At 59.8% G+C, this 115,033-nt stretch carries 107 protein-coding genes and 1 tRNA gene (1 of these 108 cut by a window edge); 53 read left to right on the top strand and 55 right to left on the bottom strand.

What is annotated here, in order from left to right:
• On the bottom strand, positions 1-770 hold the 5' portion of the coding sequence (locus tag F0184_RS16980) for a dihydrolipoyl dehydrogenase family protein (protein ID WP_150497392.1). The gene continues 661 nt to the left of window position 1, outside the view; 770 of the gene's 1,431 nt are visible here — the first part of the coding sequence; it begins with the start codon at positions 768-770; its stop codon lies off the left edge, out of view.
• A 31-nt stretch (positions 771-801) separates the two neighbouring features.
• Positions 802-1,605 carry a TVP38/TMEM64 family protein gene (locus F0184_RS16975; protein ID WP_172972149.1) on the bottom strand — a complete coding sequence of 268 codons (804 nt, stop codon included), beginning with the start codon at positions 1,603-1,605 and terminating at the stop codon, positions 802-804.
• A 363-nt stretch (positions 1,606-1,968) separates the two neighbouring features.
• Here F0184_RS16975 and rpmH point away from each other — a divergent pair, with 363 nt between their 5' ends.
• The 10 genes from rpmH to F0184_RS16925 all read left to right on the top strand — a co-directional run bounded on the left by rpmH (position 1,969) and on the right by F0184_RS16925 (position 11,434).
• Positions 1,969-2,103 (top strand): 50S ribosomal protein L34, encoded by a 135-nt coding sequence (rpmH, locus tag F0184_RS16970; protein WP_068311851.1) that lies wholly within the window; start codon positions 1,969-1,971, stop codon positions 2,101-2,103.
• Positions 2,104-2,168: 65 nt separating this feature from the next.
• Positions 2,169-2,582 carry a ribonuclease P protein component gene (rnpA, locus tag F0184_RS16965; protein WP_150497391.1) on the top strand — a complete coding sequence of 138 codons (414 nt, stop codon included), beginning with the start codon at positions 2,169-2,171 and terminating at the stop codon, positions 2,580-2,582.
• Positions 2,583-2,587: 5 nt separating this feature from the next.
• Positions 2,588-4,396 (top strand): membrane protein insertase YidC, encoded by a 1,809-nt coding sequence (yidC, locus tag F0184_RS16960; RefSeq protein ID WP_150497390.1) that lies wholly within the window; start codon positions 2,588-2,590, stop codon positions 4,394-4,396.
• Positions 4,397-4,590: 194 nt separating this feature from the next.
• Positions 4,591-5,253 carry a CatB-related O-acetyltransferase gene (locus F0184_RS16955; RefSeq protein ID WP_150497389.1) on the top strand — a complete coding sequence of 221 codons (663 nt, stop codon included), beginning with the start codon at positions 4,591-4,593 and terminating at the stop codon, positions 5,251-5,253.
• Positions 5,254-5,263: 10 nt separating this feature from the next.
• Positions 5,264-5,911 (top strand): ribosome biogenesis GTP-binding protein YihA/YsxC, encoded by a 648-nt coding sequence (gene yihA / locus F0184_RS16950; protein WP_150497388.1) that lies wholly within the window; start codon positions 5,264-5,266, stop codon positions 5,909-5,911.
• Between the two features lie 94 nt (positions 5,912-6,005).
• Complete coding sequence (locus F0184_RS16945) at positions 6,006-8,174, top strand: diguanylate cyclase domain-containing protein (RefSeq protein WP_172972148.1); 2,169 nt, start codon at positions 6,006-6,008, stop codon at positions 8,172-8,174.
• A gap of 118 nt (positions 8,175-8,292) precedes the next feature.
• A complete protein-coding gene (argB, locus tag F0184_RS16940; RefSeq protein WP_150497386.1) occupies positions 8,293-9,180 on the top strand; it encodes an acetylglutamate kinase in 888 nt (295 codons plus the stop codon).
• The gene (locus F0184_RS16935) at positions 9,177-9,926 is read left to right on the top strand and encodes a pyrimidine 5'-nucleotidase (protein ID WP_150497385.1); all 750 of its coding nucleotides are present in this window, start codon (positions 9,177-9,179) and stop codon (positions 9,924-9,926) included. Before argB ends, F0184_RS16935 begins: the two co-directional genes overlap by 4 nt.
• 160 nt (positions 9,927-10,086) lie before the next feature.
• Positions 10,087-10,950: a LysR substrate-binding domain-containing protein gene (locus tag F0184_RS16930; RefSeq protein WP_150497384.1), complete on the top strand. Its 864-nt coding sequence runs from the start codon at positions 10,087-10,089 to the stop codon at positions 10,948-10,950.
• 103 nt (positions 10,951-11,053) lie between these two features.
• Positions 11,054-11,434 carry a hypothetical protein gene (locus F0184_RS16925; protein WP_208998534.1) on the top strand — a complete coding sequence of 127 codons (381 nt, stop codon included), beginning with the start codon at positions 11,054-11,056 and terminating at the stop codon, positions 11,432-11,434.
• Positions 11,435-11,445: 11 nt separating this feature from the next.
• Here F0184_RS16925 and F0184_RS16920 read toward each other — a convergent pair whose 3' ends face one another.
• Entirely contained in the window at positions 11,446-12,351 is a 906-nt protein-coding gene (locus tag F0184_RS16920) for an EamA family transporter (protein ID WP_150497383.1), read from the bottom strand.
• Positions 12,352-12,573: 222 nt separating this feature from the next.
• Between F0184_RS16920 and dapD the strand changes: the two genes are divergently transcribed.
• Positions 12,574-13,422, top strand: a complete 849-nt coding sequence (gene dapD, locus F0184_RS16915) for a 2,3,4,5-tetrahydropyridine-2,6-dicarboxylate N-succinyltransferase (protein ID WP_150497441.1) — start codon at positions 12,574-12,576, stop codon at positions 13,420-13,422.
• 157 nt (positions 13,423-13,579) lie between these two features.
• Here the strand turns inward: dapD and F0184_RS16910 are convergent, their stop codons facing one another.
• The 3 genes from F0184_RS16910 to F0184_RS16900 are packed head-to-tail and all read right to left on the bottom strand — an operon-like array spanning position 13,580 to position 15,820.
• Complete coding sequence (locus F0184_RS16910) at positions 13,580-14,170, bottom strand: hypothetical protein (RefSeq protein ID WP_150497382.1); 591 nt, start codon at positions 14,168-14,170, stop codon at positions 13,580-13,582.
• The gene (gene dapE, locus F0184_RS16905) at positions 14,167-15,363 is read right to left on the bottom strand and encodes a succinyl-diaminopimelate desuccinylase (RefSeq protein WP_150497381.1); all 1,197 of its coding nucleotides are present in this window, start codon (positions 15,361-15,363) and stop codon (positions 14,167-14,169) included. The genes F0184_RS16910 and dapE overlap by 4 nt, the downstream gene beginning before the upstream one ends.
• 28 nt (positions 15,364-15,391) lie before the next feature.
• Positions 15,392-15,820 (bottom strand): DUF805 domain-containing protein, encoded by a 429-nt coding sequence (locus tag F0184_RS16900; protein ID WP_150497380.1) that lies wholly within the window; start codon positions 15,818-15,820, stop codon positions 15,392-15,394.
• A gap of 254 nt (positions 15,821-16,074) precedes the next feature.
• Here F0184_RS16900 and F0184_RS16895 point away from each other — a divergent pair, with 254 nt between their 5' ends.
• Both F0184_RS16895 and F0184_RS16890 read left to right on the top strand, forming a co-directional pair.
• Complete coding sequence (locus F0184_RS16895) at positions 16,075-18,429, top strand: mechanosensitive ion channel family protein (protein WP_208998532.1); 2,355 nt, start codon at positions 16,075-16,077, stop codon at positions 18,427-18,429.
• A gap of 125 nt (positions 18,430-18,554) precedes the next feature.
• Positions 18,555-19,364, top strand: coding sequence for a DUF2189 domain-containing protein (locus tag F0184_RS16890; protein ID WP_150497379.1), 810 nt, complete (start codon positions 18,555-18,557; stop codon positions 19,362-19,364).
• 137 nt (positions 19,365-19,501) lie between these two features.
• Here the strand turns inward: F0184_RS16890 and truA are convergent, their stop codons facing one another.
• From truA to def, 4 genes are all read right to left on the bottom strand, one after another.
• Entirely contained in the window at positions 19,502-20,323 is an 822-nt protein-coding gene (truA, locus tag F0184_RS16885) for a tRNA pseudouridine(38-40) synthase TruA (protein WP_150497378.1), read from the bottom strand.
• A 7-nt stretch (positions 20,324-20,330) separates the two neighbouring features.
• The gene (locus F0184_RS16880; protein WP_150497377.1) at positions 20,331-20,870 is read right to left on the bottom strand and encodes a GNAT family N-acetyltransferase; all 540 of its coding nucleotides are present in this window, start codon (positions 20,868-20,870) and stop codon (positions 20,331-20,333) included.
• A 10-nt stretch (positions 20,871-20,880) separates the two neighbouring features.
• Complete coding sequence (gene fmt, locus F0184_RS16875; RefSeq protein ID WP_150497376.1) at positions 20,881-21,825, bottom strand: methionyl-tRNA formyltransferase; 945 nt, start codon at positions 21,823-21,825, stop codon at positions 20,881-20,883.
• A 203-nt stretch (positions 21,826-22,028) separates the two neighbouring features.
• The gene (gene def, locus F0184_RS16870; protein ID WP_150497375.1) at positions 22,029-22,553 is read right to left on the bottom strand and encodes a peptide deformylase; all 525 of its coding nucleotides are present in this window, start codon (positions 22,551-22,553) and stop codon (positions 22,029-22,031) included.
• A gap of 111 nt (positions 22,554-22,664) precedes the next feature.
• Between def and F0184_RS16865 the strand changes: the two genes are divergently transcribed.
• Positions 22,665-23,843, top strand: coding sequence for a DNA recombination protein RmuC (locus F0184_RS16865; RefSeq protein WP_150497374.1), 1,179 nt, complete (start codon positions 22,665-22,667; stop codon positions 23,841-23,843).
• On the opposite strand, the gene F0184_RS16860 is transcribed toward F0184_RS16865, so the two are convergent.
• The 3 genes from F0184_RS16860 to F0184_RS16850 all read right to left on the bottom strand — a co-directional run bounded on the left by F0184_RS16860 (position 23,840) and on the right by F0184_RS16850 (position 26,576).
• Entirely contained in the window at positions 23,840-24,703 is an 864-nt protein-coding gene (locus F0184_RS16860; protein WP_150497373.1) for a C40 family peptidase, read from the bottom strand. The two genes, F0184_RS16865 and F0184_RS16860, sit on opposite strands and share 4 nt — an antisense overlap.
• A gap of 16 nt (positions 24,704-24,719) precedes the next feature.
• Positions 24,720-25,070, bottom strand: a complete 351-nt coding sequence (locus F0184_RS16855; RefSeq protein WP_150497372.1) for a MarR family transcriptional regulator — start codon at positions 25,068-25,070, stop codon at positions 24,720-24,722.
• Positions 25,071-25,241: 171 nt separating this feature from the next.
• Positions 25,242-26,576 (bottom strand): leucyl aminopeptidase family protein, encoded by a 1,335-nt coding sequence (locus F0184_RS16850; protein WP_425299513.1) that lies wholly within the window; start codon positions 26,574-26,576, stop codon positions 25,242-25,244.
• Positions 26,577-26,795: 219 nt separating this feature from the next.
• Between F0184_RS16850 and F0184_RS16845 the strand changes: the two genes are divergently transcribed.
• The gene (locus F0184_RS16845) at positions 26,796-27,575 is read left to right on the top strand and encodes a tetratricopeptide repeat protein (RefSeq protein WP_150497371.1); all 780 of its coding nucleotides are present in this window, start codon (positions 26,796-26,798) and stop codon (positions 27,573-27,575) included.
• A gap of 175 nt (positions 27,576-27,750) precedes the next feature.
• Here F0184_RS16845 and F0184_RS16840 read toward each other — a convergent pair whose 3' ends face one another.
• From F0184_RS16840 to F0184_RS16800, 9 genes are all read right to left on the bottom strand, one after another.
• Positions 27,751-28,728, bottom strand: a complete 978-nt coding sequence (locus F0184_RS16840) for a type II secretion system F family protein (RefSeq protein ID WP_206668367.1) — start codon at positions 28,726-28,728, stop codon at positions 27,751-27,753.
• Positions 28,729-28,742: 14 nt separating this feature from the next.
• Positions 28,743-29,762, bottom strand: coding sequence for a type II secretion system F family protein (locus tag F0184_RS16835; RefSeq protein WP_150497370.1), 1,020 nt, complete (start codon positions 29,760-29,762; stop codon positions 28,743-28,745).
• Positions 29,763-29,770: 8 nt separating this feature from the next.
• Positions 29,771-31,273: a TadA family conjugal transfer-associated ATPase gene (locus F0184_RS16830; RefSeq protein WP_150497369.1), complete on the bottom strand. Its 1,503-nt coding sequence runs from the start codon at positions 31,271-31,273 to the stop codon at positions 29,771-29,773.
• Positions 31,274-31,311: 38 nt separating this feature from the next.
• Positions 31,312-32,610: a CpaE/TadZ family protein gene (locus tag F0184_RS16825; protein WP_371871146.1), complete on the bottom strand. Its 1,299-nt coding sequence runs from the start codon at positions 32,608-32,610 to the stop codon at positions 31,312-31,314.
• 8 nt (positions 32,611-32,618) lie between these two features.
• On the bottom strand, positions 32,619-33,329 hold the full coding sequence (locus F0184_RS16820; RefSeq protein ID WP_208998530.1) for a CpaD family pilus assembly protein: 711 nt from the start codon (positions 33,327-33,329) through the stop codon (positions 32,619-32,621).
• A gap of 7 nt (positions 33,330-33,336) precedes the next feature.
• Entirely contained in the window at positions 33,337-34,743 is a 1,407-nt protein-coding gene (locus tag F0184_RS16815; protein WP_150497368.1) for a type II and III secretion system protein family protein, read from the bottom strand.
• A gap of 44 nt (positions 34,744-34,787) precedes the next feature.
• Positions 34,788-35,555 carry a Flp pilus assembly protein CpaB gene (gene cpaB, locus F0184_RS16810; RefSeq protein ID WP_150497367.1) on the bottom strand — a complete coding sequence of 256 codons (768 nt, stop codon included), beginning with the start codon at positions 35,553-35,555 and terminating at the stop codon, positions 34,788-34,790.
• A gap of 192 nt (positions 35,556-35,747) precedes the next feature.
• Complete coding sequence (locus tag F0184_RS16805; protein ID WP_150497366.1) at positions 35,748-36,251, bottom strand: A24 family peptidase; 504 nt, start codon at positions 36,249-36,251, stop codon at positions 35,748-35,750.
• Between the two features lie 108 nt (positions 36,252-36,359).
• Positions 36,360-36,542 (bottom strand): Flp family type IVb pilin, encoded by a 183-nt coding sequence (locus tag F0184_RS16800; protein WP_150497365.1) that lies wholly within the window; start codon positions 36,540-36,542, stop codon positions 36,360-36,362.
• A gap of 495 nt (positions 36,543-37,037) precedes the next feature.
• Between F0184_RS16800 and F0184_RS16795 the strand changes: the two genes are divergently transcribed.
• The 5 genes from F0184_RS16795 (at position 37,038) to F0184_RS16775 (ending at position 41,467) form a co-directional block, all read left to right on the top strand.
• On the top strand, positions 37,038-37,547 hold the full coding sequence (locus F0184_RS16795) for a pilus assembly protein N-terminal domain-containing protein (RefSeq protein ID WP_208998529.1): 510 nt from the start codon (positions 37,038-37,040) through the stop codon (positions 37,545-37,547).
• Positions 37,548-37,574: 27 nt separating this feature from the next.
• Positions 37,575-38,135 carry a TadE/TadG family type IV pilus assembly protein gene (locus tag F0184_RS16790; protein WP_150497364.1) on the top strand — a complete coding sequence of 187 codons (561 nt, stop codon included), beginning with the start codon at positions 37,575-37,577 and terminating at the stop codon, positions 38,133-38,135.
• Positions 38,132-38,728, top strand: a complete 597-nt coding sequence (locus F0184_RS16785; RefSeq protein WP_150497363.1) for a TadE/TadG family type IV pilus assembly protein — start codon at positions 38,132-38,134, stop codon at positions 38,726-38,728. The genes F0184_RS16790 and F0184_RS16785 overlap by 4 nt, the downstream gene beginning before the upstream one ends.
• A 144-nt stretch (positions 38,729-38,872) precedes the next feature.
• Complete coding sequence (locus F0184_RS16780) at positions 38,873-40,285, top strand: bifunctional enoyl-CoA hydratase/phosphate acetyltransferase (RefSeq protein ID WP_150497362.1); 1,413 nt, start codon at positions 38,873-38,875, stop codon at positions 40,283-40,285.
• A 3-nt stretch (positions 40,286-40,288) separates the two neighbouring features.
• Positions 40,289-41,467: an acetate/propionate family kinase gene (locus tag F0184_RS16775; RefSeq protein ID WP_150497361.1), complete on the top strand. Its 1,179-nt coding sequence runs from the start codon at positions 40,289-40,291 to the stop codon at positions 41,465-41,467.
• Here F0184_RS16775 and F0184_RS16770 read toward each other — a convergent pair.
• The gene (locus tag F0184_RS16770) at positions 41,457-42,296 is read right to left on the bottom strand and encodes a phosphate/phosphite/phosphonate ABC transporter substrate-binding protein (RefSeq protein ID WP_208998528.1); all 840 of its coding nucleotides are present in this window, start codon (positions 42,294-42,296) and stop codon (positions 41,457-41,459) included. The two genes, F0184_RS16775 and F0184_RS16770, sit on opposite strands and share 11 nt — an antisense overlap.
• A gap of 166 nt (positions 42,297-42,462) precedes the next feature.
• Here F0184_RS16770 and F0184_RS16765 point away from each other — a divergent pair, with 166 nt between their 5' ends.
• Complete coding sequence (locus F0184_RS16765) at positions 42,463-43,080, top strand: HAD family hydrolase (RefSeq protein ID WP_150497359.1); 618 nt, start codon at positions 42,463-42,465, stop codon at positions 43,078-43,080.
• Positions 43,081-43,155: 75 nt separating this feature from the next.
• On the opposite strand, the gene F0184_RS16760 is transcribed toward F0184_RS16765, so the two are convergent.
• From F0184_RS16760 to F0184_RS16730, 7 genes are all read right to left on the bottom strand, one after another.
• The gene (locus F0184_RS16760) at positions 43,156-44,187 is read right to left on the bottom strand and encodes a histone deacetylase family protein (protein WP_150497358.1); all 1,032 of its coding nucleotides are present in this window, start codon (positions 44,185-44,187) and stop codon (positions 43,156-43,158) included.
• A gap of 31 nt (positions 44,188-44,218) precedes the next feature.
• A complete protein-coding gene (locus tag F0184_RS16755; RefSeq protein ID WP_150497357.1) occupies positions 44,219-45,208 on the bottom strand; it encodes an aldose epimerase family protein in 990 nt (329 codons plus the stop codon).
• Between the two features lie 88 nt (positions 45,209-45,296).
• Positions 45,297-46,796 carry a phosphomannomutase/phosphoglucomutase gene (locus F0184_RS16750; protein WP_150497356.1) on the bottom strand — a complete coding sequence of 500 codons (1,500 nt, stop codon included), beginning with the start codon at positions 46,794-46,796 and terminating at the stop codon, positions 45,297-45,299.
• 68 nt (positions 46,797-46,864) lie between these two features.
• The gene (locus F0184_RS16745; protein WP_150497355.1) at positions 46,865-47,371 is read right to left on the bottom strand and encodes a retropepsin-like aspartic protease family protein; all 507 of its coding nucleotides are present in this window, start codon (positions 47,369-47,371) and stop codon (positions 46,865-46,867) included.
• 63 nt (positions 47,372-47,434) lie between these two features.
• Positions 47,435-48,340, bottom strand: a complete 906-nt coding sequence (locus tag F0184_RS16740) for a ribokinase (RefSeq protein ID WP_150497354.1) — start codon at positions 48,338-48,340, stop codon at positions 47,435-47,437.
• Positions 48,341-48,372: 32 nt separating this feature from the next.
• Positions 48,373-49,002: a uracil phosphoribosyltransferase gene (upp, locus tag F0184_RS16735; RefSeq protein WP_150497353.1), complete on the bottom strand. Its 630-nt coding sequence runs from the start codon at positions 49,000-49,002 to the stop codon at positions 48,373-48,375.
• A gap of 72 nt (positions 49,003-49,074) precedes the next feature.
• The gene (locus F0184_RS16730) at positions 49,075-50,307 is read right to left on the bottom strand and encodes a DUF1688 family protein (protein ID WP_172972147.1); all 1,233 of its coding nucleotides are present in this window, start codon (positions 50,305-50,307) and stop codon (positions 49,075-49,077) included.
• A 322-nt stretch (positions 50,308-50,629) separates the two neighbouring features.
• Here F0184_RS16730 and F0184_RS16725 point away from each other — a divergent pair, with 322 nt between their 5' ends.
• On the top strand, positions 50,630-51,931 hold the full coding sequence (locus F0184_RS16725; protein ID WP_150497351.1) for an MFS transporter: 1,302 nt from the start codon (positions 50,630-50,632) through the stop codon (positions 51,929-51,931).
• On the opposite strand, the gene F0184_RS16720 is transcribed toward F0184_RS16725, so the two are convergent.
• The 13 genes from F0184_RS16720 to F0184_RS16660 all read right to left on the bottom strand — a co-directional run bounded on the left by F0184_RS16720 (position 51,920) and on the right by F0184_RS16660 (position 64,814).
• Positions 51,920-52,921 (bottom strand): adenosine deaminase, encoded by a 1,002-nt coding sequence (locus F0184_RS16720; RefSeq protein WP_150497350.1) that lies wholly within the window; start codon positions 52,919-52,921, stop codon positions 51,920-51,922. The genes F0184_RS16725 and F0184_RS16720 overlap by 12 nt on opposite strands.
• Positions 52,922-52,932: 11 nt before the next feature.
• Positions 52,933-54,153, bottom strand: coding sequence for a phosphopentomutase (locus F0184_RS16715; protein ID WP_150497349.1), 1,221 nt, complete (start codon positions 54,151-54,153; stop codon positions 52,933-52,935).
• Positions 54,154-54,216: 63 nt separating this feature from the next.
• A complete protein-coding gene (deoA, locus tag F0184_RS16710) occupies positions 54,217-55,533 on the bottom strand; it encodes a thymidine phosphorylase (protein ID WP_150497348.1) in 1,317 nt (438 codons plus the stop codon).
• 3 nt (positions 55,534-55,536) lie between these two features.
• Positions 55,537-56,316, bottom strand: a complete 780-nt coding sequence (deoC, locus tag F0184_RS16705) for a deoxyribose-phosphate aldolase (RefSeq protein WP_150497347.1) — start codon at positions 56,314-56,316, stop codon at positions 55,537-55,539.
• The gene (locus F0184_RS16700) at positions 56,309-57,121 is read right to left on the bottom strand and encodes a purine-nucleoside phosphorylase (RefSeq protein ID WP_150497346.1); all 813 of its coding nucleotides are present in this window, start codon (positions 57,119-57,121) and stop codon (positions 56,309-56,311) included. The genes deoC and F0184_RS16700 overlap by 8 nt, the downstream gene beginning before the upstream one ends.
• A gap of 14 nt (positions 57,122-57,135) precedes the next feature.
• Positions 57,136-57,522 carry a cytidine deaminase gene (gene cdd / locus F0184_RS16695; RefSeq protein ID WP_150497345.1) on the bottom strand — a complete coding sequence of 129 codons (387 nt, stop codon included), beginning with the start codon at positions 57,520-57,522 and terminating at the stop codon, positions 57,136-57,138.
• Entirely contained in the window at positions 57,519-58,487 is a 969-nt protein-coding gene (locus F0184_RS16690; RefSeq protein ID WP_150497344.1) for an ABC transporter permease, read from the bottom strand. Before F0184_RS16690 ends, cdd begins: the two co-directional genes overlap by 4 nt.
• Positions 58,488-58,497: 10 nt before the next feature.
• Positions 58,498-59,604: an ABC transporter permease gene (locus F0184_RS16685; protein WP_150497343.1), complete on the bottom strand. Its 1,107-nt coding sequence runs from the start codon at positions 59,602-59,604 to the stop codon at positions 58,498-58,500.
• Positions 59,601-61,166 carry an ABC transporter ATP-binding protein gene (locus F0184_RS16680; RefSeq protein ID WP_150497342.1) on the bottom strand — a complete coding sequence of 522 codons (1,566 nt, stop codon included), beginning with the start codon at positions 61,164-61,166 and terminating at the stop codon, positions 59,601-59,603. Before F0184_RS16680 ends, F0184_RS16685 begins: the two co-directional genes overlap by 4 nt.
• A 33-nt stretch (positions 61,167-61,199) precedes the next feature.
• Positions 61,200-62,198: a BMP family lipoprotein gene (locus tag F0184_RS16675; protein ID WP_150497341.1), complete on the bottom strand. Its 999-nt coding sequence runs from the start codon at positions 62,196-62,198 to the stop codon at positions 61,200-61,202.
• An 84-nt stretch (positions 62,199-62,282) separates the two neighbouring features.
• On the bottom strand, positions 62,283-63,263 hold the full coding sequence (locus F0184_RS16670) for a BMP family lipoprotein (protein ID WP_150497434.1): 981 nt from the start codon (positions 63,261-63,263) through the stop codon (positions 62,283-62,285).
• A 49-nt stretch (positions 63,264-63,312) separates the two neighbouring features.
• Positions 63,313-64,341, bottom strand: coding sequence for a sugar-binding transcriptional regulator (locus F0184_RS16665; RefSeq protein ID WP_208998527.1), 1,029 nt, complete (start codon positions 64,339-64,341; stop codon positions 63,313-63,315).
• Between the two features lie 272 nt (positions 64,342-64,613).
• Positions 64,614-64,814 carry a hypothetical protein gene (locus F0184_RS16660; RefSeq protein ID WP_150497340.1) on the bottom strand — a complete coding sequence of 67 codons (201 nt, stop codon included), beginning with the start codon at positions 64,812-64,814 and terminating at the stop codon, positions 64,614-64,616.
• Positions 64,815-64,872: 58 nt separating this feature from the next.
• Here F0184_RS16660 and F0184_RS16655 point away from each other — a divergent pair, with 58 nt between their 5' ends.
• From F0184_RS16655 to F0184_RS16635, 5 genes are all read left to right on the top strand, one after another.
• Entirely contained in the window at positions 64,873-65,721 is an 849-nt protein-coding gene (locus tag F0184_RS16655) for a DUF1194 domain-containing protein (RefSeq protein ID WP_208998526.1), read from the top strand.
• A gap of 138 nt (positions 65,722-65,859) precedes the next feature.
• Entirely contained in the window at positions 65,860-66,285 is a 426-nt protein-coding gene (locus F0184_RS16650) for a methylglyoxal synthase (RefSeq protein ID WP_172972146.1), read from the top strand.
• Positions 66,282-67,334: a glucokinase gene (locus tag F0184_RS16645; RefSeq protein ID WP_150497338.1), complete on the top strand. Its 1,053-nt coding sequence runs from the start codon at positions 66,282-66,284 to the stop codon at positions 67,332-67,334. The genes F0184_RS16650 and F0184_RS16645 overlap by 4 nt, the downstream gene beginning before the upstream one ends.
• Before the next feature lie 5 nt (positions 67,335-67,339).
• Positions 67,340-69,811, top strand: a complete 2,472-nt coding sequence (gene hrpB, locus F0184_RS16640; protein ID WP_150497337.1) for an ATP-dependent helicase HrpB — start codon at positions 67,340-67,342, stop codon at positions 69,809-69,811.
• A 61-nt stretch (positions 69,812-69,872) separates the two neighbouring features.
• A complete protein-coding gene (locus F0184_RS16635; RefSeq protein WP_150497336.1) occupies positions 69,873-70,766 on the top strand; it encodes a DUF1186 domain-containing protein in 894 nt (297 codons plus the stop codon).
• Here the strand turns inward: F0184_RS16635 and putA are convergent, their stop codons facing one another.
• A complete protein-coding gene (putA, locus tag F0184_RS16630) occupies positions 70,767-73,907 on the bottom strand; it encodes a bifunctional proline dehydrogenase/L-glutamate gamma-semialdehyde dehydrogenase PutA (RefSeq protein ID WP_150497335.1) in 3,141 nt (1,046 codons plus the stop codon).
• A 126-nt stretch (positions 73,908-74,033) separates the two neighbouring features.
• Here putA and F0184_RS16625 point away from each other — a divergent pair, with 126 nt between their 5' ends.
• The 4 genes from F0184_RS16625 to F0184_RS16610 all read left to right on the top strand — a co-directional run bounded on the left by F0184_RS16625 (position 74,034) and on the right by F0184_RS16610 (position 78,207).
• Positions 74,034-74,501, top strand: a complete 468-nt coding sequence (locus F0184_RS16625; protein WP_150497334.1) for an Lrp/AsnC ligand binding domain-containing protein — start codon at positions 74,034-74,036, stop codon at positions 74,499-74,501.
• 103 nt (positions 74,502-74,604) lie between these two features.
• On the top strand, positions 74,605-75,822 hold the full coding sequence (locus F0184_RS16620) for an ABC transporter substrate-binding protein (protein ID WP_150497333.1): 1,218 nt from the start codon (positions 74,605-74,607) through the stop codon (positions 75,820-75,822).
• A complete protein-coding gene (locus F0184_RS16615) occupies positions 75,823-77,553 on the top strand; it encodes an ABC transporter permease (protein WP_308809960.1) in 1,731 nt (576 codons plus the stop codon).
• Positions 77,554-77,562: 9 nt separating this feature from the next.
• Positions 77,563-78,207 (top strand): ATP-binding cassette domain-containing protein, encoded by a 645-nt coding sequence (locus F0184_RS16610; protein ID WP_308809961.1) that lies wholly within the window; start codon positions 77,563-77,565, stop codon positions 78,205-78,207.
• A gap of 10 nt (positions 78,208-78,217) precedes the next feature.
• Here F0184_RS16610 and bfr read toward each other — a convergent pair whose 3' ends face one another.
• The gene (gene bfr, locus F0184_RS16605; RefSeq protein WP_150497332.1) at positions 78,218-78,703 is read right to left on the bottom strand and encodes a bacterioferritin; all 486 of its coding nucleotides are present in this window, start codon (positions 78,701-78,703) and stop codon (positions 78,218-78,220) included.
• A gap of 17 nt (positions 78,704-78,720) precedes the next feature.
• The gene (locus tag F0184_RS16600; RefSeq protein WP_150497331.1) at positions 78,721-78,978 is read right to left on the bottom strand and encodes a (2Fe-2S)-binding protein; all 258 of its coding nucleotides are present in this window, start codon (positions 78,976-78,978) and stop codon (positions 78,721-78,723) included.
• A 123-nt stretch (positions 78,979-79,101) separates the two neighbouring features.
• Here F0184_RS16600 and F0184_RS16595 point away from each other — a divergent pair, with 123 nt between their 5' ends.
• The 12 genes from F0184_RS16595 (at position 79,102) to F0184_RS16540 (ending at position 94,150) form a co-directional block, all read left to right on the top strand.
• Entirely contained in the window at positions 79,102-79,860 is a 759-nt protein-coding gene (locus tag F0184_RS16595; RefSeq protein WP_150497330.1) for an SDR family NAD(P)-dependent oxidoreductase, read from the top strand.
• A gap of 217 nt (positions 79,861-80,077) precedes the next feature.
• On the top strand, positions 80,078-82,513 hold the full coding sequence (locus tag F0184_RS16590) for a methyl-accepting chemotaxis protein (protein WP_150497329.1): 2,436 nt from the start codon (positions 80,078-80,080) through the stop codon (positions 82,511-82,513).
• Between the two features lie 400 nt (positions 82,514-82,913).
• A complete protein-coding gene (locus F0184_RS16585) occupies positions 82,914-85,352 on the top strand; it encodes a methyl-accepting chemotaxis protein (protein WP_150497328.1) in 2,439 nt (812 codons plus the stop codon).
• 186 nt (positions 85,353-85,538) lie between these two features.
• A complete protein-coding gene (locus tag F0184_RS16580; RefSeq protein WP_244299264.1) occupies positions 85,539-86,492 on the top strand; it encodes a class I SAM-dependent rRNA methyltransferase in 954 nt (317 codons plus the stop codon).
• A 180-nt stretch (positions 86,493-86,672) separates the two neighbouring features.
• A complete protein-coding gene (locus tag F0184_RS16575; RefSeq protein ID WP_150497327.1) occupies positions 86,673-87,515 on the top strand; it encodes a TrmH family RNA methyltransferase in 843 nt (280 codons plus the stop codon).
• A 4-nt stretch (positions 87,516-87,519) separates the two neighbouring features.
• Positions 87,520-88,389: an SDR family oxidoreductase gene (locus tag F0184_RS16570; RefSeq protein WP_150497326.1), complete on the top strand. Its 870-nt coding sequence runs from the start codon at positions 87,520-87,522 to the stop codon at positions 88,387-88,389.
• Positions 88,390-88,661: 272 nt separating this feature from the next.
• Entirely contained in the window at positions 88,662-89,117 is a 456-nt protein-coding gene (locus tag F0184_RS16565; protein ID WP_172972144.1) for a YtoQ family protein, read from the top strand.
• 388 nt (positions 89,118-89,505) lie between these two features.
• A complete protein-coding gene (locus F0184_RS16560) occupies positions 89,506-89,706 on the top strand; it encodes a cold-shock protein (RefSeq protein WP_150497324.1) in 201 nt (66 codons plus the stop codon).
• 197 nt (positions 89,707-89,903) lie between these two features.
• Positions 89,904-91,508, top strand: coding sequence for a B12-binding domain-containing radical SAM protein (locus F0184_RS16555; RefSeq protein ID WP_150497323.1), 1,605 nt, complete (start codon positions 89,904-89,906; stop codon positions 91,506-91,508).
• Between the two features lie 38 nt (positions 91,509-91,546).
• On the top strand, positions 91,547-92,779 hold the full coding sequence (locus tag F0184_RS16550; RefSeq protein WP_208998525.1) for a TCR/Tet family MFS transporter: 1,233 nt from the start codon (positions 91,547-91,549) through the stop codon (positions 92,777-92,779).
• 25 nt (positions 92,780-92,804) lie between these two features.
• Entirely contained in the window at positions 92,805-93,461 is a 657-nt protein-coding gene (locus F0184_RS16545) for an alpha/beta hydrolase (RefSeq protein WP_150497322.1), read from the top strand.
• Positions 93,462-93,556: 95 nt separating this feature from the next.
• Positions 93,557-94,150, top strand: a complete 594-nt coding sequence (locus F0184_RS16540) for a hypothetical protein (protein WP_150497321.1) — start codon at positions 93,557-93,559, stop codon at positions 94,148-94,150.
• Positions 94,151-94,332: 182 nt separating this feature from the next.
• Here F0184_RS16540 and F0184_RS16535 read toward each other — a convergent pair whose 3' ends face one another.
• A complete protein-coding gene (locus F0184_RS16535) occupies positions 94,333-95,379 on the bottom strand; it encodes a M42 family metallopeptidase (protein WP_150497320.1) in 1,047 nt (348 codons plus the stop codon).
• 235 nt (positions 95,380-95,614) lie between these two features.
• Between F0184_RS16535 and F0184_RS16530 the strand changes: the two genes are divergently transcribed.
• Together F0184_RS16530 and mepA are read left to right on the top strand one after the other, a co-directional pair.
• Positions 95,615-96,700 carry a patatin-like phospholipase family protein gene (locus F0184_RS16530; RefSeq protein WP_150497319.1) on the top strand — a complete coding sequence of 362 codons (1,086 nt, stop codon included), beginning with the start codon at positions 95,615-95,617 and terminating at the stop codon, positions 96,698-96,700.
• 4 nt (positions 96,701-96,704) lie between these two features.
• Complete coding sequence (gene mepA / locus F0184_RS16525; RefSeq protein ID WP_150497318.1) at positions 96,705-97,748, top strand: penicillin-insensitive murein endopeptidase; 1,044 nt, start codon at positions 96,705-96,707, stop codon at positions 97,746-97,748.
• A gap of 15 nt (positions 97,749-97,763) precedes the next feature.
• On the opposite strand, the gene F0184_RS16520 is transcribed toward mepA, so the two are convergent.
• Positions 97,764-98,279, bottom strand: coding sequence for a GNAT family N-acetyltransferase (locus F0184_RS16520; RefSeq protein ID WP_150497317.1), 516 nt, complete (start codon positions 98,277-98,279; stop codon positions 97,764-97,766).
• Between the two features lie 162 nt (positions 98,280-98,441).
• Between F0184_RS16520 and lepA the strand changes: the two genes are divergently transcribed.
• Complete coding sequence (gene lepA / locus F0184_RS16515) at positions 98,442-100,247, top strand: translation elongation factor 4 (RefSeq protein WP_150497316.1); 1,806 nt, start codon at positions 98,442-98,444, stop codon at positions 100,245-100,247.
• A 79-nt stretch (positions 100,248-100,326) separates the two neighbouring features.
• Here lepA and F0184_RS20615 read toward each other — a convergent pair whose 3' ends face one another.
• Complete coding sequence (locus F0184_RS20615) at positions 100,327-100,464, bottom strand: hypothetical protein (protein WP_172972143.1); 138 nt, start codon at positions 100,462-100,464, stop codon at positions 100,327-100,329.
• 121 nt (positions 100,465-100,585) lie between these two features.
• Between F0184_RS20615 and F0184_RS16510 the strand changes: the two genes are divergently transcribed.
• The 4 genes from F0184_RS16510 (at position 100,586) to pheT (ending at position 106,108) form a co-directional block, all read left to right on the top strand.
• A complete protein-coding gene (locus tag F0184_RS16510; RefSeq protein ID WP_150497315.1) occupies positions 100,586-101,527 on the top strand; it encodes a LysR substrate-binding domain-containing protein in 942 nt (313 codons plus the stop codon).
• A 313-nt stretch (positions 101,528-101,840) separates the two neighbouring features.
• The gene (gene pheS, locus F0184_RS16505) at positions 101,841-102,923 is read left to right on the top strand and encodes a phenylalanine--tRNA ligase subunit alpha (protein ID WP_150497314.1); all 1,083 of its coding nucleotides are present in this window, start codon (positions 101,841-101,843) and stop codon (positions 102,921-102,923) included.
• Between the two features lie 33 nt (positions 102,924-102,956).
• Positions 102,957-103,613 carry a phenylalanyl-tRNA synthetase subunit alpha gene (locus tag F0184_RS16500; RefSeq protein WP_150497313.1) on the top strand — a complete coding sequence of 219 codons (657 nt, stop codon included), beginning with the start codon at positions 102,957-102,959 and terminating at the stop codon, positions 103,611-103,613.
• A 77-nt stretch (positions 103,614-103,690) separates the two neighbouring features.
• Complete coding sequence (gene pheT / locus F0184_RS16495; RefSeq protein ID WP_150497312.1) at positions 103,691-106,108, top strand: phenylalanine--tRNA ligase subunit beta; 2,418 nt, start codon at positions 103,691-103,693, stop codon at positions 106,106-106,108.
• A gap of 109 nt (positions 106,109-106,217) precedes the next feature.
• On the opposite strand, the gene F0184_RS16490 is transcribed toward pheT, so the two are convergent.
• Together F0184_RS16490 and F0184_RS16485 are read right to left on the bottom strand one after the other, a co-directional pair.
• The gene (locus F0184_RS16490) at positions 106,218-107,213 is read right to left on the bottom strand and encodes an NAD(P)/FAD-dependent oxidoreductase (RefSeq protein ID WP_150497311.1); all 996 of its coding nucleotides are present in this window, start codon (positions 107,211-107,213) and stop codon (positions 106,218-106,220) included.
• Between the two features lie 132 nt (positions 107,214-107,345).
• Positions 107,346-107,660: a hypothetical protein gene (locus F0184_RS16485; RefSeq protein WP_150497310.1), complete on the bottom strand. Its 315-nt coding sequence runs from the start codon at positions 107,658-107,660 to the stop codon at positions 107,346-107,348.
• Between the two features lie 127 nt (positions 107,661-107,787).
• Here F0184_RS16485 and F0184_RS16480 point away from each other — a divergent pair, with 127 nt between their 5' ends.
• Both F0184_RS16480 and F0184_RS16475 read left to right on the top strand, forming a co-directional pair.
• Positions 107,788-108,441 (top strand): nucleotidyltransferase family protein, encoded by a 654-nt coding sequence (locus F0184_RS16480; RefSeq protein ID WP_150497309.1) that lies wholly within the window; start codon positions 107,788-107,790, stop codon positions 108,439-108,441.
• Between the two features lie 325 nt (positions 108,442-108,766).
• Positions 108,767-109,255, top strand: a complete 489-nt coding sequence (locus F0184_RS16475) for a phosphate-starvation-inducible PsiE family protein (RefSeq protein WP_150497308.1) — start codon at positions 108,767-108,769, stop codon at positions 109,253-109,255.
• 116 nt (positions 109,256-109,371) lie between these two features.
• Here the strand turns inward: F0184_RS16475 and pabB are convergent, their stop codons facing one another.
• From pabB to F0184_RS16455, 4 genes are all read right to left on the bottom strand, one after another.
• Positions 109,372-111,201, bottom strand: a complete 1,830-nt coding sequence (gene pabB, locus F0184_RS16470; RefSeq protein ID WP_150497307.1) for an aminodeoxychorismate synthase component I — start codon at positions 111,199-111,201, stop codon at positions 109,372-109,374.
• A 198-nt stretch (positions 111,202-111,399) separates the two neighbouring features.
• A complete protein-coding gene (locus F0184_RS16465; RefSeq protein WP_150497306.1) occupies positions 111,400-112,893 on the bottom strand; it encodes a methyl-accepting chemotaxis protein in 1,494 nt (497 codons plus the stop codon).
• 361 nt (positions 112,894-113,254) lie between these two features.
• Positions 113,255-113,914: a peptide-methionine (S)-S-oxide reductase MsrA gene (gene msrA, locus F0184_RS16460; RefSeq protein WP_150497305.1), complete on the bottom strand. Its 660-nt coding sequence runs from the start codon at positions 113,912-113,914 to the stop codon at positions 113,255-113,257.
• A gap of 137 nt (positions 113,915-114,051) precedes the next feature.
• Complete coding sequence (locus tag F0184_RS16455) at positions 114,052-114,390, bottom strand: hypothetical protein (protein WP_150497304.1); 339 nt, start codon at positions 114,388-114,390, stop codon at positions 114,052-114,054.
• Between the two features lie 373 nt (positions 114,391-114,763).
• Here F0184_RS16455 and F0184_RS16450 point away from each other — a divergent pair.
• A tRNA-Ser gene (locus F0184_RS16450) sits at positions 114,764-114,853 on the top strand.
• Positions 114,854-115,033: the final 180 nt, after the last annotated feature.

Raw genomic sequence — 115,033 nt, 5'->3', positions numbered from 1 at the left:
CGCTCAGATTCGCCAGTGCCGTATTTGAGCGTCACCGCAACATTGCCATCTTCCCGCTCGACCGAATGCACAGCGGTATTCTCGAGGATGTCGATGCCCTCTGCGCGCAACGCGTCGACGACCAGGGCGGCCAGTTCCGGATCGTCCCGCCCAAGCGCCCTTTGCGCCTCGACGACCGTCACTTTTGCTCCGAGCCTGCAATGCGCCTGCGCCATCTCCAGCCCGATCGGCCCGCCTCCAATCACTATAAGGTGCCAGGGAAGCTCGCGGAGCTCGAACAGCGTTTCGTTGGTCAGGACAGGAACCGAGCCGAGACCCAGAATGCCCGGGATCGCCGGCGACGAACCGGTCGCCACAACAAAACGCCGCGCCCGGATCTCATAGTCTCCAGCGGTCACGCAGTCGGGCGCGGTGAAGCGTGCGGCCGCCTGCAGGACCTTGACGCCGAGGCCCTCGAAACGGTCCACCGAATCATGGGGAGCGATGGCCGCGATCACGGATTTGACCCGGTCATTCACCTTGGCGAAGTCGACACCGGACGGCGGAAGGCTGATTCCGAACGCTTCCGCTCCGATGGGCGTGTGGGCTCTTTTCGCCGCGGCCAGCAGCGCCTTGGAGGGAACACACCCGGTGTTCAGACAGTCGCCGCCCATCAGATCACGCTCGACAAGCACGACATCGACCCCGAAAGCGGCGGCTGCCGCGGCAACGGACAGCCCGGCGGATCCCCCGCCAATAACGCAGATATCGGGGCGTAAACGAGACAGCATGAACCACCTATTCAAACAGCGGGAGGAACGGTCAAGACCGGCGCAGGCGCTTTATCACCACAGGGATGAGGCTTGCCAAACCCAGCGCGAAGAAGGCGGCCAGGAGTTGCGGGGTGACCAGCGCGCTGACCTCGAAGGTGCATGTGCCGGCGGCCGCGCAGCCGGGGTTCGCCGCTTCTTGCGCGGCCACCACACTATCAAGGCCCGATCCAATGAATGCAAACGCGAAGGTCCCGGGTACGATCCCCACCATGGTGCCCAGGACATAGGTGCGAAGGGGAACGTCAAAGACAGCCGGCGCGATATTCACCAGCCAAAACGGGAATACCGGTGTCAAACGGAGAAACAACAGGTAGCTCAGAGCATTTTGCTGAAACCCCGCCGCAAGTCTGCTCAGCGATGGTCCCGCCTTCTTCTTTAAAAAGTCTCCGATGGATGAGCGGGCGACAAGATAGATGACCGTGGCTCCGGCGGTGGCGGCAAAAACGGTCACAAATCCCCCAACGATCCAGCCGAAGAGAAACCCGCCGGCAATGGTCAGCAACGATGCGCCGGGAAAGCTGAGAGCGACTGCTGCCGCATAGATGGCCGAAAAGCTTGCCAGGCTCAAAAAAAAGTGCTCGCCGACAAAGCCGAGCAATGCCTGGCGCTCTTGGATCAGCGCCGAAAGGGTCAGGTTCTCATGCCAGCCCTGGGAAAAGCCGGCGATCATGGCCCCGGCAACAAAGCCCAACGGCAACCACCTTCGAACCCGCGTCAAACGGGGTTTCCGCGGGCCGGCAATTTCACCCTTGCCGGCATCGCCAGTGTCGCAATCCGCGTGATCTCCGTGCATGGGTGCAATGCTCCGTTCTGTATTCTTTGGCCGATGCCAGGCGGTTGAACCGTAGTCCGGAGAGTGTCGCCATCAGCTTGGTTTCATTGAGGTGTACACTAATCCGGTTTGCAAAAACCCGGCATCACCGACAAGTGACCGGTCGCCGGATGGCGTTCACCGCGGCGTGAGACTTCCAACGCACGATTTTTCGCCTGCCGCGCGTTGACTTGCCGCAGCGCGCCCCGTATAAGCGCGCACGACTGGATATGCATCCGGACGCAGGCTTGTTCTGCGCGCGCTGGTACCGAAGCGGTCCGAATGCTTTCTCCAAAAGATATTCATCGAACCAAGGGCCGCGTGGTCAGCCGCGCGGAGTATACAATGAAGCGTACGTATCAACCGAGCCGTCTGGTCCGCAAGCGCCGCCACGGCTTCCGCGCACGTATGGCCACCAAGAATGGCCGTCAGGTGCTGGCACGCCGCCGCGCAAAGGGCCGCAAGCGTCTGAGCGCCTAATCCGGCCAGGGCTTGCGGCACGCACGGCTGACCCTGCTTCCGCAGACTCAAAACAGCTGCCGCATATGGACACATTGAAAAAGCGCTCCGAATTTCTTGCCGTTGCAAAAGGCGGACGGCTGGGTCGGCGCGCTTTTGTCGTTCAGGGTCTTCAGCGGGACCCGGGATGCGCATCGCGGATCGGATACACGGTCACAAAGAAAACCGGCAACTCCGCCGTCCGCAGCCGAATCAAGCGCCGATTGCGCGCCGCTGTGGCCGCGCTTCAGCCCGAGGATATTCCGGCCGCGGCGGATTTTGTTCTGATCGCGCGTCACAATGCCCTCACTCTTCCCTTCCCAAAACTGGTTGCAGACCTTAAATCGGGGCTGCCGCATGCTCTTGATCCCCGGACGGCCAACGCGCCCCGGAGACCACGCAAGACGCGCGCCAAGGCTACGCCGGGCAAACCAGCCACGCCGAGCAAAACACAGGGGTAAGTTCGTTGTTTTCCGAAAACCGCAACACCTTCCTTGCGATTATCCTGTCCCTCATGGTTCTGCTTGCATGGCAGTACTTTGTGGCGCAGCCACAGATCGAACGGCAACAGGCCGCCCTGGAGGCTCAGCAAGCGCAGGCAAGTGGCTCCGATCCCCAAGCACCGACCGCGGAGAACGCGCCCGGTCAACCGGGAACGGCCATACCGGCCGCGGGCGGACAGACGACCTTTCAATCCCGGGATCAGGCCCTTGCGGCAAGCGAACGGATCATTATCGACACCCCGCGTGTGAATGGCTCGATCAATCTAACCGGCGCAAGGCTGGATGATCTGCGCCTCAAGGATTACCACGAGACGGTGGACCGCAGCAGTCCGACCATTGTGCTGTTTTCCCCCCGGGGCGCCCCGAACCCCTATTTCGCCGATTACGGCTGGGTTGCCGATGCTGGCGCGAACGTGACCTTGCCCGGCCCGGAGACCGTATGGCGAGTCGAGGGCTCGTCCCGGCTCACGCCGAGCACGCCCGTCACGCTCACCTACGACAATGGCGAGGGACTGACGTTCAAGCGCACGTTTTCGATCGATGAAAACTACATGTTTTCGGTGGCGCGCACTGTGGAAAACGCGACCGGCGAGGACCTTACCCTTTATCCCTACGGCATGATCGTTCGCACCGGCGAGCCGGAAACAGTCGGCTTCTACATTCTTCATGAAGGGATGATCGGCGTCTTTGGCGAAGACGGGCTGCAGGAGGTCGACTACTCCGACCTTCAAGAAGACGGCAGCGTCAAACCGAATGCGGTCGACCGCGGCTGGTTGGGCATTACCGACAAGTATTGGGCCGCAACCCTTGTTCCCACACCCGGTGAAACCTTCCAGCCCAGCTTCCGCTATTTCCCCGGCAACAACAATTTCCAGGCGGATTACCTCGGGGGCGGCCGCACCATCCCGGCAGGCGGCGTGGTGGAAACCAGTTCCCACCTGTTTGCCGGGGCAAAGGAAACCAACCTGATCGATGCCTATGAAGCCGATCTGGACATCGAGCGGTTCGAGCTGCTGGTTGACTGGGGTTGGTTCTACTTCCTGACGAAGCCGATGTTTTACGTCATCGACTGGCTGTTTCACCTGGTCGGAAACTTCGGCGTTGCCATTCTTCTGGTCACGGTGATCATCAAACTGATCTTCTTCCCGCTGGCCAACAAATCCTATGTCTCCATGAGCAAAATGAAGCTTGTTCAGCCACAGATGCAGGAGATCAGGGAACGCTATGGGGACGACAGGACCAAGCAGCAGCAAGCCCTGATGGAGCTCTACAAGAAAGAGAAGATCAACCCGCTGGCCGGCTGCTTGCCGATCTTGATCCAGATCCCGGTTTTCTTCGCGCTCTATAAGGTTCTGTTCGTCACCATCGAGATGCGACATGCGCCCTTCTTCGGCTGGATTCAGGATCTGTCCGCGCCCGACCCGACCACCATCTTCAACCTGTTTGGCCTCATTCCCTGGGATCCGCCGCAGCTTCTGATGCTTGGCATTTGGCCGATCATCATGGGCATTACCATGTTCGTTCAGATGAAGATGAACCCGGCTCCGCCGGATCCTACCCAGCAGATGATCTTCACCTGGATGCCCGTGCTGTTCACTTTCATGCTGGCGTCCTTCCCGGCGGGTCTGGTGATCTACTGGGCCTGGAACAACTTCCTGTCGATTGCGCAGCAGTGGGTGATCATGAGCCGCCAGGGCGTCAAGGTCGAGCTCTGGGACAATCTGGGCGGGATGTTCAAAAAGAAAAAGCAGGCAACCGACGACAAGAGCTGACATGCCGGTTTCAACCTGTTAGGAGCCAAGGGCCTCGCCGCGACTGCGAGGCCCTTTTTTTGATCCTGTGGAGACATCTGTCCATGAACCGATAAAGCAAGGCCTGTCCAACAAGGCGAAGCCGCCGGCCGGCAGGCCGACCGCAGACCACGCGGTTGTCCATCATTCCTTGTTTCTTGCTTTACGGAGTCTCCATGCACGGCCCATCCCCGCACACAGTCCACCCTTTCAAAGGGGCGCAGCATACGGTTTTCCTGAAAAACGTCATCACCCACCCAACGATCGAAGTTGGCGACTACACTTATTACAACGATGACGACCGGCCCGAGGACTTTGAAAACCGGAATGTTCGCTATCACTTCGATTTCAACGGTGATCGCCTGAAGATCGGAAGGTTCTGTGCTCTGGCTCAAGGCACGACCTTCATCATGAACGGAGCCAACCACGCGATGGGCGGGTTTTCGACCTACCCGTTCAGCATCTTCGGCAAAGGATGGGAAAAGGACTTCGACTTTTCCATCTTCCATAGGGAAGCGCGCGGCGACACCCTGGTTGGACATGATGTCTGGTTCGGCACCAACGCAACCGTCATGCCAGGGGTTTCCATTGGCTCGGGCGCCATTTTCGGAGCGCACGCGGTGGCCGCTTCCGATATCCCGCCTTACGCGATCGTTGTCGGCAATCCCGGACGCGTGATGCGCCAGCGCTTCGACCCTGAGACCATCGGGCGCTTGCTGAAAATTGCGTGGTGGGATTGGCCGGTCGAGACGATCACACGTCATCTCCATGCCATCCGGGGGGCGGATCTCGCCGCACTTGAGAAAGCTGCGCTCGACGCTGGACCGCAGGCAGGATAGAAGGCTGTCCATGAGCGAAATTGAGACCTACACGACAGACGAAATCGAAGCGGGCCGCTTGCTGTTCGCCCGGCCCTGGGCCTTTCAGACCAGTGTCACGGACATGGCCAACCTGCCGGAAGCGGCGGGCACGGAGATTGCGTTCGCGGGCCGCTCGAATGTTGGCAAATCCACGTTGATCAACGCCTTGACGGGACGCAAGGGGCTTGCCCGGACGTCCAGCACACCGGGCCGAACGCAGATGCTGAATTTCTTCTCCGCGCCGGAAACGCCTTTGACCTTCGTCGACATGCCCGGCTACGGCTACGCACAGGCCCCCAAGGATCTGGTGGAGGCCTGGACCGCTCTCGTTTTTTCCTATCTTCGCGGCCGGCCCAACCTGCGCAGGGTTTTTCTCCTGATCGACAGCCGCCACGGTTTGAAAAAGAACGATCTCGAAACGATGGCCCTCCTGGACAAGGCGGCCGTGGTGTACCAGATCGTGCTGACCAAGGCCGACAAAATCAAGCCCACCCAGCTCGCACGGCTTGAGGCGGACACTCTTGTAGCCCTGAAGAAGCGTATTGCGGCACATCCGGAGGTGATCAGCACGTCCTCCGAGAAACAAAAAGGGATCGATGACCTTCGCGCGGAGATTGCGCGTTTTACGTCATTTTAACACCAAACAGTTGAGTGTTGTGTGATCTGACGAGAGTTGGGATGACGGCCGGGGGGTGGTTCTAGGGCTCATGGGGTATGACGAACGCTCCGGAATGACGGAGTTCACGCATGCGCATGCCGGGATTTCCGGTCATGTCGGCAACGTCCTCGGCGAGCGGACGTCCATCGCCCTTTATGAGCAGGCCTTGCAGGCCCTTGTCTCGATACTGTGCAGCGAGACGGGTGCCGAGCGTGTTCATCTGACCCTCTTGCAAAACGAAACGCCGTATATGGTGGTTCTGGCGGGGGGCAATGAACGCTGCGACCTGAATGCGGCGCCGCTCTTCGAGCGTGTCGCAAAGCGCCGCGAACCAGTGTTCATTGATTCCGGCAGTCCCGAGCACGCGTCCCTCTCCCTGTTTTCCGTTCCGGAAGTCGCATCGATCGCAAGTTTCCCGATCAGCGACCGCCGCAAGGCGCTCGCCGGTGTACTGACCATTTTCAGCGCGGCCCAGTCCTGGTCCGCACTGAGCGAGGCGCAAAAAGGCCGGGCTCAAGAGCTGCAATTCATCACCGAGCGGCTCATTGAAGCGCGTTTGAATGCGGACCGGCTGTCAGACTATCTCGAAATCGCGACGGACTGGGTCTGGGAGCAGGATCAGGATCTGCGCTTGACCTATTCCTCCATCGGGGACCTCGGGCGGACGCAACTGTCGGCAGACAACGCGCCGGACGGGCCCCGCTGGGATACGATCACTGGCCGGGTTACGGATCCCGGACGATTGGCGGCGCACAAGGAAACCCTCAAGGACCCCCGCCCCTTTCGCGATTTCCGGTACTCGATCGATACCGGCGACGAAACGGTTTGCGTAAGCATTCACGGCTGGCCGATTTATGCGCCAGACGGCCGCTTCCTCGGGTATCGCGGGATTGGAAGAGACGTCACCGAGGAAGAACGGGCCAAAAAACAAATCGCATATTACGCGAGCCACGATCCTTTAACCGGGCTGGTCAATCGGGCAGCCTTCACGGCACAATTGGAACGCACCTTTTGCGACTGGACCGAGCATGGCGACCCGGCCGCGCTTCTTCTCCTCGATCTCGACAATTTCAAAACCCTGAACGACACCTACGGGCATTCTTTCGGCGATGCGATCTTGAAGGAGGTCGCGCACCGTCTGGGCTCAATCGTTTCACATGAGGCGACGATTGCCCGGCTTGGAGGCGACGAGTTCGCCATACTGGATCCCGCCCTGATCCGCCGCTCCGCCGTCACCGAATGTGCCGGCGCAATGATCTCGGCCCTCAACACGCCGGCAACGATCGACGGCAAGCAAGTCCGGTTCGGATGCAGCATCGGGGTTGCCCTGCTGCCGCAGCACGGAGCCGACGGAAACCAGCTCTTGGGAAATGCCGATCTTGCCCTTTATGCGGCCAAACGCGCCGGGCGCAACCGTTTCCGCTTCTTCGAGCATACCATGCGGTACGAGCTCGAGGACGCCGACGAGCAAAGACGGGCCATGCGCTTCGCTCTGCCGCGAAACGAGATCTCCGTGGCATTCCGCTCCATCCGGTCCCTTTCCGACGACCGGATTACCGGGGCCGAGGCTGTCCTGGTCTGGACCCCGGCGCACGCGACACCGATCAGAATGAGGGCGCTCGGCTCCCCGCTCGCCCAGGCCGACGAAGCGCTCGAGATCGGAACCCATTTTCTCAGGCGCGCAGCAGGGCAACTGGCGGACTGGAACCGCCGCGCCGGCGTTAGCCGGACCTTGAGCCTCACCCTGAACCCGGCGCAGTGTGAAGACCCAAATCTGGTCGCCAACGTGATCCGGATCGAGGCGGAGACAGGCCTCGGACTTGACAATCTGCAACTCAATCTGTTCGCGGAAAGCGTGTTGCGCCATTCCGGCGAACTGAAATCAAATCTCGCGGCCCTTCTCGCCAAAGGCGTGACGATCGGGATCACGGAATACGGGCACCAGTTGGTCAGTCCGTTCAAACTGCTGCCCCTTGGCATAAGCAGGGTCAATCTGGACCTGGACGCGTTGCGACGGGTGGATGACAGCGCAGATGCCTGGGCAACAGCAAAGGCCTTGACCCGCTTTGCGCGGGACATGGGCTTTTCAGTTTGTACCAGCGGGTACGACCGGCATGCCGATCACGAGCAACTGCTGAACTGCGGCGGGGATACCTATATCAGCCGCCCGATCCACCATGCACTTGACGCGGATGCCTTCACCGAGCGGCTGTTTTCCATTGAAAAGCAAACGGCCATGTAAAGCATCCGGCACAGTGTGACACCTGTCTGCCGCATGCTTTGCCCACATTGTAGTGCCCGGGCAAACCGGGTATAGACCGTTCAGGCACAACCAACCATAAGCAAGAGCGCTTTCCTTCATGACTTTGCTGGATGACCGCAATCGCGCACATATCATTGCCCAGGCGCTTCCCTACATGCAGCGTTACGACAAGAAGACGGTCGTGGTGAAGTATGGCGGGCATGCCATGGGCGATGCCGAACTTGGCCGCGCTTTTGCCAGAGACGTCACGCTGATGCGCCAATCCGGCGTCCATCCGGTGGTGGTCCATGGCGGCGGGCCGCAAATCGGCAACATGCTCAAGCGCCTCAATATCACCAGCGAGTTCCGGGCCGGGTTGCGCGTCACAGACCGCGCGACGATCGAGATCGTCGAAATGGTGCTGGCCGGATCAATCAACAAGCAGATTGTCCAGACGATCACCGGTGAAGGCGGACGGGCCGTTGGCCTGTGCGGCAAAGACGGGAACCTGATGATCGCGGAACAGCTCCGCCGGACGATGGTTGACCCGGATTCGGCAATCGAACAGGTGGTCGATCTGGGCTTCGTCGGTCAACCGGCTGAAGTCAATCCGACGGTTTTGAAAATGGTCTTGAAAGAGGACCTCATTCCCGTCATCGCCCCCGTTGCCCATGGCAAGGACGGCAACACCTACAATATCAACGCCGACACCTTCGCAGGAGCAATTGCCGGCGCCTTGAATGCCACCCGGCTTCTGTTCCTCACCGATGTTCCAGGCGTACTGGACCGCGACGGCAATCTGATCAAGAGTCTGACCATTGGAGAGGCCCGCGCGCTGATGGCGGACGGCACGATTTCCGGCGGAATGATCCCGAAGGTCGAGACCTGTATCGAGGCTGTTGAAAAAGGGGTTGAAGGCGTTGTCATCCTGGACGGGAAGGTCGCGCATGCGGTCCTGCTGGAGCTGTTTACCGACCGCGGCGTCGGGACGCTGATCCAGCCGTGACAGGACGCAAAACCGTTCCCCGCGAAGGCCGGCACGCCCATTTGCACGACCTTCGGACCTTCGAGGGCGTCGAAGCGTGGATCTTCGATCTCGACAACACGCTCTATCCCGCCGAAGCCAACCTTTTCAGCCAGATCAACGAGCAAATCGCCAGCTATGTCGCCCGCCTTCTCCAACTGCCGCCGGACGAGGCGATGGTGCAGCAGAAGCAGTACTACAAGACCTACGGCACCACGCTGCGCGGCTTGATGATCGAACATAACGTCGATCCCGACGATTTCCTCGCCCATGCGCATGATATCGATTATTCGTCCCTCACCCCGGATCCGGAGCTTGGCGCGGCCATCGCGGCCTTGCCCGGACGCAAGTTCATCTTCACGAATGGCGACCGCCCGCATGCTGAGCGGACGGCCGCCGCGCTTGGCATCACCGATCATTTCGAGGACATCTTCGACATTGTGGCAGCCGACTTGATGCCGAAGCCCAACCGGGAAACCTATGACATGTTCGTCAAACAGACGGGTGTCTCACCGGTTCGTGCCGCCATGTTCGAGGATTTGTCGCGAAACCTTGTCGTGCCCCATGGCCTGGGGATGCGCACTGTTCTGATCGTCCCGCAAAACACCCGGGATCTGTTTTCGGGCGCATGGGAAATGGAGGGCGATGCCGTTCCGCATGTCGATTTCGTCACGGATCATTTGCCGGGCTTCCTGAAGGCGGTGCTTGGGGCGATAAAGGCCGCCTGACTGCGCTTGCCCGGTTTGACCTTGCCCAAACAACCCAGTTCACCCGGCGACATGGCGGAAATGCCTTGCGCCAGGAAGCCGAGCGGTTTTCAGATGGCAGAGCATTGCCTGGGCTTCATCCCTGCGCCCGATGCTCTGTTCGACGCGGATCCCATTTGCCATGGTCTCTCTTCGTGCTCTTCACGCATTTTCCCTTTTGGCCCGACTTGGGCGTGCGTCACTGGCCGCGGACCGGCTCGGCGTATCCCCCTCCGCCCTGTCTCATCTCATGCGCAAGCTGGAAGATGAACTGGGCGCGCAACTCATCTTGCGGGACGGGCGCGGGCTGATCCTGACGGAGGAGGGGCAGCGGCTGGCTCTCGGTTTGGGGGATGCGTTCGATCGGGTCGAGGAGGCTGTCGATACCTTTCGCCGCCGCGGACGCACAGAGCTGAGAATCAGCACCGTTTCGACATTTGCCACGCGCTGGCTGATCCCCCGCTTGCCTGAATTTCAGAAAATCCAGCCGGATGTCGAAATCCTGCTATCGGCATCCACCCGCATGGTCGATCTGGAGCGCGAACACTATGATTGCGCCATTCGTCTTGGAACCGGCAACTGGCAGGGTCTCGACAGCGTGCTTTTGTGGCAAGAGCATTTGGCCGTCGCCGTCGCCCCCGCCCTCCTTGCCGAACACGCTGCCGGCGGGCCCAGCGTTCTGTCGCGCTTACCGCTCATCCACAGTGCCGGACGGCGCGGCGACTGGCCGTTGTGGCTGTCCTCCGCCGGGCTTGACCATGAAGACGCCGCGTCCGGAATGGTTTTGGAAAGCCGCGATCTGGCCATTCAAGCGGCGATTGCCGGAATGGGGGCCATTGCCGTCGACAAACGCTTTCTGACAAAGGAGGTGAATGCCGGCCATCTGCTCCTGCCCGATTGGCCGGTTGTCGAACTGGAAACAGGGTATTGGTTTGTGCGGTCGCCCGCGCGCCCGCTGTCGAGGCCGGTCGGGGCATTCCGGGACTGGCTCCAAAGCACGACATAGGGCACTGACGCAGGTTCCGGCGCGCCACAAACCCGGCCTGCTTTCCAACCGGCCGGCGAACGCTTATGCTCGCGGCCCCGTCCTGAAGGAGCATGGGTGCGCCATGGGTTCCCTGACCAAACCTCTGATTTTTCTTGTCATGCTGACCTCGGTCCATTTTTTCCCGGGCGGATCGGCTTCCGCGGAGACCCTGACCTTCCAGATCCGCAGCGAGCACCCAAACATCGTCGATGTGGAGCTTTACTCCGACACCCGCCAAGGCCATGTCTGGCCCGGCCGTGAGCGGGTTTATGTCTTGAACAACTACACGCTTCAGCGCATTGGCATTTCGTGCCAGAAAGGTGAAAGGGTGTGCTACGGAGCCTGGGTGCGCAACAGGACGGAGACCTATTGGGGTGTCGGCTACCAGAACAGGATGCGCTGCCGGAGTTGCTGCTACATATGCGACGGTGGCCAGACCGAAGTGATCGTTCTCAAACCTTGAGGGACTTTCCCTCAACTCGCCAGCACGACAACCACCACAGCGGCGCCGATCAGCAGACAGCCGATGATCTCGGCCTGTCTCAGCTTTTCCCTGAAAACAAAGACAGAAAACAAAAGTGTGAAGACAAGCTCAATCTGGGCAAGAGCCCGGACATAGGCCACCTGTTGCAAGGTCATGGCCGTGAACCAGCCAATCGATCCCGCGATCCCCGTGATGCCGACAAAGACACTCGAACGCCATGTCCTGATCGTGGCGGACAATTCAGCGGGCCTGCGAACCGCCATCCAGGCTCCCATCACGAAGGTCTGGAACAACGTGACCAAGGCAAGCGCGAAGCCTGCCTGCATCAGGTAACCGGTTCCCTCCAGGCTCAAGGCGGCGGACCTGTAGAGCGCAGCCGATGCCCCGAACAATCCGGCCGAGGCAAGACCGATGAACGCCGGCCGGCTGCTCAGCGCGGACGCCATGGATGCAAGATCCTTCGGTTCCCGCGCAAGCGAAACGGTAACGACGCCTATGACCCCAAGCAGAATTCCGATCCCTGCTGAAAGGGTGACCGTTTCCCCGATGAGCAGCCAGCCGAACAAGGCCGCTTGGATCGGCTCGGTCTTCGAATAGGCTGTACCGGCGGTGAAATTCCGATAAGAGAAAAGATGGATGAGCAGAAAGGTTGCCGCGATCTGAGCCAACCCGCCGAGGAATGCCAAGGGATAAAAAACGAGCGGCAGTTCCGGAAAGGGGAGACCGAGGCCGGCATTCAACCCCCATACATACAGCCAGGCAAAAGGGACGCCATACGCGAACCGGACAAAGGTGGCGCCGCTGGTGCCAAGCCGGCCTTTCAGATGTTTTTGCAGGGCGGAGCGAAGATTCTGGCAGAAGGCCGCGAATACAGTGATCGGGATCCATAGATCCATCGCAGGCTCCCAAATTGCCAATACCATATGTCTTGGGGAGGGTATGCCGCCTTTTGGTCTGCAACAATTGACGTTTTCGCATCGCTGGGTGAGCCCCCCTCACCCGCACATGCCAGCGCATGGAGCCCGGAGGTGACGGATTGTCCTATCGCTTGACAGAACGATGGAGGGCCGCTTAGGTCCGCGCCACAACAGTCCCTTTCCGGAGAATGCCCCCCAATGATGCACCATGACCTTGGCCAGCTTGAAACCGTAATCAATGCCGCGTTTGAAGACCGGGCGTCCATCGATGCCCATACCACCGGCGAGGTGCGGGATGCCGTTGAAACGACACTGAACCTGCTGGACCGGGGCCAGGTGCGGGTCGCCGAGAAGAAAGACGGGGATTGGCATGTCAACCAATGGGCCAAGAAGGCGGTCTTGCTCTCCTTCCGCCTCAATGCGATGGAAGTCATCAAGGGCGGGCCGGGCGATGCGGCCTGGTGGGACAAGGTGCCATCGAAGTTCGATGGCTGGCGCGGGATCGACTTTGAAGAAGCCGGCTTCCGGGCTGTGCCAAATTGCACCGTCCGCCGGTCCGCCTTCATTGGCAAGGGCGTCGTGCTGATGCCGTCATTCGTGAACCTGGGTGCCTATGTCGATGAGGGAACCATGGTCGACACCTGGGCCACCGTTGGATCCTGCGCGCAAATCGGCAAAAACGTGCATCTGTCCGGGGGGGTGGGCATTGGCGGCGTTTTGGAGCCGCTGCAGGCCAATCCGGTCGTCATCGAGGACAATTGTTTCATCGGAGCCCGGTCGGAAGTCGTCGAAGGCGTGATCGTCGGCGAAGGGTCTGTGCTCTCCATGGGTGTTTTCATCGGGCAGTCGACCAAGATCGTGGACCGCCAGACCGGGCAAATTCATGTGGGCCGGGTCCCGCCCTACTCCGTTGTCGTTCCGGGATCCCTTCCCGGAAAGAATCTGCCGGGAGAGAACTATGGTCCCAGCCTTTACTGCGCGGTGATCGTGAAGACGGTCGATGAACAGACCCGCTCGAAAACGTCCATCAACGAGCTGTTGCGCGACTGATCCCTTTCAGAGGCCCAAGCTCGGCCGCCGGGGAACCGGCGGTTGAGCGTGGTGGCAGAAGAACCGCAGCGCCAAACAGACGCCATCCGGGCGGCCGCGAATACGCGTCCGGCGATGGCCACCGGGCGCGCGCGTTCCGGTCGGATTTGCGCGCTGCTCACCCCAGCAGCCGGCCAGACATCTCCTGAATAAAAAGCGAGAGCAGAAAATCGAGAACGACGATCCCGATGGCCAGCCCGACACCGCATCGCAGCGTGATGCGCGCGACGACAAAGCGGTACCAAAGCGCGGCGATCAGGATTGTCATCCAGAACAGAACGGTGAAGCCGCTGCTGATCATGCCCGAAAGATAGAAAAGCCCGATGAGCGCGTAGGGAGCGGCAATCAGAAGGCTCGTCCAGTTGCGAACGGCAATAAAGGGCGCGTAGCCCTGGGAAATGCCGATCGGCCCTGCAAGAGCCGCCAGAAGCAAGGGCAGCGCAATCCAGTCAAGACCAAGGGCAAGAAAACGCGAAACCCAGAAATTCGTCGCGGCCAGCCCCTCGGCCGTCATGTCCGATTCCATCAGGATCAGTTTCTGCTCGGCCAAAGAACTCACCCAGAAAAGCGGCAAAATGAACAGGATCGCGCCGAAAGAGCGCCAAAAGCCGCCAAGGGATAAATCAAACCACGAAAGCCCCTCTGGCCGGTTTTGCAACAAAAGCCATGACCCTTTTAGGCTCCAGACCGCCTCGCGCAAAGAGATCATGCCGCGTTCACCTTGGACGATTGGAAATAGCTTTCCAGAAATCTTGCGTAGATGGCCGCCAGGCGCTCCAGGTCGTCGACAACGACATGCTCGTCGACTTTGTGCATGGTTTGCCCGACAAGCCCGAATTCAACGACGGGACAGTGGTTCTTGATAAAACGCGCGTCGGACGTCCCGCCGCCGGTGGACAGGTCCGGGACCCTTCCGGTCTCCGCGCGAATGGCGGCGGCCAGCGCGTCGATCAAGCCCTGATCCTTCGTCAGGAAGGCTTCGCTTGCGTCGGGCTTGTAGATGATCTCATAGGAAAGGTCTCCCCCGGCCGCCTCCGCCAGGGTGGCTTCAATTCTTGTCTGGAGCGACTGGAGGGTCCACAAATCATTGTAACGGATATTGAAACGGGCTTCCGCCCTGGCTGGAATGACATTGAAGGCCGGATTTCCGACGTCGATGCTGACGAACTCAAGGTTCGACGGCTCGAACCGCTCGTTGCCATTGTCGAACGCTTCGCTGTCAAGAGCCGACACAAGCCGCAGCAGACCCGGCACCGGGTTACGCGCCAGATGGGGATAGGCGACGTGTCCTTGTATGCCGTTCACCCGGATCGTGCCGGACAACGAACCCCGCCGTCCCACCTTTATGGTCTCTCCCAGCTTTTCGGGATTTGTCGGTTCCCCCACGATACAGCCATCGAACACGTGGCCGTTCGCTTTTGCCCATTCAAGCAGTTTCACCGTGCCGTTGATCGCCGGCCCCTCCTCGTCACCGGTGATCAACAGCGAGATGGTGCCCCCGAAATCGGGGCCGCGGGTCCGCACAAAGCCGAGCGCGGCGGCGGCGAATGCGGCAATGCCCCCCTTCATGTCGACGGCCCCGCGCCCGAACAGGCGGCCGTCCTCAATCGCTCCTTCGAAAGGTCCGTGGCTCCACGCGGCCTCATCGCCGGGCGGAACAACATCTGTGTGGCCCGCGAAAACGAAATGCGGCGCCCCGCTGCCAATGCTCGCGAACAGGTTTTCGACATCGGGCGTGCCATCATCCGAAAAGACGACCCGGTCAGCGCGAAAACCGGCACCGGAAAGGACTGTGCCCAGATAGGACAGCGCCCCCCCCTCCTGCGGGGTCACCGAGGGGCAGCGGATGAGATCCCGCGCCAACTGCACGGCAAGAGGAAGGTGGTGCGGATCAGCGGGCATGAGGACTGACTTTCCAAACCTTACGGGACTAGCTGGAGCGCCGGAAATAGCTGTCGGACATCGGGCCATGTTTGTTGGGGCCCCGGATGCCGGGAGCGACACCGATGATCACGACAGCCAGAACATTTATGATGGGCACGAAGATCAACAGACCGAGGAAACCTGTTACCCCAATATCCTGGCAGCGTTTGATGACCAGCGCGAGTTCAATCCACTGCAGGAGAAGAAACAGGAGAGGAAACAGAGCGTTGGACTCCATGAAGCTGACCAGCGTCACCTGGTTGATGTCAATGTCCGGCCCCAGGGACGACCACCACATGTTGAATGCGATACCGATCACCACCCAGACAAGGGCAAAAGCCAGCCAATAGGCGTGGCGGCCTACCCGGCCGATGGGACTCAGAAACAGCCAAACGAGGCCGGGGGTCAGATTTGCGGCGGGCGCGGGAGAGGCCATCAGCTTCCGATCTTGAACACGTTCATGAAACTTGATGAGGAGTTAGTCGCAACTCCGCCGGCGATCAAGCCGGAAGGCTTATTTTAACGACCTTGCGATAACACGAGCCCGCCTCGGGTCCGCAGCGCCATCCGCAGTCGCATGTAAAACTCTGGCGGACAAACCAATCATTGTTTCGTAACATCAAGTCTAATACTCAAGGATCATTCGTCGGAAGCAGCAGTCGATCCTTACATTTTCGGGAGCTTACAGACTTGAGCGTTTCCCTGTTTTCAGTGGCCGCAGCCCACATCCTCAATCTCGTCGTGTCGTTTGGAACCCGTGTTCCGGTCTTTCGCGGTTTGCCCGGACAAGACGATAGGAACCGAGGGCCCGAGAACAGTTGGAAAATGCCTATTTGCGCCGCCTTTCTGGGCTTGCTAATTGGCGGGCTCTCCCCGGCCACCGCGCAGGAGCGTCCGAAAGACGTCCCGGAAAACCTGCAACCTGCAGCGATCCAGGAATTGGTCGACCGCCTCGACCCGGACCAGCTCGACGCCTTGAGCCAGCTCATGCAGCTCATCACCGAGGGCACGCAGTCCACCGCAATGACTCCGCCCCCTGTTGAGTCCCTGCCTTTTCTCGACAAGCTGGACGCGTTTTTTGACCAGTTCATCGCGATGCTTGCCGGATATTTTTCCTCCATACCCGATCTTGTCCAGGCTGCGATCGGGTCGATCGGCGCTCTTGTGCAAGGTCAGCTCGCCGGTCCGTTCATCCCGTTTCTTGGACTTGCCCTGGCCTTGACCGCGCTCGGTTTCGCCGCCGAACTGGTCTTCAACCGGTTCACCCGCAAACGGCGCGATGCTGTTCGCACCAACAAACCCGAGAGCCTGTTTCAGACCGTTAAAATGGTATCGACCCGCTTTGCCTTGGACGCTGGGGGGCTGTTCGCGTTTGCCGTGGTCGTCTTGATCGGCGGCCGGGTCGCTGGCACCGCGACACCAGCAGCGAGCCTTGCCATGCAGGCCATCTTCCTGATGGTGGTCATGCCACGTTTGATCGGAGCCATTCTACGTTTTGCCCTCGCACCCCATCGCCCCGAACTCCGGCTTGTGCGCGCGAACAACTGGACGGCGACCTTCATTTACAAGAACCTGATTGTTCTTTTTGCTGTGGTGGGGGCGGCCCTCTTTTTCAACAAGCTAATTGTACTCTCTGGCTATGATCTTGATGAGACGTTCCGGTTTTTTGTCGGGCTCGCAGTGAACACCTGGATTCTTCTGATCATCTGGAAAGCACGGAAAGGTCTGACGGAGATCATCCTGGGCGATGAGGAACAACCTTCAACCGGCCTGGAGCGAATGGCCTACTTCTGGCCCTACTTTTCCATGGCCTTTGTTGCCTTCAACTGGCTTCTGGTACGGGCAAGTGTCGTTTCCGGCCAAGGGGTGTTGACCGGGGAACAGTCCCTGGGTGTGATCACGCTTGTCCTATTTGCCCCTTTCCTCGACACCATGGTGCGGGGCATTGTTTCCCACGTTATCCCACCGATGCAGGGCGTCGGTCCGGTGGCCGAAGCCGCTTACCTTCAAACCCGGCATAGCTACATCCGGATTGCCCGTGTCGCATTGTTGACCGCGCTCATACTGTCCATCGCGCGGATTTACGGCGTAGACCTTTTGTCCTTCGGCGCCGAAAGCAGTTCAACCGTTGGACAAAATGCGGTCGGCTTCCTTCTCATTCTGGCAGCAGGGTATCTGGCGTGGGAATTGGTCAGCCTTTGGGTCAACCATCAGTTGGCAAAAGATTCTCCGCCGGCTGCCAGTAACAGTGAGGACGCAGAAATGGGGGGAGCGGGAAAATCCCGTATCGCGACCATCCTGCCCCTTTTGAAAGTCACGTTGCAGGTCACGATCATTGTCCTGACAACCCTTCTCGCGCTCGCTCAGATCGGCGTCAACATCACACCCCTTCTCGCCGGTGCCGGTGTTTTGGGTCTGGCCGTCGGCTTCGGTGCACAAACGCTTGTCCGCGATGTTGTGTCGGGGGTTTTCTTCTTGATGGATGATGCGTTCCGCTTGGGCGAATATATTGATGCGGGCGGAATCCAGGGCACGATCGAAAAAATCTCGATCCGCTCCATCCAGCTTCGGGGAGCAAATGGCCCAATCCACATCGTGCCCTATGGCGAGATTCCCAAACTCACCAACATGAGCCGCGACTGGGTGATCATGAAGCTCAGATTTACCGTCCCGTTTGATACGGATGTCGAGAAGGTCCGCAAACTCTTCAAGAAAATTGGCCAGGACATGATGGCAATGGACGAGTTCAAGGACGACATCATAGCCCCTTTCAAGGGTCAAGGCGTGGCCGATGTTGACGAAGTGGGCATCGTCGTGCGGGGCAAGTTTACAACCAAGCCCGGCAAGCAATTCGGCGTGCGCAAGGAAGTCTACAGACGCGTTCAGCATGCATTCGAGGAGAATGGGATCCAGTTCGCGCGCCGGGAAGTCCGCGTCCAGCTTCCGCCTGCGCTTCAAGACCTGCCCGAAGACCAGAAGCAGCAAATTGCGACGGCCGCAGCCGGTGCCGCCGACCCGCCCAAAACGCCAACGCCGGCGGCTTGAGAACAGAAGCAACAGCCTTGCCTGCTCGGGCGCGGCCGTTTTCGTCCGAATGGGGGATTGGAAATTTCCCCGTTTGGGGTCACTCTGCGATTCATGACTGAAGCTTTTGGGAGGAAGCTTTCACCATGGACAATCATGAGGCTTCGGCGACCATCGCCGACAAACCAAGCTATCGGCCCGATCCGGTGGTCAACAAGATCACCAAGGACGATGTCGTCGATGCACTGGCTGCGGGCCTGCGCGACTTCAAGGCCGCGCCGGTCTACGGGTTATCGATCGGAGCGTTTTTTGCAGTCGGGGGCCTGCTGGTGATTTCCAGCGCGGCAGCACTCGGCATGAGCTATCTGAGCTACCCGCTGGCCGCCGGCTTTGTTCTGATCGGCCCGTTCGCAGCCGTTGGCCTTTATGAAATCAGCCGCCGCCTGGAAACTGGAGACCCTGTCACCTGGAGCGGTATTTTCGGGACCATGTGGGCGCAAAAGGGCAAGGAACTGTCCTGGATGGCGTTCGTGGTTCTTTTCATCCAGATCATGTGGATGTACCAGGTGCGGCTGCTTTTGGCTCTGTTCCTCGGTTTTCAGTCTTTCGCGTCCTTCTCCGAATTCATCAACACAATCGTGGGCACGCCGGAAGGCCTCATGTTCCTGGCCGTCGGCCATGTGGTTGGTGCCATATTGTCGCTGATCCTGTTCTCCATCACCGTTGTGTCCTTTCCCTTGCTCATGGAGCGGGATCGGGATTTCATCACGGCGATGATCACGAGCGTGAAGGCGGTGGCGACCTCGCCGATTCCCATGATCGGCTGGGCCTTGGTGGTCACGATCACATTGGTCGTGTCGATTATTCCGGGCTTTATCGGCCTGGTCGTGACACTGCCGATCCTTGGGCATGCGACCTGGCATCTCTACAAGAAGTGCGTCGCACCCGAAACCTAGGACTGGAATGGCTTCCGGTCAGTTTGAAGCGGCGCGCCCTGATCTGACCGGGGATGATTGCTGGCACGTTTCGGGCCTTGGAATGTCTTTTCCTGACAAGACTGATGGCGCGCCGATGCAATCTTGCGACCATTTGCCTAGGGCCGATCTGGTTCTGGTGCATCCATTTCAGCTTTGCGGGCCAGCCAGTCCGTTAGTGACGCTATGTCCAATTCGGCAGACCGGTAGTCGACCCGTGTCAGGTAAAGACCGTCGGCGGGCGCGACCGGGCCACAGGCTGTTCTGTCCCGCGCCTCAAGGGCCTTGGTGATATCGCCAGGGCCCCATCTTCCCTCCCCGACAAGCCGCAAGCTCCCGACCATGGAGCGCACCTGATTGTGCAGGAAGGAGCGTGAGGAGCACTCGACAATGACGAACTCTCCCTCACGGCGCACCGAGAACTCTTCCAAGGTCTTTTCGGGAGACTTCGCCTGACATCTTGAATGCCGGAAGGTTGTGAAATCGTGGTGTCCAACAAACTCCTGCGCCGCCGCGTGCATGGCTTCAGCGTCCAAAGGTGCCTTCACATGCCAGGCGAGCCCCCGCTGATGGGTGAGCGGAGGAACCCGGTTGTGAATCCGATAGCGATAGGCGCGCCGGATCGCCGAAAACCTGGCATCGAACCCGTCATGCATCTTCTCGCAGGCGAGAATGACCACCGGATCGGGCTGGCAGTGAAAGTTCAATGCGTTCATCACCGTATCCGCGGGCCAGTCCTTGTTCAGATCCGCGTGCGCCACCTGACCGAGGGCGTGCACACCCGTGTCTGTCCGCCCGGCTCCGCCGATAGTGATGTCTTCGCCGCAAAAAGACTTCAGCGCCCGTTCGATCACAGCCTGGACGGACGGGCCGTTGGCCTGCCGTTGCCAGCCGCAAAACGGCCGGCCGTCATATTCCACTGTCAGCTTGTACCGCGGCATGGCCGGCCTATTCGAACTCTTCAAAAGGCGTTGGGAATGCAACCTCGATCGGCAGGTCGCGCTTGCCCGCCTCTGTCAATGCCATCGCCATGAAGGCCGCGCCGGCATAGGGGCCGGAGATCTTCGTGGCAAGTTCGGCATCGAAACCGAAGCGGGGATAATAGGTCGGCGGTCCCAGAACGAGGACCAGATCCTCGCCCGTCTCCCTCAAACGCGCCAATGACGAATGGATCAAGGCGCCGCCTATGCCTTGCTTTTGATAAGCGGGCCGGACGGACATGGGGGCAAGACAGGTGACATGCAGCCCTTGCCCCGCGCCAATGGCGGCAGGGGTCGCCCGCGAAAAGGCGATGTGCCCCAGGATCGCGCCGTCCTCGCCGACCGCGACCTGCTCCAGCACGAGGGCACCGCAATGGCGTAGCTTCCGGACCAGATTCGCCTCGGCTTCCTGACCGAAGGCCGCAACGATGATGTCGCGCACATGATCCTTGTCGGCGCTTTCAAAGGGACGGACGGACAGACCATCGAGGAGGGGACTATGGGGCATTCTGTTTCCCTCAAATCAGCACGGTGCCGGGATGGATCTGCGCACCGCGCAGAAACGCCTCGCCGCTCATAGGCTTTTTCCCAGCGCGCTGAACCTGCGTCAGGCGAACCGCACCGGTCCCACATGCGACGACCGGATCGCTGTCGATCCGCACCAGCTCGCCCGGCGCGCCCGGGCCGGCCGTGGGCTCGAGCGTGCTGCGCAGCACTTTCAAGCGCTCCGGCTTGCCATTCACGATAAACTCGCACCACGCGCCGGGAAAGGGCGACAGGCCGCGAATATGATTGTGCACCGTCCCGGCCGGCTGGGACCAGTCTATGCGGGTTTCCCCCTTGTCGAGTTTTTGCGCGTAGGTCACGCCATCTTCGGGCTGTGTTACCTGAGTCAACGCACCGCGTGACAAGGCGGCCAGTGCCCGGACCATCAGGTCTCCGCCGAGGCCCGACAACCGGTCGTGCAATTCACCCGCTGTCAGGTCCGGGCCGATGGGAACCGTCTCCGACATGCAAACGGGGCCGGTATCCAGTCCTTCCTCCATCCGCATGACCTGAATTCCGGTTTCAAGATCCCCGGCCATGATGGCCCGATTGATCGGCGCCGCCCCCCGCCAGCGGGGAAGCAGGGAGGCATGAAGGTTCAAGCAGCCCTCGCGCGGCGCGTCCAGGATCGCCTTCGGGAGCAACAGCCCATAGGCGACCACGACCGCGACATCCGCCTGCAACCCGGCAAACGCCTCTTGTTCCCCAGCACCCTTGAGGCTCGTGGGCGTGAACACGGGTATACCGACCGCCTCGGCCGCCTCATGAACGGGAGATTTTTTCAAATCCATTCCACGCCCGGCGGGACGCGGCGGCTGCGTGTAACAGGCCACAACCTCATGGCCTTGCCCGATGATTTCCATCAGGGCCGGCACGGCGAAATCCGGAGTTCCCATGAAAACAATGCGAAGGGTCATGATGCTCCTGACGCGTGAGTGAGTTGAGCGCCGTTATGGACCAATCAGAGCGCCTCGGGCAACCGCAAGACTGTTCCAGCGCCCGACAGTCGAGGGCCGAACGGGCGGGTTCGACGGGCCCCTGCCCGTATTCGGGGTCCAGGCTCGGGCCGGCGGCATGACCAAAGACGGGTAGCCAGACCGGCTTCCGGCCTGTGTGCCTGCTAACTGGCGGCTTTACCGGTGAGGCGTGCCTGCTTGTTGAATCTCTTCATCACGCGGTCCCTCTTCAACTTTGACAAATAGTCGATGAACAGTTTCCCGTTGAGATGGTCCAACTCGTGTTGAATGCAGGTCGCCAGCAACCCATCCGCTTCCAGTTCCCTAGGGTCGCCATTTCGGTCGATGAACGAAACTTTCACGGCCGCCGGGCGTTCCACGTCCTCGTAAAACTCGGGGATGGACAGGCAGCCTTCCTGGTAGACCGACAGTTCATCGCTCGCCCATGTGATTTCCGGGTTGATGAAGACCATCGGTGCCTTGGGGTCGCCTTCCTTTGCGACGTCGAGAACGAATATCCGTTTCAGCACGCCGATCTGGCTCGCCGCGAGGCCGATCCCCGGCGCATGGTACATGGTTTCCAGCATGTCGTCGGCCAAGCCCCGGATTTCATCGTCGACATTGGCGATCGGGGCGCATGTCTGCCGCAGAAGCGTGTCTGGAATCGTTAGAATGGTGTGCGTCGTCATGGGTTTGACATAAGCAACCTGCGCCAGCCGGTCAACGTGAAATCCCGCAGTTTCCCGCCCGCCAGCACCATGATTTCTGCAAGGATCCGCGAATCGTTCTATCTTTGTTTCATGATGGATAGTGTATTTGTAATCGCGGGCCGCCCGATCTCGCTTTTCGAAGCTGCCGTGGCCGGTGGACTGGCGCTGCTGGTCATTATTCTATGGCTCGGTTTAAACATATTGCGCCAGGTGCGGGCGCGGGCTCAAACCGATGAGGCCGCCCGCGAGCGGATCCACGAACTGGAAACCCACCTTTCCGAAATCCTCAGGTCCCAGGGCGAGATGACCGGCCGCATGCAAACCATGGCCGAGGTGTTTGGTTCGCGCCAGTCGGACATGATGCGGGCAGTCAATGACCGTTTGGACGGGATGGGACACAAGCTGGGTCTTTCCATGGCGGACACGGGCCGGCAGACCCATGATGGTTTGCGGCAGGTTCACGAGCGATTGGCGGTGATCGACAGGGCCCAGCGGACAATCTCGGACCTGTCCGGCCAGGTGAGCGAGTTGCAAGCGATCCTTGCGAACAAGCAAACACGGGGCGCATTTGGTCAGGGCCGGATGGAGGCGATCATCCAGGATCAGCTTTCCCCATCCCAATACAGCTTCCAGACGGCGCTTTCCAATTCCAGCCGCCCGGACTGCCTGATCCACATGCCCAATGGCGCGCCGCCTTTGGCGGTCGATGCGAAGTTTCCTCTGGAAGCGTTCAATCTTTTGCGCAAGGCGGACACGGAGGAGGCGCTGAAGGCGGCCCAGGCCCAATTCCGGCGCGACATGACCAAACACATCCAGGACATCCGGGAAAAGTATCTTCTGCCCGGAGAGACACAGGATACGGCCTTTTTGTTCGTCCCCTCGGAGAGTGTTTTCGCCGAGCTCAACGAGCGGTTCGAAGATCTCGTTCAAAAAGGCCATCGGGCGCGGGTCGTCATCGTGTCACCCTCGCTGCTTATGTTGTCGATCCAGGTCATTCAGGCCGTCCTGCGGGATGCCAAAATGCGGGAACAGGCACACTTGATCCAGGCGGAAGTCGGACATCTGATGGACGATATCGGCCGGCTGAACGATCGTGTCGGGAAGCTGCAGTCCCACTTCGCGCAGGCAAACAAGGATATCGATCAGATCCTTATCTCAACCGACAAGATCTCGAAACGCAGCCGTAAGATCGAGGATCTGGAGCTTGGGGACGCGTCCGCCGAGCAACCGGCACAAAGCCCACCCCGGGCCGCGTCGTTGACCCCCTAAGCCAGCCGCCGGGCCTTTGTGATGGCGCCCCATTCGGTGGCCGCTATCCGCTCAATGGCCTGATCCAGCTCTTCGAAGGCAACGGTCATCGTATGCCCGTTGGCGTGCAGAAGGCGGTTCGGGGCAGCAATGATTGCAACGTGCCCCTTCCAGAACAAAAGATCGCCGCGCTGAAATCCCGCACGGTCGTCATGGGGGATTTCGTCGCCGGCCTCGGCTTGCTGCATGTCGCTGTCGCGCGGCAGGTCGTATCCGCCCGTCTGGGCCGCAAGCTGAACCAGAGCCGAGCAATCCAGCCCCAAGCTGCTCCGCCCGCCCCATAGATACGGCGTGCCCAAAAACTCCTCGGCCACAGACACCCAATCCGGCTCAATGTGATTGAGATCGACAAGATGCCTTGCCACCACAAACGAGCTGTCCTCCAAGCGCGCGTAAACCAGCCCGCGAACCTCCACCTCGTCGACAATGCAGACTTTGGATCCAATCGAAAGCAAACCCACGGGCGGCCTCTTGAGGTCCGGCTCCGGATAGCGGAAGGAACGCAAGGCGCGCAAACGGTGAGTGGCTGGGGTCACCGGCCCCAATCCATCCTCGGGGACCCAGCCGACATAGCCGTCAGTGTCCAGTTGCCCCCAGGCGAACCCACCGGGCGTTCTGTCGTACACCGTCAGCCACTCTCCCCGCAGAAGCTCGGTATCAGTCGGGCTCGCTGGATCGGGCTCGGCGCGCATCTGCAAGCGGTCACACAGAACCTGGTGTACTTCGCCTTCAACAAAACGGCCTGCTTCCACCAGGCCCTCATAGTCAGCGGCGGCCAGATCCGTTCGAACCGGGTGCCGTCTGCGGTCGAATGGCGTCATGACGCCTCCCTTCAAGTCACCGGGGCAAGCCCCTTGCTTTCACCGTGATCAGGTTTCCCAGTTGATCCAGATAGAGCGCACCTTCAACCGTGCGTCCAATGATCACATTACGCCGGTCGGCTTCATCGCGCTTCCGGGTGAGCAGCTTCATGTTTCCAAGCGTATCGAGCGCGCGGGTGATGGCCGGTTTCGTCACATTGAGACGGGTTGCGAGACCGCGCACCGTGTGCGGCGGCGGCTCCAGATAGACGGTCAGCAGGATTGTCATCTGCCGTGCAGATAGATCAAAGTCCCCGTCCCTCACGAGGCACAAATTGACCTCGTGCAAGAGACGCAGCGCCTGACCAGGGCGCAAGTCAATCGGCATGGCTCGCTCGCATTGTGACGCTCATACGCCGCAGTAGCAGATTCTTCGTTTCGGCTCCGTTACTATTTATCGCAAGCGTTCAAGTTGACGCGGACTTGATTGCAGGCCCAAGGCCGCACGTTTTTGATCGGCCGGGCATCTCCGGCATGTCATTGCGAATGCCTGAGCGTCTTAAGCCGGGTCTCCATAGCGATCACAAATCAGGTCGAAAAGCGCGCGAATGCCCTGCGCCTCACCGCCGACGGGACGGCCCGGCTTGTCAATCGGAACCCAGCCGTAGATATCGAAATGCACCCAGCTGCCTGCTTTTTCCACAAACCGGGACAAGAACAGGGCCGCGGTGATGGAACCGGCAAACCCGGCTCCGGCCGTGTTGACATGATTGATATCGGCGATCCGGCTTTCGAGATACTTCATGTAAGGCTGCCATAACGGGAGCCGCCACAGCGGATCATTCGCCGCATCCGCCATCATGGCGATGTCTTCCGCCAGGTCGTCGTCAGGGGTAAAAAAGGGCGGAAGATCGGGGCCCAAAGCCACACGGGCCGCACCCGTCAGAGTCGCCATGTCGATCAGCAGGTCCGGCTCCTCCTCGTCAGCCAGCGCGAGGGCGTCGGCGAGGACAAGGCGGCCCTCGGCGTCGGTGTTTCCGATTTCGACGGTGAATCCCTTCCGGCTCCGCAGCACGTCGCCGGGGCGGAACGCCTCACCCGAAACGGCATTTTCGACGCAGGGAACGACCACCCGCAGACGGACAGGAAGCTTGGCTGCCATGATCATTGCCGCAAGACCAAGAACATTGGCCGCGCCGCCCATGTCCTTTTTCATCAGCAGCATCGCATTCGAGGGTTTGATATCGAGCCCGCCGGTATCGAACACCACACCCTTTCCAACCAGTGTCACCTTCGGCGCAGCCTCATCCCCCCAGGAATAATCCGCCAAACGCGGCGGCCGGCTGCTCGCCCGGCCGACAGTGTGGACCATTGGAAAACCGCGCTCGACCAGTTCGCCCGCCTCAATGATCTCACCCGTTCCGCCATGGGCTTCGAACAGATCGCGGATCGCGAAGGCCAGTTCCGCCGGCCCGAGATCATTGGCCGGTGTATTGATCAGATCGCGCGCGAGATTCACGCCAGCTAAGATGTGCGCAACCCGGCCGGTATCGGTGCCCGACGGCAGCACAAGGCGGGGCAGCCGGTTCTGCGCCGGCCGGTATCTGGTGAACCTGTAGGACGACAGCCCGAAGCCGAGAAGAAGCGCAGGCAAGTCGGGCACTGCGTCGGGCAAGGCATAGTCCGCGGCCGGAAGCCTTGCCAACGCAGCCCCGATTGCAAACGGGTCGGTGTTCGGCTCTTCACTCAGACCGAGCAATGCCACGGAAGAACCGGTCGCCGGATCGTTTGCCAGAACAGCGGTCCCGGCTTTTCCCTCAAACCCCTGCAACCGGCAGAAATCCCACACCGCTTGATGCAGGGTTCTCTCCTCGCCAGTTACGTCACTCGTCAGAACTGGGAGAACAGGGATCGGGTTTTCTGCATTGGCGGAACCGATGAAAAGGGTCTGCACGGCACACTCCAGGCTGGTGTCGGATCAACTTTCAAGATCTCCCATACGACGACTTCCGCCACATCGCAATTCAGCCGCCGCCATTCGTTTAACCAAACATTAGGGTTAACAAGGTATTGCATTTCATTGGTATTCCAAAACGGCCTCAAGGACGGCAACATGGCACGGTCTGTTTCCAACACCATTTCGAAGCGCCCCGGCCTTCTGGCTTCAGTTGCCGTGATTTCCCTTGCGGTTCTGGTCAGCGGATGCGCTTCGTCAAAACGGCAGGACGTGGGAACGCATTCCCCGGCCACCGGAAGCGTGGACCTCGTGCCCGGCTCAACAGCGGCGCGGCAAAATGTGGACCAATGGGCTGGCGCTTATGAACAGAACCGGCAGGACCCGCGCGCCATCATGGGATACGCGGATGCCTTGAGCAAAAACGGGCAGATTGTGCAGGCACACGCCGTTTTGCGCAGTGGCGTCATCGCTCATCCGAAAGACAGGGCGATCGCCTCGGCCTATGGGAAGGTTCTGGCGATGAACGGAAATTTCGATGAAGCGCTGAATGTCATTCAACGGGCCCAGACCCCGCAGACGCCGGACTGGCGGCTTTTGTCCGCGGAAGGGGCGGTCTACGACCAGATGGGACAACACGACAAGGCCCGCGCGCTTTACCAACAGGCGCTCAAGATCCAGCCAGATGAGCCAAGCCTGTTGAACAATCTTGGCTTGTCCCATCTGCTGGCCGACGAGTTGCCCGAAGCGGAATACACTTTGCGCCGGGCCGCCGCTCTACCGGGAGCGGACAGCCGGGTCCGCCAAAACCTGGCATTGGTTCTTGGTCTCCGGGGCAAATTCAGCGAAGCCGAGCAGATCGCAACGGCTGAACTGGATCCTCGCCAGGCGCAAGCGAACATCGCCTACCTCCGGAGCATGCTGCAAAATCGCGGGTGACATTCGAGACCAACGGTCACGTCATCCGGCTCTAGCCCTAGCCGCTGTACTCTGTTGATCCGTGGCCCCCACCAAGCCTGACGCCCCTCGTTTGCCTTGCCGGGGCATGAATGCATTGCACTTCAGTCCCGCCATGTTACCCGGCGCTTTTCGAGAATTCCCAACACCATTTTGTCTAAAATGATGCCGAAACCTGCATAACGGCGGGCCCCATGATGACAAAGAACAAAACCGGCAAGAAAAACACGATCATGGGAACTGTCAATTTAGGCGGCAAAGACGCCGCTTTTTTCTCGGCCTCTTGCATCCGTTGTTGCCGGTTTTCGTCGGCCATAACCCGCAAAGCGCTGGCGACAGGCGTTCCGTAGCGCTCGGCCTGGATCAGTGCCATCATGACGTTCTTGACCCCTTCAAGCCCCGTGCGATTTGCCAGGTTCTCGTAGGCTTTGCGGCGTTCCCCAAGATAGGACAATTCGGCGGTCGTCAGACTCATTTCTTCGGCAAGCGGAATGGATTGGATGCCGATTTCCTCCGCCACCCGCTGAAACGCCGCTTCAATCGACATCCCGGATTCAACACAGATCAGCATCAAGTCCAGCGCATCCGGCCATGCCCGGCGGATGACAAGCTGTCGCTTGTCGATTGCGTTTTGGACGTAGATGTTGGGAACAAAAAAACCGAGAGCGGCCACCGTAGCCGGTATCAAAAGTTGAAGCGCAGGGTTCAAGGCATCAGCAAGTATCACATAGCAATAAAACAACGCCACCAAGAAGAGGATGATCGGCATCACAACCCGCGCGAACACAAATGTATAGACAGGAGCAGTGCCCCTGTAACCTGCCATGCGAAGCCTGTTCTGAGTGTTTTCGTCGGCGAGCATTGATCTCAGATTGAACCGGTCAACAATGGACCTGATGTTTTGACCACCTGATTGCATCCGTAAGGATGCGCGGGCATCTCCCTTTTCCGTGGCAAGCCGGGCACGTTCCTTGGCCCGCAATCTGTCCCGTTCCAGAGCGACGGATTTCATTCTGTGTTTGAGTGCGTTCCGCTCGAATATCGGCATAACAATCACGAACACCGTTCCGGCGACGGCAATCATCGTCAGCATGGCGAGTAGAAACTGGCTATTGGCGATGTTCGACACGTCCACTTTCTCCGCGTTGTTTAAAAATCAAAATTGATCATTTGGCGCATCACCAATATTCCGATCGTCATCCATAGACCACTTCCAATCAGTATGATGTTTCCGGATGTTGTTGTGAACAAAAGCATAATGTAATCCGGAGCAATAAAATACAGTATCAATGTTATAATGAATGGAAGAGAGCCAATAATAGCCGCAGAAGATTTGGCCTCAGAGCTCAGCGCCACGATTTTCCTTTGCATGCTTTTTCGGCCGCGAAGCACACGGGAAAGGTTGCCAAGAGCTTCCGAAAGACCACCCCCGGCTTTCTGCTGGATCGAGACCACAATTGCGAAAAAATTCGCCTCAGCCAAAGGCATCCGTTCAGGCAGCCGGCTCACCGCTTCCGAAAGTGACACGCCCATCACCTGCATCTCGACGATCTTCCGGAACTCGGTGGCAACTGGATCACGCGACTCCTTGGCTACGACCTTGATGCAATCGGCCAATGGCAAACCTGCCTTCACCCCGCGGACAATGATATCGACAGCATTGGGCAACTCATCGAGAAAGGCAGAAAATCGGCGTTTGCGTTTGTAACCGATGTACCAGCGGGGGAAGCCAAAACCTCCAACGAACCCGAACCCGAGTGTGATGAGAAGGTTACCACTGACAAAGTAACCCAGCACCAAAAAGACCAAAGCAGATCCGATACTGAACAAGACGAATTGCTTTGCCCCCCATTCAAACCCGGCCTGCTCCAACCTTTGCCGCAAAGTGAGTTTTTTTTGCTTGTCCGCCTTGGCTTTTTGACGTTCCTCGAACTGGGAGAGCTGGTCCTGGACTGTCTTTCGCCGACGATCATTGTCTTTGATTTTTTTCCGCTGCTCGAGCGTTCGCCCTTGCGTTGCTATGGACTGGAGCCGTTCGTCGCGCCGCTTCGTCCCCGACAACGCCGGCTGGAAGAGAGCATACATCAGGCCCCCGACGCTGACGGCCGCCAGGACAGCGACCGCCAGACCTGTAATCTCGGGACTGAGAAAGTACTCGAACGCGTCCATCACTTTCCTCAATCGCTGATATATTCAGGGGCTTCCGAGGCATCCAAAGCCTGGGCAAGACGCGCTTCCTCGCCGAAGTACCGCGCCTTGTCCCAGAATTTCGGGCGACCAATCCCGGTGGAACGATGCCGGCCCATGAGACGGCCGTTGGCATCCTCGCCAATCAGGTCATAGACAAAGATGTCCTGGGTGATGATGACGTCCCCCTCCATGCCCAGCACTTCCGTCACATGGGTGATCCGCCTTGAGCCATCCCGCAAACGCGCGGCTTGAACAACGATGTCGATCGACGTCACGATCATTTCCCGCAAAGTTCTGGATGGAAGCGAAAAACCGCCCATGGTGATCATCGATTCCAGACGCGAAAGCGCTTCACGTGGGGAGTTGGCGTGAAGTGTGCCCATCGAACCATCGTGACCCGTGTTCATGGCTTGCAGAAGATCGAACGCCTCCGGACCACGGACCTCGCCCACGATAATGCGTTCGGGCCTCATGCGCAGACAGTTCTTCACGAGGTCGCGCATCGTAACCTCACCCTCGCCTTCCAGATTCGGCGGCCGGGTTTCCAAACGAACGACATGCGGCTGTTGAAGCTGAAGTTCGGCAGAGTCTTCACAGGTGATGATCCGCTCGGTGTTTTCGATATAGGCCGTCAGGCAGTTCAAGAGCGTCGTTTTGCCCGAACCGGTTCCGCCAGAGATCAAGATATTGCAGCGCGAACGGCCGATAATCTGAAGGATTTGGGCACCTTCAGGGGTAATCGATCCATACTTGACCAATTGATCTAGAGTCAGTTTGTCGCGCTTGAACTTCCGGATCGTGAGAGCCGGACCATCAATCGCAAGTGGCGGCGCGATCACGTTCACGCGGGATCCGTCCGGCAGGCGCGCGTCGCAAATCGGGCTTGAATCATCCACCCGGCGGCCAACCTGGCTCACAATGCGCTGACAGATATTCATCAACTGCGCGTTGTCCCGGAAACTGACCGACGTTTGCTCAACCTTCCCCTGCGTTTCGATGTAAACGATATCGGCACCATTCACCATGATATCGGCGATATCGTCTCTGGCCAGCAATGGCTCCAGCGGGCCATATCCCAAAACATCATTGCAGATGTCTTCGAGCAAATCCTCCTGTTCGGAGATCGACATCACGACATTTTTCAGGGCAATGATGTCATTAACGACATCCCGAATTTCGTCCCGGGCGTCTTCGACTTCGAGCCGGCTCAGTTGCGAGAGATCGATCGCTTCTACGAGCGCATTGAAGATCTGAGCCTTTGTTTCGTAGTACTCGGTCGATTTCCGCCTCAACGGTGTCGTCTGAGGCGCCGTTGGAGCAGGTGCATCCGGCTTTGGCGCTGGCTTGGCAGCAGCCGGAACCGGTGCCTCGGACCCTGCTTCCGGAACCCTTTCCAGTTCTTCCACGGGAGCCGCGGGTGGCCGCGCCACGGGCTGCATGGCGCGTCCCGTTGATGGACCACTTGGCGTGTTACCCCGTCTTCCGAACATGGTTGTCAACTATCCTGTGTTTGACGGTCAAAGGCCTATCAGCCGGCCTTCCGCCCGAGTTTCGAAAGCAACGCTCCTAACGGAGACCGTTTCGCCTTGCTTGGATTGGCCTTGCCGGAAACTTTATCGGCCATCTGGGAAAACAGTCCGGCAATGGCGTGTTTCGGATCAACTTCCGCGATCATCTGTCCGTTGTTGGCAGCCGTTCCGAATAGATGCGGCTCGAACGGAATCATGATCGACGTGTCCAGGCCCAACGCGCTGGCAAACTCGTCAGGCTTGATTTCCGGACGCTTGGGCACGTTCAGGCGGTTGATCACAAGGTGCGGGGAGCGGTCGTTTGGCCGCAGCTGTTTCAGTGCGTCGACGAGATTCTTTGCGTTCCGGAGATTGGCGAGGTCCGGTTCGGCGACCATGATGACCTCATCTGCGGAAACCAGAACCTTCTTGATCCAGGCATTCCAGGCATGCGGGACATCGAGCACGACGGCAGGCGTTCCTGCCCGCATCGTGTCGATCAACTGCTCGAAGGAGTTCTCGCTGTAGTCGTATGTCCGCTCGAGCGATGCAGGTGCCGCCAGGAGGTTAAGGTGCTCACTGCATTTCGACAAAATGCGATCGAGAAATGTCTCGTCCAGACGGTCCGGCGAAGACACTGCTTCAAATACACCCTGGAGCGGATCCTGATTGAAGTCCAAGCCCGCGGTGCCGAACGGAAGGTCCAGATCGGCGACAACAACTTCGTGCTCAAAGCCGCGCGCAATCGCCCAGGCAATGTTGTGTGCCACAGTCGATGCGCCGCATCCGCCTTTGACGCCATAAACGGCAATAGTCCGGCCAAGCGGTTCCGCCGCCGGATCGGTATAAAGAGCGCCGATCGATCCGATGACCTGATACACATCCAACGGCAGGATTAGGTAGTCACTGACCCCCCTTTGGATCAGGTCACGGTACAACCGGACATCATTCACTTCTCCAATGACGATCACTTTCGTCCCGGCGTCACAGAATTCCGCAAGCCTGTCCAGGTCATCAAACAGCGTACCACCCGAAACGTTGGCTTCCACAATGATAAGATTGGGGGTCGGCGCCTGCTCGAAGTGATCGACCGCCGCCGAGATTCCGCCCAGATGCGTACTGACATGTGCCTTGAGCATCCGGCGGTCCTCTGCGGCCGCTTCGATTACCCTCAAGGACGTCTCACTGAGGCAAAACGCATGAACCGAAACCCTTGGCACCGGCGGTATGTTTGCGGCAACAGGCGCTGTTTCCTGGCCCTGCGGACCGGGGTAGACATCATCCATATTTGCCGCGCCCATATGGTAATTGGCACTCATGGCAACCCTCAGTTCTCGGCGACAGAAGCGCCAACGCCCTGCTCATAGGCGCTCGCGGTGCTCTCGCCCTTGCGGAAGTTTTCAAAAACGTTGGCACGCCGGACCTGGTCAGCCGGTGTCGACGCGCGCGGGGTGAGAAGGTCTGACGGATTGTCGACCATGGCCGCGAGATTGGCCTGGGTCGCGCAACCCAAATTGGCGTAGTCGATGTTGTAGTTGACGCCGCCCTGCATACTGCCATCCCAGTCTCCGCACGGTCCAGCCGTTGCCATGACGCGGGCATAGGACAGCCTGATGGGCGCATCCGCGGTCGCGTCATGGACCGGATAAGTACGCGTAGAGACCGATGCGGCACCGCCCCTTTGGAGGGCTGCGCGGATCTTCGGCGTCACCGCATGAATTGCGGCTTCATTCCGCGCCCCTGACGGGACAAGGATCTCGACCCGCCCGTTGCCTCTTTGGCGGGCATCGGCGGCGAAGGCGGAAACCGTGTCCGACATTGGCCCGCCAAGACTTCTGGTTCCCGCGCCAATCGGCAGATCAAGCGTTTCCGGCTGCTCCGTGATCACGATCGGGTGCCGGAGCCGGTAATCGTTGGCGGCGAGATACCCCTCTGGGGTGTCGAGCGACTGATTCTGACACCCTGCCAATGCCAGGCCCAGAACCAATGCACCGGCCAGCCGCCTCGGGGATCCGACGTTTTGTGAAAAAGACATCATCTATCCCTCACTTGTAGATAAAGCCGACTTGGCCATGGTATTGCCCGGTATCACCGGCACCGACCCGGTACAGCTTGTTGAGGCGATTGAGAAATATCGTCTCTGCATCGGTCGCCGGGGCCAGGTTTTTGTCCGGCCGCACCAGCTTGTTCGCGGCGACAGGCGAGACAACGTAGGGTGTCACAAAGACAACGAGTTCCGTCTGCTCGCGCAGAAAATCCCGGCTTTTGAACAAGGCCCCCAGCACAGGAAGCTGTTTCAATCCGGGCACCCCCGTGATCGACTGCCGGTAGGATTCTTGCAACAACCCTGCCATCACGAGTGTGCCGCCAGAGGGCAGCTCGATTGTCGATTCCGCCCGGCGAACCTTCAGCGCAGGAACCGTCAGGGACCCCAAGGTGATGGCCCCGTCCGAGCTCAGCTCGCTGACTTCCGTCAGGACGCGCAGACTGATCCGCCCGCCCGACAGAACGACCGGCGTGAAATCGAGCCCGACACCAAACTTCTTGAACTCCAGCGTGACTTCGCCGTTGTTTTGGGCGATCGGGATCGGGAATTCACCACCGGCAAGAAAGCTCGCGTTCTCGCCGGATATCGCCGTGAGCGTCGGTTCTGCGAGCGTACGAATGACCCCTTCGCGCTGCAGGGCCTGCACGTTCGCGGACAATCGCGCCCCTCCGGCCGCGAACAGACCTCCAGCAACCGCTTGGTTTGTGATTGATGAATTGACCGGGAAAGACGCGGCGTTGTTGAAGCTTCCGGTATAATTGCCCACCTCCACGGTTCCGCTCAGGTTGACACCCAGCTGTTTGATGATCGAGCGCTCGACCTCGGCAACCGTGACCTTCAGATGAACCTGGTCCTTGCCGTCGACCGCGATCATGTTCAGGATATCCGTGGCCTCCACTCCATCACCTGCGAACCGTGCTGCCAGATCAGCAGCTCTTTGCGCATCCGCGGTGCTGGTCGCCGTACCCGAAAGCACGATGTTGCCGTTGATGGATTGTGCCTCGATATTCGCTCGGGGAATAAACTTGCGGATCAGGCTCGTCAGATCCGATGTGTCCGGCTCGACGCGCAGATTGAAACTCGCAAGTTCCCGGCCGGAGCGGCTGAACAGAACGAGATTTGCCTGACCAGCCTCATTGCCAAGAATGAAAATTCGATGAGGCGTGCGAACCACGGCATCCGCGATTTCCGGATCGGAAACAAGAATGTCGGCGACAGGTTCGGCGGTGTTGATGACCACCGACCGGCCAATTCCGACCCCCAGCAGGCGATTAGAGACGCGCTCTCCCGCCGCGATGTGGAGTTGCTTGTCAAAAGCGCCCTGGGCAATTGCCGGAGACCCTGGAAGGGCCAACCCGATCAAGGCAATCACAATCGCCACGAGGGCTGCGCGGCATGTACCCATGACACACCCTCCAAAGGTAACTGAAAAAGGTCTGCGTTCGATGTTCATTGCGGGTTCGCCTGAGTTGACACGCCGTACCGGACAAAGTTCACACCCCGGCGCCGTTCAACTGTTTCTGCTGCCTCATCTGCAGAGTCCTGCGCGCTGCGCAGAGCGAGTGAAATCGTTCCAAGCTGTTGAGCCCGGGCAACGACCTCGGACTGCTCCAGCGTCAGTTCCAGGGTTGCGGTGCGCTGCGGGGAGAGATTTTTGTCATCCTTTTCGCCAGCGGTCGTTCCATCTATTGCGAGAACACGAACATTCCCGATAATGGTCTTGCTGGTCACCTGGCCAGCGTCCAACTCCTGAGTCAGGATCAAGTCGACCTTGTCGCCAGGCAGAATGAAACCGCCGGCCGTTGTCTCAGCCTCCACACTGACTGCGATCGCCCGCTTTCCCTTGGGCAGAATGGCGGCCATGAACCCTTTGTCTGTGTCTATCAGCCGCTCGGACCGGACAGGTTCGCCTTTGTAAATCGGAGCCTTGGCGATCTGGCCAACATACACGTCGGCGGCATCAGGATCTGCCTCCCGGGTGATGACGCCGGATGGCAGAAAATCATTTGGCCAAGCCTTCCATGCGAGGCTCGACCCGGACAATTTGCCACCCAACGGAATGTCCGCCGCGGCAACGAGCACCTCGGTTTCCTCGACGGCCGGCGCAGGCTGGACAACCGAAGCTTGGTCCGACGGGCCGCTTGTCATCACCATCCGGGCGGCGATCAGGCCGGCTCCAAGCGCGACAATCAAGACCAATAACCGTGCAAACTTCATGACGCTTTTCCAAGAGTTACGGACCGTTATATGGCCCTGTATCTATTAGTCTGCGTCGGGAAGTATCAAAACATGGTTAACGTAATATATGAAAACATGCTTAAGATTTGTTAACCATAATGAAAAAATTATTAATATTGGCAAATTGCATGCGGAATAGCTCCATATAAGACGTAAGCATTCTAGAGCTATTTAGATAGCGATAAGGTTCGGAAAATTCTGATAGACCACAACCAATCCACCGGCTGCAATGGCGACCCCGTAGGGAACGCCGGTCTTGCGATCATGCAGGCGCGCTATCCATGATGCCTTGCCAAGACCGAGGGGCAGAACCGGAAGGGCCCGGAAAAGAAGAAGCGCGACAGTCAGAGCCAAGCCGGAAAGGGCGGTCCATGTCAAAAAAGACAAGAGATCCGGCGACCAGCCGAACCAGAGAGACATGCTGCTCATGAGTTTCGCGTCGCCGCCCCCGATCCAGCCGAGCGCAAAAAGGGTGAAACAGACAAGAAACACAACTGTCCCACCGAGTGCGTGGCCAAGCAGGTCAGACAGAGGCGCACTGCTCAAGGCGAAGTAAAAAAAGAACAAGGCGGCAATGGCAATCGACAGCCAGTTCGGAATCCTCATGGTGACAAGATCGGAAATTGCGGCCGCGAATACGAGGGAGCAAAATATTATAGGAATTAAGCCTAACATTTCCCCGACAATATTTAAATCAAAGAAAAAATTTTAGGGACGGCGAACATATTCATTGCCCACCGCCCCGAATGCAAATCCTTCCAATAACTGGAAGTCTGCAGCAAGTTAGTTTCCTGCTGGAACGTCCGGGATAGCACCAGCAATATCGTTGAAAAGCGTGTTCAGATCCGTACCGAGCGTGGTAGCACCTGCGATGATTACAACGGCAACCAAACCGGCAATGAGGCCATATTCGATCGCAGTTGCACCCGATTCGTCCTTTGCGAAACGCGCGAAAATTTTATTCATAGGTTTACTCCTGATCCCACTTTCTTTGACAGCTAGACGTTCGCCCCCCTTGTTTCGGGCGGTCAAACATACTGTTGTTATAGGCGATGCTTCTTTCTACAGAGTTAAATTTTCAGCCACAACCATCATCCCCTTTACGTAATGTAACTACAGTTAACAAATTACTAAATAGTATATATTTTTAATTTTATTGAATTTATACAAGCTGCTTATGATTGGTTTATATTTTCGTAAGATTTTCTTTGATTAAACCTTTGCGTCTCAAGAAATGATTTTCGTTCCCGTATCAACCCGGAAAAGAAAAAATGAGCGTCTATACATCCGCCCATGATATCCGCATGTCTGCGCCAAAAATTTTTGATTTTCCTGGAATGTATAAATCCAAACGCATCCAGACCCGTATCGGGTCACGCATGTTTGTTTGAAGGGTCTTTAGGGCCTTGTTTACCGTGTACTGGATATCCTCTCACGGATCGTGATTTTGCGAGGTAAGATATGGAATATGCGCGCATGTGGCCGGGAGCAAATGTGCTTGTAGCGGGAGTGCTTGTTGCAAGCCTGCTCGCAGTCGCAAAACCTGCGAGAGCAGAAGAACAACCGGTAACGGTGACGATCGATCGAGCCAAAGTGTTTCGTATTCAGGAGCCTGCAAGCACGGTGATCATCGGAAACCCTTTCATCGCGGACGTCGCAATGCATGACGACACGACCGTGGTCATCACCGGAAAATCCTACGGAACCACTAACCTGATCATCCTTGATGAAGACAGCACACCCATTATCGACGAACTCATCACGGTTCAGGCCGCAGATGAAAACGACGTCACCGTCGTGCGCAAGACGGTTCGGCAGACATTCTCTTGCACGCCGAATTGCCAGCCCGTCATTCGCCTCGGCGACGGCCCCGATGCATTTACGGCGACAGCCGAGCAAGCCGCGGAGCGCAACGATCTTGCCACCCAGGCCGCAGCGGCGGGAGCGCCCAGAAGCGCGCCACCCCAGTAATGGCAAGACACTCTGGCACCAGGTCCCATGAAACAGATATCGCAAATCTTTTATTTGGGCTGGCTCCGAAAAATCAGCCGCAGATACTGCAGGGACCGCCAAGGCGTCACAGCAATTGAATTTGCAATTGTTGGACCGCCCTTTTTCCTGCTTGTCATCGGCATCATCGAGTTGGGATTGGCGTTTTTTGTCAATCGCATGGTCGACAATGCGGTGCTCGAAAGCTCAAGGCTGATCCGGACGGGACAGGCTCAGTCTTTCGATGCGGCCAGCTTCAAAACCTCGATCTGCGACGGCCTGCCTACCGGCTTTTGCCAGCCGGAACGGATTGTCCTGTCCGTTGAAAAAATCGATAGTTTCAGCAATTCGGCAAATGACCTGAAAGAACCTCTTGTTGATGAAAACGGAGACCCGCTCGACGATTACTATGAGGTGACCGCTGCGGAAGACATCGTTGCGGTGCGCGTGATGTATCGCTGGCCGATGTTCTCGGCTCTTCTCCAAACGAGCCCCGGCGACAGCGGCACCGAACGGCAGCTCTACTCGACCTTCATATTCCGAAACGAACCTTGGCAAGGCAGCGGATGATCCTTAGAACCGTGCTGCTCACCCTTCGATCGGTTTGCTCGCGCGCGGCCCGGAACCGGGACGGCGTCGCGGCCGTTGAGTTCGCGTTGATCCTGCCACTTCTCCTGATCCTTGCGATCGGAATGGCGGAGACCACCGAAGCCCTCAACCACGACCAGAAGGTCAGCAAGGTTGCAAGTACGATGGCCGATCTGGTCGCCCAGTCGAAAAGCAGCATTTCCGAAGATATCATGGACAGCTTCTTCCTGGGCGCGGAAGCGCTGATGCTGCCCTATGACGACACGAACCTGACAGTGGCCATCGCCAGCGTGACCTACGACATCAACGGACTGAATCCGACCGTTGACTGGAGTTATGGCAACAAGGCCCGGCAACCCTGGGCCAAAGGCGCGCCCCCGCCCTTCACCATGCCCGCGACCCTCGGCGCGCCGAACCTCAGCCTGATCGTCGCCGAAGCGGAATATACCTACACGCCAATGTTCGCCACACTGATTCAAAACATCTTTCCCCGCGCGACTTCTCTCACCCTGGAGGACAGATATTACCTCCGTCCGCGCCTCGTCGGACAACTGGCCTGCACAGACTGCCAATGATTGGCAATCGGTTTACGACAAACCGATGAATACCCATTCCACCGTATTTGTTCTTTCGCATTCCCCCGCTACTGTGCCCCGACAATGCTGCAATGCAACACATCCGTCGCATGGGATGACCCGGCGACGGCACAAGGGGGCTTCATGGCAACCAACCGCACTTTCGATCAGATCTGCGTCGGAGACAGCGCGGAAATCAAACGCACCTGTTCGTCAAACGACCTGCTGGTCTTCGCGCACGCATCGGGCAACCTGAATCCGCTTCATCTGCCGGACATCGATTGGACCGGCGACGGCAAGATCGACAAGCCGGTGGCTCCTTCAATGTGGGTCGGCGCATTGGTATCTGCCGTCCTGGGCAATGTCCTGCCGGGTCCTGGCACGATTTACCGGACGCAGAGCTTCAACTTTCTTGACCGCGTCACGGTCGGCGATGAACTCACCGTCCGGGTCGAGGTAACAGACAAGCATTCGAACGGGAACGTCGTCCTTGCGGTTTCCGTCCGCCGGGCGGATGGCGAGCTGGTGACGGACGGTGTTGCCGAGGTAACGGCCCCCACGCGAACGATCGAGTACGACACCTCCAAACTCCCCGGCTTGCTCGTGGAGCGGCACCGGCATTTCAACCGATTGATCGAAATGGCCAAGACACAACCGGCCCTGCCCACCGCCGTGATCGCGCCAGACGACCCAAGCTCACTGGAAGGCGCGATCTTAGCGGCCCGCGAAGGACTGATCCAGCCGGTGCTGATCGGCGCAGCCGACCGGATCCTGGCGGCCGCCAAAGAGATCGGGGAGGATATCAGCGGCTATGAGCTGATCGACATTCAGGACGAAGCCGAAGCGGCCGGGCGCGGCGTGTCGATGGTCCATGACGGGCGGGTGCGGGCTGTGATGAAGGGCCATCTTCATACGGACGATCTGCTTCGGCACGTGGTGAAGAAAGATGGCGGATTGCGCACCAAACGCCGGATCAGTCACGTCTTTGTCATGGATATCCCGGGCCGGAACACACCCGTCCTGATTTCCGATGCGGCAATCAACATCGCACCTGACCTGGCCACCAAGGTCGACATCACACAGAACGCCATAGATGCGGCGCTGTCTCTCGGGCTCGACACCCCAAAGGTCGGCATTCTTTCGGCGATCGAGACGGTCAACCCCGCAATCCCCTCAAGTCTGGATGCGGCCATTCTGTCCAAAATGGCGGAACGCAACCAGATCAAAGGCGGTATCGTCGACGGTCCGCTGGCCATGGACAATGCGATAGACGTCCAGGCCGCCCGAACCAAAGGCATCACGTCCCTGGTGGCGGGCCGCGCGGAAGTGCTGATCGTGCCCAATCTGGAATCAGGGAACATGCTGGCCAAAGAGCTGACCTTCATTGCCCATGCCGAGGCGGCCGGGCTCGTGATCGGCGCAAAGGTCCCTGTCATGCTGACCAGCCGGGCCGATGATGCCCGCGCCAGGCTCGCGTCCTGCGCGCTCGCTCTTCTTTACAATTATTGGCAATCGAACGGAAAGCCGGTCGGTCTGATGGCAGACCTGGAGGGCTGATCCATGACAGGCGATCTCGGTATACTGGTAATCAACTCCGGATCCTCTTCGATCAAGTTCACCCTGTTCCAGAATGCCGCGGTCAAGGTAAGCGGACAGATCCAGGGTCTGGGTGCCGAACCCCGGATTACATTGAAAACAACGGGACAGGACTCCCGGACGGAGCGCGCGCTGTCGGCTGATGAAGGCGCTACCCACGGCGCAGCCTTGCAAGCACTGCTGCCAATGCTGGAGAGCGCCGCTGACGGAATGTGGATCGATGCCGTCGGTCATCGGGTGGTTCACGGGGGAACGGAATTCTCGGCGCCAATCCGGATCGATGACCCGATTTTGGAGCAACTCCAGAAATTGGTGCCACTTGCCCCCTTGCATCAACCGCACAATCTTGCCGGCATCCTCGCCGCACGCCAGGCCTTTCCAGGTACAGTTCAGGTCGCCTGTTTCGATACAGCCTTTCACCGCAACCATCCCTGGGTGAACGATACATTCGCGCTGCCGCGCGCCCTTTATGACGAAGGTGTCCGGCGCTACGGCTTTCATGGCCTGTCCTACGAGTTCATCTGCGAGCATCTTCGCAACGCCCGTCCCCGCGCCCATGCGGGCCGGCTTGTCGTGGCGCATCTGGGGAACGGGGCGTCCATGTGCGCCATCCGGGATGGCCAGAGCATCGGGTCGACAATGGGGTTCACAGCACTTGATGGACTTCCCATGGGCACCAGGTGCGGGCAAGTCGACCCGGGGGTCGTGCTTTATCTGCTGACGACAAAAGGCATGACGGCCACAGAAGTTTCGGACCTCTTGTACAAGGAGTCCGGTCTCAAGGGCTTGTCCGGTATCAGTCAGGACATGAGAACACTGAGCGAGAGCAGCTTGCCCGAGGCAAAGCAGGCAATCGAGTATTTCGTGTTCCGCATCCGCCGCGAGCTGGGCGCAATGGCCGCCGTGCTGGGCGGTCTGGATACACTGGTTTTCACAGGCGGTATTGGGGAAAACTCGGCTCAGGTGCGCGCACAAGTCTGCGCCGATCAGGACTGGATCGGCCTTGCCATCGATCCGGAGAGAAATGCGGCAACGGACGAAGACATATCGGCGGAGGGTGCGCGCGTTCAGACCCTGGTCATCCCGACCAACGAGGAGGAAATGATCCGCCGCCACACGGCAGACCTGCTTGTTATGGCATAGACAACACAGTGCGGATCGCAGGATCGTATATCCGCAAGACCGCACGATAATCGCTGTGCAGGACAGGCACGAAACCGCCGGTCAGATCGGGTTCGATCGAAAAATATGCCCCAGGCACATCTTCCTTCAGATCGATCAATCCTGCCCTCAACTGGCGCTTGACCGCATCCGGCAAATCCGTCCGGACCGTGTGGGCCGAATACGGAATGCCGGCCGACCGCCACAGAATTGCCAGTCGATCCAAATCGCCATCGCCAGCCAGATAGAGATCGTTGAGCGTTCCGGCCGTGTAACCGGTCTGCGGGTCGCCGGCCAGCGTGGACCAGCCAAAGGCCGCCGCAACGCGCCCTTCAAGCACCGCACGCATTCCCTCGACCGCATCGCGCATTTGAACCATCGTCGAAAAATGGGTACGCGCATTGATCCCTTCCGCCGCAAGACCGGCCAGCGGCACCCGATATCCGGCAATGGAAACGGCATCTTCGACACCCAGAGCCGTGCCTTTCAGATCCGCCAGCGTGATCGCCGGATCAGCCGCGCGTGTCACCAGAATTGCGTGAAACCGGTCAGAGACACCGTCGGGGCTGCCAGCCACAAGCGGTTCCACACAGCTGCACTCCGTGAAGGTCGCCGCATAGGCGGAGGCGGAAAGCCGTGCATAGTCAATGTCTCCCCGGGTCAAGGCATCCACCAGCCCCCCCAAGGTATCGATCAGATACAGATCGACCGGACGGTCCAGGATATCTTCAAGGACAAGGCGAAACGGCTCAATGCGCGCGCGGGTTTCCTCGTCGGTGGCCACGGCAACACCGAAGCGAAACCGCTCCATTTCCGTTTGCCCGACCGCCGGCAGGGGCAACCAAACCAAAAAAAGCGCGAGCGCCACTCCTCCCAAGTACAATCGAGCCTTCGTCATCCGCTTGCCACGCTTCCATGATTCCTGACCTGCATCCTATCTCACACCAGCGTTCATCCGACATCTTTTGAGGGCATTCATGCTGAAATCCATTGATACAGTCATCTTCGATATTGGAAACGTCTTGATCCACTGGAGCCCGGAGCATCTCTACCGCAAGCTCATTCCTGACGATCGGGAACGGGCGGATTTCCTGACCCACGTGTGTTCGATGGACTGGAATATCCAGCAGGATCTCGGACGCTCATGGGAGGACGCCGTCACCCTGTTGAGCGACGAGTTTCCCGAGAAACGGGATCTGATCCGGGCCTATGACACGCGGTGGCATGAAATGGTTCCCGGCGAAATTTCCGGCAGCGTGGAGATCCTGCGCGCCCTTCAACAGGCAGGCACTGCCCTTTTCGCCATCACCAACTTCTCAGCCGAGAAATTTGCCGAGACACAAATCCGTTTTCCCTTTCTGGCGGAAAGCTTCCGCGACACAATCGTTTCAGCGCAGGTCGGCCTTCTGAAACCCGATGCGAGGATCTACCAACTCTTGATCGAGCGGAACGGCTTGACGCCGGAATGCTGCGTGTTCATCGACGACTCTCCGGCCAATGTGGAAGGCGCCCGCGCATGCGGCATGAGTGCCATTCACTTCACTGAACCCCGTGCCCTTTGTGAGGACCTTCGTTACCTGGGGCTGCCCGTCTAGATTTCCCTATATTGATCAGCTTCCGGGCGAAAGCCGTTGGCGGCCAAATGCCCGCCGACGCCGGCGGGCTTCCACCTATCCCGTTTCGAAACCTTCCAGCACATTCACACAATTGGTGCCGAGCGCCTCGATCGCATAGCCGCCTTCCATCAGGAACACCGTTGGAATATCCGCGAACGAGAGCTTCCGGCCAAGGTCGAAGAAATCTTCGCTCGTGAATTTGAAACCGGATATCGGGTCCTTCTCGAAACAGTCCAGGCCGAGGGATACAATCAGAACCTCCGGGCGATATACGAGAAGCCACCGGCAGGCGTCCTCCAGAGCGGGCAGATAGGCTTGCCAATCCGTGCCGAGGGGAAGCGGCCAATTGCGGGTGAACCCGGTTCCCGCCTGTTCCCCCGTCTCGTCCGCATGCCCCAGAAAATAGGGATACTCCTGACGCGGATCCGCATGGATCGACAGAAAGAGCACATCCGAACGGCCATAGAAAATGGATTGCGTCCCATTGCCGTGGTGATAGTCGACATCCAGAATGGCAACGCGTGCGAGCCCATTGTCCCGCAGCCACTGGGCAGCGATTGCCGCATTGTTGAAAAAACAGTATCCCCCAAAAAAATCGGCTCCCGCATGGTGACCGGGCGGACGGCAAAGACCGAAAGCGGATTTCTCTCCATCCATGACAAGTTTGGCCGCTGTGATGGCGGTGTTGGCTGATGCCTTTGCGGCGGCAAAGGTGTGTCCGCCCAAAGGCGTTCCAGCATCCATGGAATAGCGGCCCAGAAGGCCATCTATATGGTCAGGAACCGGATCGGCGCGCAGGGACCGAACCGGCCAGACGAACGGAAACGCTTCGCTTTGCCGCCCGGCTGCGGTCCATTTCTCCCAGAAACCCTCCAAGAAATCGACATAGCCGTCCGAATGCACCCGGCGGACGGGACGCATCCCAAAATCATCAGGTTCGAAAATGTCTCCCAGCCTTCGCTGTTTGACCGCCGCAAGGACCATTTCAGCCCGGCTTGGGATTTCGACGGCCGGTTTCAGTTCGCCGTCGCTGATTTCGTGCTTGGGGGCATGGGATAGTTGAACGCCTGAAAAGACCGTTTTCACGTTTGGCTCCCGACTGGTGCATGACCCGACCTTACGAAAAACGGTATTCGGTCAAATGCGTGTAGGTTTCGCCCGGCCGCAGGATCGCGGACGGAAAGGACGGCCGGTTCGGCGCGTCCGGCCAGCGCTGAGGTTCCAAACACAAGCCCGCTTTCGGCCCGTAGCTTCTGCCATCCAGACCCGGTACCGGGCAGTGAATTCCGGCCCCATCATAGAACTGGAGGCCCGGTTCGGTTGTCCAGACCTCCATCCGGCAGTCGCCCGCCGGATCTTCGAGAGCGGCAGCGAACTCCGGCGTATCGCGCGGTTCTCCGGCAAGACAATAGTTATGGTCGTAGTCCGGGCCACCGCCGGCTGCAATCGGCCGACCATCCTGAAAGTCGAACGGCGTCCAGGCGACCTTGCGAATCTCTCCGGTTGGAATCTTGTCGCCGTCGACCGGCAAATAGCTATCGGCGGCGATTTCAAGACGGTGGTTCGAGATTGTCTCTTCACCGGAAAGATTGAAATAGCAGTGGGTGGACAGGTTCACCGCTGTCGGACGGTCGGTCGTTGCCGTCATCTTGACGCGCAAAGCCCCTGCACCGGTCAGGGAATACCTGACCAGAACGTCCACCTGGCCCGGATAGCCCTCTTCGCCGTCCTTTGAGACGAGCTTCAACAGGACACTGCTCTTGTCATGCTGTTCCAAGGTCCAGAGCCTTTGGGAGAACCCGCCGGTTCCCCCATGCAAATGGTGGCCTGTTGGTTCGTTCACGCCGAGTTCGACGACCCGGCCATCCAGTTCAAAACGGCCATGGGCTATCCGGTTGGCACACCGGCCAACGATTGCTCCGAAAAACGTCGGGGTCACGAGATAGCCATCGAGCTGGTCGAAACCAAGCACGGTCCGGTGCCCATTGAACCTCAGGTCCCGGACAGCCGCGCCATAGGTCAGAATCCCGGCCTCCAGCCCGCCCTTTTTCAGGGTTATTTCCTGGACGGCGCGTCCATCCGGCAAAGAACCGAAATCCGTGATCATTTAAGTCCACAGCTTGAGATCTAGAAACACACCGAGTGCCAGAAATCCGGCATTGGACCGTGCCGCCGATCCAATGCCTTCTCGCCACTCAGAGCGTCTGGTTATACTCGCCGACTTCCGGGTTTTCCCGCAAGATGTCGTCGACGGCCTTGAACATAGCCCTCAGCCGGTCTTCGGACACCGGGCTCTCAACCACCACAACCAGCTCGGGTTTGTTGGAGGACGCCCGCACCAAACCCCAGGTGCCGTCGTCGGCCACGACCCGCACGCCGTTCACCGTGATCAGTTCTTTGACGGGGTGTCCGGCAATCGTCTCCCCCTTGGCCTTCATGTCCTGGAACCGCGCCACAACCCTGTCGACAACTTCGTATTTCACCTCATCGGCGCATTTCGGCGCCATGGTCGGCGACCCCCAGGTCTTGGGCAGATCGCGGCGCAGATCCGCCATGGTCTTGTCCGGATTGCGGTCGAGCATGTCGAGGATGGCGATTGCCGAAACAAGGCCATCATCATATCCACGCCCGATTGGGGCATTGAAGAAGTAGTGACCCGATTTTTCAAAGCCGACGATGGCGTCCAATTCCACGACACGCCGCTTGATGTAGGAGTGTCCGGTCTTGAAATAATCGGTCTTGGCCCCATTGGCCTGCAGCACCGGATCCGTATGGAAGAGCCCGGTCGATTTCACATCGACAACGAATTGGCAGTTCGGATGAAGCGCCGAAATATCGCGCGCCAGCATCACACCGACCTTGTCCGCGAAGATCTCCTCGCCTTCGTTGTCGACCACACCGCAACGGTCTCCATCCCCATCGAAGCCTAGACCGACTTCCGCGCCGGTCTCGAGGACCTTGTCGCGCAGGGCGTGCAGCATCTTCATGTCTTCGGGGTTCGGGTTGTAGCGCGGAAACGTGTGATCCAACTCCGCATCCAGCGGGATGACCTCTGCGCCGAGCGCTTCCAGGATCCGCGGGGCGAAGGCGCCTGCCGTGCCATTGCCACATGCGGCAACCACCTTGATGGGCCGCTTCAGCTCGGCCCGGTCGGTGAGATCCTTGAAGTAGATCTCTGGAAACCCGTCCACAAAGCGATAGGAGCCGCTCCCCTTCAGGTCAAAGGCGGCTGCCAGAACGATCTCCTTCAACCGGCCCATTTCGTCAGGCCCGAAGGTCAACGGGCGATCGATTCCCATCTTCACGCCCGTCCAGCCATTGTCATTGTGCGAGGCCGTAATCATGGCAACCGCCGGAATATCGAGCGCGAACTGCGCAAAATAAGCCATTGGCGACAGAGCAAGCCCGATATCGTGCACATTGATCCCGGCCGCGAGGAGACCGTTCACGACCGCCATCTTGATCTGGGCCGAATACCCCCGGAAATCATGCGCAACGACAATGTCGGGGCGCACGCCCCGTTCGTGCATCAAGGTGCCGATCCCCATGCCCAGGGCCTGCATGCCCATCAGGTTGATTTCTTTTTCGAACAGCCAGCGGGCATCGTATTCCCGGAAGCCGGTCGGCTTCACCATCGGGCTGGACTCATAAGCAAAGGTATTTGGCTCAAGAAATGGAACTGGCTTCGGAAACATGGAGACCTCTCGTTTGGACCCGATGATTTGAGATAACGACTCGTCAGCTCATCGGGTTGGCGGGAACGTTATTGAATGAGAACCAATGTGTCATTGGAAATGTCGAACCGATCCAGCTGGCGCAGAGCGGACATGCCCAGAAGCGGCACGGCAAGGAGATCCTCTTCCAAAACGATGGCCTCGACATTTTTCAGGCGGATCGGCCCCAAACGCAGATCGCGGACTTCGACGGTCGCCCCCAAGGCAACACCATTGGCAGTCTGGACAGGTTTTTTAAAGTCCGAAGGTTTCAGAAATATGCCAATATCATTCGCGATGTCTTCCGGCAGGGCCAGGGCAGAAGCGCCCGTGTCGACCAGCATCGTCACGGCCCGGCCGTTCAGGCGAGCCTCGGTCATGTACTGTCCGTTTCGGGCCATGGGGATCTCATGGCGCCGCCCGAATGCACCGGTTTGGTCAGGGCTTTTGGCCTCAGATGGCGGCTCCTGTCGTGTTTCCAGGTAAGGCACGAGATATTTCGGGGCCAAGGGCGCGAGCGCCACCAAAACGAGGGCGAAAAACAGGAACCGTTTCATGGCATCTCCGCCGCGGTGAACCGTGCCACTGTCCTACCACGCCGCCCTTATCATAGAATGAAATCATTCCCGGACGACCCTGAGGGCAAATTGGGCGATCTCGCCGTCACCCGGGACGCTGGACTGAGCGCCCGTTGCGGTACAGGCGAGCGTACCGGCGGCCACCGCACAGCGCAGCGCATCTTCCAGGCGAGCGCCGCGGTCAAGACCGGCAGCCAGTGCGCCGCAAAAGGCGTCCCCCGCACCGGTTGTGTCGAGAATATCCGCTTCCGGCGCATGCATGCGGAAACGCTCCCCCGCCCGATATGCCACAATTCCGGCGGATCCGAGAGTGACCACGGCGACGCGGGTTCCAGATCCGAAATGCGCCGCGAACCCTTCCCGGTCCGCAGGCGCTTCTAACCGGCGTGCGATCTCTTCGGCCTCGGCCTCGTTAACAACAAGGACATCGGTATGGCCGAGCAAGTCGCCCAGATCCTCTGCCGGGACAGGCGCCGGATTGAAAACCGTGCGTGCGCCCACTTGCCTCGCACGCGCCATGGCGCCCCGGATTTCCGCTGTCGAAATTTCCCCCTGAACCAGCAGGGTATCGCCAGTTGCAAGCATCCCCTCAAGCCAGCTTGAACGCACCTGCGCATTGGCACCGGCAGCGACCATGATCTGGTTCTCTCCGGCTGGGTCGACACCGATCATGGCCAGACCGGTCGCTCGGTCGATCCGCCGGACCTGATCGAGACGCACGCCAGCGCCCCTCAGGTTTTCAAGCGCAAGATCCGCAAACGCATCCCGTCCAACCGCGCCCACAATCGCGACGTCGGCTCCCGCCCTGCGCGCGGCAAGCGCCTGATTGGCACCCTTGCCGCCGGGAAACGCCTGATGATCCGGCCCGCTCACGGTCTCGCCAGACCGCGGGAGACGCGGCACACAGATCACGAGATCCAGATTGATTGACCCAAAGACAACTATCACCGCATCCCCCTTGGCACCGGCGGCAGCGGACCTTACTTGGTGCCGTACATGCGGTCGCCCGCATCGCCGAGACCTGGCACGATATACCCCTTCTCGTTGAGCTTCTCGTCGACCGCGGCGGTGTAGACCGGGACATCGGGATGGTGATCGATGAACTTCCGCACCCCCTCCGGGGCAGCGAGCAAACACAAGAACCGGATGTTGTTGGCACCGCGATCCTTCAGCTTTTGAACTGCCGCGATGGCCGAATTGGCCGTTGCCAGCATCGGGTCCACGACGATGATCAAGCGCTCATCGAGATCTTCCGGGGCCTTGAAGTAGTATTCGACCGGATGAAGCGTTTCGGGATCCCGGTAAAGACCGATATGCGCGACACGGGCTGAAGGCACCAGATCGAGCATGCCCTCCAGAAGACCGTTGCCGGCGCGCAGCACGGAGGCGAACACCAGCTTCTTTCCCGCAAGTGTTGGGGCCTGCATTTCCGCCAGGGGTGTCTCGATGGTCTGATGGACAAGCGGCAAATCCCGCGTGACTTCGTAGCACAACAGGGTCGAGATTTCCCGCAGGAGCCGCCGGAATCCTTGGGTCGACGTGCCCTTGTCGCGCATGATCGTCAGTTTGTGCTGAACCAGAGGATGGTCGATTACGTTTGCTCCTGACATGGCTGCCTCTTTCGATTACGCGCCCTCTCGGGCGATCTGGTGTGTGGATGGTCTGAAGGTGCTTGGTTTGAGCTATGCCCCGAACGGGAGCCAAAAAACAGACCCTGGATTCATGATTTTCGCCAGTTTTTGAAATCCCTCAGGGTTTTCCTGGGCAACAGGAACCGCAGCCATGCGGGACCCCTCCAAGACACACGCGTTTGGAAGGACCTCTTCTGGGGCGGCCAGTTTCTCCCGGACGCGATCCGCAAGGCGGCTCCACAGGCTGGAGGTCACCATCCGGACCTCGATCATGCCGGTAACCGGATCCGGCGGCACTTGGTCGGAGATCACACGGATAACCCCGTGGTCTTGCAGCAGGAGAGCATGCGCGGCATCTGATGGCGCGGGCAGTTCGCTGAAGCCGGACACATTCAAGCCGGACCAGGCGAACGGCTCGATAAGGCTGTTGGTCATCTCCAGAGCCGGCAAATGAAACGGGATCATTGCCGGGCCAAGCGGTTGGTCAGCCCGCCAGACATCCCCCAGGATGATGTCGCCCACACCGGCGCCGCCGGGCCAAAGCGGGGCGAAGGATTCCGCGACCCTTGCAAAAACCTCATCAATTGCAATCTCTCCCCTGGCATTGCGGTTGCCGATTTGCACCAACAGATTGCCCGGGCGCGCAGCTTCATCGGCTTCAAACACGTCGGGCCGCATGCCGACCGCTTCTCCGAAGCGGTGCAGATGCGCTGTCAGGGCTTCGGCCCAGCCGGGAAAAACGTCATGATCCAGACGCAGCCCGGATGCGACTTCCTCCACATCGAGCCGGATCAGGGCATGGGCATCCACACGGAGCGGGTCGGCCGGGTCGGCAGAAAAGGAGCCGGACCGCATCATGTTGAGGACCGCCAGTGCCACACCGGCCCTTCCACCAAACAAGTGCTCCGTGTACCCGTCTTCGAAGACCCAACCGGCCGGGACCTGACTGGCCGCCGCAGAGACCAGCAACGCCAGATCGCCCGCCACCCGTAACAAATCCTGAGGTGACGAAAACCCGCGATAGTCGGCCAGGACTGCCCAACGGTCGATGCCGCCAGTTTCAAGCCAGCGCCAGACCGACGCTGGAGGGACCTGAAGGTCCGGATAGTACCTGCGGACCTGCGCAACAACGGCCTCCGCCACGCTGTCCAAAGCCTGCATGTCGACCTGGATAGTGCGCAATTGCGCAAGGTTCGCGTCTTGCAGAACCTGGCCCACGGCGGCTTGAGCAGCACCAGCTGTCCAAATCTCGAGAGCTGACGGGGCATCACCTTCGGTTGACAATTTGACTTCGCTTTCCCAGGCTTCCGGTCCCGAGCATCTCCGGACCAGATTGAATCGCTGCGCGATTGATCGAACGTGAAAAAATGCTCTAACACTTTCATGTGGTGAGCAATCTCTTCCGGTCAGATTGGAGCGCACTTCTTCAATCTGACCGGCGATTGCTCCAGACACGCGTGGTGTTTTGATACCGTGCCACCAACAGGTCCGGTTTGTCGTCCCGTCTAGCGCTTTTTGTTCAATCAAGCCAAGTTCATTCAAGCCAAGTAGGTTCACCCCAATCGCCTGACACACCCTCATCCCGCGTTTCGGACTGACAATCACCATGACACCGCTTTTTTCCATCAGCGCGCTTTTAACCGGATCAGCCCTGCTACTGCTGGCAGGCGGTCTGCATGGCCTGCTTCTCCCGGTCCGCGGTCTGGCGGAGGGCTTTTCAGACACATCGTTGGGCCTGCTTGGGGCAGGCTGGGCTTTTGGCTACATGGGCGGATGCCTTCTGGTGCCGACCATCGTGAAACGTGTCGGACATATCCGCTCCTTCAGCGTGCTGGCGTCGCTTGCAGGGATCACCGTCCTTTTAAACCTCTTGTTCATGACACCGCTCGCGTGGATTATCTTGCGCGCGATCACCGGGTTTTGTTTCGCCGGAGCAGCGATGATCGTCGAAAGCTGGCTGAACGAGCGTGCGACCAACCAGACCCGCGGCAAGATCTTCGGCATCTACACGATGGTAAATCTCGGGGCGACCACCGCCGGACAGATGCTTCTGACCCTGGGCGATGCGCGCGGCTATCTGTTTTTCGTCGTTGGGTCCATCATCTACTCGCTCTCGCTTCTGCCCACCGCGCTCTCAACGGCCGCCACGCCGGCTCCCCTGACCCAGGCCAAGCTGGACCCCAAGCAGCTTTGGCGGAATTCACCGGTGGCGGTTTTCGCGATATTCATGGTGGGCCTGTCGAACGGGTCCTTCGGCACACTGGGCGCAGTGTACGGCCAGCGCATTGGCCTTGATGTCACGCAAATCGCCATCATGATGAGCCTTGCGCTTCTCTTTGGCGCGATGGTGCAGATCCCGATCGGCTTCGCGTCGGATCGGATGGACCGGCGCTACGTGCTGATCGCACAGGCTGTCTTTGCCATGGGTCTCGGCATAGCGTTGTCGTTTCTGGTCGAGACGGACCCGCTGTGGATCATCTTGATGATCGGCATCTTCGGCGGGATGATCTATTCGATGTATCCGGTGATCGTGGCCCATGCCAGCGACCACGCCGATCCGGGCGACTTCCTGAAAACCAGCGGCGGGCTCCTGCTGATTTTCGGCGTCGGTACGATGATCGGCCCGCTGATCGCCTCGGTCTTGATGAGCGCGACCCAGCCTGGCGCCTTGTTTCAGGTCACGGCAGTGGCCCATCTGTCGCTTGTGGCCTTTGCGATCTGGCGGATCACGCAACGGGCACCGGTTGCGGGAGAGGACAAGACGGACTTCGTTCCGGTGGTCTCGACAGCGCGCATGTCGACACCGGAAACCGCGGTACTCGATCCCAGGGCTGAAGAGGAGATTGCCGCCGAACAGCAGCCAGGCGAAACTGCGCAGGTGCTCGGCGATTCAATCTCAAAGCCCTGAAACGGCCGCGCTTTCCAATCGGACACGCAACCGCGTCTTCGTGGCCTCGTCGCAAAACGCAGCCTCGATGGCAGTACGCGTTATGGTCAACTGGTCATCGATGCCCCATCCGAACGTTTCCGCCACCGATGTATACTCCTTTCCGAGAGTTGTTCCGAAGAATGGCGGGTCGTCGGAATTCAAAGTGAGTTTCACTCCCTGACGGCGCAGCATGTTGACCGGGTGGAACCGCAGCACCGGGTAGAGTCCCAAGGCGATATTCGACCCCGGGCACACTTCAAGCACGATGTCCTCGTCAACCAGGCGCCGCACAAGTTTGGGGTCCTCGATGGCCCGAACGCCGTGCCCAATCCGTTTGACCCGCAAGAACTCCAGCGCGGCAAGAACGCTCTCCGCTCCACTGAATTCGCCCGCATGCGCGGTAAGCCCGAGGCCCGCCTCGCCTGCCATGCGGAACGCCTTCGCAAAATTGGCGGGGTGGCCTTCCCGTTCGTCGCCGGCGAGACCGAAGCCGGTGACCATCGGGTGCGGGCAAGCAATCACATCCTTCACTACCCGCTCAACCGCCGGGCCACCGAAGTGACGGACCCCTACGGCGATCATCCGGCCTTCAATCCCCGTATCGATCTTCGCCCGCTCTATTCCGCTGGCAAGACCTTCAACATAGGAGCGATAGGACAATCCAGCCGTGCGCGCATGATCAGGCGAAATGAAAATCTCGCCATAGACAGCCCCTTCGGCCGCCAGCATCCGGAAATAGGTTTCAGCCAGAAGCCCATAGTCCTGCGGTGTCCGGAACACGGTGCTTGATAGATCGTAGGCTTTGAGAAACTGCGTGAAATCCGACCAGATGTATTTGCCCTGCGGGCTGATGATGCCCGATACGTCGACGCCATACTTTTCGGCCAAACGCTGCACCAGCGAAGGCGGCGCAGCCCCCTCGATGTGGCAATGCAATTCGGCCTTCGGGATCGCTACGTGGTCGGGCATGGATCAAATCCTCAGAGGAAGCTCTCGCCGTGGCGCCCGGGTGCAATACCAAGGTGGCGGGCGATGCTTTCTCCGATATCGGCGAAGGTCGAGCGGCCGCCTATCGCCTTGGCCGGGATACCCGGACCCGTTCCCACCACCGGCACATGCTCGCGCGTGTGATCGGTGCCCGTCCATGTCGGATCACATCCGTGATCCGCGGTCAAAATCAGAAGGTCACCGGGCTTCAAACGCGCCATCATGTCCGGCAGCCGCCGGTCGAAATGCTCCAGAGCCGCCGCGTACCCGGCAACATCACGCCGGTGCCCGTACAGAGAGTCGAAATCGATAAAGTTCGCGAACACCAGATCCCCGTCTCCCGCAAGAGCCATCGCCTCCAGCGTTCGATCGAACAATTCGTCATTTCCCGCGCCTTTCAGAACCTTCGAGACACCTTGATGCGCGAAGATATCGGAGATCTTGCCGATGCCGTAGACCGTGCGGCCTGCGTCGGTCAGGCGATCCAATACCGTCGGTTCGGGCGGCAGCACCGAGTAGTCCCGACGGTTCGCGGTTCGCTGGAAATTCTTCGCGCCTTCGCCGGCAAAAGGCCGCGCGATGACCCGGCCGATATTGTAGGGATCGGCAATCTCCCGCACGGTTTGGCACAGCTCATAAAGGCGCTCGAGCCCGAAATGCGTTTCGTGGGCGGCGATCTGGATCACACTATCCGCCGAGGTATAGAAGATCGGCAAACCGGTGCGGATATGCTCCTCTCCCAGGTCCTCGATAATCACGGTGCCCGAGGCATGCTTGTTGCCAAGAACGCCGGCCAACCCGGTCTTGGTCTTGACCGCCTCAATCAGTGCATCTGGAAAAGTGGGCAAAGTGTCGGGAAAGTACCCCCAATCAAACAGGACCGGCACACCCGCGATTTCCCAGTGGCCCGAGGGCGTATCCTTGCCGTGCGAAACCTCCGCCGCATACCCCCAAATGCCTTCCGGGTCGCCCGCGAAATCGAGGCCGGGAGCGGCCTTGCCCGTCGAGGCCCGCGCGGCAGCACCGAGGCCCAGACGATCCATGTTCGGAACCTGAAGCGGTCCGGAGCGCAGTCCATCCCGGTCCGCCTCGCCGGCCGCGCACCGCTGCGCGATATGGCCGAGCGTGTCGGAGCCTGCGTCTCCAAACGCGTCCGCATCGGGCGCTCCGCCAATGCCAAAACTGTCCAAGACGCACAATATCGCGCGTGCCATGACACGGTCCTTTCAAGGTTCAGCCACGTCAAGCGACTGCAACAAATCGAAAAATCGCCACCATCAGGCGGTGATACGCTCCACGATAGCCGCATGGTCGGGAACATGGGCTGCGTCGCCAACCCGGTAGGCGGCCCGCACCATGTTCGCGGCGCGCTCCGCATCGGCCTGACTGTGCGCGTGAACGATGGCAAGCGGGCAATCGGCGTCCACGCTGTTTCCAAGCCCGGCCAGGTTTGTCAGACCGACCGCGGGATCAACGACCTGATGGGCCGCTGTGCGGCCACCGCCCAGCGCAACAACCGCCAGCCCCACGGCGCGGGTATCAATACCTGTTACAGACCCGGCCTCTTCCGCGTAAACCGGAGCCTGCACCGGGGCCTTGGCCAGGTAAAGCTCGGACTTGTCCATGAAATCCACCGGACCGCCCAGCGCGGACACCATTCGGGCGAAGACCTCGGCGGCCTCTCCGCTCTCGAAGGCCTTGCGCATCTTGTCCGTTCCCTCTGCCGCGTCGGCGGCCAATCCGCCGGTCGCCAGCAATTCCCCGCCCTGCGCGATCGTGATGTCGAACAAGCGGTTGTCGACGGCGGTGCCTTTCAGGAAATCGACCGCATTTTGGACCTCGACCGCATTTCCGGCCGCGGAGGCGAGCGGCTCGTTCATGTCTGTCAGCAGGGCCGTCGTCTTGAGACCAGCGCCGTTTGCCACCTTGACGAGGCTCTGAGCCAGCGCCCGCGCATCGTCAAGGTCCGCCATGAAGGCGCCCGTGCCCCATTTAACGTCCAGCACCAGACCTTGCAGGCCCGCAGCCAGCTTCTTGGAAAGGATGGACGCCGTGATCAGGTCAATGCTTTCCACCGTCGCGGTCACGTCGCGGATGGCGTAGAAGCGTTTGTCGGCGGGCGCGAGATTGCCGGTCTGGCCGATCACAGCACACCCGACTTCCTTGACCACTTTCCGGAACAGGGCATTGTCCGGTTGCGTCTGATAGCCCGGAATGCTGTCGAACTTGTCGAGCGTGCCGCCAGTGTGCCCCAATCCGCGCCCGGAAATCATCGGTACTGCCGCGCCGCACGCAGCCAGGGCCGGTGCCAGCATCAGCGAGACATTGTCACCAACGCCGCCGGTTGAATGTTTGTCGAGAACAGGGGCGTCGATATCAGACCAATCCAGCACGTCGCCGCTGTCCCGCATCCCGAGCGTGAGCGCGACCCGTTCTTCGATCGTCAGGCCCTTGAAGAACACCGCCATCGCAAAGGCGGCAACCTGCCCTTCAGTGATGGTGCCATCGGCAAGTCCTTTCACAAAAAAGGCGATTTCCTCAGGCCCGAGCGTTTCGCCATCTCGTTTTCTACGGACGATTTCTTGTGGCAACATGGTTTAGTATCCTTCTTTCGCCGCCGTTTGCGTCCCTTCAATCGTGCCCACAAGAGCATCGAGCAGGCCGCTGGCCCCGAAGCGGAATGTGGCCGCCGACACCCAATTCGATCCCATGATCCGGTCCGCGAGATCCAGATAGGCTTGTGCATCCGCAATCGTCTTGATCCCGCCCGCAGGTTTGAAACCGACGTCCCGCCGGTGATCGCGCCGGGCCTCCTCGATTGCAGTCAGCATGACTTCGGCGGCTTCAAGCGTTGCATTGACCTCCACCTTGCCGGTGGACGTCTTCAGGAAATCGGCCCCTGCACCGATCGCGATTTCGGACGCCAAGTGGATCAAGAGCGGGTCCTTGATTTCGCCCGTTTCCAGAATAACCTTGAGCTTCGCCGAGTCCGGGACAGCCTCCCTCACCCGTATGATCTGCTCCTCGGCGAACCCCTTCCTCCCTTCCAGGAAGGCACGATAGGGCATGACCAGATCGATCTCGTCCGCCCCGGCGCTGATGGCCGCCTGCGTTTCGGCAACGACTTGCGAGGTTTCAACGCCGCCACCGGGAAAGTTTACCACGGTTGCAACCCTGACCCCGGTTCCGTCGAGTTCGCGCACGGCCTGGGCAACGAAACTCGGCCAAATGCACACGGCGGCAACCGACCCATGCGGAGTCACGGCCCGCTTGGTCAAGGCGGTGATGTCGGCTGCTGTGCAATCCTCGTTGAGATTGGTGAGATCAACAAGGTGCAACGCTCGCGTTGCGACCGCCGTCGTGGTGGCCTCATCCATGGCCGACCTCCATCACAAAGGCACGAACAATCTGCTTCACACGGTCCATTCCTGTCATCGCAACACTCTTGGTTTCATCATGGGACAGCGCATGTGACTGCAGGCCGGCCCCGTAGTTGGTCAGGATCGACATCGCCACCACCCGCATTCCCAAAAACCGGGCCAGGATGACCTCCGGTACAGTGGACATGCCGACAGCGTCCGCGCCGAGTGTCCGGGCCATCCTTATCTCGGCCGGCGTCTCGAATGAGGGGCCGGAAAACCACATGTAGACCCCCTCGGGCACCGGATCGCCGGTTTCCCGGGCGACCTTGGCCAGAGCCGCCCGCAAGTCCGGATCATAGGCCGCGCTCATGTCGAGAAAACGTGCTTCATCCTCTTCCCCAATCAAGGGATTGAGCCCGGACCAATTGATGTGATCCGATAGGATGAGCGGGGAACCCGGCGCATTCTCGGAGCGCAGCGATCCCGCCGCATTGGTCGCCAGAAGGATTTCGCATCCAAGTTCCTTCAGGGTCTCTACGGGTGTCCGCATAATGCCGGCATCACCGGACTCGTAGTAATGGGCCCGGCCGGACAGGATCACAACCGGTACACCGCCCAGATTTCCGGCAACCAGTTCACTGGAATGCGACGTCACGGAGGACACCGGAAAACCGGTCAGCCTGCTGTAGGGGATGCGGACGCCGTCCACGACTTCATCGGCCAGCGACCCCAGCCCCGACCCCAGTATCATGCCGATCTTGTACGTGCCCGCGCGGGCCGCGCGGACGATATCCGCGCAATCGCGACCATAACCGCTCATGGGGTCTATCCTTCTTACTTCAACTCGAATCCGGCCGGCAGAAGCTCGGCCACCGAAAATGTGCGTCTAATCCCGAAGAGGTCGGCCACATGAACCTTTACCGTGCCGTCGGCAAACTCTTTCAGTTTCTGCCGGCACCCACCGCATGGCGTGCACAACGCGGCGTCGCCGACAACAACCACTTCGGCGATTTCCGTTTCACCGGCCAGGATCATCGCGCTGATGGCGCCGCCTTCAGCGCACACGCCCTCCGGATAGGCCGCATTCTCGACGTTGCAGCCCGCGATCACCTTCCCCCCTTTGGTCAGGATGGCAGCTCCCACCTTAAAATCCGAATAGGGCGCATAGGCGCGCTCGCGCGCAGACTTGGCTGTTTCGAACAGCTGATCCAGCGTGGTCATGTACGCTCCTTCAAGTAGGGCACGCCAGCAGCTTTTGGCGGGACTGCTTTTCCAATGAAACCGGCCAGCAGGATAACGGTCAGGATGTAAGGCAGAGCCTGGAAGAACTGGACCGGGATCTCACCGATACCCGGCAACTCCTGGCCTTGCAGGCGAATGGCCAACGCGTCGAGAAAACCGAACAGCAAGCAGGCAAACATCGCGTATCCCGGCCGCCATTTGGCAAATATGAGGGCGGCCAGCGCGATGAAGCCTTTGCCCGCCGTCATGTTCACGATGAAGCCAGCGGATTGGGCAATCGACAGATAACTGCCGGCCAGTCCGCACAACATACCGCAGACGATAACAGCGCGGTAGCGCAGCCATACGACGGAAATTCCAGCCGTATCGACAGCCGCCGGGTTTTCACCGACGGCCCGCAGCCTGAGACCGAACCGGGTACGGAACAAGACCCACCAGGTCAGCGGCACGGCTGCGAAGGCGGCGTATACCAGAATATTGTGGCCTGATAGAAGCTCGGAGTAGATCGGTCCGATGACCGGTACATCCCGCAAGGCTTCGGCGAAGGGAAGCTCAATGTTCTGAAACCGCCCACCCTGGGAGAGTGTTGGTGTCCGCCCCCCCTGGTTAAACCAGCTCTGCCCCAAGAGCGCCGTCAGGCCCGCGGCCAGAAAATTGATGGCGACACCCGACACGATCTGGTTGCCGCGGTTGGTGATCGACGCAAAGCCATGGATCAGCGCCAGGCCGACGGACACCCCGATCCCGGCCATGAGACCAACCCAGGCATTGCCGGAAAGATAACCCACCGCCCCGGCGCCGAAGGCGGCGCCCAGCATCTTGCCCTCCAGACCGATATCAACGATGCCCGCGCGCTCGGAATAAAGCCCGGCAAGACACGCAAGCAGCAACGGCGTGGACAGGCGCACCGTGGAGTCCAGAAGGAGGATGAATGTTTCGAACATCTGAAGCTCCTTAACCGGCTGCCGCGGCCGGAGCCCGGCGGCTTGCAAAGAGGCGGACCAGGGTTGGGCGGAACATGTATTCAAGTGCACCCGCAAACAGGATGACCAGGCCCTGGATCACCACGATCATGTCCCGGGTAATGGCCGGTATCTCAAACGAGAGTTCAGCCCCGCCCTGATACAGCATGCCGAACAGGATCGCGGCCAGAACAATACCGACCGGATGGGCCCGGCCCATCAAAGCAACGGCGATCCCGACGAAGCCATATCCCGTAACGAATTCAATCAGGAGCCGGTGCTGCGAGCCCATCACCTCGTTGATCGCCATCATTCCGGCCAAACCGCCGGAGATCATCATGGTGATCACGATGGTCCGAACAGGGTTGATGCCCGCATAGACGGCCGCGTCCGGATTGGCACCATAGGAGCGGATCTCATATCCAAGGCGGGTGCGCCAGATCAGCAACCACACACCGATACAGGCCAGAAGCGCGAGGATCAGGGAAAAATTCACCGGCGCCGTGCCGAAATCCACCCCAGGGATGATGTCCGTCAGGAAAGGCAACCGGCCGCCCTCGACGAAGGTCCGTGTCTCCGGCTGCATGGAACCGGCCTCCCCGATCACATTCACCAGCAAGTAGACCATCAGCGATGCTGCAATGAAATTGAACATGATCGTCGTAATCACGACGTGGCTGCCGCGCGTTGCTTGCAGATAACCCGGAATGAATGCCCAGGCGGCGCCCATGAGGGCCGCGCCGGCCACCGCGAACGGCATGGTGACCCACCAGGGCACAATATGATCCAGCAACAGACACGCTGCGGCAACGCCAAGCCCGCCGATATAGGCCTGCCCCTCACCGCCGATGTTGAACAGCCCGGCATGGAAGGCCACCGCGACGGCCAAACCGGTGAAAATGAAGTTGGTCGCATAAAAGAGAGTGAACCCGATGCCCTCGCCAAAGCCGAGCGAGCCCCAGATGAGGACCTGAACCGCCTCGACCGGGCTTTCACCGATCAGGATCACCACCAATCCAGAGACGAAAAACGCGGCGACGAGATTTATCAGAGGGATCAGACCAAGGTCCACCCAACGTGGCAACTGCCCTGTGCTCATGCCCCGGCTCCCTCGACACCGGCCATCAGAAGGCCCAGTTCGCGTTCATCAGCATCGGGTGCCCGTTCGCCGACAATACGGCCGTCGAACATCACCAGAACGCGATCGGCAAGCGCGCGGATTTCGTCCAGCTCCACAGACACCAGCAATATCCCCTTCCCGGCGTCCCGCATTTCGATCAGACGCTTGTGAATGAACTCGATGGCGCCAATATCGACGCCGCGCGTCGGCTGCCCGACCAGAAGAACCGTCGGATCGCGCTCGATCTCGCGGGCGAGAACGATCTTCTGCTGGTTGCCACCGGAAAAATTCGCCGTTTTCAAGATCGGATTTGGCGGACGGATGTCGTATTTTTCAATTTCCGCCATGGCCGCCGCCTTGATCCCTGCGATGTCGAGAAAAAGCCCGTTCGAGTATTGCGGATCGTTGTGGTAGCCGAGGATGGCGTTCTCATATTCGGCGAACCTGGTAACCAGGCCCATCCGGTGCCGGTCCTCCGGCACATGCCCGAGGCTCTTCTGGCGCATTTCGGCCGGGTTTGGGGTGCGCGTGCCCAGATCGATCGTCTCACCGGCAATGTGCAGAGTACCGCTGGTCGCGGACCGGATTCCGGCAATGGTTTCCAGAAGTTCGGTCTGTCCGTTTCCGGACACTCCGGCAATGCCGACGATCTCCCCGGCCTTGACCTCCAGCGAGACATTCTTGACGGTTTCGACACCCCGGGTATCCGTCACCGTCAATCCCTCGACCGCGAGCACCGTATCTCGCGGTTTGGCAGGCTGTTTTTCGACATTCAGCAAAACGCTGCGCCCAACCATGAGTTCCGCCAGCTCGCTCATGTTTGTTTCAGCTGTTTGACGGGTGGCTACCATCTCCCCCCGGCGCATCACGGATACCTTGTCGGTGATGGCCATGATCTCCCTGAGTTTGTGGGTGATCAGAAGAACCGTTTTGCCTTGGTCCTTCAGCACATTCAGGATCTTGAACAGATGATCGGCCTCGGCCGGGGTCAAAACGCCGGTCGGCTCGTCGAGGATCAGAACATCGGCGCCGCGATACAGCGCCTTGAGGATCTCGACCCGCTGCTGAAGGCCAACGGGCAGGTCTTGAATAAGGGCGTCCGGATCGACCCGCAGCTCGTATTCGTCTTCCAGTCGCTTGAGCTCGGTCCGCGCCCGGGAAATTCCGCTTGCCAGGAACCCGCTGTCTTCCGCGCCCAAAATGACGTTCTCTAGAACCGAGAAATTATCGACCAGCATGAAATGCTGATGGACCATGCCGATGCCGAGCGCGATGGCGGTCTTGGAATCGGAAATTCTTACCGGGCTGCCATTCACGAGGATGTCGCCTTCGTCAGCTTCGTAGAAGCCGTAAAGGATCGACATCAACGTGGACTTTCCGGCACCGTTCTCGCCGATGATCCCGTGGATGGATCCCTTCGCGACGACGAGATCGATGTCCTTGTTCGCATGAACCGGACCGAAACGCTTGTTGATCTTGCGCAGCTCGATCGCCGGAACGGCAGAGGTGCCCAGTTCATTTGTGTGAAGTGCTTTGTTCATGGGTTCACCACCGCGCCTGAGACCCTGCGCCAGTCAGGAAAACGGACAGGGTCCGTCGGTTATGATGTCGTGCACCTTCAAGGTACCCGCAGAAATCGCTTCGCTCGCCTGGTCGGCCGCAGCTTTCATTTCAGGCGTGATCAGCGCCCGGTTATTGTCATCGATCACCCAATCCATGCCACCGTCCGCAAGACCCAGAACCTTCACACCGGGTTCGAAGGTACCGTTCCGGACGTCCATGAAGCTTTGATAAACCGCCGTGTCGACACGCTTTCGAATGGAGGTCAGAACGTTGCCCGGATGAAGGCCGTTCTGATTGGAATCGGTCCCGATGCCCAAGACATTGGCATCGGCAACGGCCTGCAATACGCCTATCCCGGTCCCGCCAGCCGCCTGAATGATGACATCCGCCCCCGAGCGGATCTGTGTTCTGGCGAGTTCTGCACCGCGCACCGGATCGGCAAAGGCAGCCGGTGTGTCACCGGTCATTCTGAAGAGGACGGAGACGTCCGGATCGGCCGCCATGGCTCCCTGCCGGTAACCGCACAAGAACCGCCGGATAATCGGAATATCCATGCCGCCCACAAAACCGATGGTGCCTGTTTCGCTGGCCATGGCGCCGAGAAGCCCGGCGATATAGGCACCTTCATGCTCCTTGAAGACATATGACGCGACGTTGGGCGTTTCGACCACCATGTCGACGATCGCGAACTGGACGTTGGGGAACTGAGTGGCCACCTCGGCCATGGACGACGCCTGATTGAAGCCGATGGCCACGACCGGAGCATGGCCGCGTCCGGCGAAATTCCGCAAAGCCTGAAGGCTTTGGGCATCGCGCTGCAACTCGAACTCGCGCACCGCACTACCCGTTTCGTCGCGAAACCGCGTCACGCCCGCATAGGCGCTCTCATTGAAAGATCCATCGAACTTGCCTCCGACCGAATAGACGATGGCAGGATCCGCAAGTGCGGGTGCGGATGCCAGCATCGCGGCGGCAACCGAAAGCAGGGTGCGCAAGGCTCCTGAGAACATGCTGTCTCCAATCGACTTGACCGCTGGCTGGCCGGGATCAGGAAGAGCAGACCCCCGCGTTGAAGCCGCGGGGGTCCGATTTCATCAGAACGGGCAGTTCTGGTCCGACATGTAGTCATGCACGACAATTTCGCCGGAGATGATCTGGTTCTTGGCTTGCGCGACAGCGGCCTTCATTTCTTCGGTCACGAGCGCCGCGTTGTTCTCATCCAGCGCCCAGTCCACCCCGCCTTCAGCAAGGCCAAGCACCTCGAAGCCGGAGGTCCAGTTGTCGTTCTTCGCATCGTCGAACGCCTGATACACCGCAACGTCGACGCGCTTGATCATCGAGCTGAGAACCGACCCTGGATGCAGGCCGTTCTGGTTGCTGTCCACACCGATGCCCAGCTTGCCAGCGTCGGCGGCGGCTTGCAGCACGCCAATACCCGTCGCGCCTGCCGCGTGGTAGACAACGTCCGCGCCACGGTCGAACTGGGACTTGGCCAATTCGCCGCCCTTCACCGGGTCATTCCACGCCGCACCCGTCGTGCCGGTCATGTTCTGGAACACCTCCGCATCGGCGTTGACCGCCAGAACACCTTGTTTGTATCCGCAGGCGAATTTCCGGATCAGCGGAATGTCCATGCCACCGACGAAACCGACTTTGCCGGTTTCGGAGGCCATCGCCGCGAGCATTCCGACGATGTAAGAGCCTTCATGTTCCTTGAACACGATGGAACGCACATTCGGAAGATCGACAACCATATCGACGATCGCAAACTGGGTATCGGGATATTCTGCGGCGACCTTCTCAACCGCATTTGCCTGCGAGAACCCGATGGCGACGATCGGGTTCATACCCCGGCGGGCAAAGTTTCTCAGGGCCTGCTCGCGCTGGCTGTCGTTCTGAAGCTCGAAGTCCCGATACTCAATTCCGGTATCTTCGAGAAAGCGCTGTGCGCCACTATGCGCTGCCTCATTGAATGACTTGTCGAATTTGCCGCCAAGGTCGTACAGGACCGCCGGCTGGATATCGGCAGCCAAGGCGCTTGCACATGCAAGCATCACGCTTGCAGCAGCACTCATCGCAAACAGTTTTTTCACGTCTTCTACCCTCCAGAACAAGAGGCCGCCGCTAGTGGCGACCCCGATGAGACTTTTCCTCTTGCCGCCCCGGCCGGTCCGCAGGTCGCAAGAGCTGTGGACCCAACTGCTCGCCGATCGCCCGCGCCAAAGGTTCGTCGGTGACAAGGTCCGTGATTACGCCGGTTTTCAAAGCAGCTATTGTGGCCTGGGCCTTGCCCGCCCCGCCCGCCAGAGCAACGATACGCGAGCCCCGGATTTCCTCAAAATGCAATCCGACCGCGCATTCCGCCAAAAGGACGTCCGCCAAGGTGCCCTCAGCCGTCAAAAAACGCCCCATCAGATCGGATACAGCGGCATTTGCCCGAAGATTTTCCTGTTCGGGCTTGGAGATCATCCCGCGTTGCACGAGATGTCCATCGTCCTCAACTGTCCCGATGCCAATGACGAACACATCCGATTGACGCGCCCGGCCCAATAGATCCTGAACAGACCGTTGGGCGAGGAACACCTGCTTTTCCGCCGCTGTTTCGGTGAAATAGGGAACCGGGAGATAAAATCCCTCGCCGCCGCTGCGCTCCTGCATGCGCTGAACGACGTCATACGGGTTGGCTGCAAGCTTGCGGGTAAGCGATCCGCTAATGGAAACGATCTCGAGATCGGGCCGCGCCAGACGGCCCATTTCCTCGACGGCGGCTTTCAAGGTCCGCCCCATTCCCACGCCGACGCGCCTCACGCTTCGTGAGGACAACAAGTCCGACAGGAACTGTCCGGCGCACGCGCCGACCGATCTAAGGGCCGCTTCACCGTCCCCGCCACCAAGTTCCGGCGCCACAATGCAGCTCTGAAGCCCAAAACGCCGGGTCAGACTGTCTTCGAGCTCGAGGCATTCGACCGGGCGCCCCTCAATATGAAACTTCACGAAACCGGATTTTTGCGCCAAGGCAATTAGACGATGAACCTTCGCGGGAGACACGCCAAGCTGTTCCGCGATTTCACCTTGTGTCCGGCCGCCGACGAACGACAACCACGCGGCCCTTATGGCCAGATAGGTGGTCCAATCATCATCCCGGACCCGCATGCCAGACCAGTCTCCCCTAACACAAGGCGCTTTTGCGGCGGTCATCCGGCCGCACTCAGCGACAAGGCCGACCCCATCCGCCAAAACCGTCTGAAAAAATATTCAGCACATGATTATTTCTTCAAAAAGATGACTCAGGGCGTCAGCCTCGTCAAGCAAAACCGGTGCACAAAGGGAAGGCGATTGGCGCGATTCTGGGCCCATCGCGTCAAGACGGCAGCAGCTTGGCCGCGCTGGCGGGCAGAACGTGCGCAGCCCCGCTTCGGACCACTTTATCCTGAGGCGCTGTTCTCATTGACCTTTTTGTCCTTGTGGAAAAGAAATGCACTGCGTGCACCTTTTTTGTTTGCCATAAAAGGCCGCTGAGATATCCTTTGTTCCAGCATTTGCGAATGTTTCGGAATGCGACAGCTAAGCTGTTCAGTACTCTTCGCTGTTTTGACGAGGAACGAACCGATAAGAATTTCGTCCATAAAATAACTTCTGGGGAGACGTGGTGAACCGGCCTTAAGGCCTGAAAGGAGAACCAACATGCGTCTCGGAATGAACGAAAAAATCGCCCGTCATATGGGCCTGTGTACAGTCGCCCTGTTTCTCGGTCTTGGCAGCGTCTTGCAAAATGCGAACGCCCAGACCTTCCGGCCCTATAGCCAGTCTGTCGGTGACTGGACCCACAACTACGGCAATGAAGTGGATGTGGAGCTGGTTCTTGCCGTTGATATCTCCCAATCGATGGATGCTGACGAGCAAGAAGTGCAACGGGCCGGATATGTTTCCGCGCTTACCTCTGATGAGTTCGTTGAAGCCGTTCAACTCGGTCCGATCGGCAAGATCGCGGTCGTTTATATGGAGTGGGGCGGCGTTGGCGAGCATTTCGTCGTCGCCGATTGGGCGGAAGTCAAGGATCGGAAAAGCGCGGAAGCTTTCGCCGCCCAGATCGCGGAAGCACCGCTTCGGCAGGTGCAGCGGACCTCGATCAGCTCAGCCTTGAAGAAATCCGTCGAGATGGTCGAAACAAACACCTTTTCCGGCCTGCGCAAAGTGATCGACATTTCGGGCGACGGGCCGAACAACCAGGGCGGGCCGGTGACCGAAATGCGGGACAGGCTCCTGTCCAGCGGTGTCGTCATCAATGGACTGCCGCTGATGATGAAGTCAAACGGCACCACATGGCAAGCCATGCTGAACCTGGATCACTACTATGAGGACTGCGTGATTGGCGGCCCCGGTTCCTTTGCCATTCCCGTTCGCTCCAAAAGCGAATTCGCCGATGCCATCCGCATGAAACTGGTAATGGAAGTGGCTGGTTTGACACTCCCGCCGCCACTCGTGCAAACCGTCTCGGACCGGCAGCCGACACGATGCGGCATGTTCGATTGAAGCGTTGCCCCGGAAAGGCATCGTTCCGCGCACCTTTCCGGGTCTGAGCCCATTGGCGGGCCATTCCCCTTTGCGCTGGCCCGCGCGTGACGGTATTCCTGAAGCAACCGCAACGCTTCGATTGGGATACCGATAGATATGAAACCGACGCTCGCCCTCGTGGCGCACGATGCGAAAAAGGACGCCATAGCCGCCTTTGCCGAACGCAACGCGCAAAAACTGTCGGACTTCTCGATTGTCGCAACGGGAACGACTGGTGGCCGTATCATGGATGCATGTCCAGCTCTGGACGTGACCCGGGTCCGGAGCGGCCCGCTGGGGGGCGATCAGCAGATTGGCGCGATGATTGCCGAGGGTCGGTTGAATGGACTTATTTTTTTCATAGATCCGTTGACGCCAATGCCGCACGATGTGGACGTGAAGGCCCTCCTGCGCCTTGCCGTGCTTTATGACTTGCCCACGGCGCTGAACGTCTCGACGGCGGAGATCCTGTTGCGTTCGGCCCGCCTCGCCGGTTTGCAATCAACATCAAAAACTCCTGAAGTCAGTCTGATTCAAAAATGAACATCACAAACCACCAGACCGGTGACTTCACCTTTCCCGTTCTGGTCGCCGATGTTGGCGGCACGAATGCCCGCTTCGCCATCGTCCAGGACAGCAACGACACTGCGCTTGCACCGGTCATCACGGCGACTGGGGATCACGCCGACATCTGCGCTGCCATACGCGCTACCGTTCTGGCATCTGGCGCCCCGCAGCCAAGGTCGGCCATTCTGGCGGTCGCCGGTCCCGTGACCGGCGACCGCATTCCCTTGACCAATGCCGCATGGGTGATCGAGCCGAATGTGCTCATCAAACAACTTGGCCTCGATCATGTCGTCGTGCTGAACGATTTCGAAGCACAGGCCCTTGCACTTCCCAGCCTGAAAGGTGGCGCTGTAGAACAGATTGGCGGCGGTGTGATGCGCAAAAATGCCACGAAATTTGTCCTTGGACCCGGAACAGGCCTGGGAGCTGCCGCCCTGGTCTATGCGGCCGGCAAATGGATCCCGCTGCCCGGCGAGGGTGGGCATGTGGAGATCGGCGCAGTAAGCGACGAGGATCAGACAATCTGGCCGCATATCGAGCGGGTTGGCGGCCGGATCGGCGCAGAGCAGATCCTCTCCGGCACCGGGTTGCCGAGGCTGGCCCGCGCGGTGGCCGCGAGTATGGGCCTTCAACCGCATCATGCCACTGCTGCCGATGTGACGTGGGCCGCCAGCACGAAAGACCCGGTAGCAACGAAAACACTTGAGGTGTTTGCCCGCGGTCTCGGCCGGGTCGCAGGCGACTTTGCCATGACGGTTCTGGCGCGCGGGGGCGTCTATCTGACAGGTGGTGTCACGCCCCGGATCGACCGGTTTCTGATCAATGGCGGATTCCGCGCGTCCTTTGAAGCCAAGGCCCCGCACGAGGCGCTGCTCAAGTCCATCCCGACATTTCTCGTGCGCCACCCGAATCCGGCGCTTGAAGGTCTTGCCGCTTATGCCCGCGACCCCGACCTCTTCGCCGTCGACTTGAGCGGCCGCGCCTGGCAAGCGAAGTTTGACATGATGTCCCTGCCGTCCGGTTGAGGATCATGACATCCGAATTGACGTTTTCGACCGAACTCCCGATCGATGGGGTCCTCGACCCCTTGCTGCTGGCGCTCGATCACTCGCTCAATGCCGTCCTCGTGGCTGAACCGGGCGCGGGCAAGACGACCAGAGTGCCCCTTGCGCTTTTGAGGGCCCGATGGCGGCAGGGGCGGCGCATCATCGTTCTGGAACCCCGGCGCCTCGCTGCGCGGGCCGCCGCAAGGCGCATGGCCGGGGAACTTCGAGAAGCCGTCGGACAGACCGTCGGATACCGGGTGCGCATGGACACGAAGGTCGGCCCGGAGACGAAAATCGAAGTGGTCACCGAGGGGATCTTTACCCGGATGATCATGGAGGACCCCGAACTCAACGGCGTTGCAGCAGTGCTGTTTGACGAGTTTCACGAGCGGTCTCTCGATGGTGACCTTGGATTGGCGCTGGCACTGGACGTCCAGGGCGCGCTTCGGGACGACCTCCGGCTTCTGCCCATGTCGGCGACTCTGGACGGGGCCAGGGTATCGGGTCTTCTGGGCGGCGCGCCGGTCATCGAAAGCAGCGGCCGGAGCTTTCCCGTGGAAACCCGCTATTTGGGCCGGCCGGCCAGTGAGCGGATCGAAGACGCGGCCGTGCGCGCGGTGCGGCACGCATTAAACCAGGAACCCGGATCCATCCTGGTCTTTCTTCCGGGCCAGGGCGAGATCCTGCGCACAGCCGAGCGTTTGGACGGCAAACTTCCCGCCGGCACGCAGATTGCGCCGCTGTACGGTGCGTTGGACGGGCGCGCGCAAGACGAGGCGATTCGGCCGGCGCCAGACAGGATGCGCAAGGTCGTTCTGGCCAGCGCGATTGCCCAGACCTCGCTGACCATCGAGGGCATCCGGGTGGTGATCGACAGCGGGCTGGCACGTGTGCCGCGCTACGAACCGCAAACAGGCCTCACCCGGCTTGAAACCGTGCGTGTCTCGCGCGCCTCCGCCGATCAACGGCGCGGCCGGGCCGGACGGACGGAGCCCGGCGTGTGCTTCCGTCTCTGGGATGAAGCCCAAACATCTGCTTTGCCCGTGGCGGAAACGCCGGAGATTCTGGAAGCCGATCTTTCCGGTCTCGTGCTGGACCTGGCACGCTGGGGAACCTCCGATCCCAGCCAGTTGCGCTTCCCCGATCAGCCCCCCGCGGCCAGCTGGCAGGAAGCGGTTACCCTGCTCGCCTCCTTGAACGCTCTGGATAAATCAGGCCGCTTGACGCCGGAAGGTGAAGCCCTTGCGGAATTGCCCCTGCATCCACGCCTCGGACACATGATCCGATCCGCGATCGGGCAGGACCAGGGATGGACAGCCGCGCTGATTGCCGCCCTTGTGTCCGAACCGGGCCTTGGCGGCCGCGATCCGGATCTCCGTCAACGCCTGTCCTGGCTCGCCCGGGACACCACTCAACGGGCAAAAGACACCTGTCTCATGGCGGAGCGTTGGCTCAAGCTGGCCGGCGGACGCAAGGACCCGCTTGAGATCGAGCAGGCGGGCCGGCTGCTCGCGCTGGCGTATCCCGACCGCGTTGCCGGCGCCCGCGGGAAAACGGGCAGTTTCCGGCTCGCCAATGGGCGTGGGGCCCAACTCGACGACAGCCATCCGCTCGCGAGTGCCCCCTTCCTGTGCGTGGCCGACATACAGGGGAAGGCCGCGAGCGGCCGGATTGCGCTTTGCGCCCCAATGGACAAGACCGACATCGAGGACCTATTCGGCCCGACCATTGTGGAAGTGGACGAAGTGACGCTCACGCCGGAGGGAAAGATCAAGGCCCGGCGGCAGCGCCAGTATCATAAAGTCGTTATCGGGAGTTGGACGATCGCAACGCCCGACCCGAATGCCGTTGCCGGCGCCTTGATCGCCGAGATCCGGCGCCGCGGGGTGGAACGCTTGCCGTGGAGCCGGGACCAACGCCACTTGCGGGCGCGGGTAGCTTACCTTTTGGCTGCCGGGGACCCGGCGTTGCCGGATTTGTCAGATGGCGCGCTTGCAGAGACCCTGGATGACTGGTTGAGGCCCTATCTGGCTGGAAAGACAAGGCTAGAGGATGTGGATGCCGATCTGCTCGGCCAAGCTTTGTCCGGTTTGATCCCGTATGATACCAAGGCGCGGATCGACAGCGGAGCACCTTCCCACTTCCAGGCACCGACCGGGTCCAGGCTCCCGATCGACTACGGCGCCGAAACCGGCCCGACGGTGGCGGTGCGGGTTCAGGAACTGTTCGGGCTGAAATCCCATCCCACCGTTTGCAACGGCACCATCCCCTTGACACTCGAACTTCTGTCGCCTGCGCAGCGCCCGATCCAGATCACCAGGGATTTGCCCGGCTTCTGGACAGGCTCCTGGAAAGATGTGAAAGCGGATATGAAGGGGCGATACCCCAAGCACGATTGGCCGGACAACCCGGCGGAAGCAGATCCGACCCGGAGAGCGAAGGCCCGAAAAGACTGAGCGAGGCAGGGTGCGCATCTGCACTCGCGCGCCGGGCGTTGTCCGCTATAATGGATCAATCATGACGATGGACCGGGCGAAGATCATTGCCGACTTATCGGAAAGAGCCCTCTTGCCTTGGGCAACCCTGAATGCATGCCTGGCGGATCATAACCGGTCAGAAACAATCTTCGTCAATCTCCTCCACAGGGTGCAAACAGGGCCGGAACTGGATACGGACGAGGAGCGGGCGCTTTTTTACGGGATCCACATTCTTGCCGCGCAACAAACCGAAACGGCCCTGACCCCGCTGATCGAAATTCTCCAGAACAGGCGCGAAGAAACCGATCGGATTCTCGGCGACGAAGCGATCGGTGAAACACTGCCGCGTCTCCTTATGGCTTTGGGCTCCGGCAAGGGCGCGCTTTATTGGGACATCGCAACCGGATCGGCCGCCGACTGGTTGATCCGGGATGCATTCTTCAAGGCCTGGACTTATGAAGTTCTGTCCCGGCGGATCTCCCGCCGGACGGCGCAATCACGCCTTCAGCGCCTGCCCAAGTGGATGTCCGCGCCAGCGGACAGCCCGCTCTGGATGAGCTGGATGAACGTCATTGCCGATCTCGGAATGACTGGCCTCCTGCCCGAAATCGACACCGCCTTGCGCTCCGGGCGGGCGGAAATCGGAACCCTTGCCATTTCCGACCGGGACTATCAGGACGTGCGTGCACGCGCCCAAGCCAACACCCAGCACGTCCGCCACAAGCCCGAATGGCGGGCCCGGAACGGGTTTGTGCCATTCGGACAGGCAAGCGCGCTCAAATATGACTTTTACCGCGCCGCCCTTGTAGCGCCGGGAACCACTGAGGATGTCTCCCGCAACCTGATTTCCCAGGCCGCTGAAGAGGCGGTAACGGGCTTCTTGCGGCCATCGGAAGCCGGCAACGAGAACACCCCGCGCCGGCGACCGGATTGATCACTCGTCGGATGCCGCCACAAGGCTGGCATTGCCCCCCGCCGCTGCGGTGTTGATCGAAACAACCTGCTCAAGCGCAAACCGGTTCAGATAGTTGGGACCGCCCGCTTTCGGACCTGTTCCGGACAGACCCGAGCCACCGAAGGGCTGAGTGCCGACGACCGCGCCGATGGTATTGCGGTTGACATAGACGTTGCCGACAGACAGCCGGTCGACGACCATCTTGACCGTCGCATCGATACGGCTGTGCACCCCGAGCGTCAGGCCATATCCGGTTGCCTCGATCGCATCGAGCACCTTGTCCAGATCCTTGGACTCATAGCGCACGACATGCAGGACGGGGCCGAAGACCTCCTTCCTCAGAGCTTCCGGCTTGTCGAGCTCGATGATGTGCGGGGCCACCCAGCTCCCGCCAGCAAGATCCCCGCCGGGTGCCTTGCCCGCATAGCGCAAGGTCTGATCCTGCCTCATGGCCTCGACATGGGCGAGGATACCGTCACGCGCCTCGGCGTCGATCACCGGACCGATATCCGTCGACGGCAGGCGCGGGTCGCCGAGCGCCAGTTCCCTGGCCGCGCCTTCCAGCATGGTGAGCAAGCTGTCGGCAACATCGGATTGGACGAACAGAAGGCGAAGAGCGGAACAGCGCTGACCCGCCGAGCGGAAAGCCGACATCATGACATCGTCGCAGACTTGTTCCGGCAGAGCCGTCGCATCCACGATCATCGCGTTGATACCACCGGTTTCGGCGATCAGCGGTACGATAGGCCCCCGTTTTTCGGCCAATGCGCGGTTGATTGCCCATGCGGTCTCGGTCGACCCGGTGAATGCAACACCGGCGACCTTCTGATGGGCTGTCAAAGCGGCACCTATGCGCCCGTCTCCCGGCAGATAGATCAAGGCCGCTTCCGGAACGCCAGCCCGGTGCAGCATCCTGACCGCCTCATAGGCGATCAGTGGCGTTTGTTCCGCCGGTTTTGCGATGACCGTGTTGCCAGCCACAAGCCCCGCGCAGACCTGACCCAGAAAAATCGCCAACGGAAAGTTCCAGGGTGAGATGCAAACAAACACACCCCGCCCGCGATACCGGTACCGGTCCTCCTCTCCGGTAGGCCCGGGCATCAGACGTCCGGCGCCGAACAATCCGCGCGCCTCGGCTGCGTAGTAACGGCAGAAATCGACCGCTTCCCGGATTTCCGCGATCCCGTCCGGCAGCGTCTTGCCGCCCTCGCAGCACAGAATGGCCATCAGCCGGTTGAAATCGGCCTCCATCAGATCGGCCATCTTGTCCAGCGCCGCCGCCCGCTCCTCGACCGGACGCCGCGACCACGCCTTGAAGCCCTCGCCCGCCGCTGTGAATGCGGCTTCGACATGGCCGGTATCGGCCATGACCACACTGCCCGCCTTCGTCTTGCCATCGACCGGCGATATGACCGCCGCTTCGGACCCGGTGACCGTCACACCTGGTATAAGCGGACGTGCCTGGACAGCAGGCATCGCCGAATTAGCAATCCCGGCGGTTAAAGCAGCGCGCTGTTTTGCGCAGCCCAGCTCGAGGCCCGCCGAATTCCGCCGCTCCTCGCCGTAAAGATCCCGGGGTTGCGGGATGGATCCGTTGATCGAGCGCGCGCCATTTTGCAGAATTTCAGCCGGACGCTTCAAAAGTTGGGCAATCGGCACTGAGCTGTCGCCGACAATCGTGACGAAGGAAGAGTTCGCACCGTTCTCCAGGAGCCTGCGCACAAGATAGGCCAGCAGATCCTTGTGTCCGCCGACCGGAGCATAGATCCGGCAAGGATAGCCATCGCGCTCGGTGATAGACCGGAAGAGGCTTTCGCCCATGCCGTGAAGGCGCTGGAACTCGTAGCCCTCACGATTGCCGGCCAATTCCATGATTTGCGCGACGGTCAGGGCATTGTGCGTCGCAAATTGCGGGTAGAGAACATCCCGCGCCGCGAGCATGCGCTTCGCGCAAGCAAGATAGGAGAGGTCGGTGGCCGCCTTGCGGGTGAATACGGGGTATCCGTCTACGCCCATTTCCTGGGCATGCTTGATTTCCGTGTCCCAGTAAGCCCCCTTGACCAGCCGCACCATCAGCCGCCGCTTGTTGTGACGGGCAGCCGCAACGAGCCAATCGATCACCTCAACACCCCGTTTCTGATAGGCCTGGACCGCAAGGCCGAAGCCGTCCCAACCCTCTGTGATCGGGTGGGTCAAAAGCGAGGCGATGATATCCAGCGAAATCTCCAGCCGATCCGCTTCTTCCGCGTCGACCGTGAAATTCAGGTCGTAGCCGCGTGCCATTTCCGCCAATTCGATCAGCCGCGGCACCAGTTCGGTGCGTGCCCTATCGCCATTGACGGCCTCGTAGCGCGGATGCAACGCCGACAGCTTGACCGAAATGCCCGGACGATCCGGCAGAGCGCGATTGCCGGCCGCTGCACCAATTGTACGGATGGCATCGGCGTAGGATTGATAGTAGCGCTTGGCATCGGCTTCAGTCCGCGCGCCCTCGCCCAGCATGTCATAAGAGTAGCGGTAGCCCTTCTTCTCTTGTGCCTTTGCACGGTCAATCGCTTTTGAAATCGTTTCGCCCAGCACGAACTGGTGACCCAGAAGGCGCATCGCCTTGCGGGTCGCGGTGCGGACAGCGGGCATTCCCATCCGCTTGACCAAGGCGGACAATATGCTCTTTGGCGTATCGCCCGGATGGAGCAAACGGGACGTGATTCCGAGTGCCCAGGACGAGGCGGATACCAGCAGCGTGTCGGATTTCGGCCCCTCGGACTCATCGAATCTGGCCGCGGCCAATTTGTCCTCAATCAGCTTGTCCGCCGTGGCGGCATCCGGAACCCTCAGCAGCGCCTCTGCCAAGACCATCAGCGCCAAGCCCTCCCGGGTGGTCAGTCCGAACTCGCGCATGAAGTCCTCGACACCGCCCAAGCCCGCAGGGGCTGTGCGCATGTCGTGAATATAGCCGCTGGCCAGGGTATCGATGCGCCGCTCCGCCGCGTCCTCGAGCCTGGTTTCGCCAAGAAAGCGCTCAACCAGTTTCCGATCATCGGGGGCATAGTCCGCCCGAAACGGCTCAAAACCAGCATTTTCAAGCTTGATGTCTTCCACGGCAGCACTGGCTGACATACCGATCTCTCCCAAAATCCAAGCGCACCCGGCGCGAATGCCGAATAATGCCCCCAAAACATCATGAAGTTTCACCAAAGTTCGGGTAGTGTTTGGTTGAAATTACCAGAGAAATGAAAAACCCGCATGCCTGCACCAAGCCTTGATCAGACAGACCGTAAGATCCTCAAGTTTCTGCAAGCCGATGGCCGGATCACAACGACCGAATTGGCGGAGCGGATCGGCTTGTCGGTCAACGCGACGGGTGAGCGATTCCGGCGGCTGATGCGCGAGGGGTTCATCACCCGCTTCAGCGCAGAACTGGACCCGGACAAGGTTGGTCGCGGGCTTCTGGTTTTTGTGGAGATCAAACTGGACAGAACGTCCCCGGAAATCTTCGATGCTTTCAAGCGTGCGGTTGAGCGGTCACAGGACATTCTGGAGTGCCACATGGTGGCCGGCGGTTTCGACTATCTTCTCAAAAGCCGTGTTTCGGACATGGACGCCTACCGCCAGTTCCTGTCCGATGTCGTTCTGGCCCTGCCAGGGGTGCGTGAAACGCACACCTATGCGGTGATGGAAGAGATCAAGGAAACCCATATTCTTCCAGTCTAATGCGGCTGCTCGGCGGTCCCGGATGGTCACGAAGCCTTGTTTTGACCATCGCGAAGTACCGGTCCAAACAGCGCAACACGGTGATTCAACGGGAGGTTTCTCTATGTGGAAACAAAATCTGGCTGGCCTTCTGGCGGCATTCATGTTCGGCGCGGCCGGTGCCCTTGCCGACAGCACCGTCCCCCGCTCCTGGGACGACATCACGGAACAAGCGAAAGGCCAGACGGTCTATTTCCACGCATGGGGCGGGGAACCGCGCATCAACAGCTACATTCAATGGGCTGCCGGGGAACTTGATAAAATCTATGGTGTCACGGTCGAGCATGTGAAGGTCGCCGAGACAGCTAATGTAGTGACGCAGATCATCGCCGAAAAATCTGCCGGACGGGATACCAATGGCAGCGTTGACCTGGTCTGGATCAACGGTGAGAATTTCAACACCCTGAAGAGCCTGCGCCTACTGGCCGAACCGGGCTGGGCCCAAACTCTGCCGAACTGGCAATATGTCGATGTCGAGGGCAAGCCGACGGTCATCAAGGATTTCACGATCCCGACCGATGGCCAGGAAAGCCCTTGGGGCATGGCGCAACTCGTGTTCATGCATGACACACGGCGCCTGCCCCAACCGCCGGCTTCACTTTCCGAACTGGCGGAATACCTGGCGGAAAACCCGGGGCGGTTTTCCTATCCGCAACCGCCCGAGTTTTTCGGAACCACCTTCCTGAAGCAGGCATTGATCACGTTGATCGACGATCCGTCGAAGCTCGACCGGCCAGTCAATTCAGCGACCTTTGAGCAGGATGTGAAGCCGCTGTTCGACTTTCTGGACGAGTTGCATCCGACCCTGTGGCGCGGCGGCCAGGCCTTCCCCCGGAACGCCGCCCATATGCGCCAGTTGCTAGGCGACGGCGAGATCGACATCGCCTTTTCGTTCAACCCGGCGGATGCGTCGAGTGCCATCGAAAACGGCGAGCTTCCGGACACCGTTCGCAGCTTCGTCTTGCGGGGCGGCACAATCGGAAACACGCATTTTGTCGCCATCCCCTACAACAGTTCGGCCAAGGAGGGCGCGATGCTACTGGCCAATTTCCTGTTGTCTCCGCTGGCGCAGGCGCGCAAACAGGACCCGAAAATCTGGGGAGACCCGACGGTCCTGGATATCGCGGCGCTGCCCGCCGAGGACCGTGCCCGGTTCGACGAACTCGACCTCGGCATTGCGACCCTGTCCCCGGAGGATCTGGGGGCCACACTGCCCGAACCCCACCCAACGTGGGTGAGCGAGCTGGAGAAAGCCTGGGCGGCACGTTACGGCGGATCCTGAGTGGCCCAACGGTTCCAGATGAAAACAGGGCTTGGCGCGGGTAGTCCGAAGCTACCCACGCTTTTGTTGTTTGTGCTTCTCGCCGGACCGATCAGCGCCGGCCTTTTGGGCACGCTTCTTCCCGCGTTCGGCTATCTGCCGGCCCTTGGCGCATCCGATCCGTCTCCCGATGCCTTTCGCGCGCTCTTCAGCGCGCCGGGCATCTGGACCTCGATTGCGCTCAGCCTCGGGACCGGCCTCGTGGCAACGGCGCTGTCCCTGGGGATTGTCATTCTGTTCACAGCGGGCTGGTCGTCGACGCGGGCTTTCGACAATTTGCGCCGGTTTCTGTCGCCCCTGCTTTCGGTTCCCCATGCCGCCGCCGCATTCGGCCTTGCATTCCTGATCGCCCCTTCCGGTTTTCTGGTCCGGCTCGTTTCGCCCGCGCTCAGCGGATGGGAGCGGCCACCCGATCTGCTGATCCTCAACGATCCCTATGGCCTCACCATGACCGCCGGACTGATCCTGAAAGAGGTGCCCTTCCTATTCCTGATGACGGTCGCGGCGTTGACCCAGGTGAATGTGAAAAGCATCAGCCGGGCCGTGGCATCCTTGGGATATGGACGGATGCGCGGCTTTTTGATCACGGCCGCTCCGCAGGTCTATCCGCAAATCCGGCTTCCGGTTCTCGCCGTTCTGGCCTATTCGACGTCGGTGGTGGATGTTGCGCTGATCCTCGGGCCGACGACACCCGCGCCGCTTGCCCCCCGCATTCTTGTCTGGCTGTCCGACCCAGATCCGGCGATGCGCCTGAAGGCGTCGGCCGGGGCCGTGCTTCAAATCGCGGTCTCGGCCTTGGCCATCTTGATCTGGCTCGGCTTTGAACGTTTGGCACGGAACTGGTTCTTTCGCACGTCTCGGACCGGACGCCGCCAAGCAAGCGACCGGGTCCCCCGGTTCCTTGTTCTGACCTTTGTCATCATCCTTGTCGCGGTGACCGCCAGCGGCTTCGGTCTCCTCGGCTTGTGGTCCGTTGCGCGCGGATGGTGGTTTCCAGACACTTTTCCCGCGCAGTTGACACTGGCGACCTGGCGGGAAGCCCTCACAACGGGAGGCACGACCATCTGGACAACATTCGTGCTCGGGGCCGGATCGGCGATCTGCTGCGCGGCTCTGGTGATCTGGCTTCTGGAGAGCCACACCCGTGCCGGAAATGTTCCGGGGAACCGGCTCCGGCAATTCCTGTTCCTGCCCCTGCTGGTCCCGCAGGTCAGCTTTCTGTTCGGCCTGCAGGTTCTCTTCATTCACGCGCAGATTGACGGAACCCTGTTGGCGGTGATGCTTGCGCACAGCGTGTTCGTTCTTCCCTATGTCTTTCTCGCCCTTGCCGATCCCTGGGCGCATCAGGACCCCCGCTACGCCCGTATCGCAGCGACCCTTGGCGCAACGAACAGCCGGATTTTCCGAAAAGTGCGCCTGCCGATGCTCCTGACGCCTCTGCTGGTGGCCATCGCCATTGGTTTCGCGGTCTCCGTGGGACAATATCTCCCGACGGTTCTGATCGGCTCGGGCCGGGTTTCGACGGTGACTACGGAAAGCCTCGCCCTGGCGGCTGGCGGAAACCGTTCGCTGCTGGGCGTCTATGCCATGCTGCAGCTCATCCTGCCGTTCATCGTGTTCTCGCTCGCCTCGCTCATTCCCGCCCTCGTGTTTCGCAACCGGCTGGGCATGCGCCCCACGTCGACCCACTAGGAAACAATTGTGACGACCGCCAAAGCCGAAGGCCTGACGCTGAGAGACGTAACGATCACCTTGAAGGGGAAGCGGCTTCTGCGCATGGATCTCACCGTTCCGCCCGGCGCGGTTCTGACCGTGATGGGGGAAAGCGGGCGCGGAAAATCGACCTTTCTCGATTTCATCGCCGGCTTTCTAAAGCCACCGTTCGCGGCCACCGGCGAAATCCTGCTGAACGGCCGGGACATCACCCATTTGACCCCGCAGGAACGCCGGGTCGGTTTGATGTTCCAAACCCCGCTGCTTTTCCCGCACCTCTCGGTTATGGGAAACCTCTTGTTCGCATTGCCCGAAACGATCCGTAAAAAACGTGACCGTATCGTCGCTGCGGAACAGGCGCTCGCGGAAGCAGGTCTTGCCGGATACGCCGCGCGGGACCCGGCCACCCTGTCCGGCGGACAGCAGACGAGGGTCGCCCTGATGCGTGTCCTTCTGTCCGAGCCTCAGGCGCTCCTGCTCGATGAACCGTTCTCAAGCCTTGACCGGGCCCGGCGGGCGGACATCCGGTCTCTTGTCTTTGAGACGGCCCGCAAACGCGCCCTGCCCGTCATTCTGGTCACCCATGACGAGGAGGACGCCCATGCGGCCGGCGGACTGATCACGCATCTTTAAAGCGGTTTTTTCAGCCCGCCTTGTCCGCGGATTTGGCCTGAAGGAGCGAATACCGCTCGATGCCGATGCGCTCGACCAGGTGCAACTCGGTCTCGAGGAAATCGATATGGCTCTCCTCGTCGGCCAGAAGAGTTTCGAAAATACTCATGGATACAAAGTCACCGGCCTCCCGGCAGACTTCGCGCGCCTCGTGATACAGGGCCCGGGCGACGTACTCGGCGGCGAGATCGCACTCCAGAACCTCCTTCACAGACTGCCCGATGCGCAAGGGATCGAGCACCTGAAGATTTGGCAAGCCTTCGAGAAAAATGATCCGGTCCATCAAATCCTGGGCATGGGCCTGCTCTTCCTTGCTTTCTTCCAGCTCTTTGCTGGCCAGCTTGCCATACCCCCAGTCTTCCAGAAGCCGAGAATGAACCCAGTACTGATTGACGGCCGTCAACTCATGGCGGAGAGCCTTGTTGAGATACTCTATGACGAGCGCATCGCCTTTCATGTGTCCACTCCCTGCCTTTATCCCGCGGCCTTCGTCAAAGCCAGTTGCCGCGGCTCGCCACTGCCAGTGCTCGCATCCGAATGGCTGGCATCGGACGCATTCTCGTGAATAATACTGATGACTGACGGAAAACAGCTCCCACATCTCGGACGGCACCCAAGATGGCGGAAAACCGCACCGGGTGTTGGAACCCGGCCATTTGGATCCTGGCGCATTTCCTCCGCAGCCTTGCGCAACTGCTTATCAGACAACACATTGCAGGAGCAGATGATCATTCACAGATCCCAGGTCGCTTTCCCAAAGGCCGCTGGAGGCGTCTCGCGTACATCCCGCTTTGCTAAACTAGTGTATATGAGTCAACTTTTTCCACCCCTTCGCAGCACCGGACAGGCCATACCATGAGCGACCCTTCAAATACAGATGACCGCAGAACGCTGGTTCTCACCGGGGCAAGCCGCGGCATAGGCCATGCAACCGTCAAGCGCTTTTCCGCATCGGGCTGGCGTGTGATTACATGTTCCCGGCATGCCTTCTCGGACAAGTGCCCCTGGCCCATGGGACCCGAAGATCACATTCAAGTGGATCTGGCGGATGAAGGCAGTGTCACCAATGCAGTCAACGAGATCCGCAAGCGCCTTCGCGCAAATGGTTCGCGCCTCGATGCGCTGGTCAACAATGCCGGCATCAGTCCGAAGGGCGAGGGTGGGGCCCGCCTTGATTCCCTCACAACGGCAATGGAGACATGGCGAAGTGTCTTTCATGTCAATTTTTTTGCCCCCATCATGCTCGGCCGCGGACTGTTCGAGGAATTGAAAACGGCGGGAGGATCGATCGTGAATGTGACATCGATTGCCGGTATGCGGGTTCATCCGTTCGCGGGCACAGCTTATGCAACCTCCAAGGCAGCCCTGGCCTCCCTGACCCGGGAAATGGCCGCCGATTTCGGACCGCACGGGATCCGGGTGAATGCCATCGCGCCGGGTGAAATCGACACCGCCATTTTATCTCCGGGAACGGAAAAACTCATAGGCGACATTCCTTTGCGGCGTTTGGGGCGGCCCGATGAGGTGGCTGAGACGATTCATTTCCTCTGCACGGCGCAGTCGTCTTACGTAACTGGCGCCGAGATACACATTAACGGCGGTCAACACGTGTAGCGCTAACCCTTCGCCGCAGTTGATGGGGTGAGAAAGACTATCATGAAGAATTACAGCATTTTATAAGATTTGATCAAATCAATGCCGCGTCAAAAACAAATACTAAGGGATCGGGGCAGCCTGGAAGATCACCGCTAATTTTACGCATTCTTCATTTTCCTCCCGCATGGTTCGGTTATCAGTCTTTCGAACAATAACCTGTCCTTGCGGGGGGAGCATGAAGCGCGTCATCAAAAAACTGAATGATCTGCGTTTTGGGGTAAAAGTCGGCGGCGGCTTTGTGGCCATTCTGGCCGTGACAGCCATTGTGGGCGCTGTCGGGTTCTCGGCCATCGTAACCTTGACGGAAAAATTTGAGGTTGCCGGGCAATCCACCACGGTGGCTCAGCACCTTCAAGAGACATCGGTTGCGCGCGAGACGTTTCTCAAACAGCGTGACGAAGCGAATGCGTCCAAAACCAGGACAGCCATCGCCGACCTTCAAGATGCGCTGGAAACGCTCCGCAAATCGGTCGCAACGGAACCGGAGGCGGTTTCCGATGTTGAGGCCGCGATCACCGGCGTATCGGAGTTCGGGGCCACGTTTGACGGGGTTGTCACCGACAGTTTCAACCAGAAGGAGCAGCTTGCCGCACTTCTGGAGGCAACGCGGGCCCTGGAAGACCATGCCGCAAGCATCTCCGAGACCGTTGCGACAGCCGAAATCCGGGTCAGCGCGGTGGCATTCAAGGCCAACAACGATCTTGAGGGGGCAAACCAGCTTGCAGGGGCTATCTACGCCGTCCAGGAACAGGGCTATGTCATAAAACTCCTGAACCTCGCAGCCCGTGGCAATCTTGGTGGCGCGGACCTCGAAACGGCGCTGAACATGTCGCGCGAGCTCGTTACGGCGACAAAAGCCCTGACCTACCAGTCAATCGCCGGGATTGATCGCGCCAGTATTTCCCTGCTTGCCCGGCACGCGAGAAACCTGAACAAAGCGATCGAAGGCCTTGGCGGTGATCTCGATTTCAATGCCGCATTCGAGGCAAGGCAAGCGGTCGCCAAGGCAATCGACGAGCTCATCGCAACGTCTGGAGACATACGTAATCAATCGACCCCAGCCGTAGCGGCGGCCAAAAAAGTCGCTCTGGATGCCTCAACCCAGCTTGCCAGCATCCGCGCCGTCGCGACCAACGCGGTCCTGCTCAGCCGCCTTGCGTTGCAGAGCCGAACCGAGGTCTTGGCGATTTTCGGCAATCTTGGCGATGGCGATCCGGCAAAAGTGCAAGAGCAGGTGGCGCAGCTCGTCGAACTTGAAGAGAAACTCGCCCGCCAATCGGCTGCCCTCCCGGATGCCGAAGCGACAATCGCCGAGATTCCGGTTGCGATCGCCACTTTCGATCGGGCGTTCAAGGACATGTTAAGCGTGGAAGCGGCGCTCTCCGCCAAGCAGGCGCAGCTGGAGGAATTCACACAAGCCGTCAATGCCGCCACTTCGGCGCTGACCGCGGCGCAAGCGTCCAGCGCCCATTCGGCAGGTCAGACCGCTCAAAACCAGATCGGATTTACCTTGCTGGCCGCTATCTTGGGCGGCATCGCTTTGGCCTTCATCTTGAGCCGGGCCATCACCCGCCCCTTGCAAACCCTGACGGGCGTCATGGACAAGCTGGCGAATGGGGACAACGATGTCGACATCCCGGGGCTCGACCGCGGAGACGAGGTTGGAGCCATGAACCGCACCGTTCAGGTGTTCAAGGACAATGCACGCGAACGCATGCGTCTGCAGGCCGAACAAGCCCAAGAAGAGGAAGGCCGGAGGGCCCGCCAACAGCGCATCGACGCAATGATCTCCGGGTTCCGGACAAAAGCCGAAACCGTGCTGGGGTCCGTCCAGCAAACCGCGGGAAGCCTGGACAAGACCGCAAACGCGTTGACCGGCATTGCCCGGGAAAGCAGCGGATTGGCCGACACAACCATGTCGTCCTCCAGCGAAGCAACGAACAACGTGCAGACCGTCGCGAGCGCTTCCGAAGAGCTGGCGGCCTCCATCGGTGAAATCTCCCGCCAGGTGGCGCAAACCACCGAAGTCGTGGGCCGCGCCACCGAGGGCACGCGCATGACGAATGAAAAAATCGAGGGCCTTGCGCAATCCGCAGCCAAGATCGGTGAGGTCATCACGCTCATTCAGGCCATCGCGGAGCAGACCAATCTTCTGGCGCTGAACGCCACTATCGAGGCGGCGCGGGCCGGGGAAGCTGGAAAAGGCTTTGCCGTGGTGGCGGCGGAAGTCAAGGAACTGGCGACGCAAACATCCAAGGCGACGGACGAAATCTCGGCGCAGATTTCGGATATCCAAGCGGCCACCCGGGAATCCGTTCAAGCCATCGGAGAGATCACGCAAACAATGGATGAGGTGAACTCCTACACGTCCACAATCGCGGCCGCTGTCGAACAGCAAGGTGCGGCGACCGCGGAAATATCTCAAAACGTCCAACGGGCTGCCGAGGGCACGACGGCGGTATCCTCCGCGATGTCCCAGCTTACCCAGGCGGTGGATCACACATCCTCGTCGGCGGACATGGTTCTGACCGCCTCGAACGAGCTGACCCAACGCACGGACGAGTTGAAAGTCGAAGTCGAACGGTTCCTGCAGGAGGTCGCGGCAGCTTGAAGCCGGTTCCCCCTACCTGCGCAAGAGCCCTGAGGGCTTTGGCGCGGCAGGCGTCCAAAATGGATCGCATTCCTCCCTGCGAGCCGGCTCCCGAAGCCGGCTCGCATTTTTCTTAACGCGTATTGCTGGAATGCCCCCGGCACGTCGGAATTTTTTGCCACAGGTCCAGCTCTTGGCGTCCAGAAATTTCATTATCCGGCTAAACTAAAATCCGTTCTTCTCCAAAGTCTTTCGTTATTTTACTTTTCCTTTTCAAACAACCTCGAACAAAACAACAGAAATATACGACGCGCCAATAAATATTAGACAGATCACTATTTACTTTCGATTCACAGACCTTCGTCATTGTGCGGAGCAATAAGGGCAGCAAACGCGAAGGCCATGTGAAGCGAGACACGACATGACCCGATTTTTCAGCAATCTGACATTCACCTATAAAGTTTGGGGTGGGTTCGTCACCATTCTGCTGCTTACCGCCTTCGTGGGCGGAGCCGGCATCCTGGCGCTGAACGGCGTTTCCCAAAGGACACAAGTTTCCGATCAGGCGACAGCCGCCCAAACGCGTTTGCAGAGCGTGTCTCACGCACGCGAAACATACATGAAGACACGCTCGGCGGAGAATGCCGGGAAGACATTGGCGGCGATCGACGATCTTCAAGACGATTTGGCGAAAATCGCCCGGTCTGTTCCGGACCAATCGGCCGAGGCGTCCCGCCTCGCATTAACCAAGGCATCGGTGGACGCGCTACGCGCATCCTTTGAGAAGGTCACCGGCGGGATTGCTGCCCAAGAGACCGCCCTAGGAAGAGTTGTCTCGGCCAGCAATGAGTTGGACGGTTTGACTTCCAGCATCAATGACAGCGTGTCTCAGGTCCAGCGAGCTGCGGCGGGAGCGGCGGAAGCCGCCAAGAAAACCCAGGAAAAAGCCCGGGCTCTGGGACGGGCGGCTGCTAGCATTCAGGCCGAGGCCAAGGCCCTGGAGCCAAGGTTCGGTATTGACGGTGAATACAAGGCAAAGGACCTGACCGAAGAGGTGATGGCAGAAATCAATGGCGGTCTCGAGCGCATGGTCGCGGCCGCCGAAACGCTCAAGAACGCGGATCTGCCAACGCTGCAGGAAGAAGATACCAATCTGCTGTTCGAGCAGGCAACGCAGTTGCAGACGGCGCTCCCGGATCTTTTGGCCGAAACGAACCTGTTCAACAGGGCCGGTAAGAAAAAGACTGTCGCCGACCTGATCACAGTAATTGGCGAGAATGCGCTGGCAGCCCGCATCGGAACTTACGAGACGGTGGATCTGGAACTGGCGAAAGCCACCGAGACACAAACCCGGCTCGCGGAACTGGCTGACGTCAGCCAGTACACGATTGCTCTGGCCAGCGGGACCGCCGGAACACGCGCGGGATCGATCCAGTTCATTGCCGGCACGGACGGCACGTCGGCAGATCAGGTGCGCGCCGACTTCAAGACACTTGAGACCATCGCCGCCAATCTCTCGGATGCCCGGACAGTTCTTCCCGAGGCCGCGGACAAAATCGCGGGCATGCCAGAGGCAATCAAGGAATTTGCCGCCGCCTTCGACCAAATCGTGACTTCGCAAGACGAGCTTGGACGCCTGACACGGGAGTTGGACCAACTGGCGGCGGATGTTGGCGGGCAAATCACCGCGATCACGGTCGGTCAATCCGATTTGACGCGCAAAGCGGGCCAGACGGCGCTCCTGACAATTGGCGGCACCCTCGCTGTCGCCATCCTCTTCGGCGTTTTGCTTGCAGCCGTCTTGAACACCGCCATTACCCGGCCCATCCGCAGCGTGACCGACATCATGTCGCGGCTCGCCGGCGGCGAACGCGACATCGATGTCCCTCACACAGAACGCCGGGACGAAATCGGCGCGATGTACCGGACAGTGGAGGTGTTCCAGCGGAATGCGGTCGAGCGCTCCAATCTGGAGCAACAGCAAAGAGCAGAGGAAGAGGCCCGCCTTGCCCGTCAACGCCGGATTGAGGAGCTGGTCAGCGACTTCCGCGCATCCGTGCAGGACATGCTGGGTACCGTCGAGATCACTGTCTCAAGTCTCGACAACACCGCGCAAAACCTCACCGGAATTGCCCGGGACAGCGCCGCACGGGCCACAGACACATTGTCAGCCTCCAACACCGCAGCCAGCAATGTCCAGACGGTGGCGTCCGCCGCCGAAGAGTTGGCCGCCTCCATCGGTGAAATCAGCGCGCAGGTTGGCCGGACCTCGGAAATTGTCTCCAAGGCAACGGAAGGCACGCGCCTGACCAATCAGAAGGTCGAGGGCCTTGCCGAATCCGCCGCCAAGATCGGCGAAGTGATCAACCTCATTCAGGCGATCGCCGAACAGACAAACCTGCTCGCGCTGAACGCGACCATCGAAGCGGCCCGCGCCGGGGAAGCCGGCAAGGGGTTCGCCGTGGTCGCGGCCGAAGTGAAGGAACTCGCAACCCAAACGTCCAAGGCCACCGAAGAGATCTCCGCCCAGATCTCGGCCATTCAGGCCGCCACCGAGGAATCGGCCCAGGCGATCGTCTCGATCACGGGCACGATGGATGAAGTGAACGACTACACGAACGCGATTGCGGCCGCGGTCCAGCAACAAGGCTCCGCGACCAACGAAATCTCGAAAAACGTCCAGGAAGCCGCGCACGGGACGCAGATCGTGACAGGCAACATGAGTGAGCTGAACCTGGCCGTCGACCGCACAACTCAGTCGGCGGAGTTGGTGGTCGGCGCATCCGAAGAGCTTACAGCCAAGATGGAAAGCTTGAAAGGCGAGGTCGACCGGTTCCTGACCGATGTCGCCGCCGCCTGAACCTCCCGCCTGACCTCTCGCCGGGCAAAACCGCAAGCCAAGCACCGTCCCCAAGCCGCCGGGACGGTGCTTTTTTGTTAACGCCGCCCGACCGGATGGGCAAATCGGACGCACCGCACAATTGACCTGCGCCGAGCGTCCGCGTAAGGCCACCACATCACATGAACGTCTAGATGCAGGACCATCGTGCCCGATACTGCCGACACTCCGCCCTTCGCGCCCGCCGGAACCGCCCCGGTCTCGACCTATCCGCTCATGCTGGAAACGGCCGGATGGACGGACTATGCACTCCTCGATATGGGAGACGGCGAAAAACTCGAACGGTACGGGCGTTTCACGATTGTCCGTCCCGAACCGCAGGCGATGGGGCGGCGGCGCTTGAAACCTGCCGTTTGGGACCGGGCAGACGCCGCTTTCTCCGGCGACACGGAAGAAGAAGGTCCGGGGCGTTGGAAGTTTTCGGGCAATGTCCCCGAAATCTGGCAAATGGCCTACGGTCCGGTGAAATTCCACGGGCGCTTCATGTCCTTCCGGCATGTCGGCGTGTTCCCGGAACAAGCCGCCCATTGGGACTGGGTGAACACCAAAATCCGCCAGGAACACGAGCACCAACCGGACCGCCCGCTCAAGGTCCTCAATCTGTTCGGTTATACCGGTCTGGCGTCACTGCTTCCGGCGGTGGAAGGCGCGCACGTGACGCATATCGACGCCTCGAAAAAAGCCATCACCTATGCCCGGGAGAACCAGGAGCTTTCAGGCCTCGAGGATCTGCCAATCAGATGGATCTGCGAAGATGCCTCGAAATTCGTCGCGCGCGAAGTTCGCCGGGGCAACACCTACGACGGGATCATTCTAGATCCTCCGAAATACGGCCGTGGCCCAAAGGGCGAGATCTGGGATCTCTATTCAAGTCTGCCGGGGATGCTGGCGGACTTGCAAAAACTCTTGTCGAAAGACGCGGTTTTCATGATCCTCACTGCTTATGCGATCCGGTCCAGTTTTGTGTCGATCCACGAGCTCATGGCCGAAACGCTGCAAAATCAGGGAGGTCGGCTTGAATCCGGCGAACTGCTGATCCGAGAAGACGGCGGACACCGGGCCCTGTCGACGTCGCTGTTTTCCAGATGGAGCAGCCGGTAGCGTAAATCCGGACAAGACCGATGCCACAACCGGATGGACCCGCTGTTGCTGACGCGGACGTTTTCTAGGGACGGCGTCAAGCGGACTTGACCACCCTCGATCACGCGCCTAAGCAGCCACCAGACGGGGCGGTTTATTCGCCACGGTCCGTCCCTCCCGCCCTATCTTGCGGAGCATATCATGAGCCAATCGGGCACGTCCGCCCCCAGGGCCGGCAGCGTCAAACAGATCACCAGCCATTCCAATCCGCTGGTGAAGGAGATCAAGGGCCTGATCGCCCAACGCAAGCACCGCACGCAGTCCGGTCTTTTCGTCGCCGAAGGCTTGAAACTTGCCACTGACGCGATGGGCGCCGGTTGGACCGTGCGCTATCTGGTTTTGGGGCCGGAGGCCAAAGACAATCCCGTTGCCCAGAAAGCCGCAGCCACCGCCAAAGCCCGGGGCGCGATGATCCTGGAAGTCAATACCGCTATTCTGTCGGCCATGACCCGCAAGGACAATCCGCAGATGGTGGTCGGTGTCTACGAGCAACAGACCGTCCCCCTTTCCAGCGTCACCGCTGCCGGGGCCACCGTCTGGATCGCCCTCGACCGCGTCCGGGATCCGGGCAATCTGGGAACCATAATCCGGACGGCTGACGCGGCCGGAGCCAGCGGCGTGATCCTGGTCGGCGATTGCACCGATCCCTTTGCCGTCGAGACGGTGCGCGCCACGATGGGATCATTGTTCCATGTCCCGCTTGTGAAATGCTCGCAGGAGGCCTTCCTCGCGTTTGCCAGGAACTGGCCCGGCACCGTGGTCGGCACCCATCTCGAGGGCTCCGTCGACTACCGTGCCGCAACCTATCCCGAACCGGTCCTGCTCACGATGGGCAACGAGCAGCATGGCCTTGGCCCGGACATCGCGGCGGCCTGCCGCACGCTGATCCGGATCCCGCAAGCCGGTCAGGCCGACAGCTTGAATCTGGCCGTGGCAACGGGAATTGCCCTTTACGAAATCCGCCGTCCGCATCTGGAGCTATGATTTCATGTCCGAACGTCTTTTCATATTCGGTGCCGGTTTCTCATCAAAGGCCTTTGCCAAAGCCGTTCGCGACCGCTTCGACTGGATTGGAGGAACCACACGCTCCGAGCAAAAAGGTGAAGCGCTCCGGGCCATGGGTGTGGAGCCCTTCGTCTTCGACGGCCAGACCGCCGAACCTGCAATTTCAAACGCCTTGACGCTGGCGAGCCACGTCCTTGTATCCATTGCCCCCGATGAAACCGGGGACCCGGTGCTCAACACGCACCGCCAGGATCTGACGGACGCCAAGCCGGACTGGATCGGCTATCTTTCAACGGTCGGGGTCTATGGCAATCATGATGGCGCCTGGGTCAACGAACAAACCCCTTGCCGCCCCGTGTCCAGACGATCGAAACAGCGGCTGGCCGCCGAACAGGACTGGCTCGACTTCGCATCCGAGACCGGCTGTCCGGTGCAGATCTTCCGGCTATCCGGCATCTACGGCCCGGGCCGGAGCACGTTCGAAAACTTCAGGACAGGGCGCGCCCGGCGGTTGATCAAGCCGGGACAAGTGTTCAATCGCATCTATGTGGACGACATCGCCGGCGTTCTTTGCCGCGCGATGGACCGCCGGGAAACGCGGATTTTCAACGTGACGGATGACGAACCGGCCCCGCCCCAGGACGTCGTGACCTATGCGGCCGGTTTGCTCGGCGTAGACGCTCCGCCGGAAATCCCGTTTGAGGAAGCCGATCTCTCGCCGATGGCCCGATCGTTCTATGGCGAGAACAAGCGCGTCTCGAACGCGAGGGTCAAAGAAGAACTCGGCTACAGCTTTCAGTATCCGAATTACCGCATCGCGCTCGATCATCTGCTGAAACAGGAGGGGCATTGAGCCTCCTCACCACCGAAAGGGGACAGTCTGCCGCCCCAATCGGCGTGGTTAAAAAACGCGACCAAGCCGCATTCTGGCGGCGAAACGGAAGATCCGCGCCACACAGCGGCCCGTGACCGTCCCATGCACTCTACCGTGCCGGTTCCCTCCATCAGCTCTGGTGTACCCCCGCCTCCCAGACTTGTTGACAATCGGCCCCGCCCGGCCGAGGCTCCGCTCAAATCCTCTGCGCCCAAATGGGCAAAACCGGTAACCGAAGGGACATTCTTGTTATGGAATGGAGCGTGTATCTGTCTGGAGAAATCCATACCGACTGGCGGGAGCGAATTGTCGGCGATGCGCAAGACATGGAGCTTCCAGTGGTGTTTTCCGGCCCAGTGACAGACCACGGCGCGAGCGACGATTGCGGCGCTCACATTCTGGGGCAGGAAGAAAAGAAATTCTGGCATGACAACAAGGGCGCCAAACTGAATGCGATCCGCACTCGCACGCTGATCGAGCAGTCCGACATTGTCGTTGTCCGCTTTGGTGACAAGTACAAGCAGTGGAACGCCGCATTCGATGCCGGATACGCGTCCGCGCTTGGCAAGCCGTTGATTGTCCTGCACGATGAGACCCTGACACACCCGTTGAAGGAAGTGGACGCGGCGGCCCTCGCGGTGGCTGAAACCGCCGAGCAGGTGGTCGACATATTGCGCTATGTCATTCGCGGCGAACTGTCGCGTTAAGGTCGAAACGTCCAGCGCGTTCAAAATGCCCAACCAGGCCTCAGGTGTCCCGGTGGCGGCCAGCTTCCGGGAGAAAGCCGACTTGGGAACGATCGTCCCTCGATCCCGACTTGCATTCCAAGCGCACATCACCATATCAGGCGCAGCGCCCAGTCTTTGTGCACACAAGGCACATTATCAAAAACAAGCTTCGTTCCAGGGATATCCGGAAAAGGGATGTCGGCAACGAGGCGGTCCGGGCGCTTTATCCGTTACCCACGGATTGCGATCACACAGAGCCGCGTGTCACCATGATCGGCCTCCAAGCACCCATTGTCATGTTCGCGTTTTAAAGACCCGATATGTGTGCGGCGGTCGGAATCCGGCAAAAGCATTGGAAAGAGAAACCATGTTGCATGGAAATGTAAAATGGTTCGACATTGGACGGGGCATTGGCTCCATCGAACCAGCCGAAGGTGATGACATCTTCGTCGACGCCACCGCGCTTCAGCGTTCGGGCATTGAAACTCTTGAGGAAGGTCAAATTGTTGCCTTCGATCTTGAATGGCGCCTGGGACGTGCAACCGCCGGGGATCTGAAGGTTCTTTAATGGCTCGCGGAACCATGTCGAACCAAGGGAGGGCGGTTCAACCGCCCTTTTTATTTGAAAGCCATTTTATTGGCCCCATCTAGGCCACCTGAGACCTTTGCGTTGAGCTGCTTTCTTGTTAGGCTCCGCGCACCTTCCTGAAGCTCGGCAATCCGGTTTGCCAGAACTCCAGGTCACCGCGCGATTGGAGCGACCGCATGACGATGTCACCGAATGTGCTGCTGATTTATCCGAGGTTTAACTCAGGCTCATTCTGGAACTATGGTGCCACCTGCGAGATGGTGGGAGCGAAATATCCGGCTCCGCCCTTGGGCTTGATCACACTGGCTGCCATGTTGCCCGACAGCTGGAACCTGCGGTTGATCGATTGCAACACGGAAGACCTCAAGGATGCCGACTTGATCGCGGCCGATCTTGTTTTGACAGGTGGAATGCTTCCGCAACAATCGGACAGCCTGTCGATCATCGACCGGTGCAAGCAACACAATGTGCCGGTCGCTGTTGGCGGTCCGGATGCAACCTCCAGCCCCGAAATCTACCAGCGCGCCGATTTCCGCGTTCTTGGAGAGGCGGAAGGCATCCTGCCGAAGTTCATAGAGGCCTGGGAAAGCGGTGTGCGCAGCGGAACGTTCGAGGCGGAAAAATTCAAGGCCGATGTCCAGTCCTCGCCAATCCCGCGCTTCGATCTCCTGACATTCAAGAACTACGTTCAAGTCGGTGTCCAGTTCTCGCGGGGCTGCCCGTTCACATGCGAATTCTGCGACATCATCGAGCTTTATGGCCGGGTTCCGCGGACGAAGACCAACGCACAGATGCTCGCCGAACTCGACCGGCTTTATGAACTCGGCTACCGCGGGCATGTCGACTTCGTGGACGACAACCTGATCGGCAACAAGAAGGCGGTGAAAGGCTTCCTGCCAGAGCTGATCGCCTGGCAAAAGGCGCGCAATTATCCGTTCGAGATGTCGACCGAGGCATCTCTCAACCTTGCCGACGATCCCGAACTACTCAAGATGCTGCAAGAGGCCGGTTTCTTCTCGGTTTTCATCGGGATCGAAAGCCCGGACCCGTTGGTGCTGGTCGCCACAAGGAAGAAACAAAACACACGCCGGGATATCGCGAAAAGCGTGCACAAGATCTACGAAGCCGGGATCTTCGTCGTGGCCGGGTTCATTGTCGGCTTTGACGAGGAAAGCGATCGAGTCGCTGACGAAATCACAAACCTGATCGAAGAAGCGGCGATCCCCGTCGCGATGACCGGTCTTCTCTATGCGCTGCCGAACACCCAGCTGACCCGCCGCCTGGAGAAGGAGGGCCGGTTGCACGCCGACCATGGCATCGACGATCCGGACACATTGGACGGCGATCAGTGTACCGCCGGGTTGAACTTCACCACGAAGCGCCCGCGCGCCCAGATCTTGCGCGATTTCCGCAAGATCGTCGACAAGGTTTATTCTCCGGAGGCGTATTTCGGCAGGGTTCGCAAGACAGCGAGTATGCTGAACATGAAAGGCGCAAACGGCTCGATCATTAGCGCCGGGCTGTGGCATGATCTCAAGCTGTTCGGGCGGCTGATCTGGGCGATGACCATAACACGGCCGGAGTTCAGAGGGCCTTTCTGGCGAACCTTGATCCAGACCGCCGTCACCAATCCAAGAGCTGTGAAGCCGGTTCTCATGCTCATGGCCTTATATGTGCACCTTGGCCCCTTCTCACGGTTCGTCATCGGGCAGATTGACAAACAGATTGACGAAGTCGAACGTGGGGAATGGACGGCACCAGCTTTGGTGGCTGCCGAGTAACGAGCACTGGATTTTAAATTTCTGCATTAGGCGCTCAGGTGCCCCCGAAACGGGCTCTTATCTTCATTTTCGCGACCGTTGCCCTGAACACCATGGGCATCGGTCTCATTTTGCCTGTCCTACCCGATTTACTGACAGAATTGACCGACGCTCCGCTGAGCGAGGCCGCCAAATGGGGCGGTCTCATTAGCCTTGCCTACGCCAGCATGCAGTTTCTTGTCGGGCCAACTCTTGGAAATCTGTCGGACCGGTTTGGACGTCGGCCGGTTTTGCTCGTTTCACAGATCACCTTGGCCGTCGATTACATCATCATGGCCTTGGCAAGCAGCTTGGCCATGCTTTTTGTCGGCCGCATTTTGTCAGGCATCGCCGGGGCCACGATTTCCACAGCCTCAGCGTTCATCGCAGACGTCTCCACCAAAGAAGACCGGACAAAGAATTTCGGCTTGATTGGAGCCGGGTTCGGCATCGGATTTATCTTTGGTCCGGCGATTGGGGGCTTGCTCGGAGAGTTCGGTCCGCGCGCACCCTTTTATGCAGCGGCGTGCCTGTCCTTTGCGAATTTCCTTCTCGGATATCTTGTGCTGCCGGAAAGCCTTGCGCGGGAAAACCGCAGGGCCTTTGACTGGCGACGTGCGAACCCGCTCGGTGCACTGCTGCAAATCGGCAAGTTTCCGGGCGTCCGGCTCTTGCTGCTGTCGCTTTTTCTATTCGAAGTCGCAGAGGCCGTGTACCCCGCCATCTGGGCTTACTACACCCAAATATCGTTTGGCTGGGGCCCCATTGAAAACGGAGCTTCCCTTGCCGCTGTCGGTCTCGGATTTGCCTTTGTCCAAGGCTATCTCATCCGGGTTGTGGAACCGAAATTCGGACCGGCTTGGACGTTTTTTATCTCACAATTGGCAAACCTTCTCAGCTTTGTTGGGTTGGCTGTTATTGGAGCGGGATGGATGGTCTACGCCCTCATCCCATTTGCCGCCTTCGGGTCCATGACAAAAGCCGCACTCACCGGTTTGATGGCCAATCAAATCCCCGACAACGCCCAAGGCGAACTCCAAGGGCTCATCTATAGCGTCATCGGCGTTTCCATGATGATCAGTCCGGTCTTGATGACCCAAACCTTCGCGGTCTTCACGGCGGGGGACACGCCGGTTTATTTTCCCGGAGCGCCGTTTCTGATTGCCGCAAGCCTGATCGCGCTTTCAATAATCGTCTGCCTCATGGCGCTTCAGGGCCAGAAACGGCCCGCCCCGTTCAATCCCCAAGGATAATAACACTCCGAAAGGTTCGGCAAGAATGGTTCTCCCGACACTTGATGGACCCCGCCTCCAACCCCTGTCCGGGCAAAGGGCCCGCAAGCTCGTCGTCATCCTGCATGGCTATGGCGCGGACGGCGCAGACCTGATCGACCTCGGCCGCGCTTGGGCCAACGCTTTGCCGGAGGCTGCCTTTGCCGCACCAGACGCACCGGCTTCCCTGCCTTTTGACGCAGTGGGAGGGCGCCAGTGGTTTGCCCTCACCGAGCGCGACATGCGCGAGTGTTGCCTCGGGGCTGAAAGCGCCCGGCCGGCGCTTGACGCTTTCCTGGACGCGGAACTTCAGCGTCATGGCCTGACTGACAGCGATCTGGCTTTGGTCGGGTTCTCCCAAGGCGCAATGATGGCCTTTCATGCAGGTTTACGGCGAGCGATCCCGCCGGCCGCGCTTTTGGGATACTCCGGCTTGCTGCCGTGCCCGGACCAGCTTGACGGGATCAACACCACGAGCCCGGTCCTGATCGTGCACGGTGAAGACGATGAGGTCGTGGACTGCTCCCACTTATCCCGCAGCGCGGAGGTTCTGGCGATGAAAGGCGTCGCCGTGGAAAGCCACATGCTGGACCGCCTCGGTCACACGATTGACGAACGGGGCATGGTGCTCGGTGGCCGTTTCTTGACGGCTCATCTCACATAGCGCGGAGTGGCTGGCGAACGACAAAGGTTAAGGATCCGTTAAAGATTTCGCGCTATGCAAGAGGCACGATGGCCTAACCGCAGGAGCGCGCCGCCATGAAAATTTCGGTTCAAACGACGACGCAGAACGCGAGTCTTCTCAGTTTGACCTCAAGTGGACGGGAACCAGACCCCGCTCCAAAGGGCGGCAAGGCCAAAGCTGCCGAAAACGGCATTTCATCGGCTTTGGAAGCCGCCTCGAAAAAGGCGGATGAAGACGCCACGGTCATCGCTGCACTGCGCGAGGCGGTTGAGAACGGCAAAAACGGCCGCAACGACTTCACAGCGGATCGCGACCGCGCGCTCGCCGATGTCAACGACTACCAGAAGACTGCGAACAAATTGCGGGCCGCGCTCGGTCTGGAGGAAACCAGACCCATGACGCAAGCCGACGTGGCTTACGAGAGCGCCAGCATTTCGACCACGACAATCGAAGCCGAGATTGGCGGGCAGAAGATTTCTGGTCAATTCGTCTCATTCGAACGTGTTTCGTATGACAGCAGCACCGGACTGTCCGCCCGGTCCGCCAGCGCGTCCAACATCACCTCGAGCTTTGGCGGCATCACGGCCAACGCCCAAAGCGCCTCCGTTGCCTCTCTTTACGCCGGCACCGGCACGCAAGTATCGAACCTGTTCGGACGAACCGTCTAGCCAACCCGAGTTGGCTAGACGATTTACCCTGCTGCCTCTTCTGACGTTCCCGTTTACAGACTCAGGTTCCAACGCGGCATAGAGTGACAAAAGCGGGACCGGCAATGCGGTGCACAATCCGCCCGGCTTTCTTTTGGACATTTTTGCCGGACAGCGCATAGGCCCGCCACCCGTCAAACACATCAGGCCTGTTTCAGGTATGCCGCCAAAATGCCCCGCGCGGCCTCAAGGTCCGACTTGTGGATCATTTCGGTTACGGTGTGTATGTACCGGGTCCCCACCACGATCCCCACGGCCTTGGCGCCAGCCGCCGCTTGCTGGGCAGCCGCGCCGTCCTGACCGCCGGCAGCCAGCATCGTCCGCTGGAAGGGAATGTTTTCCTTGATGGCCAGGGCCTCGAACTCGCGCACGAGATCGCGGTCCGCGATAAAGCTGGAATCCTTGACGTGAAGGCCGAACCCCTTTCCCTGAACCGTGGTTTGATCGGGTTCGGATACCCCCGGCGTATCGCAGGACAAGGTGACGTCGATGCCAATCCCGATATCCGGCTTGATGGCGAAGGCGGCGGTACGGGCGCCGCGCAAGCCCACCTCTTCCTGACAGGTAAAGGCGACGTGGATCTCGCTCTGGTGCTTGCTCTTGCCCAGCGCACGGATCGCCTCGATCCCCAGCCAGCAAGCCACGCGGTTGTCGAGCGCCTTGGACACGATTTTGTCGCCGATCTCGATCAAGGGCTCATCCATCGTCACCATATCGCCAATCTTGACGATATCCTTCGTTTTCTCGCCAAGGCCGGTATCGATGACGAAGTCTTTCGGTTCAGGAACCTTCTTGCGCTCTTCCGGCGTCGAGATATGGATCGGCTTGCCGCCCGGATTCATCACCCCCTTGATATCGCCGTCGTCGGTCGAGATCAGGACGCGCCTTGAAAACAGGTTGCGCGGATCGAAACCGCCGACCGGCTGGACATGAACAAATCCCTTGTCCGTCACGTGGGACACGAGAAAACCGATCTCATCCATGTGGCACAGCAGCATGATCTTTTTCGGCGGCACACCTTTTTTGGGCGCCTTGCGGGCCTCCCGCTTGCACAAAAGCGAGCCCATCGCGTCCGTTTCCACCGTATCGAAGAGCCCCTTGATCTCGCTGTTGATCAGGTCCCGAACCCGGTGTTCATGGCCAGGAACGCCCGGTGTCTCACAAAGGCGGCGAAGCAGGTCGATGTTCATGTGTAGATTTCCCGTTTGGTGCGACCGGGCGGTGGCAGCCACCGCCCCGTTTCAAGCATGCGATCCGGCCAAACGATGATCGGACCTTGATCCTTCCATGCCACGATCCAGCTTTTATTGAAATCCCGGGAGCTGCCATCGCTGTGTCGTATTTCAGCGCAAACATCTCCATTGTGTTGCAGGATAATTTTTGTCCGCGCGTTTTGCGGTCAAAGGCTAAGAGTGAGGGGAAACCATGGCGCACAAAAAGAGAATCATCCTTTCCATTGATGGCGGCGGCGTGCGTGGTCTCATTCCCTTACGCATTCTTGAATCTCTGGAAAGCCGCATGGCCCATCGCGGCACCGCCGCACCGATGCATGCCTGTTTCGATCTGATGTGCGGCACCTCGACCGGCGGCTTGATCGCGGCCGCTCTGGCGGCCCCAAAACCCGGCGGACACAAAGGCGAAGCGGCGGCGACAATCTCGGACTTGCGGCACTTTTACGAGACCGAGGCCCGCGACATCTTCATGCATTCCCTTGGCAAGAGGCTCAGCCGGATGGTGCTGAATCCGTTCGGCCTTTTCGACGAATCCTATGACGCGCGGCCGCTGGAACGACTGTTGAAGGAACGCTTCGGCTGGACGTCCATGGCCAGCGCGCTGACCCGCCTGGTCCTCACCGCCTATGATATCGAACAACGCAAAGCCGTTTTCATGACCAACGGGCTCGAACAGAACGGCAGCAGGCCGGACGATTATTATTTCTGGCAGGCCGTTCGGGCCACCACCGCCGCACCGTCGTTCTTTGAACCTGCGCGTATCGAGAACCTGACCCGCCGGCGCGAAGAGGCATTGGTGGATGGCGGCGTCTTCATGAACGATCCCGCGATCGCAGCCTATTTGGAAGCCCGCAAACTTGGCTGGGCCTCCGAAGACATCATGATCTTGTCGCTTGGTACGGGACGGGCCCCGCAGCAACCCTTTCCCTATCAAGAAGCCATAGGCTGGGGCGCCGTCGGCTGGATGCAGCCGTCGAAGGGCGTGCCGATCCTCGCGATTTTTTCAGATGGCCAATCGCAAACGGCCAGCTACCAAGCCGAACACCTGTTCGGCGAAATGGGTACGGCACAATATATCCGTATCAATGGCGATATCCCCGCGGATGCCGAAGCCATGGACAATGCGCGACCCGGAAACATCATGGCGCTGAACGGGGCGGCCGACCGGATCATCAAGGACAACACGGTCCTGCTCGATGAAATCGCCGCGATGCTCTGCGACAGGTTGGAGCGGGGTGCCGACGGATCTGCCACCGCCAATCTTGAGGATGCGGCCTGACACCATGCGGCACGCCGGGATATTCAGGGCACTCGGACTCGCGCTCCTTTTGACAACGCCATCGACCCTTTCCGGTGCGAGCGCCGGAGCGGTCCCGGCAACAAAGCCCGCCCAATCGGGACCGGACAACGTCCAGAAAAGCGTTCCGGTCCCCGCGCCCAAGGTATCGCCCCCCGAAGGTCGAGGGTCCGCGAAACCGGCCAACCTCCGCTTGAGCGGAGACCAGGCCGCAAAAGACTACTTCGGAGCGGTGGACCGGCCCGCAAACCTGCAGGCCCGCGCTATCGGGTCCTATGCCCGCGGCTGTCTGGCCGGCGGCGCGGCACTGCCGGTGGACGGCGCGACCTGGCAGGTCATGCGGTTGTCGCGCAATCGCAATTGGGGCCACCCGGAACTGATCCGCTTTCTGGAAGACCTGGCCAAAGAGGCCCCGTCGCTCGGATGGCGCGGCCTTCTGGTTGGGGATCTCTCGCAGCCGCGCGGCGGCCCCATGACCTTTGGCCATTCCAGTCATCAAGTAGGGTTGGACGCCGATATCTGGTTGCGGGAAATGCCGGATCGGCGCTTGTCGGAACAAGAACGCGAAACGCTGGATTTCCTGTCGATGCTCAAGGGACCTTTGGATGTGAAGGGAGCCGACAGGAGGGTCGATCCAAACAAATGGACGGACACGCATGCCCGATTGATCAAACGCGCCGCGCAAGACAAGCGCGTTGCCCGCATCTTCGTCAATCCGGTGATCAAGAAGGCCTTGTGCGACTTCGAAACAAGCAATGACCGCGGATGGCTGAGAACCGTGCGCCCCTGGTGGGGACACCACTACCACTTCCACATCCGCCTTTCCTGCCCGAAGGACAGTCCGGGCTGCAAGGACCAGGCTCGGCCCCCGCCCGGCGACGGATGCGGTGAGGACCTCGCCTATTGGCTGTCCGATGAACCCTGGGTGCCGAAGGAACCCAGGGATCCGAACAAGCCGGTCGTCAAGAAAAGACCCCTGGCCCTGTCCGCCTTGCCGCAGGATTGCCGCACGGTCCTCACCACCGACTGATTCGTCAACGCGGGTTTACGCTTCAGGCGGCGGATTCTGATTAAGCACGCGTGTCATGAGCACGAGATCGAGCCACCGGCCAAACTTGGTGCCCACCTGTGGCAGGCGTCCGGAAATCTCAAAGCCACGCTTTTGGTGAAAGGAAATCGATCCGGCATTGCCGCCGTCGATACCGGCCACCATCACATGATATCCACCGTTTGCCGCCCGCATGATCAGTTCCTCCAACAGGGCCGACCCAACGCCGCCGCCCTGACGACCCGGTTGGACGTAAACCGAATGGCTGATCGTATGCCGGTATCCGTTTTTTGGCCGGTAGGGGCCGTAGCTGGCATAACCGAGCACTTCACCAGACGGCGCGCAGGCTACAAGGACCGGCAGGCCCGCCGCCTGCTGCGTTTCAAGCCATCGTTGCGTGCCATTTTGGGTTTCCAGTTCGGTGGTCCATGTTGCCTCAAGATGGCGGACAGCGTGGTTCTTCAGCTCGAGCAACGCAGCAACATCTTGCATGTTGGCATCGCGGATAATCATGGATCGATCCCCTCTTGAATAGCGGTCCACCGGGTCCATCCTTTTGCACCGGGAGACAGCAATGCGGCAAATGACTTAGCTGTTGAGAAACGGCGCTAATCGGCCGCAGTATTCTCCGCTTTCTGACTGGAAGAAACTGAAATGCGGTGGTAAAGGGGCGGCATGACGAGCAAGACGCTTTCCAACATCCGCAACTTCTCCATCGTGGCCCATATCGATCATGGCAAGTCGACCCTGGCCGACCGGCTGATCCAGATGACGGGCACGGTGACCGATCGGGAAATGACCGAGCAATTGCTCGATTCCATGGACATCGAGCGTGAGCGCGGCATCACGATCAAGGCTCAGACGGTCCGTCTGGTTTACGACGCCAAGGATGGCCAACAATACATTCTGAATCTGATCGACACGCCGGGCCATGTTGACTTTGCCTATGAGGTGTCAAGATCGCTCGCGGCTTGCGAAGGCTCGCTTCTGGTGGTCGATGCCTCCCAGGGCGTGGAAGCGCAAACCCTTGCCAACGTGTATCAGGCCATCGACAACGATCATGAGATCGTGACGGTCCTGAACAAGGTTGATCTGCCGGCCGCCGAACCGGACCGGATCCGGGAGCAGATCGAGGATGTGATCGGTATCGACGCCTCCGAGGCGTGTCTGATCTCCGCCAAAACCGGCCTTGGCGTCGACACCGTCCTGGAAGCGATCGTCTCGAAACTTCCCGCCCCTCAAGGGGATCCGGACGACACGCTCAAGGCGATGCTGGTCGACAGCTGGTACGATACCTATCTCGGTGTGATGGTTCTGGTCCGTGTGATCAACGGCTCCTTGAAAAAGGGCCAAAGGGTCAAGATGATGGGCACCGGTGCGGTCTATGATGTTGATCGTGTCGGGGTGATGACGCCAAAGTTCCTGCAGGTGGATGAACTGAAGGCGGGCGAGATTGGGGTTATCACCGGTTCCATAAAGGAGGTGGCGGACACCCGGGTCGGAGACACCATCACGCTTGAAAAGAAGCCCTGCGCCGAGGCGCTGCCCGGTTTCAAGCCGGCCCAGCCGGTTGTGTTCTGCGGCCTGTTTCCCGTGGATGCGAACGATTTTGAAGACCTTCGCTCGGCCATGGGCAAGCTTCGCCTGAACGATGCCAGTTTCTCTTATGAAATGGAAACGTCGGCGGCGCTCGGCTTCGGCTTCCGCTGCGGATTTCTGGGATTGCTGCATCTGGAAATCATTCAGGAGCGCCTCTCCCGCGAATTCGATCTCGACCTGATCGCCACCGCCCCATCGGTTGTCTATCAGATGACGCTTACCGACAACACGGACGTCGAACTGCACAACCCCGCCGACATGCCGGACGTCGTCAAGATCAAGGAAATCCGCGAGCCCTGGATCCGGGCAAACATCATGACCCCCGACGAGTTTCTCGGCGGGATCTTGAAGCTGTGCCAGGAACGCCGCGGGCTGCAGATCGACTTGTCGTATGTCGGTAGCCGGGCAATGGTCGCCTATGATCTGCCGCTGAACGAGGTCGTCTTCGATTTTTACGACCGGTTGAAATCGATCTCAAAGGGCTATGCCTCGTTCGACTATCAGATCTCCGATTACCGTGCCGGCGACCTTGTGAAGATGTCGATCCTCGTCAATGAGGAGCCGGTGGACGCCTTGTCCGTTCTCGTGCACCGCAGTCAGGCAGAACGGCGCGGCCGCGCCATGGTTGAGAAGCTGAAAGAACTGATCCCGCGGCACATGTTCAAGATCCCGATCCAGGCGGCCATTGGCGGCAAGGTCATTGCGCGCGAAACGCTGTCGGCCTTGCGCAAGGATGTGACCGCCAAATGCTATGGCGGCGACGCCACGCGGAAACGAAAGCTTCTGGAAAAGCAAAAGGCGGGCAAGAAGAAGATGCGCCAGTTCGGGAAGGTAGAAATCCCGCAGGAGGCTTTCATTCAAGCCCTCAAGATGGACGACTGAGTCCGGCCGAAACGTCTGAAAACAAAAGGCGCATGGAGGGTCTCCTGCGCCTTTTTTGTTTTTCTGTCATGTCCGCGTCTCACCTGCGTTGTAAAGGCAGATCGGCCAGTTCGCGCTGGCTCATGCGCTGAATTGCTGGATGGTCGAGCGGATCGACATGGCTTGCGCCAGTGCGAGCGCTGTGCCGCCATTGGCGCTGAAACATTCGTTTGAGCATTCTTTCTCCTTGATAGTCTGGTCGTGGCCCCATCCGTCTGGATTTAGCCTTGCTGTATAGATAGGGCAATTAGCTCAATAAAAAATCGACTTATTCTGATTTATAATATAGAAAAACTATAATGAGAGACCTCAACCGCATTCACCTGTCGGGCTTAAGGGCCGTCGAGGCCGTCCTGCGCCTGGGAAACCTCAAAGGCGCCGCGGACGAGTTGGGCGTCACCATGGGCGCGGTCAGTCAACAACTCCAGAAAACCGAAAGCCAGCTTGGCGTGCGCCTGTTCGAACGCCAGGGACGGGGCCTGATCCCGACCACCCATGGACTGGCCATGCAGCCGCACCTGACAGCGGGAATGTCCGCCCTCTCCAGCGCGGTTGCAACAACGAAACGGCAGCGTCAGGATGCCCTCACGATCTCCGTCGCCCCCGTGTTTGCCGGCAAGTGGCTTGTCTGGCATCTGAAGAAATTCAACAAGACACATCCTGGCATCCGCGTTCGTGTGGAGGCGACGGTCGACCTGGTCGACCCGGACTCGAGCGATGTCGATCTGTGTATCCGGGTCGGGGCCGGCCCCTATCCGCGGCTCAAGGCAGAAAAACTCTTGAACCAGAGGGTTTTTCCCGTTTGCAGCCCCGCACTCGCCGCGCAGATCCAGGAGCCTGCCGATATCGCCAAGCTGCCGATCATCCGGGATCCGGGCCAAATGTTCACATGGAAAACCTGGCTAGATGTCTTCGGACTCGATGAGAGCATCCTTGGTGACGGTCCGGTCTATTCGGATGCCGCGCTCTGTCTTGATGCAGCCATCACAGGCCAAGGCGTTTTCCTTGCTTGGGAAACACTCGCCTACTACGCTGTCCAGTCCGGTCAAGTTGCGGCGCCATTCGCCGAACGTCCGGCCACGGGTCTGTCCTACTGGCTGCTCAGCAGCGCGACCATACCGGATACGAAAGCCAAGACCGCCTTTGCGAATTGGATCCGGCACGAATTGCAGACCTCCATCGGACGCCCGAAGGGGGCGGACCGCGCACCTGCAAATCAGGAGCCGATTCTCTCCAGTTGAGCAGAACCGCCTGCTTGTCTTTCCGAAGACGGACGGTAAACTCGGCTCCATGACGAATGAACCATTTCAACGAACAGCCCAGACAATCGCCTCCAGCCTGGCATTTGCCGCGGTCCCGGGTCGGCTGAGTTGTGTCGAGGGGCCCGCCTGCGGCCGATTTATCTGATGGACCGGCCGCTCCATGACGCGCCCACGTGGGGTGGGCAATAAATGGTGCGCGGGCGGTAGCGAGCCTGTTTTTTTCTGATAAAACACCGAACAACCTACCCAGACTTCAAACGCGCTTCAACGCGACAGGACGCAACGTATTCGCATGTCCCATCTCAACGAACTCGAAACCGATCTCATCGCAGCCATTGAAGCTGCAGACACAGAGACCGCCCTCGAAGAAATCCGTGTTTCCGCACTTGGAAAGAAGGGCAGCATTTCAGAGCAAATGAAAACGCTCGGAAAAATGTCCCCGGATGAACGCCAGACCATGGGCCCCGCTCTCAATGCACTGAAGGCCAAGATCACGGATGCGGTTGCCGCACGCAAGGCAATGCTGGCCGAAGCGGCGCTGAATGCACGGCTCGCCAGCGAGACCATCGATATCACCCTGCCTCTCCGGCCGTCTCCAGCGGAAACCGGACGCGTTCATCCCATCAGCCAGGTGATCGACGAACTTGCTGCGATCTTCGCGGATATGGGCTTTTCGGTCGCAGAAGGCCCGGACATCGAAACCGATGACCTCAATTTCACCGCCCTGAATTTTCCCGAAGGCCACCCGGCGCGGGACATGCACGACACCTTCTTCTTCAACGAGAAGGAGGATGGCGAACGCCTGCTGCTGCGCACCCACACATCGCCGGTGCAAATCCGCACCATGCGCAACGAAGAACCGCCTATCCGTGTGATCATTCCGGGCCGAACCTATCGCTGCGACAGCGATCAGACCCACACGCCGATGTTTCACCAACTGGAGGGCCTTGTGATCGACAAGACCTCCCACTTCGGGCATTTGAAATGGACCCTTGAGGAATTCTGCAAGGCATTCTTCGAAGTGAAAAACGTCAACATGCGGTTTCGGCCCAGCTTCTTCCCGTTCACCGAACCGTCCATGGAGGTCGACGTTCAATGCGATCGCTCTGGCGGCGAGGTGAAAATCGGCGAAGGCTCCGACTGGATGGAGATCCTCGGCTGCGGCATGGTTCACCCGAACGTCCTGCGCAATTGCGGTCTCGACCCCGACGAGTATCAAGGCTTTGCGTGGGGGGTCGGGATCGACCGCTTGGCGATGCTGAAATACGGAATGCCGGACCTTCGAGATTTTTTCGATGCCGATATTCGCTGGATCCAGCATTACGGCTTCCGCCCGCTTGATCTGCCGACGCTGTTCGGCGGCCTGTCATCCTGACCAGGCCCCTCGCAAGATAAAGGCCCGACTGAAATGCCGCTTCTTTCCCGTGTTTTTACCGCAATCATTGTGCTCGTTCTGTCTGCCGGGATCGCTGCGGCACAGACGGAGGACCGGGACTCCCGTGTTCCAACGCCCACATCCTTCATGGAAGCCTGCGCCGAAAAGAGCGAGGCACGGGGGCGGCTGCGCTTCTGCGGCGAGTACTTTCAAGACAAGTTGGGGGCGGAGGCAGACGCGCTTTTGTACCTCCGGGACCGTATCACGAGCTTGCGGGCTTCCCATGCCGAGGCCGCCGTCGAGAAGTATGACAGCTTCTTGTCGGCAATCTACATCGTGGCGTTTTTGACGATCTGTTCGATCGTCCTCGTTGCCAGCGAGCGGCGGATCGGCGGCACGGCGCGATGGGCGAGTTTGGCCAGCTCCGCAGCCCTCTTGATTGTCGTTGGTGTTATGGCGGTCGGCTGGCTCGGCAAGTACAGGGCGGAATATGCGGCTCAATTCGAGCTGGGCATCCTGCGCGACCGGATCGAGGCGGAAGCCGCGCAAGCGATCACGACCGGTCAACAAATCACACCCGAAATCGTTCGCGGCTGGACAGTTGAACTGTCTGATATCGGAAAACGATTTGCCGAGAGCTATGGCAATGCATCGCCGCTGCCGGACATCGACCGGATCGCGGCGCAATAGACCACAAACTCCTTGTCCGGCAGGCGCGCGCCGCACGGCAGACGCGCCCCGGGCCCACGACATGAAGAGCAAGCCCCATGAAGTTCACAGTTTCCTGGCTGAAAGACCATCTGGAGACCGACGCCAGTTTGGAAGAGATCGTCAACCGCCTGACCATGATCGGCCTGGAGGTCGAGGGCGTGTCGAACCGCGCCGAACGCCTGGCGCCGTTCACGATCGCGAAGGTCATTGACGCCGGTCCGCATCCCAACGCCGACCGGCTGAAAGTGCTGACCGTGGATGCCGGGGAAGGCAAACCGCTCCAGATCGTTTGCGGCGCCCCGAATGCGCGGAAGGGACTGGTCGGCGTCCTGGGCCGGCCTGGCGACTATGTGCCGGGCATTGATATCACACTCTCCGTCGGGAAGATCCGGGCCGTAGAGAGTTTCGGCATGATGTGCTCGGAGCGCGAACTGGAACTGTCCGACGCGCATGAAGGCATCATCGATCTTCCTGAGGACGCTCCGGTCGGCCAGTCCTATGCATCCTGGGCCGGTTTGGACGATCCGGTCATCGAAATCGGCCTGACACCCAACCGGCCGGATTGCACGGGCGTGCATGGCATCGCGCGCGACCTGGCCGCCGCCGGTCTTGGCAAGTTGAAAGACAGCGGTGCGAAGCAGGTGCGCGGCACCTTCCCCTGCCCGACCGGTGTCACCTTGGAATTTGGCGATACCAAGCCGCTCTGCAAGGCATTCGCTTTGCGCTTGGTCAAGGGTGTCAGCAACGGGCCTTCGCCGAAATGGATGCAGGACCGTCTCGTCGCCATCGGCCTGCGTCCGATCAACACTCTGGTCGATATCACAAACTACATGACATTCGACCGCGGCCGGCCCCTCCACGTCTTCGACGCGGCGAAGGTCAATGGTGATCTTGTCGTGCGGCGCGGCCGCTCCGGCGAAAGCATCGAAGGCCTGAACGGCAAATCCTACGAGGTGGATGACACCATCTGCGTCATCGCCGATGACAATGCGGTGGAGAGCCTCGGTGGCATTCTGGGCGGCGAACTTTCCGGGTGCACCGAAGAGACCACCGATGTCCTGATCGAGTCCGCGCTTTGGGATGAAGACGGCATCGCTGCGACCGGGCGCAAACTGGGCGTCAACACGGACGCCCGCTACCGTTTCGAGCGCGGTGTGGACCCGGACTTCATGCTTCCAGGACTTGAGATGGCCACCCAGATGGTGCTCGACCTGTGTGGCGGCGAGCCTTCTGAAATCGTTCAGGCCGGAACGGTGCCGGAAAGCGCCAAAGTGATCGACTTCCCCTATGCGGAAGTCAAGCGCCTGTCTGGCATTGAAGCGACAACGGCGGAAATCAATCTGACCTTGAAGGCGCTCGGTTTCTGGATCTCAGGTGCCGGCGACACGGTGAAAGTGGCCGCGCCGAGCTGGCGTCCGGACATTGAGGGAAAAGCGGACCTTGTGGAGGAAGTGGTCCGCATTCTCGGTCTTGACCGTGTTCCGGTGACCCCTCTGCCGCGCGGTAGAACCGTCGCCTCGCGCATCTTGACGACCGGGCAGATCCGCCGCTCGAAAGCGCGGCGGGCGCTTGCCGCGCGCGGAATGAACGAAGCGGTCACCTGGTCCTTCATTTCAAAGAGCCACGCCGATCATTTCGGCGGCGGGCAAGCCGAACTGATGCTCGCCAACCCCATTTCCGCCGACATGTCGCACATGCGGCCGAGCCTTTTGCCCGGTCTCTTGAGCGCGGCACAGCGCAACGCGGATCGCGGCTACCCGGATGTGGCGCTGTTCGAGGTCGGTCAGATTTTTGGCGGCGACGCGCCGGAAGACCAGAAGATGGTGGCTTCCGGTATCCGCCGGGGAACCGCACGCCTTGAAGGAAGCGGGCGGCACTGGGCAGGTGCGGCCAACGCGGTCACCGTGTTCGATGCCAAGGCGGACGCCTTGGCCGCGCTATCGGCCATCGGCGCACCCGCGGACAAGCTCATGGTGTTCCGCGATGCGCCCGGCCACTTCCACCCCGGCCGTTCCGGGGCGTTCAAGCTTGGCCCGAAGAACACTTTGGCCGTTTTCGGTGAGCTCCATCCCCGCACGCTGATGGAGCTTGATATTTCGGGACCGGTGATCGGGTTCGAGATCTATCTGGACGCTCTCCCCGAACCGAAAGCCAAGGCCACCCGCTCCAAGGGCAAACTGCTTGCGTCCGATCTCATGCCGGTGCGCAGGGACTTCGCATTTGTGGTCAACACCAGTGTCGAAGCCGAAACCTTGCTGAAGGCCGCCCGCGGGGCGGACAAGGCTCTCATCAGCGAGGTGACGCTTTTCGACGTCTATCAGGGCAAGGGCATCGACCCGGACCAAAAATCGGTGGCGATCGACGTTCTTCTCCAGCCGGTCAAGAAAACCCTGACCGATGAGGAGATCGACGCCGTATCCAAAAAGGTCGTCGCCTCTGTCGAAAAGGCCACAGGTGGAACGCTGCGCGGATAGACCTGTGAGCTGAACAACTGGAAAGACCCGGATACGCTCCGGGGCTTTCCTTCCGGCGCCGTCTGGTTTTTCTATTGAGGAGCAGATTGTCCCAGCATCTCGTCCACCATCATGCGCGCGCATAAGGGGCGAGGATCAAGCCAGGATGCATGGCAAAGAGCCACAGCCCCCGAAAACTGGCAACCGGACCTTTGAGCGGCTCGCCCGACCGTGACACCGGCCGGTTTGCGATCCGTGTCTCCAAAACCTCCAAACCGCCTGAGGCTGGAAACAGGTCCTCAAGCGCACGAACGGTATCCCGTCCGATCCGGGCGTCACTCCGGCCTTTGAGCGAAGCCGCGGACATCAAGGTGCCATCGGGCCTTTGGCGGACTTCGACCCTTGGCGCACAGACAATCGGGCCGATGTTTAAAGGGTGGTTTGACCGCAGCCGGACAAGTGCCGCCGGAGAGCCGTCGACAGGATCTTCAAGGCCCAGAGGCCGCAGCAAAGACCCGCAAGCCGTCCCACAGGCCAGAACAACGGCATCTGCAGAGTAATGACCATTTGCGGTCTCAACACCGCTTACCCGGTCCCCGGAGACAACCAGTTTCTGGACCCCAGCGCCGTAGGTGATCTGCGCCCCCAGACCTTCGGCGCGCGAGCACAGCAACCGGGCCGCTTCGCCCGGTTCAAGCGCCATGTCGTCCGGCAGGAAAGCCGCTTCTGAGGGGACCGCAGGAACCGACGGCAGCAGCCGGGTGAAGTCTGCTTCTGCGATCCGCTCTATACGGGTTCCCGCTGCTTGGTGTTGCTCGACAAACGTCTGTGTTTGCGCTGGATCGTCCTGCCAAACCACCGCGCCGGTTTTTCGGATTGGCCACGCAGCGCCCAACTCCGCCGCCAACCGCGCATGGTCCCGCACCGCGTCCTGCCGAAACCTGTACCCGGCCACATCGTCAAGCGCATTGGCATTGAAAACGTTGATCCACCCCATCGAATGGGCCGTGACATTGTCCAGTTCCGGCACTCCCGCCTCAAGCACCTGGACGTCCAGCCCCACGCGGGCGAGGCGGTAGGCAAGGACCGAGCCGCAAAACCCGGCTCCAACAACAATCACTTTCATGAATGCATGACCTGCTGAGACGAAGTCGGGCGCCGCTCAAAACCGGACCTGGCCCGGTCCGAAAGGATACCCGCAGACCGTTACCCCGCGTAGGGGATCGCCGCAAGCCAAAGCCGGTGGACGGCGGCCCGTTCAGTTTTGAGCATTCGCCGACCGATCCCGGCATGTGAAGCCAATATCGCAACGGGCGTTGTCGCGGGTCGGGGCAAAGGCCGGCTGCGTGACATCGGTCGGACTGAAGCAGAACTGGTGGGTCGCCACAAACCTTTGGTAGGTGTTCTGCCCGGTTGTCATGACAAGTCCGCCCTGCGCCTTGACACGCGCCTTTGCCTGCTCGCAGGTCATCGTCCTGGTATCGGGCCGCGCCTGAGCGGACAAAGGCGAGGGCTGCAGCAAAATGACCGTTGATCCGATGAGCGCGGCAGCGCCCATCCTGGAAAATGGCATTGCGAAAGCCTGACGAATCCGGTGCATCATGTATCCTTCGACATGACTGTCTTGTGATCGAATATGAAGCCCGGCACGCCGAGGTCAAGACAAACACGATCGCCAAAGAATGGCAGGTAGCGCGCGCATGCCCACAACACCACCCGACCCATTCCCCGTCGGCGAACTGGCTGACCCCACCAAGACCCGCGAAGATGACCGGTTCCGCGCGGTTTCGCGGATTGTTCAAACGGACCCAACGCTGATGGCCATCCTTCAAACAAGCCGCCGCCTCGATCTGCCCGATGCCTGGCTCGTCTCGGGCGCCATCTATCAAACCATCTGGAATGCTCTGACGGGCCGTCCGGAAGGTTATGGGATCAAGGACTACGATCTTATCTATTTCGACGGGTCGGATCTGTCCTATGACGCGGAAGACAAGGTGATCCGGCGTGTCGCAGACGCCATTCCCGAATTGGCCGAACGTATCGAAGTCCGGAACCAGGCACGGGTGCATCTTTGGTACGAAAACCGGTTCGGGCGGCCGTACGAGCCCCTTTCCTGCAGCCTTGAGAGCCTTGTGTTCTATGCATCCAAGACCCACGCGGTAGCCGTTCGGCTGACACAAGGCAATGCGCTGGAGGTCCACGCTCCCTTTGGCCTGGCGAATATCTTTGCGATGCGGCTGGTTCCAAACACCGCGACGAACAATCGCGCCACCCACGAGGAGAAAGGTGCGCGGATGAAAACGTTCTGGCCGGAGCTGACCGTTGTCCCATGGCCGAGCCGGATTTCATCTTAGGTTCCGACCGATAGGCCCGGCCTCTTTCGGTTTCCCGAACACTTCTCCGCCCAATCGGAACGAAGATGAATACCCGCCAGACGACCGTCTACGCAATCGTCCGGCCTACAGTGGCGGCATTAACCTGCTAACAAGCGGAATGCGGCATCGTTTCGGAGATTTTCGCCCCCTGTCAGAGAACTGCAACAGGTTTGCAATACCGGTGGCGTGATTGTTTCAATCAGAATGGCAAACCAGAGCAGGTCCCGATGTCCATGTAACAGACGAACAGAACCCAAGGCGCCCCTCGAGTTTGAAAACGGCCAGCATCCAAAAGGCGTAGCCCATGCACGATCACGGACCAAACAAGGAAAAACTTATAGTATATCTACAGGAGGTAATCTATTTATCTGTACGAATACTTGCTATTCTTATGGTCGTGGTGATCATTATGGGTGTTGTTGACGTCGGTTGGACACTTTATCAAAGGGTACTGGCCCCACCGCGCTACATCCTGACGATTCCTGACATTCTGGGCGTGTTCGGGGCCTTCATGGCCGTTCTGATTGCCATCGAGATTTTCATCAATATTACGATCTATCTGCGCGAAGACGTCATCCACGTGAAGATCGTGATCGCAACAGCACTCATGGCTGTGGCACGAAAAGTCATCATCCTGGACATGGAAAAGGTCGAGCCGCTTGAACTGTTCGGTTTGGCCTTGCTGGTGTTTGCCGCCAGCGGGGCCTACTGGCTCGTTCACAAGACCCCGGTCTTCACGCTGAACATCCCAACCAAGGAAATGGGGGCGAAAAAGGACCAGGAGAAGCTGTAGGGCCGGGTTTCGGACAGTCGGTCTCACGGCTTTCGGCGAGGCATGGGTTTGTTGATGGAGCGTACCTTTCCCGGCTCGCTCGCGCGTGAAACGGTTCAATCTTCTCAGGAGATGCTTTAGGAAACCGCGCGCATGGGGCGATTTGAAATCAGCTTCACGGGAATGAGGCCACGGACAGAATTGCCGACATAAACGGCCTCCGCGGTCATCAGATCGTCAGGGGTCAAATCGGCCTCGAACGCGGCCCGCATCTCCAAAAGCCCGGCGCGCAAAACACCTGGAAGAAGGCCATGGCCAAGCGCGGGCGTCAGCAAACGGGACTGCTTGCGCACGAAAAGGTTGGTGTAGCTGCCCTCGGTCAGGAACCCGTTCTCGTTCATGAAGAGCACCTCCTCGCAGCCGGTCTGCGCCGCGTATCTGGCCCGGGCCTCATCGTAAAAGGCCCGATGTGTCGTCTTGTGAAAAAGAAACGGATCGTTGGACGACACGGTTTCATCGGCGATACACACGTTCCAGGCGGGCCTTGCCCGCGATGGATCGAGCGGGACCTTGGATAGCGAGATAGCGCCGTCCGGATCGAGCTCCAGACGGACACGCTGGGGTGTCCCGCTGGTTGCGCAATCGTCTTCCAATACGGATCTGACGGCCTTTTCGTCGAAATGGAAGGAAAAGTAGCGCGCCGAGTCCGCCAATCGCTGCAAGTGGCGATCAAGAAGGGTGTACCCCTCGCCAGGATAAAAGGCCAAGGTTTCGATCAGACTTATCTCGGGCAGGCAGCGCGTTAGGAAGCTCAGTTTCAAGGCGCATTCCTCATATTCCGGTCCGGCCCCGGAATCGAAAACGACGCCGGACCCTGTGCCGGCCACACCGGACCCATCCGATTTGAGATCCAATGTCCGGATAGCCACGTTGAAGCGGAAATCCCCGTTGGGCGCCACGGCCCCGATTGAACCGGTGTAGATACCGCGTGGCGACGTTTCCAAACGGTCGGCGATCATCATCGCGCTGAGCTTTGGCGCCCCGGTGATCGAACCACAGGGAAAGAGTTTGCGGATGATTGACGGGAACTCGATGCCCGGCTCCAGCTCTGCCTCGACGGTCGACGTCATCTGATGGACGGTTCTGTAGCGCTCGACCTGGCACAGATTCCGTACCTTCACCGTTCCCGGGCGGCTGATGCGAGACAGGTCGTTGCGCATCAGGTCCACGATCATCGTGTTTTCAGCACGCTGTTTGGGGTCGGCGGCCAACTCCAGCGACAGTGTCTCGTCTTCGGCATTGAACCGGCCGCGCGGCGCGGTGCCCTTCATCGGCCGCGTCCGGATCGTTTGGCCGGTGCGCTGCAAGAACAACTCGGGCGACAGGGACAGAAGGGTGCGTTCACCGGTATTCACGTAGGCTGCATGGGCCACTGGCTGACGCCGAAGAAGATCAAGCAGAAGGGCTTCCGGAGCGCCTTCGACCTTCAAAGCCGCGCGGATGGTCAGATTGACTTGGTATATGTCGCCTTGGGCCAGATGGTTGCGGACCTCGGCAAAGGCCGCGCCATAGTCTTGCACATTCATGTCGAAACCGGTCACCGACACTTTGGACGGTGTTTCCGCTCCGGTTTGCGCCCTGGCGGTTTGCCTCAGTAAAGTCCGGACATGGGATAGGTCCAGCGCCTGTGCATGATCGAACACACCAAACCACACCAGGGGATCACCCGTCCCCGTCCAGCGCGCCCGCAGCTTTTCCTCAAAAGCGTATCCGGCTTCATAGGCGAGAAAGCCGGCGACATGGCAGCCGGACCGGCGCGCGGCTTCGATGTCGGAAAGACACGGTTCGACTTCGGCCAAATCGGTGCAGGTTATGATACGCTGCGGATCGCGATAGAGCACCGCTTTGCCGCCATGCAAAACGTCGATCAGCAAAACGGAGGCGGGAGGAAGGGTGTTTTGATCCATCTTTTTTGGCCGGCCGGGCGCGATTTGATCCCGGGCTTAAACCATACGCTTGGGATTCGCGCCATTCAGATTAGGCCGGCAAATGGCATCGCACCGACCTCCCGTCAAGCCGTCCGGTCCAAATGCACCGCATCGAAACACGCCGAAACACCCAAACCGGGCCGATCAGCCGGCCTGCCCGTTTGTGCAGCAGCCGTCTCAGGCCGCGCGGACATCCTCAAGGAACGCTGAGACCGCGGCTCGCATTTCCGAAGCCTCACGTTCGAGTTCCTCCACGGACGTGCTGACCACGGCCGCCGACCCGCTCGTTCGTTCAACCGCCTGCGATACCCCCCCAATGTTCTCGGCAACCCGTCCGGTTCCGGTAGCTGCTTCCGCGACATTTTGGGAGATCTCGGCCGTCGCCGCCCCTTGTTGTTCAACGGATGCGGCTATGCCGGAAGTGTATTTGTTGACCTCGTCCATAATCGCAGCGATTTCCCCGATGGCGCCCACGGCATCACGGGTCTCGTTCTGGATCGCCGAAATCTGGGCTCCGATTTCTTCGGTGGCCTTCGATGTTTGGGTTGCAAGCTCTTTCACTTCGGCTGCGACAACAGCAAATCCCTTACCGGCCTCGCCCGCCCGTGCCGCTTCAATGGTGGCGTTCAAGGCGAGCAGGTTGGTCTGTTCTGCAATCGCCTGGATCAAGGTGACCACCTCGCCAATGCGATTTGCCGCTTCCGCCAGGCCTGCGACTTTCTGGTTGCTCTTCTGCGCCCCATGCGTGGCCTCCACGATGATTCGTGTTGTCTGCTCGACCTGCCGGGAGATTTCGCTGATAGACGACGACAGTTCCTCTGCGGCTGATGCGACCATCTGAACATTCGAAGACGCCGTCTCGGACGCATCGGACGCCTGCCCGGCCTGCTTGGCCGTGCTTTCCGCGACATCCCCCAACTCGCCCGAGGCCAAGCGAATTTGCTGGACCTGCTGCAGGACGCTTTCAAACCGTTGCGCAATTTCGCTCCGGAACTCCTCGATACGGCGCCCGACGCGCTCCTGTTCCTGCCGATCCTCAGCCAGCCGGGCCTTGTCCGCATCCTGAAGGGCCGCTGCCTGTTCCGCTGCCTTTGTCGCCTCCGAAAGCGCGCTGTCCGCGACGGAAAAGGCCCTTGCCAACCGGTCCACCACCCAGATCAGGGCCGCAACCTCCGCAACAACGATGACCGCATGAAACACAACGCGTGTAAGGTTCGCCCCACCGGGAAAAACCGCCGCCGGGAAAGAGAAGTTCAGCACCAGATGATGGACGGCAACGACAGCGGCATAGGCCAGAAGCGCCCTGCGGTCGACATAACCGGCCAGGATCGCCAGAACCGCGAAGAAATACATATGTCCGTCAAGTTGGAAGGATTGGGCCGGATCCGGAGCGGCCAGAGCCGCCACAAACAGGGCAACAAGGGCCGCAAGGGAGACCGCGGTTGCGATCCTCGTTTCAACGGCGGCTCCGAATTTCAGCCAGGCCGCGTTCGCCGCCACACCCAGGAGCAGCGCCGCCCCGCTCATCGTCACGAGGGGCATGGTGCCCACCAGCCACGTCGTCACCATGACAAGCAGGACATTCATCCACACGAAGTAGACCATATAGGTCGCAAAGCTGGTGCGAAGGCCCTCAAGGCTGGTGTCCGCCGTGCGTTCGTGATTGCTCATGATCTTTCCTTGGTCCTTATCGCCAATGGGACGGGCAGACGCCAATTCGGCTGTCACGCTTGGAAGCCGGCATGATCAAGCCACGCTCATCGCGTCAGACAAACCGGTCCGGAATTCCCTTCGACGGACCTTGGTAAAGTCGCCAACCTGCCCTGACCGCACCGGACAGCCCTGCCCGTTCCCCACTGGCGCCAATGCTAGTGGCTGGCCCTTAAGACTTCATAAAACGGCTCATAATCATGGAATACAGCAGAATGCGGGGCGGGGCTTCCCTAACGCAAGAAGCCGAGGCACGAACACCGCCGCGCCGCCGCTTCCTTCACAATTCATGACGGTTCCGGCCTGACGCCACAAACCGCTTCTACGCGGTGATCCCAGCCGGACAGCGGACGCCTGTTCCCGCGATGCCGCAATAGCCTCCCGGGTTTTTCGACAGGTACTGCTGGTGATAGTCTTCCGCAAAATAGAACTGGCTAAGCTGTCTGATCTCGGTGGTAATGGTCGAACGGATACCCGACTGCAACAAGGCCTGCTGGAACGCGGCCCGTGTCGCTTCGGCAAGGGCAAGGTCCTCCGAATCACTGACATAGATCGCGGACCGGTACTGCGTGCCCGTGTCGTTTCCCTGACGCATGCCCTGCGTGGGATCGTGATTTTCCCAAAAAACGCGAAGCAGGTCTTCAAGACTCACGGCCGCAGGGTCGTAAACCACCAGGACAGCCTCGGTATGTCCGGTGCGGCCGGTGCATGTCTCGTTGTAGGTCGGATTCGGCGTGTGCCCCCCCGCATAGCCGACAGCCGTCACGTAGACGCCGGGGATCTTCCAGAACAGGCGTTCGGCACCCCAGAAGCACCCCATGCCGAACAGGACCGTTCTGGCCCCTTCCGGATAAGGCCCAGTCATCGGCCGGCCGTTGACATGATGGGGAGCGGAAGGAACGATCGCCGCATCCCGTCCCGGCAGTGCTTCTTCAGCGGACGGAAGCGTGAACTTCTTGGCAAGCATGGTCATGAATGACATCTGGACCCCCTGAACGCGTTGAGTGGCTGGCATGAAGGTATCGCGTCTTTCGGTTTCTACAAGACGGCCGCGCCGGGAAAGGGCCGCCTCACGCCGATGATTCAGACCCGGACCCAAGCTCAAGCTCAGGGGCCGGCTCAGGCTCCTAAACGGATACCGGAGCGGGATCTGGATTTTCCGCCCGTGCCCAAGGCGAGGCACACCAGTCCGAGCGGGGTCGCAACCGCCCAAACCGGCCAGGTCAAGACGGTCATGATGACTGGGTCCCATAAGACCGGGCTGACATGCCGCTGAACGGCGGCCTGCGCGAGGTTCAACGTTTCCCGGGACAAGTCGAACCAGAGCTGCCCGATCGGCATGAACACCAGGTCGGACGCTCCGATCGACCTGCCGGCATCCGCCACGATGGCTATTACGGCACAGGCCAGAATAGCCAGTCCCGCAATGCGCAGGATGAACCTCAAGATCTGCACCATGGTTTGCCTTCCATCTCCCGGCAAAATGATGCCGCAGGTTGGCGCTGTCGGGCAGCGCCTTCACCGCCCCGGCCTGTGTGCCAGTTAAACGAATCGCCCCGATCCATACGGAGACGTAGGATGCCCGAGCGGCATCTGCAACCTCAGAAATCCCCCAAAACCGCACAAATCCGTGATGGGACACACAAACGAGACCGCGCCCGTCCTGCCGCCGCAGTCCCCCATGATGCCTTGCCCGGATTGATCAATGGAAGGCGGATCCGCCAGCTCCGTTATCCCACCAAACACCCGAACAAAAAAAGTTCAAGACCCGCTTGAACTCCGAAGCCCCATGGGTATATTGCGCCTCTCGCACGCGGGAACGCTGCGAAGTGGACAGGTGGCCGAGTGGTTGAAGGCGCACGCCTGGAACGCGTGTATACGGGCAACCGTATCGAGGGTTCGAATCCCTCTCTGTCCGCCATAAATATTTTTGTCCGATGCGGAGACATCGGTAGGTGTGTACCGGAGACACGGTGTTGATTTTCACTGAGAACTGACCCGGTATTTCCACCGAGAATTGACCCGCCTTTTGTGTATGGAACGGCGGTTACGCCGTGGTCAAGATTTTGGCTTCCTCCCTTCGTTGTCGGCCTGATTTGCG

It is taken from the genome of Roseibium aquae, assembly GCF_008711285.1.
Lineage (GTDB): Bacteria > Pseudomonadota > Alphaproteobacteria > Rhizobiales > Stappiaceae > Roseibium > Roseibium aquae.
The sequence above is the reverse complement of the archived record's forward strand: the minus strand, read 5'-3'. Positions and strand labels throughout refer to the sequence as shown.

Coding starts and splice junctions, on each gene's coding strand:
- F0184_RS16975 (WP_172972149.1), bottom strand. CDS start 1,605: ATGCACGGAGATCACGCGGATTGCGACACTGGCGATGCCGGCAAGGGT.
- rpmH (WP_068311851.1), top strand. CDS start 1,969: ATGAAGCGTACGTATCAACCGAGCCGTCTGGTCCGCAAGCGCCGCCAC.
- rnpA (WP_150497391.1), top strand. CDS start 2,169: ATGGACACATTGAAAAAGCGCTCCGAATTTCTTGCCGTTGCAAAAGGC.
- F0184_RS16955 (WP_150497389.1), top strand. CDS start 4,591: ATGCACGGCCCATCCCCGCACACAGTCCACCCTTTCAAAGGGGCGCAG.
- yihA (WP_150497388.1), top strand. CDS start 5,264: ATGAGCGAAATTGAGACCTACACGACAGACGAAATCGAAGCGGGCCGC.
- F0184_RS16945 (WP_172972148.1), top strand. CDS start 6,006: ATGACGGAGTTCACGCATGCGCATGCCGGGATTTCCGGTCATGTCGGC.
- argB (WP_150497386.1), top strand. CDS start 8,293: ATGACTTTGCTGGATGACCGCAATCGCGCACATATCATTGCCCAGGCG.
- F0184_RS16930 (WP_150497384.1), top strand. CDS start 10,087: ATGGTCTCTCTTCGTGCTCTTCACGCATTTTCCCTTTTGGCCCGACTT.
- F0184_RS16925 (WP_208998534.1), top strand. CDS start 11,054: ATGGGTTCCCTGACCAAACCTCTGATTTTTCTTGTCATGCTGACCTCG.
- F0184_RS16920 (WP_150497383.1), bottom strand. CDS start 12,351: ATGGATCTATGGATCCCGATCACTGTATTCGCGGCCTTCTGCCAGAAT.
- dapD (WP_150497441.1), top strand. CDS start 12,574: ATGCACCATGACCTTGGCCAGCTTGAAACCGTAATCAATGCCGCGTTT.
- F0184_RS16910 (WP_150497382.1), bottom strand. CDS start 14,170: ATGATCTCTTTGCGCGAGGCGGTCTGGAGCCTAAAAGGGTCATGGCTT.
- dapE (WP_150497381.1), bottom strand. CDS start 15,363: ATGCCCGCTGATCCGCACCACCTTCCTCTTGCCGTGCAGTTGGCGCGG.
- F0184_RS16900 (WP_150497380.1), bottom strand. CDS start 15,820: ATGGCCTCTCCCGCGCCCGCCGCAAATCTGACCCCCGGCCTCGTTTGG.
- F0184_RS16890 (WP_150497379.1), top strand. CDS start 18,555: ATGGACAATCATGAGGCTTCGGCGACCATCGCCGACAAACCAAGCTAT.
- truA (WP_150497378.1), bottom strand. CDS start 20,323: ATGCCGCGGTACAAGCTGACAGTGGAATATGACGGCCGGCCGTTTTGC.
- F0184_RS16880 (WP_150497377.1), bottom strand. CDS start 20,870: ATGCCCCATAGTCCCCTCCTCGATGGTCTGTCCGTCCGTCCCTTTGAA.
- fmt (WP_150497376.1), bottom strand. CDS start 21,825: ATGACCCTTCGCATTGTTTTCATGGGAACTCCGGATTTCGCCGTGCCG.
- def (WP_150497375.1), bottom strand. CDS start 22,553: ATGACGACGCACACCATTCTAACGATTCCAGACACGCTTCTGCGGCAG.
- F0184_RS16865 (WP_150497374.1), top strand. CDS start 22,665: ATGATGGATAGTGTATTTGTAATCGCGGGCCGCCCGATCTCGCTTTTC.
- F0184_RS16860 (WP_150497373.1), bottom strand. CDS start 24,703: ATGACGCCATTCGACCGCAGACGGCACCCGGTTCGAACGGATCTGGCC.
- F0184_RS16855 (WP_150497372.1), bottom strand. CDS start 25,070: ATGCCGATTGACTTGCGCCCTGGTCAGGCGCTGCGTCTCTTGCACGAG.
- F0184_RS16845 (WP_150497371.1), top strand. CDS start 26,796: ATGGCACGGTCTGTTTCCAACACCATTTCGAAGCGCCCCGGCCTTCTG.
- F0184_RS16835 (WP_150497370.1), bottom strand. CDS start 29,762: ATGGACGCGTTCGAGTACTTTCTCAGTCCCGAGATTACAGGTCTGGCG.
- F0184_RS16830 (WP_150497369.1), bottom strand. CDS start 31,273: ATGTTCGGAAGACGGGGTAACACGCCAAGTGGTCCATCAACGGGACGC.
- F0184_RS16825 (WP_371871146.1), bottom strand. CDS start 32,610: ATGAGTGCCAATTACCATATGGGCGCGGCAAATATGGATGATGTCTAC.
- F0184_RS16820 (WP_208998530.1), bottom strand. CDS start 33,329: ATGATGTCTTTTTCACAAAACGTCGGATCCCCGAGGCGGCTGGCCGGT.
- F0184_RS16815 (WP_150497368.1), bottom strand. CDS start 34,743: ATGGGTACATGCCGCGCAGCCCTCGTGGCGATTGTGATTGCCTTGATC.
- cpaB (WP_150497367.1), bottom strand. CDS start 35,555: ATGAAGTTTGCACGGTTATTGGTCTTGATTGTCGCGCTTGGAGCCGGC.
- F0184_RS16805 (WP_150497366.1), bottom strand. CDS start 36,251: ATGTTAGGCTTAATTCCTATAATATTTTGCTCCCTCGTATTCGCGGCC.
- F0184_RS16800 (WP_150497365.1), bottom strand. CDS start 36,542: ATGAATAAAATTTTCGCGCGTTTCGCAAAGGACGAATCGGGTGCAACT.
- F0184_RS16795 (WP_208998529.1), top strand. CDS start 37,038: ATGGAATATGCGCGCATGTGGCCGGGAGCAAATGTGCTTGTAGCGGGA.
- F0184_RS16790 (WP_150497364.1), top strand. CDS start 37,575: ATGAAACAGATATCGCAAATCTTTTATTTGGGCTGGCTCCGAAAAATC.
- F0184_RS16785 (WP_150497363.1), top strand. CDS start 38,132: ATGATCCTTAGAACCGTGCTGCTCACCCTTCGATCGGTTTGCTCGCGC.
- F0184_RS16780 (WP_150497362.1), top strand. CDS start 38,873: ATGGCAACCAACCGCACTTTCGATCAGATCTGCGTCGGAGACAGCGCG.
- F0184_RS16775 (WP_150497361.1), top strand. CDS start 40,289: ATGACAGGCGATCTCGGTATACTGGTAATCAACTCCGGATCCTCTTCG.
- F0184_RS16770 (WP_208998528.1), bottom strand. CDS start 42,296: ATGGAGCGGTTTCGCTTCGGTGTTGCCGTGGCCACCGACGAGGAAACC.
- F0184_RS16765 (WP_150497359.1), top strand. CDS start 42,463: ATGCTGAAATCCATTGATACAGTCATCTTCGATATTGGAAACGTCTTG.
- F0184_RS16755 (WP_150497357.1), bottom strand. CDS start 45,208: ATGATCACGGATTTCGGTTCTTTGCCGGATGGACGCGCCGTCCAGGAA.
- F0184_RS16750 (WP_150497356.1), bottom strand. CDS start 46,796: ATGTTTCCGAAGCCAGTTCCATTTCTTGAGCCAAATACCTTTGCTTAT.
- F0184_RS16745 (WP_150497355.1), bottom strand. CDS start 47,371: ATGAAACGGTTCCTGTTTTTCGCCCTCGTTTTGGTGGCGCTCGCGCCC.
- upp (WP_150497353.1), bottom strand. CDS start 49,002: ATGTCAGGAGCAAACGTAATCGACCATCCTCTGGTTCAGCACAAACTG.
- F0184_RS16725 (WP_150497351.1), top strand. CDS start 50,630: ATGACACCGCTTTTTTCCATCAGCGCGCTTTTAACCGGATCAGCCCTG.
- F0184_RS16720 (WP_150497350.1), bottom strand. CDS start 52,921: ATGCCCGACCACGTAGCGATCCCGAAGGCCGAATTGCATTGCCACATC.
- F0184_RS16715 (WP_150497349.1), bottom strand. CDS start 54,153: ATGGCACGCGCGATATTGTGCGTCTTGGACAGTTTTGGCATTGGCGGA.
- deoA (WP_150497348.1), bottom strand. CDS start 55,533: ATGTTGCCACAAGAAATCGTCCGTAGAAAACGAGATGGCGAAACGCTC.
- deoC (WP_150497347.1), bottom strand. CDS start 56,316: ATGGATGAGGCCACCACGACGGCGGTCGCAACGCGAGCGTTGCACCTT.
- F0184_RS16700 (WP_150497346.1), bottom strand. CDS start 57,121: ATGAGCGGTTATGGTCGCGATTGCGCGGATATCGTCCGCGCGGCCCGC.
- cdd (WP_150497345.1), bottom strand. CDS start 57,522: ATGACCACGCTGGATCAGCTGTTCGAAACAGCCAAGTCTGCGCGCGAG.
- F0184_RS16690 (WP_150497344.1), bottom strand. CDS start 58,487: ATGTTCGAAACATTCATCCTCCTTCTGGACTCCACGGTGCGCCTGTCC.
- F0184_RS16685 (WP_150497343.1), bottom strand. CDS start 59,604: ATGAGCACAGGGCAGTTGCCACGTTGGGTGGACCTTGGTCTGATCCCT.
- F0184_RS16680 (WP_150497342.1), bottom strand. CDS start 61,166: ATGAACAAAGCACTTCACACAAATGAACTGGGCACCTCTGCCGTTCCG.
- F0184_RS16675 (WP_150497341.1), bottom strand. CDS start 62,198: ATGTTCTCAGGAGCCTTGCGCACCCTGCTTTCGGTTGCCGCCGCGATG.
- F0184_RS16670 (WP_150497434.1), bottom strand. CDS start 63,263: ATGAGTGCTGCTGCAAGCGTGATGCTTGCATGTGCAAGCGCCTTGGCT.
- F0184_RS16665 (WP_208998527.1), bottom strand. CDS start 64,341: ATGCGGGTCCGGGATGATGATTGGACCACCTATCTGGCCATAAGGGCC.
- F0184_RS16660 (WP_150497340.1), bottom strand. CDS start 64,814: ATGGACGAAATTCTTATCGGTTCGTTCCTCGTCAAAACAGCGAAGAGT.
- F0184_RS16655 (WP_208998526.1), top strand. CDS start 64,873: ATGCGTCTCGGAATGAACGAAAAAATCGCCCGTCATATGGGCCTGTGT.
- F0184_RS16650 (WP_172972146.1), top strand. CDS start 65,860: ATGAAACCGACGCTCGCCCTCGTGGCGCACGATGCGAAAAAGGACGCC.
- F0184_RS16645 (WP_150497338.1), top strand. CDS start 66,282: ATGAACATCACAAACCACCAGACCGGTGACTTCACCTTTCCCGTTCTG.
- hrpB (WP_150497337.1), top strand. CDS start 67,340: ATGACATCCGAATTGACGTTTTCGACCGAACTCCCGATCGATGGGGTC.
- F0184_RS16635 (WP_150497336.1), top strand. CDS start 69,873: ATGACGATGGACCGGGCGAAGATCATTGCCGACTTATCGGAAAGAGCC.
- putA (WP_150497335.1), bottom strand. CDS start 73,907: ATGTCAGCCAGTGCTGCCGTGGAAGACATCAAGCTTGAAAATGCTGGT.
- F0184_RS16625 (WP_150497334.1), top strand. CDS start 74,034: ATGCCTGCACCAAGCCTTGATCAGACAGACCGTAAGATCCTCAAGTTT.
- F0184_RS16620 (WP_150497333.1), top strand. CDS start 74,605: ATGTGGAAACAAAATCTGGCTGGCCTTCTGGCGGCATTCATGTTCGGC.
- bfr (WP_150497332.1), bottom strand. CDS start 78,703: ATGAAAGGCGATGCGCTCGTCATAGAGTATCTCAACAAGGCTCTCCGC.
- F0184_RS16600 (WP_150497331.1), bottom strand. CDS start 78,978: ATGATCATCTGCTCCTGCAATGTGTTGTCTGATAAGCAGTTGCGCAAG.
- F0184_RS16595 (WP_150497330.1), top strand. CDS start 79,102: ATGAGCGACCCTTCAAATACAGATGACCGCAGAACGCTGGTTCTCACC.
- F0184_RS16590 (WP_150497329.1), top strand. CDS start 80,078: ATGAAGCGCGTCATCAAAAAACTGAATGATCTGCGTTTTGGGGTAAAA.
- F0184_RS16585 (WP_150497328.1), top strand. CDS start 82,914: ATGACCCGATTTTTCAGCAATCTGACATTCACCTATAAAGTTTGGGGT.
- F0184_RS16575 (WP_150497327.1), top strand. CDS start 86,673: ATGAGCCAATCGGGCACGTCCGCCCCCAGGGCCGGCAGCGTCAAACAG.
- F0184_RS16570 (WP_150497326.1), top strand. CDS start 87,520: ATGTCCGAACGTCTTTTCATATTCGGTGCCGGTTTCTCATCAAAGGCC.
- F0184_RS16565 (WP_172972144.1), top strand. CDS start 88,662: ATGGAATGGAGCGTGTATCTGTCTGGAGAAATCCATACCGACTGGCGG.
- F0184_RS16560 (WP_150497324.1), top strand. CDS start 89,506: ATGTTGCATGGAAATGTAAAATGGTTCGACATTGGACGGGGCATTGGC.
- F0184_RS16555 (WP_150497323.1), top strand. CDS start 89,904: ATGACGATGTCACCGAATGTGCTGCTGATTTATCCGAGGTTTAACTCA.
- F0184_RS16545 (WP_150497322.1), top strand. CDS start 92,805: ATGGTTCTCCCGACACTTGATGGACCCCGCCTCCAACCCCTGTCCGGG.
- F0184_RS16540 (WP_150497321.1), top strand. CDS start 93,557: ATGAAAATTTCGGTTCAAACGACGACGCAGAACGCGAGTCTTCTCAGT.
- F0184_RS16535 (WP_150497320.1), bottom strand. CDS start 95,379: ATGAACATCGACCTGCTTCGCCGCCTTTGTGAGACACCGGGCGTTCCT.
- F0184_RS16530 (WP_150497319.1), top strand. CDS start 95,615: ATGGCGCACAAAAAGAGAATCATCCTTTCCATTGATGGCGGCGGCGTG.
- mepA (WP_150497318.1), top strand. CDS start 96,705: ATGCGGCACGCCGGGATATTCAGGGCACTCGGACTCGCGCTCCTTTTG.
- F0184_RS16520 (WP_150497317.1), bottom strand. CDS start 98,279: ATGATTATCCGCGATGCCAACATGCAAGATGTTGCTGCGTTGCTCGAG.
- lepA (WP_150497316.1), top strand. CDS start 98,442: ATGACGAGCAAGACGCTTTCCAACATCCGCAACTTCTCCATCGTGGCC.
- F0184_RS20615 (WP_172972143.1), bottom strand. CDS start 100,464: ATGCTCAAACGAATGTTTCAGCGCCAATGGCGGCACAGCGCTCGCACT.
- F0184_RS16510 (WP_150497315.1), top strand. CDS start 100,586: ATGAGAGACCTCAACCGCATTCACCTGTCGGGCTTAAGGGCCGTCGAG.
- pheS (WP_150497314.1), top strand. CDS start 101,841: ATGTCCCATCTCAACGAACTCGAAACCGATCTCATCGCAGCCATTGAA.
- F0184_RS16500 (WP_150497313.1), top strand. CDS start 102,957: ATGCCGCTTCTTTCCCGTGTTTTTACCGCAATCATTGTGCTCGTTCTG.
- pheT (WP_150497312.1), top strand. CDS start 103,691: ATGAAGTTCACAGTTTCCTGGCTGAAAGACCATCTGGAGACCGACGCC.
- F0184_RS16490 (WP_150497311.1), bottom strand. CDS start 107,213: ATGAAAGTGATTGTTGTTGGAGCCGGGTTTTGCGGCTCGGTCCTTGCC.
- F0184_RS16485 (WP_150497310.1), bottom strand. CDS start 107,660: ATGCCATTTTCCAGGATGGGCGCTGCCGCGCTCATCGGATCAACGGTC.
- F0184_RS16480 (WP_150497309.1), top strand. CDS start 107,788: ATGCCCACAACACCACCCGACCCATTCCCCGTCGGCGAACTGGCTGAC.
- F0184_RS16475 (WP_150497308.1), top strand. CDS start 108,767: ATGCACGATCACGGACCAAACAAGGAAAAACTTATAGTATATCTACAG.
- pabB (WP_150497307.1), bottom strand. CDS start 111,201: ATGGATCAAAACACCCTTCCTCCCGCCTCCGTTTTGCTGATCGACGTT.
- F0184_RS16465 (WP_150497306.1), bottom strand. CDS start 112,893: ATGAGCAATCACGAACGCACGGCGGACACCAGCCTTGAGGGCCTTCGC.
- msrA (WP_150497305.1), bottom strand. CDS start 113,914: ATGTCATTCATGACCATGCTTGCCAAGAAGTTCACGCTTCCGTCCGCT.
- F0184_RS16455 (WP_150497304.1), bottom strand. CDS start 114,390: ATGGTGCAGATCTTGAGGTTCATCCTGCGCATTGCGGGACTGGCTATT.